Source organism: Shewanella marisflavi (assembly GCF_023283925.1).
GTDB classification, from domain to species: Bacteria; Pseudomonadota; Gammaproteobacteria; order Enterobacterales; family Shewanellaceae; genus Shewanella; species Shewanella marisflavi.
In genome coordinates this window covers 288,358-403,700 of sequence record NZ_JAKIKX010000002.1, presented here as the reverse complement: position 1 = coordinate 403,700, position 115,343 = coordinate 288,358, and the positions used below count along the sequence as shown (strand labels likewise).

Genomic DNA, 115,343 nt, shown 5'->3' with positions numbered 1-115,343 from the left:
TGTCTTCGGTTACCTGTGGCAACTTGTCGAAGATGGTGTCGTAATATTCAGGGATGATATCCAGGGTCTGAATCGAGCTGCCTTCCATTGCATCCAGTGAAGCAACGATGTCGCGGCTGCGGAACGCCAGATGCTGCACGCCTGGGCCGTCGTATTCTCTCAAATACTCATCGATCTGGTTTCTGTCGTCGCCTTTACCTTCGTTAATTGGGATACAGAAACTGCCATCGGGTGAGCGTAGGGCATAAGAGATCAATGCCGTCTGTGAGCCCTTAATGTCGAAGTAACGTACCTCGGTAAAGCCGAAGATATCTTTATAGAAGTTTGACCAATGCTCCATGGTGCCCTTGTAGACGTTGTTGGTCAGGTGGTCGACTTCGATAAAGCCTTTTTCCTGTACGATCTCAGGGTTCTCCAGATCGACAAAATCTGTGTTGTAGATGTTGTTGTCGGCGCCGAAGGTATCGATAAAGTAGATCAGGCTGTCACCAATACCGTAGATGGCTGGATAGGGCAGATCTTTCACTTCGTCAGCAGCAGGCTTGGCGCCACGTGCAACGGCACCTTCGAAGGCGAAGTTAGCGTCTTCTACGCGCCAGCCCATAGAGCTGATGGCTGCGCCATGCTTCTTGGCAAATTCGGCCGAAAATCCGCTTTTCTCATTATTCAACAGGAAGTTGATGTCGTTTTGCTTGTAGTAAACGATATCTTTTTGCTTATGCTTTTTCAGCTTAGAGAAACCAAAGTCGATAAAGACCTTGTGCATAAAGTCGAGATCTGGGGTGCAAAACTCGGTAAATTCGATGCCCAGTAATCCCAGTGGATTTTGTTCGCTTGCCATGTGAGTATCCTCGTTCAATTTGTTACAACCACAGTCACTCTGTGATGACTTGTCTGGTTATTATTTGGAGTTCGGGTGACCGTACGGTTCTAGTCTTCTAACCAAGAGCGGTTGTAGTCCTTACTCATGCAACCTTGTACATGTTGGGTTAGCTGCAGTGGGGCGAAGGTATCGACCATCACTGCGTATTCATAGGTTTCTTTCTTGCCCACAGAGGCTTCTGTGCGACCGGGTTGTGGTCCGTGTGGCACGCCTTTTTGATGCAAAGTCATGTAACCCGCTTCGATGCCGGTACGACTCATGAAGTCACCATCGACGTAATAAAGCACTTCATCGCTGTCGATATTGTTGTGGTAATAGGGCGCCGGGATCGACTGTGGATGGAAGTCGTAGGGACGCGGCACAAAGTTACAGATAACAAAGTTGTGGGCGGTAAAGACTAAGTGATCCGATGGTGGCAGATGGATCTGACCTACCTTAGGGGCATAGTCTTGAATATTGAATGCCCAGGGGTAGACACAGCCGTCCCAGCCCACGAGGTCGAAGGGATGCCACTCGAGCTGGGTCAGCTGATACTTGTCGCCAAACTTACAGACTAAGGGGAAGGCGCCTTTCTCTACCACTGCTTCTTGCAGGCTAGGCACTCGGATATCGCGCTCACAATAGGGGGCGGATTCTAAGAGCTGGCCATATTCGTTTCTAAAATGCTTGGGCACTTCCACCATAGAGAATGATTCGATCACAAACAGGCGAACCAGATTGTAATCATCAAATTTAAGCTGATAGGTGGTGCCGCGGGGGATCACAAGATAGTCCCACTTCTTCACTTCCAGCACGCCATATTCGCTATAGAGTTTGCCTTGCCCCTCATGGACGAAGATCACCTCGTCGGCATAGGCGTTACGGTAAAACTCTTCGGTGGCTTCAGTTACCTTGGCGCTGTACATGGCGACATCATTATTAAAGAAGATCTTATTACGCGCCGAGTAGAAGTTACCCTCACGATCAGCCTGCTTGGCGTCCAATTTATAGTTTTGGATCAAGGTATCCTGCCAGGCTTGGCCATGATCAACCTCATAGGGCGTAACCTCTAAGGCCTTGGTCGGCATGTTGTGGTGATACTTGTTGGAATAGATATTAGAAAAGCCATGGGTGGAAAACAGTTCTTCCCGATAGAGTTCACCATTCTCTTTCTTGAAGGTGATATGACGTTTATGAGGGATTTCACCCTGTTTTACATAAAATGGCATGACATCTTTCCTTGGGTGCTTTTGCGGGCACACTTATGTTTATGTGATCTAAGTAACAATTTAGTTGCTGGCATGAACAAAAAAAAGAATAATAAATAGCTTAACACTATCTAATTTTTAGATTGTTGTCTTTTGTTTACGCCGGGGTAGTGAGATGAAAATTGATGTGGAAGCCTTTAGGGTGTTGTCGATTCTGGTGGAGGAGGGCAGCTTTTCCAAGGCTGCCGAGCGATTGCATAAGGCGCAATCGGCCGTGAGTTACCAGGTGAAGAAGCTTGAGCAACACTTGGGTGTAAAGCTTTTTTGTCGGGATCAGTACCGCGCCGAATTGACGCCCGAGGGTAAGGTGATTCTTGCCGAAGGCAAACGATTACTGCAATACCTTGGCAATATTGAACATTTAGCCAGCCGTTTCAGTGAGGGGTGGGAGCCTAAGCTGGAGTTAGTGGTTGATGGTTCGTTGCCCATGGAGCCCATTATGCGGGCGTTAAAACGCGTCTCAGAGTATAAGATCCCCACTAAGATCCAGCTCAATATGGAGTTTCTCGGCGGGGTGCAACATAGATTTGAGCGTGATAATGCCGATCTCATGTTGGTGAAAGACTATCGCACCGGGCCTAATTACCGTCCACAACCCTTACCCGACATCAATAGCATCTTAGTGGTGAGTCGCACTCATCCACTGGCAACCGCCAAAGAGCTGAGCCTATTTGAACTGCTCCAGCATGTGGAGTTGACGATAGAAGATTCATCGCCGGGTAAGATCCACAGCGATGAGCTGCAATTTGGCGGCGACAAGGTGTTTTACCTATCGGGCTTTATCATGAAAAAGAATGCGTTGCTAATGGGGCTGGGTTTTGGCTGGATGCCTGATTTTCTGATTAAAGAGGAGCTGGCCAGTGGTGAACTGCGGGAGCTGGATTTTCTAGGGGGCAGTCGTTACAGCTTTACACCTCAGTTAGTGTCGACCATGGAGCGCCCCTTGGGACGCGCCGGTCGTCTATTTACCAGCCTGATTTTGGAGGAGTTTAATCTTTACCAAGAGCAGGCCAGTCTTTAATGTTTGCTGTTAAAGCTCAGCGAAACCGGTATTAGTCCTTGCAGATAACTAGTCGTTAATAATATCTAGGATACGACGTGTCTTGTCGTGCAATTTAATAAAGGTGCCGTCGACATCTAGGGTGATGTTGCCATCGCGATCGATAGGAACACGAACCTTACCGCGATCATAGTAATCATCGGCGAGGTAATCCCCCCTATGGAGCTTCTTCTGCCAGCCCGGAGGCAGTGGCTCGCCGCGGGCGGCTTTCTTTTGTAAACCGGGTGGCAGACTCTTTTCGCTCTTGTTCTTGGCGCCATGCTCATGTTTATCATTCTTGGCCAGACTTTGCGGTGCAAAGCCGATAGACAGTCCAATAAGGATAAGGCCAAGACTTGTAGTGTATTTTCTCATCTGTGCTCTCCAGCGCCCTGATTACGTTTTTTTGTAGCATATGGTCTCCAGACGTCTATGTCTAGCTAGCCTGAGGTTCACTCAATGTTCAGCTTCTATTCAGCCCCCAGTGGTTAGGGTGTTAAAAAGTCACTAGTTATCTCTGTGGTATGGATTTAGCGAAGCTTCAATGGAAAGGCAGAGGAATGGGTCCAGAGGGGGCGATTTGACCTGAGGACTAAGGAGTGAGACATGAAACATGTAATATCTTTGCAGATAGCCAATCTCTATTCTCAATATGCTACGCAGTTTGCCCGTGGTGAACAGACCAATAACCATATCAGCATGAAGGCTTTCGTTGAGCAGTTGGCCAATCAGGGCTTGTTACTCGAACGTCTAAATTGGCATGAGTGGTATCAAAATGCCCACCTAGTTGATAAACCCGATTACATTAAAGAGGCCAGTTTCTATCAGTGTCGCTTGCTCTTAACCGCCATGAGTCGCCTTGAAGGCTTTAGTCGTGGCGTGCTGGAAAACATGCGCCGTCAAGGTGTGTTGTTAGCCATCTTAGAAAGGTTAAATGTATTGACTCAAAGAGGCCATAACAGCGACCACTTTGCTCAGGCTTAGCTTTGTCTAAGCTTAGTTTTTCATGGCTTAGTGTTTCCATGGCTTAGTTTTGCCCTGGCTTAGGGGCAGGCTAAGTCAATAGTGAAAAGCCGATAGCGGCCAACTACCGGCTATAGCGCCAATCGCGAATCTTGTCATCGAGCCAGTTTGCACTTCGCGTCATCTGTTGTTGACTCTTCTTTAGCCAGACCTTGGCCCAGGGGTATTCCAGACTCAAGATGGCCAGACCGATAGGCAGGAGTAACCAGGCAGGACCAGGCAGTATCACCAAGGCGAGTCCGAATAGGCATAACCCTCCGCCAAAAACAGTAATTAAGGTTTTTCTTAGCATAAGCACCTCATGAGTGTGGCCTCTCTTCTATACTTGTTTTGCATGATGTTGCGCATCTATGCCAGTGAAAATATGTAACAAAAGGATTTTAAACGGTTAAGGAAAGTTATCAGGCGGGCAATCGGGGAAACGCGTAGTGATAGGGAGTGATAAGAAAATTCTGCTTTCACATGAGATCCTAAGACACAAGGCCTGCTTACTTTTGGGTGGGCTGCTGGTTTGCTTAATGCTAAGTATTAGCAGCGTGCGAGCCGATACTCTAAAACTGTCATCTCTGAACTGGCCACCTTATTCTGGTCCCACATTGCCAGAGGGAGGGGCATGTGTGGTCATTGCCCGCGCGGCACTGGCAGCCATGGGCCACGATCTGGTTGTGGATTATTTTCCCTGGAGCCGCACAGTGAGGGTGGTTTCCCGCGATGACTCAGGCTATCAGGGGTATTTCCCCGAATATTATCATCCTACCGATAAGTTTATTTTTTCAGAAGCCATGGGGGAGAGCCCGCTTGGGATCTTAGAGCAGAGCCATCATCCCATTACCTGGTCACGTCTGCAGGATTTAAATGCTTACACTTTAGGTGTGGTGAGAGACTATGTGAATACTCAAGCCTTAGATGAGATGATAGCCATTGGACTCCAACCCGTGGAGCTAGTGAGCTCTGATGAGCACAATATCCGCAAGGTTGCCACCGGGCGGGTGCAAGGCGCGGTAATGGATCGTTATGTCTATCAGTATCTTATCCAGCAACCTCATCTCTCTGAGCTCAAAACCAGATTACAATTTAATAAGCAACTGCTGGAGTCAAAGGCGCTCTATATTGCTTTTCGTAATACACCTGAAGGGCGTCGTTGGCGGGCGCTTTATAATGAGGGACTGGCGCGTATCGAAGTGGAGCAGTTATTGGCGGCCTACCTAGAGAACACAGTTAAGAGTGACTAGGTAGGCCTAAGCGCTTAGGCCTTGGCCGTGATGATTTGGCCTATGGGGGTCAGGCTTAGCAAGGCCAATTTCAGGTGTTGAATACCGAATGGGATCCCTATGATGGTGATAAAACAAGCCAGTGCATGGGCGATATGTCCGATGGCCAACCAGATCCCAAACAGTAGGAACCAGACGATATTACCTATCATGCCTAGCGGGCCTGTACCTAAGTCGTCAACGCCTTGCAGTGCACGACGGTTGACATTTTGTTGTCCAAAAGGCCAGAAGGCCATCTCACCAATCACAAAGCAGGCACGGCCAAAGGGGATACCTATGATGCTGATAAAGCAAAGTAATCCCGCTAACCACCAGGCTAGCCCCATCACGAAGCCTCCTAAAATAAACCATGCAATATTAAAGATTAAGCGCAGTAGTGCCATTGAGTACTCCTTATCTCTGTCGCTAATTATATTTCTCGGGCAAACAAGCCCTTATAGATGAGCTGAACAATACAAAGCGAAATTCATGCCATTTTTTAAAATGTTGTTTTTATTAGCTATTAGGTGTGTTTGTTCTTGGCTGGTTGACATATTATGCCAATAAACGGTCAAATTACGCATTCACGGTTAATGGGTGTACACTCAGCGCCAGGTTTACCAGAAATGCTTAACGTAATGAAATTAACCCAGACCCCGGTAGAGGCTATCAACATCTGGCAGCATAAGGTGTATGTCAAGCGTGACGACTTGCTGCATCCCGAGTTTTCCGGCAATAAGGCCCGTAAGTTTGCCTATTTTCTTAACCATGATTTCCCAGACGTAAAGCGTCTCATTGGTTATGGGTCACCCCAGGCGAACTCTCTCTATTCCTTATCGGCGCTCGCCAAAATAAAGGGCTGGCAATTAGATTTTTATGTCGATCATCTGCCCACTTATCTGTCTCAGCATCCGAGTGGTAACTACCAAGCGGCGCTCAACAATGGCGCGCAGATCATCGACCTTAGCCAGGCTGAAGACAGGCAAGGGCGAGATACCGACACTTACATTCGTGAGCAGATATTGACCGGCAGTGAGGAGCTGTTGTTTGTGCCTGAAGGGGGACGTTGTAGCTTTGCCGAACCGGGTGTTGCCCAGCTTGGCCAAGAGATCCTGGCGTGGAAGTGCGAACAGGACTTAAGTGGTCTCTTGGTATTTCTTCCCTCTGGTACAGGCACCACGGCGCTCTATTTACAGAAATACTTTCTTGCCCATGATTCTAGCGTTCGGGTGAAAACCTGTGCCGTAGTGGGGGGCGATGCCTATCTTCGTCAGCAATTTACCCAGTTAGCACCAGATGAATCGCAGCATCCTCAAATTATTGCCATGGATAAGCGTTATCATTTTGGCAAACTCTACTTGGCCTTTTATCAGATGTGGCATGAGGTGAGTGCTACAGGTATCGAATTTGAGCTCTTGTATGATCCCCTTGGTTGGATCTGCCTTAAGCAGCAGTTGCAGCAGGGGTTAGATGAGCCTGTGCTTTATCTGCATCAAGGTGGGCTTTTGGGGAATCAATCTATGTTGCCGCGATACAAGCGCAAGTATGGTGAGTTGTAGCTGGGGTGATTAAAAACCATTTGGCCAGGTCAGTACCTGTGAAAGGGGTACAACCTGAGCCAAATGTTATCTGCTGAGTCGTTGACGAATGAAGTCAATCCTACTTGTTGCCTGGGCAACCTTCGATACGGGTGAGAGGAGGTGTATCGAATAGCGGTGAGGTTATTTGTTGCTTGAGAGCAACCATTTCATAAATTGCAGTGCGTCGGTGCGCTTTGCAAAAGTTTGTCTGTTTTTTCCTACGCTATCGGTGAAAGCAATAGAAGATTTATTGACTGAGATTGAGTCCACTGGAAAGTTTACTGTGATCTCATGACCGTTAACTTTGTACGACATAGGCCATACTCCTTTTATCTAAGACTGCGTGTTTGCAGTTGAAATTTAACAAATAATATATCCTTAGCTGTTGCGAAAGATGAATGTGATCCTTTCTGAGACTACCCAGCTTAATTCAAATAATCAAGTGATTGACTTCAACTACGCCGAGATTAAATCGGCGGGATCAATGAGTTACCACTAGACTAGCCACAGTAAATCATCAATAAATGACAATAGTGTGACGAGATGACTGCAATTTGTTGGATGCGATGACTTGAGGTCTAACGATGCAATAAGGCAGAGCTGGAAGCTACAGAACGAGCCATTATAGAGTAGCTGGCTCACTTGTCAATCTTTAATCAGTTAGGGGCTGTTTTCTGCAGATATCGTTGGCATTTTGCTGAAACAAGGCGTAGGTTTCTGCTGTTGAGATAAAGTATAAATGCTAGTATTTATAAGCGCTTGTTGACAATTTAGGGGGCTAGGATGCGCTTGGTTGTTTGGCTGTTAATTTCTGTTTTGAGCTTCACCGTCGGCTCCGCATGGTGCGCGGCGCCTGATAGTCTGATTGGAGCATTAAATGAGGTGGCTGTGGCCGATAGTCGCCAGAGCAATGATGTCGCTACGATAGACCATTATGCCTATAAAGATAGTTTGCAACGGGACACTCCCAGGGGCACGCTCGAAGGTTTTATGGAGGCGGCGTATGAGCAAGATTATGAAAAGGCTGCTGAGTATTTAGATCTACGCTATCTACCAGAAGGCATGTCGGCAAAGAAAGGCCCCGATTATGCTAAGCAGTTACAGGTGATCATTGAGCGAAATATTTGGTTGGATCTTAGCCAGATAAGTGACGCGCCCCAAGGACAGGATAATGATCAACTGCCTTCCTATCGTGATCTCTTTGGCCGGGTAGAACTACAAAGCGACAAGGTCTCACTCTACCTGCAGCGGGTACCAGGCGATGACGGTTCTATCTGGAAAGTCTCCAACGCGACCGTGGCAAAGGTACCTGAACTCTACCAAAACCTGGGTTATGGTCCTGTGGCTGAATGGTTCGTGAATCATATTCCTGAAGGGCGATGGTTTAACGTGCATCTATGGGAGTGGTGCCTGTTAACAAGCTATCTTATCGCTGCATTTATGGTCACCATTCCAGTGACTTGGTTGGTGAAAAAGGTCATTTTGATGACCAAATATGAGCTTAAAGAGGAGTTTGCCTACATTGTTGCCGGCCCATTACGCTTGTTGCTGGCGGTGATACTGGTGAGAATTTGGGGCGCCCACAGTAGTATTTCCCCTGCAGCGGTGGAGTTGTTAGATACTGGGTTTTTGTTGGTGTCATCTATCATCTGGCTTGGATGGAGTGGTATGGGGATTTTGCACCAGGGCTTAAAGAAGCGCTGGAAAGCCCAAGGCAAAGATCAGGCGGCGTCACTCCTACGTCCGCTAACTAATTTTATCAGAGTGATCTTTTCCGTGATGGCGGTGCTCTTATGGTTAGAGCATTTAGGTTTTAATGCCAGTGCCATCATAGCGGGCATGGGAATAGGCGGTATTGCTATCGCGCTGGCCTCTAAGCAGTCGATTGAGAACTTTATCGGTACTATAACCCTCTATTCGGCGGCGCCCATTAAGGTGGGTAACCTGTGTAAGTTCGGTAAGATAAGTGGCACAGTCGAAGAGATTGGTCTGCGTTGCACTCAGATAAGAACCTTAGACAGAACCTTGATCCATGTGCCCAATGCCAAACTGGTGGAAATGGAGATTGAAAACATCTCTCAGCGCGAGAAGATACGCTTCAAGGCAGATGTGCGCCTGGATTATGCCATGACCACATCGGCGCAGCTAAAGGCGATTGTTGCTGAGATCAAAGAGATGCTCGAAGCCCATGAGCTGGTGATGAAAGAGCCCCTTAGGGTGACTTTTAAGGGCTTTGGATTGCACGGTTTGCAGGTGAATGTACTGGCTTATATCGGCACTAAGAGCTTTCCCACCTTTCAGTTGGCATCAGAAGAGTTACATTTAAAAATCATGGATATAGTCGTGAAAAATGGCTCTCGTATTGTTCCGGTTGCCCCGGTTGCCTTGAATAATCAATAAACTTGTTAAAGCTGTGATCTGGCGGCTTGATGTCGCCACTAAATATGGTGATTATGGCTATAATTATGTGGCGTTTCACGTCATTTGGATTAAAGGTGTAGTGAGAGTGTTATGGCTAAAGTGCTAGAGAGTGTCGACCAGCGGACCCAATTAGTTGGCGAGAATCGTCTCGAGCTGCTTCTGTTTCGGATCAATGCGACCCAGTTGTTTGCAATTAACGTGTTTAAGGTCAAAGAAGTGGTCAAGCTGCCTAAGCTAAGCGCTCTGCCGGGCAGTCATCCTAGCATTAAAGGGGTGGCCAATATTCGCGGTACCTCCATTCCCGTTATCGATCTTCGCAGTGCCATCGGCTTTCAACCCATGGGTGATGATCAGGAAGCCAATCTTATTATTACCGAATACAACCGAAGCGTGCAGGGCTTTATGGTGGGTAAGGTGGATCATATTATCAATATGACCTGGAGCGACATCATGCCGCCGCCAAGAAGCACAGGCAGTCACAATTATCTCACTGCAATCACTAAGGTAGAGCAGGATGGTATGACACGCTTGGTCTCTATCATAGATGTGGAAAAGGTACTGGCGGAGATAGTGCATTACGATATCGCCATCTCAGAAGGTGTGCTAGATGAATCCCTTGTCGATAAGATGATGGGCCGCAAGATACTGATCGCCGATGATTCGTCCACGGCGCGTCGCCAGGTCAAGGATACACTGGCGCCGCTCGGCATCGAAGTGATCGAAACGTCAGACGGTTTGCAGGCTCTTAACCTACTTAAACGTTGGTGTGATGAGGGCCGTGATATCAATCAAGAGATCTTAATGTTGATCACCGACGCCGAAATGCCAGAGATGGACGGTTACCGCCTTACCTATGAGGTGCGCAGCGATAAGCGTATGGCGAACCTTTTTATTACCCTCAACACATCTCTTAGTGGCAGTTTTAACAATGCCATGGTGGAAAAAGTGGGTTGCGATCGCTTTATCTCTAAGTTCCAGCCAGATCTCTTAGTCGGCGTAGTGCAAGAGCGACTTAGGAGTCAGTTGCCTTAATCGGCGGCTTGTTCGGCCAGGATATCGTTAATCACCTGACGTTTTACAGCCTGTGTGGCGACGATATTGATTCTGGCGACGCGCACTGCATAGCCAAATCGCTGCCGACCAACGGCAGCTACCAACTCGGTCAGAAAAGCCTTATCTAAGCCTAACATCTTGGCGTAGTGGGCTATTGCCTTGGAGAGCGAGCTATAGTGCATACCATCGAATTCGAAGTCAGCGCTATACTTGCTATCTGCTAGCAAAACTCCGTTTAGGCTAATGGGCCAGGGCACATAACTCACCCGCGTTTTGGCGACCTCATACATAAACCAAGCACTTTTCTTAAAGCCTTCAAATACCTTGCAGGTAAAGTCAGCCTCCTCTAGCTCCTCTTTGGTCCAGTTTTCGCCTATGGCCAGATGTTTGGCGTAGCGTTGCATCAACTCATCTTTGACGGCGCTATGGCAATCCCAGATAGAGGTCAGCGGATTCTTGTTGGCGATCAGTTGGCATTCTTTACAGGCGGGTACAGCCAGCGAAGGGTGAGGGCAGTGTGCCAGGGCTTGATAATGAAACTGACGATCGCAGGGCTCGGCGCAAAACCAGCAGGTATGGCGCTTGTCAAACGGGATGTCGATCAGGGGATAGCCGGCAGACAAGGGTTATGCCTTATCTGCCGCTGGGATAACCAGAGACGTCAAGATTTACTCTTGCTCTATGTCTACCAGGCATTTAGCCAGGGTAATTGGGTCCAGTTCCAGACACTCTTGTTCGGCTACCCAGTCTACGCCCACTAAAACGCCATCGTCGTGAAGATCTTGGATCCAGTATTCTAGCAACTCTTCCAGTACGATAGGAGCAGGCTGATAATCTTGCCATTCTTCGGTGCAGTGCACTTTGGCTTGTGCTTCGCTTGACCACAGCGGCATCACATCAGTTTCTTCATACTCTGATGAGTCACACACGACCCAACCTTCGCCAGTCTCATCCTGAAGGCCCCAAACGGCTTGCTGCTCTTTTACGTTTTCAATAAAGCTTGCTAAAACGGGATTGTTGTCAGTCATGCTAGATCTCTTAGAAAGGATAAAAAACGAGCCCATTATACGCGATGTGCATCTTGAGCCAAGCGATACCTGAGCCGGGCTGGCCACTATTTGCCCGCTTACTCGTTGAACTGGTCTAAGTTCGAATAATTAATCATAAATCATTTAGCATAAGTGACTCGAGTCGTTATTATGTCTGGCAATGGTTCTGATTTTTTGCTGGCTGCAGATCATTAAGTTTCTTATTCTTTTAGCCGTTTTTCGTGGAGTCTCTATTTTGAAAAAATTACTCACCTATGCCTCTCTCCTATTCGCGACCGGCTTACACAGTGCTACTGCGCTTGCCCAAGATTTTGATACCTGTGTGGTGGCGCTTAAAGAGAAAGCCTTGGCCGCAGGTGTGTCTCAGGCAACGGTGGAGAGTTCGCTGGGCAAGGTGAAGTATGTTGCCCGGGTGATTGAACTGGATAAGAAGCAGCCTGAGTTTAGCCAGACTTTTGATAACTACTTTTCAAAACGGGTCACGGATTGGCGAGTGAAAGAGGGGCGACGTCTGCTTAAGGAGCACGGAACCCTGCTCAATAAACTCAAGCAGGAATATGGCATTCCTCCACAGTATCTGGTGGCCTTCTGGGGCCTGGAAACCAACTTTGGTTCATACAAGGGTAAGATGCCGGTGATCGATTCTCTCACCACCTTAGCCTGCGATCCAAGACGGAGTGATTATTTTACTGGTGAGTTGATTCAGGCGTTAAAGCTTAAAGAAGCTTATCAGTTTGATAATGAGCAGATGCAAGGCTCATGGGCGGGCGCCATGGGTCACACCCAGTTTATGCCCTCGGCTTATGCCAAATATGCAGTCGATGCCGATGGCGACGGCAAGGCGGATCTGTTTAACAGCACTCAAGATGCATTATCCTCGGCGGCGAACTTCTTAAATCAGCTGGGCTGGGCTCGCAACGAGCGCTGGGGCCGGGAGGTGTTGCTGCCTAAAGGGTATGATTTTCGCCACCTTGGACGAAACGATAAACAGAGTCTAACCACCTGGGCCGAGTTAGGCCTGACTCAGGTGAGCGGTAAGGCATTGTCGACGCCCGATATGCAGGCGGCGCTCTACTTGCCCGCAGGTCATAGCGGACCGGCATTCTTAGGTTATGATAACTTCGATGTGATCATGCGCTGGAACCGCTCTGAGTTTTACGCCATCGCCGTAGGTCATCTCGCCGATCGCATCAATGGGGCCGCGCCTTTGCATATCACGCCGCCAAAACATGACAATATCAGCCGCGCTAAGCTTAAGCTATTACAGGAAAAGCTGAACGAGAAGGGCTTCGATGTCGGTAAGCCTGATGGAGTGCTCGGCGTTAACTCGCGCGCTGGTTTGCAGGCTTTTCAGCGAAGTGTCGGTCTGGTAGCCGATGGTTTTCCGAGCGACGATACCTTCAGCGCCTTGGGGATAAAGTAGGACTAACCATAATGATTGCATCTGTTTGGCTTTTGCACTAGCTTAAGTGCTTTTGAGGGGCGCTATCGATTAAATACTTAGGCGCTCAGATTAAGCATTAAAGGTAGTGACATGGATGCAATGGAGAGTTTGTCGTTTGCCCAAAGGCAACGGTTGGCGTTTATCGATTTTAGTTTGCAATATTTCGGTCAGGTCTCGCGCCAGGATCTGATCGCCAAATTTGCGACCGGCCTCGCAGCGGCTACGCGTGATTTTGCTAGCTACCGTGAGCTGGCGCCAAACAACATGGAGCTGGTCCATCAGACTAAGCGCTATCATAGACGCAACGAGTTTACGCCGCTGTTCGACCATGATCCTGAGGCCATTCTTCATGGCCTGGCTAATGGCTTTGGTGACGGTCTGTCCCATCCGGTGACGCCCAGCAGCGTTTGTTTAGATGCGGTGCAGTTGATTCACCCCGATACCAATATCATTGCTGCCGTGATGCGGGCGATTGCCCATAAGCAGGCGGTTGCCGTGACTTATGTGTCAGTTTCGTCAGGTGAAACCCAGCGCGAGTTAGTCCCCCATACCTTAGTCAACAATGGCCAGCGCTGGCATGTGCGCTGTTTTGACCGCACCCACCAAGTGTTTACTGATTTTGTCGTTACCCGCTTCAAGGCGGTGAGTGAAAGCCAGACAGAACCTTTCGATCATGAGCTGCAAGACAAGGATGCCTATTGGCAGAAGCTGGTGAGTTTGGTGTTGATCCCCCATCCTAGCCTGAGCCACCCTGAGGCGATAGCGCTCGATTATCAGATGAGTGACGGCGAACTTGTGCTTAGCTGCCGCGCGGCGCTTGCCGGTTATTTGCTGCGTCAATGGAGCGTAGATTGCTCTGTCCAGCATCAAATCCGCGGCGGTGTGTGTCAACTGGCGCTGAAAAATCACCAGATATTGAGGGAAATTGAACATCTGGCCATAGTGCCGGGTGGTAAAAGCTAACAGGCATAGCGCCTGAGAGTAAGTTTTGCTAAGCTCTCGCCCACATCAGAAAAGAGACTAACTAAGGACGCTTGATGAGCATTAAAGACGATATGGTTGTGCAGTTTAACTACACCTTACGCGATGAAGCAGGTGAAGTACTGGAAACCAATGAAGGACTGGATCCCATTGCCTACCTGCATGGACATGACAACATGATGCCTGGCGTCGAGAAGGCGATCGAAGGCAAAGCCATCGGTGAGAAGTTTTCTGTTACCCTGCCGCCGGAAGAGACCTATGGCGTTCGTAATGAAGACGGCGAGCAACGTGTATCGATTAAGCATCTGCAAGGGGCGAAAACCTGGAAGCCGGGTATGCGCGCCATTATCAGCACAGATCAGGGTCAGCGTCAGGTAACTGTACTTAAGGTGGGTAAGTTTATGGCGACAGTGGATATCAATCATCCACTGGCGGGCCGCGAGTTGACTTTTGATCTTGAGATCCTTGATGCGCGTGAAGCAACAGCGGAAGAGATCGCCCATGGCCACGCTCACGGCGTCGGCGGCCATCACCACTAAGGTGATCCCAAGATAGTCAGTATAAGGCCCGGGTTACCCTGGGTCTTTTTGTATCTCAAAGGAGGCCTAAGTGGTCATCGAATTTTCCGGCGGCCGACTTATTGTGTCGCCCCAAGAGGTGTTGGTTAAGTTGAGTGCATCAGGCGCCAGCCTCTATGCCATGGCCGACGATGTACGCTTACTGAGTGCGGGTCATATAATGGTTGCCGATGCGGGTGCAGTGCGATGGCACCTCACTCTGGATGGGCCAGAGCAGCTGGCCGAGGTGGCCGATTGCCTCGGTGTGGCGATAAGCTGAGCACCGAGACAAAGATTGGCACAGCGCAGGTTTAGCTCGCGCTATCATCTCTGCTATGGGGCGTGTCCAGAGCGAGCTCTGGGCCAACAGGGACGATACGGGTTGGATTTATCTGCCCATGGCTGTAGTAGTAATGCTGCTTGATATGTTCGAAATTAACCGTTTTGGTGACCCCTTCATGCTGGTATAAGGCCTTGAGATAATCCTGCAGCGCGGGCATATCGCTGATACGGTTGCGATTGGTCTTAAAGTGCCCAACATAGACGGCGTCGAATCGCACCAAGGTGGTAAACAGGCGCCAGTCGGCTTCGGTCAGTCTGTCGCCCGTGAGATAGCGCTGCGTACTCAGGCGAGTTTCTAGTTTATCTAATGCTTTAAAGAGTTCATCAAACGCCTGCTGGTAAGCCGCTTGAGTCGTAGCGAAGCCGGCACGGTATACACCATTGTTGATTTTGTCGTAGATCCAGTCATTTAACTCATCAATTTCCTGCCTGAGCGGCTCTGGATAGAAATCCAAGTGATTGTCTGTGATCTCGTTAAAGGCGCTGTTAAACATGCGGATGATCTCCGCCGATTCGTTACTGACGATGGTTTGACGCTGCTTATCCCACAATACGGGCACAGTGACTCGGCCGCTATAGTCTGGCTTTGCCAGCTGGTAGATCTGGTATAGATAGTCTTTGCCATTGAGTCTGTCGATCTCACTACCTTCTATATGATTGGCTTGCTCGCTTTGGTTAGGGCCACTAAATTCCCAGCCATTTTGTAACATATGGGGCTCGACAACCGTGACGCCGATATGGGCTTGCAAGGATTTGAGCTCGCGAAAGATAAGGGTTCTGTGGGCCCAAGGGCAGGCGAGCGACACATAGAGATGATAGCGTCCAGACTCGGCTTTAAATTCTGGCTCAGGATCTTGTGGCGTTGGCGCCTTTACCCAGCGGCGAAAGGCGGAATCCTCTCTGACAAACTCGCCCTTTGTTTTGTCTGTGTCATACCATTTGTCGACCCATTGGCCTTCTTGTAGTAAACCCATCTCCTAATGCCTCTTCTCTTGTTAGCTTAACCATCAGTCTAGCAGTCAATATATGAGATAAAAAACACAGAAATCTCAGGTTTATCTTCGACTTTATCGAATAGTTGGGTGGTCAGAGGCTTCCTGTTATGATCGGCGACAATTTTGAGTGACCAATAAAGGAAACCCTATGTCTCAACAGCCGTTAGAGCGGATCACTATCGAACCTCAAGAGCAATGCCGTGCTTGCGTTATCTGGTTACATGGCCTCGGCGATTCTGGCGCGGGCTTTGCGCCGGTTGTGCCTTTGCTCGGCCTGCCTGATGAACTCGGTGTGCGCTTTATCTTTCCCCATGCCCCCAGCATGCCTGTCACGATCAATCAAGGCTATGTAATGCCTGCCTGGTATGACATCAAGGGGATGGATATGGACAACCGCGCCGATATGCCCGGTGTACTAACCTCTGAAGCCTCGATTGCCGCCTTGATTGATGAGCAGATTGCAACCGGCATTCCTGCCGATAAGATTGTGCTTGCTGGTTTTAGCCAGGGTGGGGTGATGAGCCTGTTTACCGGCCTGAGGTATCCGCAGCGCCTGGCCGGGATCATGGCGCTTTCCTGCTATCTGCCCACAGGTAATGCCATGCCGGACAACTTAAGTGAAGCTAATCGCCAGACACCGCTGTTACAACAACATGGCGAGCAAGATGAGGTGGTGCCTGTGGCTGCCGGGCGTGCGGCTTTTGAGTTGATTTCAAAGGCGGGTTATCATAGTCAGTGGCAGACCTACGCTATGGGTCATAGTGTACTGCCGAATCAATTACAGGATATTGGTCAGTGGCTTACGGCGCGTTTGGCTGAATAGTCTCAGTGGTTCCAACCTAGTAGGCGCCTATGACGCCTTTTTAATGTGAGCTATATCACGTCAGAGTTGAGGCTGACTTTTTAACTCATTCCTGTGTAACACTGGATTAACATTTGGGCGTCATTTAGCGATTTTTGGTCGCAAAAGTGACCAAAACTGTCTGTATTATCTTTATCTGCTTTAGGTAACGTTGATCTAGTGTGAAGTTTTTAGTGGTTTTGTGATCTAGATTCGGTCTGGCTTGTTCTTATTGCGGGAGTATGGCGACTTTTTGTAATTTAATGGCAAGTTAATAAAATAGATAATAAATACTTTATTGTGTGCGTTTTAATGAGTGACAGAAGTCTGTAGTTAATATCTATGCTGTTCTAAATGCGAAACAATAAGTGGTGTAAAATGCTTTTAAAATAAACATATACCCTATGTTTGTTCATAAAAATGCCACAATCCCTAGATATTGTTTGATATTATATTTCGCGGCGAGATTATGACGTTCGCTATCAAAAAATATGATGGTTAATAAAAAAGATAATCTAGGGGTTGATGTAATGACAAATAAGCTTTTAAAAGGATTAGTCGCGACGGCTGTATTAGCAGCACTTGCTGGTTGTAATAGCAGCGATGATGACAAGGCGCCAACAACATGTGCTGAAGCCGGTAGTGCCTGCACTAAATTTACCGTACTGCATACCAATGATAACCACGGTCGTTTCTGGGAAAACAGAGACGGTGAATATGGTATGGCAGCACGTAAGACGTTGATCGATCAGATCCGCGCCGAAGTAGAAGCCAACGGCGGCGAAACACTGCTACTTTCTGGTGGTGATATTAACACTGGTGTGCCTGAGTCAGATCTGCAAGACGCATTGCCAGATTTCCTCGGCATGAACGACATCGGTTATGATGCCATGGCAGTTGGTAACCACGAATTCGATAACCCACTGGCGGTACTGGATTCACAGCGTTCTATCGCTAACTTCCCAATGCTCGCGGCTAACATCTACAAAGAAGATGGCACTCGCTATTTTGAGCCTTATAAAGTATTCGACGTTAATGGCGTTAAGATTGCCGTTATCGGTTTAACCACAGAAGACACGGCTAAGCTGGGTAACCCAGAATTTATCTCAGGTCTTACATTCACGGATCCAAAAGAAGAGATTGCGAAAGTGATCAAAGAGATTAAAGACGCTAAGGCTGCTGATCTAATCTTCGCAACCACTCATATGGGTCACTATGCCAACGGCGAACACGGCAGCAACGCCCCTGGCGATGTGGCTCTGGCTAAGGCGCTTGAGCAAGGCCAGCTTCAGGCGGTGATCGGTGGTCACTCTCAAAACCCAGTTTGTATGGAAGGCAGCGAATATGCTGACTTTACACCAGGTGATGAGTGTGCTCCTGATCAGCAAAACGGTACCTACATCATGCAGGCTCACGAGTGGGGTAAGTATGTTGGCCGTGCCGATTTTGAGTACTTCAACGGTGAACTGCACCTGGCTAACTACAAACTGGTACCTGTTAACCTAGTGAAGAAAGTAAAAGATGAGCAAGGTAACGAGACTAAAGTACTGGTAGGTGAAGCCATTGAGCCAGATGCGGCACTGAAAGAGATGCTTTCTTACTATCAAGAGCGTGGTCAAGGCCAACTGGATGAAGTGATTGCTTCGACCGATGGTTTGCTCGATGGTGAGCGTGCAAACGTTCGTTTCATGCAGACTAACCTGGGCCGTCTAATCGCCGATGCACAGCGTACTAAGGTTGCCGCCGATGTGGGCGTGATGAACTCAGGTGGTGTACGTGCATCAATTGAAGCGGGTGATATCTCTTACCGTGACGTACTGACGGTACAGCCTTTCGGTAACATGGTGACCCTAAGCACTATGACAGGTGAAGAGCTCAGCGCTTACCTAGGTGAAGTGGCTAGCTTACAGATTGGCGCGGGTGCTTACGCTCAGATCACAGGCGTTAAGATGACAGTTGACTGTGCGGCTAAGACAGTGGCTATCAGCGAAGTTAACGGTAAAGAGTACAGCGCAACGGGCTCATACACTATGACAGTGCCTAGCTATAACGCAGCAGGCGGTGATGGCTATCCTAAGCTAAACCCAGTTCAAACCGGTTATGTTGATGCCGAAGTACTGTATACCTTCTTTAAGGATGCAGGCACTATCGTCGCAGCCGACTTCAACCCAGTAGGCGATATCGTTTACGAAAACTCTGAAAGTGTTGAAGGTTGTCAGATCACTGCGCAATAAGCAGGGTTAAGACACATAAAGGGCAGCCTCAGGGCTGCCTTTTTTTATGCCTATGATTTGTTTGGCTAGGAGTTATTTATTGTGCTTTGTCTCCCATCTGATTTATTCATCTTGCCTGCTTTACAAGGCTATTTATTTAATCCATTAGCCTAGTTCAACTCGTCATGTTATTTCGCGCGACAAACTTTTTTAAATTTCTTACTTGAAAACAAAATCACCTGTCCACATATAGTGAGTATGGGACGCTCGATGAGGTTCCTGACTGACCCCAGGATGTGAGTTTCATCCGTTAATGGCAGTGCCTTAGGGCTGCCGGGGGAGGTTACTTACGGCGCGACAGAATCAAGAGATTCATGGTTGGCCACAAACCACTATATTGCTTAATACAAGGATATACTTATGCGTAATTATGATTTAACCCCTTTATACCGTAGTGCCATTGGATTCGATCGTTTAGCCCAGCTTGCAGAGCATGCTGCATCGAACAAGGGTAATTCCGGTTATCCCCCATACAACATCGAGTTGCTGAGCGAGAATCGCTATCGTATTACCATGGCGGTAGCCGGCTTTGCGATGGAAGAATTAGACATTACCAGCGAAGGCGACAAGCTGGTGGTCAAAGGCACCAAGGCCGAGCAGGAGGGCGAGCGCAAATACCTGTACCAGGGCATTGCCGAGCGCGGTTTCGAGCGCACCTTCCAGTTGGCCGACTATGTGACCGTGATTGGCGCGGATCTCGAAAATGGTTTGCTCAATATCGACCTGCAGCGCGAGATCCCAGAGGCGCTTAAGCCGCGTAAGATTGAGATCTCAAGTTCGAGACTATTAGACGCCTAATAAGCCTGGTCATCATTGCACATAAAAAAGGGAGCTAAGGCTCCCTTTTTTGATGACTAACTCTTTTTTTTCAGGAGTTATCGACCGAGTCCGGTCGAAATCGCCTCGTTTAAGTATTCGCTAAAATCATCACCGTGATTGGCTAACATCTTGGGGAACATGGAGATGGGAGTTAGGCCTGGGAAGGTGTTGATCTCATTGAGTAATATCTCGCCTTCTGGGGTGAGGAAGAAGTCGATACGTGATAGGTGTCTGAGCTTCATACCATCGAATACCTTCACCGCGTAGGCGCGGATCTGCTGGGCTATCTCATCACTTACCTCGGCAACTACCCGAGTGGTGGCTTTGCTGTCGGTGGCGTACTTCTCTTCATAGGTATAGAAGGTGCCGCCGGCGCAGATCACCTCGCCGGGCAGTGTGGCAAGGGTCTCGCCGCGATATTGATAGACGGCCACTTCCAGCTCACGGGCCTGAATGGTTTTTTCGACCACGACATAGGGCGAGTAACGAAAGGCATCGGCCAGGGTGCTGGCAATTTGCTCTGCATCATCGACCCGATAACAGCCCACAGAGGAACCTTGGGAGGCCGCCTTAATAAAGACAGAGCCCCACTTAGTCAGGGCATCAGTGGTTTGGGCAATTGCTTGCTCATCCAGTTGATGCAGGAAAAGGTAAGGGGTGTTAGGGATCCCCAGCGCGCTAAACCACATCTTGGCGGTGATCTTGTTGAAGCAGTTGCGTGATCCTTCGGCGTCACAGCCGAAATAGGGCAGATTGATCAGCTCGAAGTATGACTGAATATCGCCCGTCTCACCGGGATAACCATGAATGCAGGGGATCACATAGTCGACGGGCCAGGGGGCTTGGCTCTCATCTTCAAAGCGGATCTCACGGCGGTTAGTGAGTTCACAGCGCTGGCCGGACTTGGTCTGGTATTGTCCCTTGTCATCGAGTTCGACGCGCAGCACATTAAGATGAGACAGTTTTGCCAGAGAGGTCTCGAAGTAGTCTGCCGATAGCAGTGAGATCGCGTGTTCGTCGCCGCCACCGCCACATAAAAGCAAAAGATTAATCGGATTCATCGGGTCTCCGTATTCGACTCAGTATCGTTTTCCATGCTCACTATGACGCGCTGATTTTTTTATGCAAGCCTTGGATGCTCCTTAAAGAAAGCTTAATGTCTGACCGGGCATTTTATGGCCGAAATCAGGGCTTTCGCCACCTTAAAGAATGTGCCATGGCGCCTCGTAGAGGGCGTCATAATCCGCCTGCTGCAGCACAGTCACACCGACAGCCTCAAGAAACAACTGCTGACCTTGAGAGATAGGCTCACCAGCATAGACAAAATAGGCGTTACACCGCCGCTCGGGATAGGCTTTATACAGCTTGGCGCGCTCAATCAGTAGCCAACGCAGAAAGATCTCATCGCTCTCCAGTCCCAAACCGATAAAGATTAACTCATTATGCAGCAGTATGTTGAGCCAGGTGGTATTGCCGCGCCAGTTATCCTGCAGCGTCTTTTTAAAGCCGCCGCCGAGATGCCCTTGGTGCAAAATATCCCGGGCCCGGTCGACCGACCCCATGTAATGGCTTAGCCCCAGGCGGACACTACGGGCATACCTTTGCATGCCGTTGATATGCCAAATGGCAAATTGCTTTGTGGGTGAGTCTATTGGCTCATGGGCAAAATAGCTGCTCCAGGGGTAGAAATCGGTAAAGCCTTTAGCGCTCAGATGATGCAGCTTAAGGTGGTGGGAGCGGGCAAGGGTGTCTTCAAAGTTGGTGGTCAACAGCGGCGTCTCCTTGGCTTTTGCCCACGCGACTATCTGCTGGTGTTGGCGCTGAGGTTGCCAGCTTGCCATCAGATCGCAGAACTCCTTTTGCAGATGTTTGCTTGTACGTTTGCTGATGAGATCTAGCGCATCATAAAACTCGGTTAGCGCGATCCCTTTGGGGACACGCGCCACCTCATCGCCTTGGTGGGCACGCCACAGGCTTACTAGCATCTCGTCCCAAGCGTTGCTCTTAGGTTGATTTGAGGTATCGGCGTCTTGGTGTTTGGCGCGATAACGGTTGATGCCGTTTCCCAGGACTAACGCCCTGGGCTGTGAACTTGTTTGTTGATTGAGCAGGTTAGACAGGGTTTGGCTCATGCCTGCCATAACCTCTTCGCTAACCCTGATGCCCTCAAGGTTGCCTGGCGGCACGCTTGCTCAAACACCACTTGAGTGCCAAGACAGGTGAAATGGCCTTTAGCGCGGGTGATGGCGGTATAGACCAACTCCTTGGTGAGTAGCTGACGCTGAGCAACACTGGGTTTGGGCGGCAGCACAAAGGCTACCTGCTGAAACTCACTACCCTGACTCTTATGCACCGTCATGGCGTAGCAGGTTTCATGGCTTGGGAGCCGGGCGGGCAACACCTTCAGCAGACTGCCGTCGGCCTGAACAAAGTGGGCCATGAGCCGCCCTGGTTGTCTGGCATCGGGCAAGATCACCCCAATGTCACCATTAAATAATCCCAGGTTATAGTCGTTGCTCTGAATGATAACGGGCCGGCCAGTATAAAATTCGCTTTGGGGATGAATAAGGCCTGCATCGGCAAGCGCCTGGGTGACAGCGCCATTGATGCCGTCGACACCATACTCGCCAGCGCGCATGGCGCACAGGATACGGTAATCGTTAAAGCGGGTGATGATCTCAACGGCCTGATAGTCATCTTCTGTTGTCTCAGCACTTAGTCGATTGAGCAGAGTGAGATACTGACCGTACTGCGCAACACTTTGCTGCATTAGCGCCTTGAGACCGGCATTACCCTGTGGTGATACCTGATGCTCCAGCCAGCTTAACTCCTGATAGCCCGCCTGCCACACCTTGAGTACGCCGTGAAGATCCTGGCGATTGACGGCGCCTGCAAGCTGGCCTATGCCTGCATCACCTTTGAATCTGTGGCTGTGCTGCAGCATGGCCAGGCTGTCGCCAAGGGCGGGCTCTTCATCGATATAATCGCTGAGATCCTCGCCGCTGAGTTGGCTGAGTAACTGGGCCTTAGTGCGCGAGTATCGCATGTGCCAGGCGCTGGTTTGGCCATCGCTCTGTTTGAGTCCGGCGCAGATATCGGCCAGCACTGCGCCCGCTTCGACCGAGGCTAACTGGTCTTGATCGCCCAGCAGGATCAATCTGGCATGAGGAGGCAGGGCATCGAGCAGTTTGTGCATCATAGGCAGATCCACCATGGAGGCTTCATCGAGGATCAAGAGATCCAGCCGCAGCAGGTTTTCCTTATGATGTCTAAACTGGTGCGAGCCTGGGATCACCCCCAGCAATCTGTGTAGTGTCGAGGCTTCTTCCGGCACCTGAGTGAGCTGAGCCAGATCCAGTTGCTCACCATAGGGGGCTAACTCCTGGGCCAACCTTGCTTTAGAGGCCTTTATCGATTCACTTAAGCGCGCGGCAGCTTTACCCGTTGGTGCCACCAGTTTGATGGTGAGGCGCTGACTCAGGCAGAGCAGCAACAGGAGTTTGGTGACTGTGGTGGTTTTGCCGGTACCCGGACCGCCGGTGATCACCGCAAGTTTCTGGCTAAAGGCAGTGGCGGTGGTGATCTTCTGCCAATCGGGCTGTTGAGCCTGCCCCTGAAATAAGATGTTGAGAATCTCGGTAACCTGCTCCGGATTATCCACCTCAATGGCCTGACTTAGCGCCTTTAGCCGCTCGGCGACCTGGATCTCAAAGGTAAAGTAGCGCTGCAGATAGAGGCGATCGCCATCTAAGATCAAAGGCTTATCCTGCTCATCACTGGCAAGACCTATAGCTTGATACCGCGCAAGAGCCTCAGCCAACTCTTTCGAAGACAAGGGCAGGCGGCATTGCGCTGTCTGTTCATGCAACGGATTGTCTCTGTCTATCTGCGACAGAGGCAGACAGGTGTGCTGCTGGGACAATTGGCGACTCAGCAGGGCGCAGATCAGGGTAAAGAGATCGTCACTGTCTTGATGCAGGGCCCGCATCTCAAGAGCAAAATGGCGGTCGAGCGGTGTGAGCAATCCCTGTTGTTGCCAGGCTTTAAGCAGCTGCTCAAGGGGTTGAGATAGCTGGATCATAGATCTAACTCCGTTTGCATGGGCGCTGTGGCTGTGTCGGCAAGCGTCGTGTGGGCCGCACCGCTGAGCAGGGTGTCAAGCGCCTGGATAAGCGCTAGCGGTGGCTTATCGTAAAACACGCCACTGCCCGGCGATTGGGTCGACATCCCCCGCAGGAAGAGATAGTAACAGCCGCCAACATCGCGATCGTATTGATAATCTGGCAAACGCAGCTTCAGGTAGCGGTGCAGCGCCAGGCTATAGATGATGTACTGCAGATCATAGTGATGCGCGGCGATAGCCCTTTGCATGGCGACTTGCTCATAGGCAAGCAAGTGATCCCCTAAGTGGTTAGACTTGTAGTCGGCGATAAAGAAGCGGCCTTGATATTCAAAGGTCAAGTCGATAAATCCCTTAAGCATGCCTTGTAGTGTGTCAAAATTGAGCGCAGCACTATAACCATATTGCTTGAGCAATGAGTTTAAGGCCTGGGCCTGTAACTCACCTATGGGCATGTAAAATTCCATCTCGACCAGTTTTTGCTGTGGAGCAAGCTTGGCAAGGCAGAGCCCCTCATTATCCAGCGGCGCGCCGAGCAGATCGAGATACCAGTGCTCGAGCACCGGCAGATACTGCTCATCGATGCCATAGCGCTCTATCGCCTTAGGCAGCTCTGTGCCAAGGTCGGCTTCGGCCTGGGTGAAATCTATCTGCTCCAATACCCAGTGCAGAAAACTACCGGCATTGGCGCCGCGCTCGAAGTTGAAGCGCGTTAACTCACCTGGGTCATCGGTGCTGATCTGCTCAAGCTCGGGAAAGGCTTCATCCCCCATGCCGGGATGCACTTGCTCATGAGCGGCGTGTTTTACCAGGCCTGAGTAGCTGCCGACTCGCCAGGGGATCTCGCTGGGTCGAGTCACGGTTCTCGCCATCAACGGGCCGGCCTGGGTCTTCTGGCTGGGGATAAAACTTAGCAAGGCTTGCTCTGTGTCCACCGAACACACGGATATCGCGTCACTTGCCAAATTGGTAGCCGCCGCTTGAATATCGGCAAACTCACAGGCTTTGTTTTCTATGCCGAGCAGGTAACCTACGGCAGTTTCACACAGCTGGCTGGTGATCCCGTCGCGCTTAGTGAAACGCGAATGGTTAGCGATGTAGAGGTAACAGGCCAGCACTGGGCGCGTGAGCGCCACATAGAGAAGGCGTAGATCTTCGGCGAGATTTTCCGCCTTATACTTTTCCCAGCCCTCATCGCTCTGGGTGATATCCCAGATAAGCTCCTCCTGCTCATGGTAGAGCATAGGCGCTGGCCGGCGGCGGTTGTCGTGCGCCAGGCTGATGAAAGGCAGAAAACATACCGGATATTCGAGCCCCTTGCTCTTATGGATAGTGACTATCTGAACCAGATTCTGTTCGCTCTCCAGTCTCAACTGCGCCTCTTCGGTGCTGTTGATCTCAATAAGTGTCTGCTGATACCAGTTGAGCAGGGCGCTGATGCCATCGAGCTCGCTGGCTTTCTGCTGTAGCAGTTCACCAAGGTGCCTGAAGTCAGTTAGGCGGCGCTGACCATCTTGGTCCGCCAGTAGGCGCTCTATTAGGCGGGTATCGGCGGCGAGCGCCATCAAGCAGGGCATGACGCCGCGCTTAAGCCAGGTGTGATGCAGGTTGTCAAAGGCTTCCAGCAGTTGCTGGCGCGTATCCTCATCTTGGTTAAAGGCATGGATCGCCTGGGCATCATAGCCCAGCAGACGAGTCGCCATGGCGCTGCGCAGCGCTCGCTCGTCTTTGGGATTCGCCACGGCCAAGAGCACCAAAGCAAGCTCTTTGGCCTCAAGGGTATCAAATACGCTATCACGGCTGAGGAACACTGCGCCTATGCCACGCTCACTCAAGGCCGATTTGATATAGGCCGCTTCGTTGCGATCGCGCACCAGAACAGCAATATCTTTTGCCTTAAGGGGCTTATCTTGCTTGAGACACTCACCGCGCTGGGCCTCATTTAACAGCCTGGCGATCTCATTGGCCGCATCTGCGGCAAGTTGACTGCGAGCCGTGGCCTTATTGAGTCCGCTCTCTGGATTTTCGCTCAACAGCTTCAGCCGCAAGGCCGCACTTTGAGGGGCGGCCTCAATCAGGCGTTTGCCTGCGGCCATGGGAGAGGGCTTGATGATCTCAAAGGGGATCGCCTGGCTGATAAAGGGATCTTGATGCCGGGAAAACAGCTGATTGACCGCCGCTATCATATTGCTGCTTGAGCGGTAGTTAGTGTCTAAGCTGTAGTGGTGAGGCGTCTGCCCCCGGGCATGAATATAGGTGTGAATATCGGCGCCGCGAAAGGCGTAGATCGCCTGCTTGGGATCGCCAATCATTAACAGGCCTAGCTCGCTATTGTCTGGCTGCTTACCCTGATAGATGCGACTAAAAATCTGATATTGGAGAGGGTCGGTATCTTGAAACTCGTCTATTAGCGCAATCGGGAAACGCTTGGCAATCGCCTGTGCTAGCAGCTGCTCCGGATCCCGCGTCTCACTTAAGGCATCGGCCAAGGCAATCAGCAGATCGTCTGGGGTGCGCAGATTTTTACGCTGTTTCTGGGCGGCAAACCTTGCCTGAATACCGTCTCTGGCGCCATAGAGAAAACTGGGCACCAGATCCTCGACCCGTTCACTGAGCCTTGCGATGTGGTCAAGTAGTGGCGCTTCCTGAGCCGATGGGATCTCGCCGCCCTTATTCAGTTTTAATCCGTCTAGCGCCAGGTTGCCGAGTAACTTAGGGTCTGGCAGGCTCAGGGGCTGAGCCGCCCAGTTATCCATTTGGGTAAACATCGCCTCGAGCTTAGGGTAACCCTGGTCTTTTTTACCAAAGCGGGTGCCATTGAGCGGCAAGGCCTTAAGTAACGCCAATGTGGCGTCACGCTCTCTTGGCCAAATAAGGCGCAGCCGAGCAAGACTTTGACTCAAGCTCTCGGCCACCTGACCGAAGGCACTTGGCGGCGCTTTAACGCTGGCCTGGTTGGCACCCAGCAATGGCCTGAGCTGTTTGGTCAGTCCGTCGGGATCGCCAAACTTGTTGGCGATGATCTGCGCCAGATAGCTTGGCAGCGGATAGCAGGCTTCACGCCAGAAATCACGCACCGCATGGTGCAGGTACTCGCTGTCATCTAAGGTAAATTCAGATTCAAACAACAATGACGATTCAAAGGCCATATCGGCCAAGATCCGCTGACAGAAACCATGGATAGTAAAGATGGCGGCTTCATCCAGGGATTTTAGCGCCAGATCCAGTCGTTTGAGCGCCTGACTGCGCGCCTCGGGCTCGGCGTCTCGATAGAGTGTGTTGATCAGTGGATCATCCACCTCCATGCCCAGAAAGGCGCGGTAGGCCAGTTGGATCTTCTTGCGTATGCGATCCCTGAGTTCCTGGGTGGCGGCGTTGGTAAAGGTCACCACCAAGATCTGCTCGCAGCTCAGGGGGGCTCGTTGGCTATCGCCCAATAATAAACGCACATAAAGCCCGGCGATGGTATAGGTCTTCCCCGTACCGGCGCTGGCCTCAATCAGGCGGACCTGCTTCAGAGGCAGTGTCAGGGTATCGAGTGTCTGGGTCGCCATCTTATTGGCCCTCCACAAAATCGGCCAGTTCGCTCAGCGGCGCCTTGTGATAAAGACTCTGCAAGGGGGAGAGCAAACCATGGGCTAAGGCGCCGAACTCGGCTTCGCTAAAGTCATCGGGAAAGCTAAACAGGCGCTGATAATGGGGCTCAAGCCCTTCTCCCAAGCTTGCCTGTTCATCAAGCCATTGGGACTGGGCGGCGCTAAGCTTATCGCGGTGCTCGCCCTCGGCTTCCACATAGGCAAAAGCGGTTCGTGGCAGAAAACACAAGGGGTTATTCAGGCCCTGGTGATAGTAGTCAACCCAGAGGGAAAGTTGGTTTAACGCCTGCTCTGGGGTGATTGGTGCAAAGGCATGGAAGTGACCTATGTCTAACAGATAGCTGTGACGCTGCCACGGCGTGGTGTACGCGCCAGGTTCATTGGCGTTAAGGCACAGATGACGCAGATAGACGCGGATAAGATCCCGCGCGTTGGCCGTACCTGGGCGGTAGTTCACCAGCCCCTTGGCCGACAGACCATCGATTCGACCAACCAGTTGCGTGCTCGCCTTATCCCTTAGGTTGAGGTCGATGTCTTGAGTATGGGTCTGCTCACCTTGTAGGTAGAGGGTGCGACCGACCACGGCGCGAATATCGTGCTGATACTGGGCCAGCAGGAGATCGTCAAAAGGTGCCAGGGGCAGCTGTCCCGATAGTCTGAGGCGGCTGAGCAATTCAGGCGATGGTCTTTCTTGTCCCGTCTTGATGGCATCGTCGATTAAATGAGACTGCAACTGATAGCGTGACAGGGCGTTGAGGGAAAAGGGCTCATCGTTCTCATCGGCTTGTATGTTGAGGTTGAGATCGAGCTTAAGGGTGCGATTGAAAAAATATTGCGCCGGATTGCGATAAAAGCGAATAAGGGCCGACAGCTCCAGCGCCTCATTTTTGTCCTCAGTCAGCGCTAGTGGCTGGCTAATGAACTTGGCAGGTGCCGTTGCCTTGGCGTCATCCTCTTTGGGCTGCGTGCTTTGTGGGCACCACTGCTGGCTATAGCTCTGGCTGAGCCTGCTGGCGTCACCCTGTGGCTCGCTGCTATAGAGGCGCTCATCGAAGGGCTGCAGGGGTTGCTGTATGATGAGCTGCTCTGCAATTGCCTTCTCTATGCGGTCGATATCGGGGCTCGGCTCATCTTGCATGGATGCCATGGCGCTCGGCAGATAACAAAGCTGGCAATATTCGACCAACTCGGAGACCAACATAGAGGGGATGCGCTCGCTATTGTCGCGCTCGCTATGGCCGATATAGCTGATGTAGAGTTGCTGTCTTGCCGATAGCAGCGCCTCCAGGAAGAGGTATCTGTCATCGAGGCGGCGGGATCTGTCCCCCTTGCGCTGCCCTTGTTGCGCCACTAAGTCGAAGCCGACCGGATGCTGCACCCTGGGATAGACGCCATCATTCATTCCGAGGAGACACACCACCTTGAAGGGGATTGATCGCATTGGCATCAGGGTGCAGAAATTGACGCTACCGGCCAGGTAGCGCTGGCCCACGCGCGACTCGGTCAGCTGGCGAGTAAACCAGTTTTGCATCACCTCCAGTGCCAGCTCGCTCTGGTAATGGGTCGATTGCAACTCCTCTTTTAGACGGCTTATCGCCTGTAACAGCTCCTGCTGTTGATTGAGCTCATCATCGACGCACTCATAGAAGGTTTCCACCAGCTGCTGTAGCTGACTAATCCGCTGCTCGAGCGGGCAGTGTGCTGACAACGCCTGGTTAAATTCGTCGATCGCTTCGATAAAGTTAAGCAGCTTGCCCAAGGCCTGGGCCGCTTGTCCTTCTACGCCTGGCAAGGCCAGGCTGCCGTGATAGATTGGCGCATCATCGCTAAAGCTATAGCCTAAGATCAGGCGTTTAATGCCAAATGCCCAGGAGTTTTGCTCAAAGGGCGGCAGTTGCTGGGCGGTTCGCGATTGCTTATCTCGGCCCCAGCGTACGCCCGCTTGCTCTAGCCAGCGGCGAATAAGCAGCAACTCATCGTCATCCAGCTGGAAGCGACGCATTACCGCCGGCACTTCGAGAACTCCTAAGATATCGGTGAGGGCGAAGCGACTCTGATTGAGCCCCAGCAGGTGCAAGAAGCTATTTATCAGTGGTGATTCTTGCGCTGCGCCGCGATCGGCAATGGCGTAGGGGATATAGTGATCACCCCGTTTCGAGGCAAATACTGCGTCGATATAGGGGGCGTAGGCCGCAACGTCAGGCATCATGATCACGATATCTTTGGGCGAGAGGCCTTCCGATTGAGACAGGAGGTTCAGCAGATGATCGTGTAAGGTCTCAAGCTCTCGTAGCGGACTGTGACAGCTTCGCAGTGTCAGCGACCTGTCTGCCGGGCTCAGCAGGCGTCTGCCGCTGGTGGTCAGATACAAGTCGGCATCTGGCCCCATCACTTCACCGCGGGTGGTTAATTCGAGGATATCGCGTTGAATGCCGTGCAGCAGGGTATCGCTGCCGGGATCTTGATAGCAGTCGAAGTTAAAGTTGGTGTCGTTTTCCGGTAACTCTAAAATGAGGTCCAGCAGTTCACGGCCCATCTTACCGTTGTTGGCCAGCAGTGGGTTACCTACCTCTAGCTTGCTTTCCCAGTCAATGGCGAGTTGTTGTTTATCACCATATTGCAGCGCCATACGTGCGCGCAATTTAGGATCGACGATATCACCCCAATAGTGTTGGCAGGGGCTGAGACTTAGCATGATCACATCGATACGTTTTGCCAGAAAATAGAGAACTTCCAGCGTCTGTGGCGCCATCGAGGAGATCCCAAAGACAAACAGACGCCTTGGCAGCTTACTGAGGTCGCACAGGGGATCGTCAAGAGCGTCGAACAGCGCCTGATGCAGGTTAGCCCTGTGGTAGCGACTCAATCCCAGGCTGTGGTGGTTATGTTCGATTAAGGCCCGCCACAACACACTTTGCCAGCGCTGAGCGGGATCAAGCGCTCGCTCCGACGGTGGCAGTGTGTCTAGCCCCTGTTCCCAGGCCAAGATCCAGTCTGGTCGGTAGACCAGATATTGGTCAAAGATATCGGCTATCTGGCCGCAGAGCTGATATAACTTAAGCGAATGGGGCGCTTGTTTGTCCTGCAAAATGGCATCATCTTGTAGGTAATGGGCTAAGGGGGCAAACACCTCCTGATGTAACAGTCCTGGCAGTAGCTCCATTAATTTCCAGGTCATGGCAGGCTTGGTAAAGGCGTTTTCTTTGGGCACATCGTCCAGCAGTTGATGACACAGTTGCCAGATAAAGCTCGAAGGCAGCGGAAACTCCAGCGCCGCGGCAATCTGATTGTGTTCGGCGACCGCTAATCTAAGCCAGGTGGACATGCCGGGACTCTGGACTAAGATCTGCTCATTGCTCAGCGGCGACTGGCCTGCGGGGGGAGTTTGCAGCTCAGATGCCAGCAGTTTGGCCAAAGACTCCATTCGATTTGATTGAACCAAATACAGCATGAGGTAACTTATCCATTTCGTTGCGATGCCGCCATTCTAGGGCATCTGTTGATGAACGCCAATCCTGATGACCCTCTAGGGGATTAAATTTGAACAAGTGCCCATTCTACGTTTGTTTTTTACACTGATTCAATGACTTTGGCTTAGTTTGTCAGCATCTGTAGTAGGGGCGATATCGTCTGTATTTGCCTTCAGCCTGACGATGGCAAGCTTTAGCTTGCGCAGATCTTTTTTCAATTGACGTTTTAGCTGCTTGCTTGCCTTAGGGGAAGGGGCACGGTACTTGAGGGTCATATAGCCTTGGGTATAGCGTGCCATCGGCTCTGTGAGTTGCGGCAGGGTTTCAAGCACCCGGGCCTGGTAGGCATCGACCGACTCGCCTGTCTGTTTGGCTAATCCGCGCTTGGCCAGCATACGACTTATCTGTTCAAAACCGGCCACCAGAGGATCGCGGTGGCGGCTAAAATCCAGTAATCCAACGCTATAGGCGATAAACAGGGCGATCACCCCAAAGGCGGCAATAACAAATATTGCCAGCTTAGTCGCGCTGATCTCGCCCAACAGATCCTTGAGCAGCTGGTTTTGTCGCTCTTCATCGAAGCCCAATACCCATTTGCTCCAGTAATAATCTATGCTGGCGAGCGACATTCTGAGATTGTTGAGCAGCGGGTATTGGCGCAGTCGCAAACTACTAAATGGATTATTGATAAGATAGCTTTGTTCGCCATTAAAGAAGGCGTCAAACCCGTCATCTACACGTTCTGGGGCGATCATGCCCGTGGGATCGTATCGCTGCCAGCCTTTGCCATCAAGCCATATTTCAACCCAGGCATGGGCCATATATTGATAGACGCTGAGGTAGCCTGCTGCCTGATTCCATTCGCCGCCTTGATAGCCTGTGACCATGCGGGCGGGCAGACCGGATTGGCGCGCCAGGAACACCATTGCGCTGGCGTAATGGACGCAGAAGCCGGCGCGATTCTCAAACAGAAAATCATCTATCTGCTGGGGGCCGACTTGTGGCGGCTCTAAGGTGTAGAAAAATGGTGACCGATTAAATAGGGTCATGATGGCGTTGAGTCGCTGCTCAGGATTCGGGTAATCCTTTGCAAGCTGACGACCCAGTTCTGAGGCTCTTGGGTTGCTGTCAGGCGGTAACTCAAGGTTTCGCGCTCTAAGCCTTGGTGTAAGCTCATTATCGAGCGTGGCTTCAGGATAGGAGGCGACCCGGTATTGATACTTCTGGCTTAGGGGCGATTTGGCGTAGAGTCGTCCATCGGGCAGCTCGAGAATATCATTGTCCTTGCTGTAGGCCAGATCCAAGCCAAAGAGCCAGTTTTGATAGCTAGGCTCGGCAATCACCTCATAGCGGATCGGCTCGCCAGCGGGTTGAGGGCGAAAACTGGATACTCTGCGTAAGCGTTGCAGGGCTTTGATCTCGGGATCCTGGGTCCAGGTTTTACCGTCGTATTGATCCAGCACCAAGGCGCGCCAATAGAGCTGATTGTTTGCCGGGCGGCTGCCATCGAAACTGACACGATAGGCCAGGGCGCTCGAGCGTGTCAGCTTGCTTATATCGCCAAAGGAGAGCTCGTCAGACAGGCCGGTCGTCGCGTTTTTGGGATTGGGCACTAACCAGAGTGGTGGCAATCTTGGCAGCACCATAAACAAGATGATCGCCAGCGGTAGGCTTTGTAGCATTATCTTAGCGCCTAAGCTTGCTGTGCGTTTGATCGAGGTGCTGTCCAGATAGAGGCTCACCAAGACACAGATATTGATGGTAGCGACTAAGGTCAGTTGTAGGGTGAACCAGAGGCTTTGTTTTTCGATCAAGGTCACGGCAATCAGGAAGAAGCCGACCAGCACTACGGCGCGCACGTCACGTCGATCGCGCATCTCAATATATTTAAGGGCATAGCCTAAGATAAGCAGATTGATCAAACCGTTTAATATGCCTATCTGAGCAGTGACCAAGGCCAAGGTGACTGCGGAGGCAATCGCCAGTCCGGTCACCAGATAGCGGGGCGGTTTTGCCACCTTGCCGGTAAAGATCCCCACTCTCCAGACGAGGCAGATAGCGCAGATCGCCATGCTCCAAGGGGTCATCTTGTCATAGAGGGGCGCCAATACACTGAGATTGACGAGTAGCAGCCAGAGCAGGCTTTGACGACCTATGATCTCTCCCTGTTTATCTGTCATGGGAGTGCTCCAACACCTGTGGGTAGACCGCCAAAGTACTGAGTACCAAGCGTCTGTGCTGCTCACCACCTGCCGGCGCTATGGTTTTACCGGGCAATTTGAGACCGTATATTTGCCCTTTTGCAAATAAACGGTCCACCGTCCAGGTTAGTTGGCTAAGTTGTTCCTCCAGTGGCGCCGTGTCATCCAGTACCAGCCATTGCGGCGCGCTTTGGGGCTGTTCAAACTCCTTGGTCAGCATGCCGCGCCCCTGAGCCAGCTGTTTCCAGGCGATTTGATTAAGCGACTCGCCGGTGACGAAGGGTTTCAGGCCGCGAAACTCATCGACTCCCACCACGTATTTGCCCTGATCCTTGTGCTCGTCATTGTCTCCGGCTTGCTCGGCGCTGAGTGCAATCTTGCCCGGCTTTGGATGGGCAAAGGCGATCTGGGCATTGGCAAGATCCACATAGGACCAGGCGCGGCATAACCCCAAGGGATAACGACTCTCGACTTTAAGCCTGCCTGGGTCGACCCAACCTCTGCGATCATTGGCTAAGGGGATTAGGGCTTCTTGGGTTTTGCCGTTGACGCGCGTGATGATTTGCGGCGATTGCTCCTCATAACTGAGAATCACCTGATGTTGCACCTGTTTGGCACTGAGTAATACAGGGTAGAGTAACCTCTCACCTGCGTAGGCTTCCGGTCCCACTTTGGCTTCCAGTGTCATGCCGGCAAGGTTGCGATAGCTGTAGATGATGCAGGTATTGAATAGGCTGAGCAGCAAGATAGAGAGGCCGATCACCAAGTTATTTTGATAGTTGGTGCCAAACAGAAACAGCAATATCACAAACAGTAGCCAGAAGAGGCCGAAGCCCGTCGGCAGGATAAAGATACTTCTATGGGCCAAGGTGACGCGCCGACTGGCTGGTAAGCGCCTGTCTATCCAGGCTTGCCACCATTGTCTCCATCGTCCGTGACCTGTCGCTAAGCTTGTCATGGGATCACAAGATAGGGTTGGTGCTGGCCAGCAGACGCTGGGAGAGCGCCTCACCCTGTTGTTGACTGGTGTGCCTGAGTCTGTGCTCGGCAACGGCGGCAAACACCGCCTGAACATCGTCAGGCACCAGATAATTCCGTCCATGGATAAAGGCCCAGGCCTTAGCGGCACTCAGCAGTGCTTTGCTGGCCCTTGGCGAAAGTCCACAGCCTTCGTTTAGCTGGCGAGAGCCTTTTACCAGCGCCAGAATGTAATTGAGCAGGGCGTCAGATGCCTTGACCTCAGCCACTTGTGCCTGGAGATCCATCAAGATCAGTGGGTCGATGCAGGCGGGAAGCTTGTGGTACTGGGGAGAGATATCCTCGCCCTTCAACATCGCCTTTTCGGCTGTCTCATCAGGGTAACCGATGGAGATCCGCATCATAAAGCGATCCAGTTGCGACTCAGGCAGGGGAAAGGTACCTGATTGCTCGCTGGGGTTCTGCGTGGCGATAACGAAAAAGGGGCTGGGTAGCGGATGGGTGACACCATCTACCGAGATCTGATGCTCTGCCATCGCCTCTAGTAAGGCACTCTGAGTCTTTGGACTGGCGCGGTTGATCTCATCGGCCAGGATCATCTGTTTAAAGATAGGACCGGGGTGAAATACAAACTGAGATTGCTCTTTGTCGAAGATAGAGACCCCAAGAATATCGGCAGGCAACATATCGCTGGTGAACTGGATACGCTGATGGCTCAGTCCCAAACTTTGCGCCATGCCTTGGGATAGACTGGTCTTACCCATGCCGGGAAGATCTTCGATAAGCAGGTGCCCTTTGGCCAAAATGCAGGTGAGGGCAAGTTTAAGCTGATGGGGCTTACCCAGCAGCACTCGCTGCAGTTGGGCCAAGATTGAGTTGATGCTTGAATGGGACATGAAACTCCTTAAGGTGATCACTCAATGGTCAGAAACAATCGTCAAGTCGGCCTTTAACTATGAGGCAGAAGTCTATGATTGGCTAGCTTTTTTGGTCAGAGCACTGTGAATGAACAAGTCACTGATTTCTATCACTAGCCTATAGGGGGCGGGTGTCAATATTTAAAGGCCAACTCCTGCGGCGAAAAAAGTGCGACCGGCTTTTGCTGCTTAGCTTGATAAATAGCGCGGTAGCTAAGCACCGCCTGGACATATTCTCTTGTCTCGGTAAAGGGGATTGACTCGATAAAGGCGATGGCATCCAGCTTGCCTTGGCTTTTTTCCAGCCAGCGTTTGACTCTGTGGGGCCCTGCGTTATAGGCGGCCGTAGCCAGAATGCGATTACCGTCGAATCGTTCGAGCAGTGACTTATAGTAGCGACTGCCGAGCGTCGTGTTGAGCGACACATCGTAAAGACTCTTACTGCCGCGATAGCTGAGGCCATGTTTGCGAGCGGTTTCTTTGGCTGTACCGGGCATGAGCTGCATCAGGCCCCGTGCGCCAACGCCTGAGGTGGCAAAGGGGTAAAAGGCGGACTCGCGGCGGGCAATGGCGCGGATCTCGTCAATATCGACTTTGGCCTCTTTGCTGGCGCGCTTAAAGGCTTCATCGGCGGCAAAGGGAAAGCGCAGCTGCATATCATTCCACAGCTGTCCCTGTATGCTGGCCTGAACGCCTAGGTCGTGCCACTGATTGCGTTTTGCCAGCAAGGCGTACTGGGCCTGCAGAGATTTGCCGTGCCGCCCCAAAAGTAGTACCCATTCGGCGCGGGCATCTATGGTCTTATCTAAGGCCAAAAGCTCTTGCACCCGGGCAAGGCCGGGATCGATTGACAGCTGAGATGTCAGGCTCTCATCCACTAGGGTGTCAATCTGGGCGAGATTGATCGGCTTATCGATCAGATGCGCGGCCGTAAAACCGTAAAAGTTGCGTTCTTGACTGAGGGACTGCAGCGTTGAGTTGGCTCTATCTGCCTGGGTGTCCATGAGACGTCTGGCTAACCAATATTGCCAGCGAGCCTTATTGCGAGTGCCTTCGCTCAGCAGTGGCAGGTACTTGTCTATATTGGTTTCATCGGCTTCTCTGATGGCCCAGCGAAGGCGCAGGGTTTTAAGATCGTCGCTGTCTATCTTGGGCAGGCGGCTATCGACAAAGTCCTTGAGCTCAGGCTCCTGGGAAATCAAGGCGCGTCTGATCAGGTAGCGCCCGAGTTTGCTGTCTTGATAGTCGCTAAAACGTTTTGATTTTTCGTAGCTTAAGTAGAGCTTGACCGCCTTGATGAGATCCTTTCGGGCCAGGCGCCTAAGGCCTGCATCGACGATGTCGCCATAGATGACCGACTTAGTGCGAAAACGTTTACTGTGTCTTAGGCTGCGGGGATCTTGGTAGACGGCCAGCAACAGCTTGGCCTCTTTTTGGTGGGTGGTGACCTTAGAGGCCAGGTATTTTAACAGGCTATACTCGCCACTATTAAAGGCCAGAAACATGCGTGACCAGAGCAAGGTTTGGCTGCGATGGCCCGCCTTTTCCCAGGCATTGAACAGGGGATCGCACTCTTTTGGGCGTGATTGGCCATGGAGCCAGAGCTTTTTGGCGCCTTGATAGGCGCTGTCTGTTTCACCTTGATTGAGCATGGCACGGTAGTAATAACATTGCAGCGAGATGTTACGCGGCGCCTCTGGGCTGAGGGCGAGAAAATGACGCCACTGCTTTCGTTGGCCGGCATTTTCCAGATAGCGATGGCGGGCACTGTTATAGAGCGGAGTCCCTTCGAATGCTTTGATAGCCTGTAGAGCCTGGTTGCCGGGTAAATCGACTATCTTGTCCATGTTGGCGTGATAGTCGAGATAAGGGGTGAGGGGATAACCTTCGAGCTGCTGCCTGAGTTGCTGATAGCTTGCTTGATTATTTTGGCTCAGCGCCTCTCTGGCATCGAGATATTGCTGCTGCGCCTTGGTCAGGGGGGCGGCTGACAGTGTTAATGGCAGTAAGCTGCCCAGCCACAGGAGGATATAGATATTGGCATAGTAAAATTTGCCTAACCGCTTTGGCATTGTCGTCCAGTCCTTTTCCCTGTTTACCTAAGACTCTATAGTATCGCGTCGCTTTAATTCAGTTTTATGTCATTGTCCAGGTGTTCACTCAGCGCCTTATCTAACAGCTGAGCATCTAACTGTTTGTTAGTTGATACCCCCAGTTGCTGCATCTGATGAGCCTGCCGGATAAGGTTACCCTTACCTGAGGTCAACTTACCCATGGCGGCCTGGTAATGCTTGTCCAGGGACTCCACGGCACGGCCAACTTTTTCCATGTCTTCAAGGTAGCCGCATAACTTGTCGTAAATTTTACCCGCTTGCTTGGCAATGCGTTGGGCATTTTGGTTCTGATATTCATAGCGCCAAATATTGTTGATCGTGCGTAGTGCCACCAGCAAGTTGGTGGGGCTGACCAGCATGATATTGTTTTCTAGTGCATAGTTTATCAGCCCTGGCTCATGCTCTAATGCCAGCAAGAAGGCAGGCTCCAATGGAATAAACATTAGCACATAATCCAGGCTTGTTAAGCCGTGCAGTGCTTGATAATCCTTTTGACTGAGTCCTTTGATGTGGTTGCGAATAGACAGGCAGTGTTCCTTGATGGCTGCAGTCTTGGTTGCCTCATCTTCGCTGTTGAAATAGCGCTCGTAGGCGAGTAAGGACATCTTGGCGTCGATCACCACATCTTTGTTTTCGGGCAGATGGACGATGACATCAGGCTTAAAGCGTTTGCCATTGTCGTGTTTTAAATCTTGTTGGGTCTCATATTCGTGCCCTTCGCGCAGGCCGCTCTCTTGCAGCACGCGCTCTAAAATCACTTCGCCCCAGTTGCCTTGCTGCTTGTTGTCACCTTTAAGCGCCTTGGTAAGGTTGATAGCATCCTGACTCATCTGCAGGTTGAGTGCCTTGAGGGATTCCAGCTGGTGCTTCAGTGCACTGCGTTCACTCTGCTCAACTGTGTAGGATTCTTGAACCTGCTTTCTAAATCCTTCAAGCTGCTGTTTAAAGGGAGAAAGCACGTTTGATAGCTGCTGTTCATTCTCATGCTGTAATCGCTGGGTCTTTGCATCAAAAATTTTGTTGGCTAAGTTTTCAAATTGTTGGGTTAGACGGGTCTCAGACTCATGCAGGTGCTGAATTTTATCTTCCAGCGCCCGTTGCTCGGTTTCAAATTTCACCGTCAGGGTCTGTTGCAGAGCATTGGATTTTGACAGTGCCAGTTGAGTCTCCATCTGTTTACGCTGGCTTTGCTGTAGTTGTTGTTCTAACTCCTCGGCGCGTTTAGCCTGGGCCTGGCTCATACCGAGTAGATTGATCTGCTGCTCGAGTTTCTGCGTAAGAACTCCTACTTCGCTGCGTTTTTCTTCCAGTGTCGCCTCGAGTAGCAGCATGGCGTTGGTGTGCTGCTGGATAAGCTCTTCTCTGACCGTTTGCCATTTAGCCCTGGTTAGACGCTGGTTGAGCAGGGCGCCAATAAGCAGTGCGAGCAAGGAGACGGCTCCTAAGACAATGATTTGTGGTGGAGATAAAGGAAGTTCGGTCAGCATAGTCAATATCCGTTTTAGGCTAGGCGGTTAGCGTCTCATGTGGCACAAATGGGTTCAAGTAGCGATCGAGTAAATGACGAACACTTGTTCGTTAAATATTATTTAGGTGAAATTTTTTAAGGCATTAGACTATCTAATTCAGCATAGGTTGAAACGATTAATGACAATGAAGTGGTGAAGCATATGGCAAAAGGTTCCCAAGGCAGAGCAAGCTGGAATGAGAAAGCATCGCAGGTAACGCCTGAAGCTGTGTTCAATGATAGGCGCACTATTGTTAAGGCGTTAGGTCTAGGCGCGCTGGGGGCCAGTATTCCCGGTCAGGTGCAGGCGGGCTTGTTTGATCTGTTTGGCAAGTCTGAGCCTCAATCGCCCTTTGTGACCCACCCCTTAGCCTTTTCGCACAACAATGGGTTTGGTCAGCAGGAGATATTGACGCCCGAACAGAAGGTCACCACCCACAATAACTTTTATGAATTTGGCACCAGTAAGACGGATCCTTATGAAAATGCTCGGGGGTTTAAGGTCGATCCCTGGACGTTGCGTATTGATGGCATGGTGGATAAGCCGCTGACATTAGATCTTGATGATTTGCACAAGTTGTTTCCCCTAGAAGAGCGCATCTATCGTTTGCGTTGCGTCGAGGCCTGGTCAATGGTGATCCCTTGGGTGGGGTTTTCTCTGAAACAGTTACTCGATAAGGCAGGGGTAAAATCAGGTGCGACCCATGTGGCGTTTGAAACCCTGTTCGATCCCGATCAGATGCCAGGGCAGAAAAGCCGTTTAATGGGAGGGGGTATTCATTACCCCTACGTGGAAGGCCTACGCCTTGATGAGGCCACCAATGAATTGGCCTTTATGGCCGTAGGTCTCTATGGCAAGACATTACCCCCGCAAAATGGCGCGCCGGTACGTTTGGTGGTGCCTTGGAAATATGGCTTTAAGAGCATTAAGTCTGTGGTGCGGATCCATGTCATGGATAAACAGCCGCCCACCAGCTGGAATCAGCTGGCGCCACATGAGTATGGTTTCTACGCCAATGTGAACCCTAAAGTGGATCACCCTAGGTGGTCACAGGCAACCGAGCGACGTATCGGTGAAGGGGGGATCTTCTCCGCCCAGCGGATCCCCACCTTGCCCTTTAATGGTTATGGCGAGCAGGTAGCCCATCTCTACAAGGGGATGGATTTGAGTCAGTACTACTAAAACGTTTGGGGAGTCACTTTGTTTAGATTACAGGCTCGGCATCTGCTGCCTTTGAAAATCCTGTTTCACCTGATAGGCCTTGTGCCTATTGCGCTGTTGCTGTGGCAGGTACTCACGGATCGCGCTGGCGGCGATCCGGTTCAGTATATTATTCACTATACGGGAATGGGCACCATCAACGCCCTGGTCGCCGTGTTACTCATCTCGCCCTTGGCCAAGCGGTTTAAGTTGGGAATCTTGATGCAGACACGTCGTCTTGTGGGCCTCTATGTCTTTGCCTATGCATCGCTACATATTTTTGCCTTTTTGAGTCTGGATCTACTGTTTGCCTGGCAACTGCTGTTCAGTGAGGTCGTCAAGCGTCCTTACATATTGGTGGGGGCATGCGGCTACATCATCTTGTTATTGCTGGCGCTGACGTCTTTTAACAGGGTGAGGCGAGCCATGGGCAGGCGCTGGCAGCAGCTTCACAATGGTATCTATCTGCTGGCCTTGCTGGCGCCGATTCACTTCTATTGGTCGGTTAAATCTGAGGTCATAGAACCGAGTTTCTATCTGGCTGGTTTGATAGCGCTGCTATTAGTGAGAGTAGATATAAAACAGCTGAGAAACCGCCTGTCTGTACTCACAGGCTAGGTTTACTGACTAGGCGAGCTGGCTACCGATTTTTTCTGCCATCTGCGGCGAAAAATGGTGGCTATTACCACTGATTTTTTTCGCCTGATACATGTTGTCATCGGCGATTTTAATGAGGGCTAGTCGGGTGAGGTCATCTTCGGGGTACATGGCAACACCAATACTGACGTTTAATGAGACGCTGGTGCGGCCACAAACGATAGGTGGGGATAGTTGTTGAATGATCTTATCGATCACCAGAGAGACCTCTGTAATGTCGTTGATGGGCTCCAGCCAGACGACAAATTCATCGCCTCCTAGTCGACCACAGATATCAGAGCTACGCACGGCGTTTTGGACCCGTCTGGCGGCGGTCAATAACACCTTATCGCCATTGTCATGTCCCAGGCTATCATTGACCTGCTTAAACTTATCTAGATCGATAAATAACATGGCGGCGTGCATCTTGGTGCGTTGACAGCGGGCGATGGCGGTATCGATCTGGCGCTCAAAGGCGCTGCGAGAATAGAGCCCAGTAAGATCGTCGTGCTCTGCTACATACTTAAGCTTTTGTGTTTGGCGTTTAAGTTGTTTGGTTTGCGCCGCGACTTCGCCCTGTAATGCCTCTTTCTTAATGGTGGTTTCTTTGAGTTTCTGGGTCATAGCGTTGAATTTCTGCGCCAATATTGCTAGTTCGTTTTTATGAACAATTTCGATATGGTTATCGAGATCACCTTGGCTTAACTTGCTGATCCCTTGGGTTATCCTATGAAGGCTCTCCCTGAACACCTTGAGGGTTGAGGTGGTTACCAGTAGCAAAATTACTGAGCCAGCCAGTAGAAAGAAGATGGTAGTAGTGAGAATTTTTGATTGCTGCTCTGCAAGACTGTCAATGACGAGTCGTTGCAGGCTGGTCAGATCTTCGCTCATGGACTGAATGGTGATATTAAACCTGGTGGTTAACATGCCGCGGACCGAGATGATCCCCCGCTGCGGTTGAGAACTCATTTGTTGGCCAGTTAAGATGAGCAGGGCGGATAGACTGTCGGTCATACGGTTGAGGTTTGAGGTTAAAACCTTAGCCTCGGGCACCAAAAAGTGGGCGTTAGCCAGTTTAATCTTAAGCTGCTCGTGAGCGTCCAGGGTTTGATTCAATACCTCTTCATCTTGGAACTCTTGTAGCGCCCAGAGTCGACTTCTCAGCACATCTATGGACGTTTCCAGCTCCATGATGTGAGACATCTGCTGTAGGTTTTCTTGTTGAATATTTTTGAGGCCAGCGAAAGTCAGCAAGATGGTTGTTGTCAGAAACAGGCTGACAAATAGCAGCAATTTCAACCTGGTATTGATCATCATAGGTCTAATAACGTCCTAGTTGTCGAGCGCCTGCATAAGGGCTGAGTCGTCCAGAAGCAGCCTGTAATCTGGTGTGTTCTCTGCCTCTACTGCACCACTGGCAATTGCCCAACGTGCTTGCGCATGTAAGTTAGAAAGCAGCGAGTTATTTAAAGATAGCCGAAAAATATAATCGTTCCATGCCCACTCCAACTCTGGCAGGGGCATATCCAGATAGTCACTGATAATTTGTTTTGCGCGTTGAGGATGCTGATTAATGAAGTGCTGTGCGCTTTTTAACGCCTTTAAGATATTGGCGTGGTGATTTTGATTTAACTTGGCATTGTTCTCTGTTGCGACCAAATTAAAGGAGAGGTTATAGATCCCTTTGCCAGGATATTGATATATCTTCTCATCGTGTTCTTTTATCAGTTGATAGCCAAAGGGCTCCCACACCGAAATGGCATCAACCTCTCCCGACAGCAGGGCGGGCCCAAGTGCTTGGGGTGACATAAATACCTTCTCAAACTCCTGCTGTTGATGACCACTAATGATAAGAAATGCATCGGCAAAGAACTCACTGGCGCTGGCTTTAACCATACCTATTTTTTTATGTTGAAATTGAGTCATGCTCATTGGATGACCATCATTAAGCGTCAGCAATTTGAGATCGTTATCTGATTCGACAAAACTCGCCAGGAGGCGAAAATCATTGCGCTCAAAGCCATTAAACATGATGACGGTTTCTGAACTGGTGGCCAGATCGGCAACCCCTTGTATCATGGCTTGAAAACAGAGGTGGCCACCGCGCAGCGGGATCAATTCGATGTCGAGATTGTAGGGCCTAAAAAGTTCCAGTTCTCTGGCAATAATAAGTGGTGCGCTGAGGGGAGTCGTTGAGGTGGCTATTTTAAATTTGGTGGGCGGTTCTGTGGCGGGGGCTTTTGCGCCCCACCAGTTAATCGATAACAGTCCCATGGTGATAATCACCAAGAATACTATTCCCTTAGTCTTCATTGCTTAAGATTACCCTTATAAAAAGTGTTGACACTTTAGTGTAGTTGTAAATAGCCAAATCAGACGGATTATTCCTTCATCTGCATTATATCTTCTCTAAGCCGTTATTTTATTCTACAAAAGTATACATTTATAGGTATTTCCAATTTTGACAAACCTCTGATGATAGACGAAATTTAAAGGGTCCGTGGACTAATCCGGTTACTTTTCGAGGTGTCGCCTATGAACGCCATCTATACGCTATTTCGTAAATTTAAAATTGCCCATCGATTGCTGTTAATGTTGCTGCTCGCCATAGTGGCGACCGGCATCATGTTTATTTTTGCCTTGATGAATATCGAAGAGGTGTTGATCAAGGAGAAAGAGGCAAAATTATCGGCGCTCTCCGATGTGGGTGAGAAGGTGATTAGTCAGTTCTATGAGGCGTCTCAATCGGGCGATATGTCGACCGAGGAGGCAAAGCGTGCTGCCATTGAGGCGTTAGATGCGTTGCGGTATGAGGGCAACGAATATTTTTGGACCATAGACCGCCAGGGAATAATGGTACAACACGCATTTGCTAAGAAATTGGTGGGCACCAATGTGCTGGGAATGAAAGATCCTAATGGTGTACAGCTATTTGAGAAGATGGTAACAGGCACGGCGAATAACGAGTACGCTTTGGTTGAGTATATGTGGAACCGTCCAAATGCTACGGAACCCAGTCCTAAGATGAGTGTGGTTAAGCGGTTTCAGCCCTGGGGCTGGATTGTGGGCACCGGAATCTACGTCGATGATATTCAAGATGAAATGCAAGCTTTTAGCGGTAAATACCTGCTGATCTGTATTGCGGTGTGGTTACCTGTGATCTTAATTCTTGGTGCCATATCCCGCAGTATTTCTGCGCCTATGGCCGATACCATAGCCGCCTTTGAAAACATTGCCAGAGGCGAAGGGGATCTCACCTTAAGATTAGAGGAATCGGGTCGGGATGAACTGAAGCAGGTTGCCGCTAGCTTTAATGTTTTTGTGGCGAAGATCCAAGCCTTGGTTAATTCGGTTGCGGCTTCCGTTTCCCATAGTCGTGAGCTGGCCGAAGGGCTGGCCGATATCTCGTCCCAGGCCAGTGCAGTAACGGCTAACATGCAGGCAGAAACCCAGAGTGTGGCGACGGCGATTAATGAGATGTCGATGGCCTCATCTGAGGTCGCATCTAATGCACAGTTGGCTGCCGATAGTGCGGGTAGCGCCGATGTTGAAGCCGATAATACCGTCATAGTGGTCGATGGTGCCGTGGCTAAGATTCAGAGCCTGTCAAACGAGTTGGAAGTGACCGCTAGTGAGGCGCAGGCATTGCAGGTTAGCTCGGGGCAGATAGGGCAGATCCTCGATGTGATTGTGGGAATAGCCGAGCAGACCAACCTGCTTGCGCTGAATGCGGCAATTGAGGCAGCACGGGCTGGCGAAGCGGGCCGCGGCTTTGCCGTGGTGGCCGATGAGGTTCGAACCCTGGCCAGTCGCACGCAAGAGTCGACCCAAGAGATCAATGGGATCATAGAGGCGATTCGCGCGTCCGTTGAAAGTGTTAATGCCTCGGTGGCTCGTGCCAAGGCACAATCTGAGCAAACTGTGGGGGAGACCACTCAAGTTGTCGATGCCTTGCAGATGATTAAGTCTTCAATAAAACAGATCTCTGACATGAATATTCAAATTGCCACCGCAACAGAAGAGCAAAGCGCAGTGATCGCCGAGTTGAACATGAATGTCACCCGCATTAACGATATCTCGCTGGAGAATCAACAAAAGAGTGAAGAGATAGGCAGTACCAGTGAACAAGTTAAAGTGGGTTCTGCCGAGCTTGAATCGCTTATTTCAACGTTTAAACTGTAAGTAAAATAAGTGGCCTGCCAAGAGCAGGCCTTTATTTTTCCTGCTGGCTCATAATATTCAACACTTGATCGTAAGGCAGGCCATATTCTCGTGACAGGTTAATGACCTTAGTTTTAAACGTTTGAATATTTTCCTGACGAGCCTGGTTGGCTTTCTCTTCTTCGACTAATCTATTGACGACCTCTTGTAAAATAAGCAGCCTGCGTAGATTAAAGTCTAATGATTTTAGATACTTCTCCATTTGTGCTTGAGTGCGTGCCTGACCCAGTTCAATGCTGTGTTTCTGGTCATAACCAAATTTATCGAGGGCCGCCATTGCATCTTGTAAATCGAGTTTATCTGTCATTTTATTCCAATGTGTCTTTGCCGATCACACACAATTATGTATCGGTTCATTGAGGAGCATAGTGACAAAATGTCACCTGGGTAAATTAGGGAAAGCACATTTTAAAACCGATCGAATTTAAATTCATCTAATTTTCATTTTATTCCTGCCTTGTTATAGTAACTTCATCATTGGTTTAGTTGCAGGGAGGCTGCAATGCTGGATCTTTTGCCCGATCTTTTCGATCGTTATGATGCTCAATTATCGCTGTTAGCGCCCCATTACCGTCAGTTTGGCCAGAAACACATTTTCTGGGGGGAGGTGGTGACGGTGAAATGTCATGAAGACAACTCCAAAGTCAAACAGCTGTTGTCACAACCCGGACAAGGTAAGGTATTGGTCGTCGATGGTGGCGGCTCAAACCGACGGGCCTTGCTTGGCGATATGATCGCCCAGAGCGCGGTGGACAATGGCTGGAGTGGCATAGTGATCAATGGTTATGTACGAGATGTGGCAGCATTGAAGCAGATGCCTATTGGGATTCAAGCACTTGGAGCCAATCCGATTAAGACGGATAAGCGTGACTTGGGTGATGTTAATATTACGCTGGAGATAGATCGCGTTATAATTAAACCAGGTATGATGCTTTATGCAGATGATAATGGCATTGCCGTGTCATCGATGCCGTTGGATCTCTCGTAATTGGTCGAAAGCCAGTTGAACACTCCTACCAGATGGAACCTGTTATGAAATTTTTAAAATGGCTACTTATCGTATTCGTCTCTCTTTTCCTGTTGTTGGCCGCCTACCTGACGCTTATTTTTGACCCTAACGATTTTAAACCGCAAATTGTCGAGGCGGTGAAAAAACAAACGGGCAGAACACTCACTATTAACCAAGATCTGAGTTGGACCTTCTTTCCAAGTATCGGTATTGCGCTGGGTGACATTAGTCTCTCTAATCCTAAGGGCTTTAAAAACGACACCATGCTCAAGGTTGATGGTATAGTCGCCGAAGTTGCTTTGTTGCCTTTATTAAGCAAAGAAGTTGAAATTGCACAGCTCAACCTAGACGGCCTAACGCTTAACTATGATAGTTACAAGAATGGCCGTACTAGCCTAGATGGATTAACGTCCGGCGGTGAGAAAGCTGGCGCTGAACAAGCTGCAAGTGACAGCAAGCCTGCAGAAGGTAGTGTGCAGCTCAGTAGCCTCAATATCGGCGGAATTGCCATTACCAATACTCAGGTAAATCTTTTCGATGAGGCGACGGGTAAGGTACAAGCGCTGAAGTTAGAGGCACTGACCTTAGGGGCATTTAGCCTAGATAAGTTCGCCGATATTAGCTTTAAATTTTCTATGGTCCAGCCCGAGATGACGCTAACCAGCGAAGGTAATGGCGAGATTAAGGTCGACGGCAGCCTGGCCAAGATCACCATTAAGGATTTTGTGGTTGAAAACATCGTTGAGGGCGACGCAATTCCTAACAAGCGGATGCAGATGGATCTGACCAGTCAAATTGAACTAGACAATCAGGCGAAGACGCTGGCAGTAGTACTCTCTAGTCTGAGTCTTGAGCAAATTAAGGCCCAGGGTAAGTTGGCCGTTAATTACGGTGCTAAAGTGCCGGATGTGGTGGCCTCTATGAGTTTTGGCGACATAGATCTGACTCCCTATATGGCGAAAGGAGAGGCAGCTAAAGCCGATGAGAAAGGCGGCGCAGCCAGTGCGAGTGCCCAAGAGCCCGATTTGACCGGTATGAAGGCAGTCAACCTAAAGCTGGATCTTGATATTAAATCTGTGGTTGCCGATAAGATCAAGACAGAGAATTGGTTGATGAAATTGATGCTTAAAAACGGCGTGTTAGATGTCAATCAACTTAGCGCCGACCTTTATCAAGGCAAACTGCTTGCTAGTGCCCAGCTTGATGGACGTAAAAAGGTGGCCAGCTATCGCTTTGATAAGAAGATCTCGGGGATTCAGGTGCGCCCACTGCTCACCGATGCTGCCGAGGTCGATATGCTTGCCGGTACCACAAATTTTGAGGTGGCAGGCAGTGGCTTTAGTCTTATCCCTGATAACATTAAGCGTAACCTCAATGCTAAGGGACAGTTTGAAATTGCCGATGGTTCACTCTATGGCGTGAATATCCCGCAGATGCTGCGTGATGCTAAGGCTAAGTTGGCGGGGGATTTAAATGCCACCTCAGCTGGTGAAAAGAAAACAGACTTTACCAGCCTCACGGGCAGTTTCACTATGGCTAAGGGTCAGGTTACCAATCCCGATCTGAATATGGCATCGCCTCTGATCCGCCTGCAGGGTAAGGGCAATGTAAACCTCTTGTCTGAGGCGATCGATTATGCACTTAAGACCTCTGTTGTGGGCTCATTAGAGGGCCAGGGGAGTGCCGAGAAGGATGAGCTTTATGGTTTGGAGATCCCCTTCGCTATCAGCGGCACCATCAGTGAGCCTAAGTTCGCTTTAGATACGGCGGCATTGTTTGATGCAAAACTGAAGAAAGAAGCCGAAAAAGCCACTGATGATCTTAAAGATAAGCTGTTTAAGAAGTTAGGTGGGTTTTAGTGGCAACTCATTTAATGGCGTAAAACGCGATAAATAGCAGTCACAAAAAAAGCGATGCCTTGGCATCGCTTTTTTATCTTTATTAACCCGGTGATTTATCGTTAACAGTCGAGGTGATTAAACTCGTGATTTAGTCACATCAACATACAGGGTCAGCTTCTGTCCTGGTTGCAGATATTTTTTGGTAGATAGGCTGTTCCATTTAACCAGTTGGTTTACGCTGACATTGAATTTACTGGCTATTTTAGCCAGTGAATCGCCAGAGCGTACTGTGTAATTGACTGTGCGGGTGACCGCCTTATCCTTGCCTTGTTGCCAGATGACCAACTTTTGCCCCACAGAGAGAGTATCTTTCGGGGCCATACCATTCCATTTAGCCAGCTTAGACACACTCACCTTGTGCTGTTTGGCGATAAGCCAGAGTGAGTCCCCTGATTTAACCTGGTAGCTGAGTTTATAGCCGTTACCACCAGATTGACGTTTTTGTAATCTTTGGTCCGCAGACAAGAGATACTTGGCGGGATCTTTGGCAGAGATAGGGATCAGTAGATGCTTGCCGGCAATAATACGGTTGTTTTTAATATCGTTAACCGCACGGAGCGCCGATGGTGTGGTGTTAAATCGCTTGGCGATTAGCCCTAGGCTATCACCCGACTTTATCTTATAACGCTGCCATTTTAGGCGCTGATCTTGGCTGCTGGCCGCTAAATTGGTTTCAAACACGTCAGCGCGATCAAGCGGCACCACTATTTGGTGAGGGCCTTCAGGCGCAGTCGCCCACTGGTTAAAGCCAGGATTTAAGGCGTGCAGTTCGTTAAGCTTCATACCTGCCATCTCGGCGGCGAGTGCCAGATCGATTTGGCTGCCCACATCCACAACTTTCAGTTGCGGCTGGTTAGGAATGGGGTGGAGTGAGATCCCATATTTTTCGGCATTGGCCACGACATCGGCGAGTGCTAATAGTTGTGGGACATAGCGCTCAGTTTCCCTTGGTAGGCTCAGTGCCCAGAAATCGGTCGCTAGCCCTTTAGACTGGTTGCGTTTCACCGCATTGAGTACACGCCCTTCGCCCGTGTTATAGGCGGCAATAGCATAGAGCCAATTGTTGTGGGTTTTTTGATAGAGGTATTCCATCATATCCAGTGCTGCCGTGGTTGCAGCAGGCACATCGCGGCGACCGTCATACCACCAGTTCATCTCAAGGCCAAAGTGTTTAGCCATAGGGGCAGTAAATTGCCATAAGCCTGATGCAGCGCCATGGGAATAAGCGAAGGGATCGAATGCGCTCTCGACGATAGGCAGTAGTGCCAACTCGATAGGTAAGTTGCGCAGCTCTATCTCTTCGACGATGAGATACATAAAGGGTTCAGCACGCTCAGAGACGCGGGCCAGGTGCTGGGGGTGTTTCAGGTACCAGTCGCGATATTGATTTACCAGTTTCTGATCGGGTACAGGCATAGAAAGCCCCAGACGAATACGCTGCCACACATCGGTGATCTGAATGGGCTCAGGTTCGATAGGAGCTGTCACTTGTGGTTCAACCACTATGGGTGTTGTGGTGGCTATGGCCGGTTCAGGTTCCGGCTGAGTAAAGGTTTGGCAACCTGCGAGCAGGGAGAGTCCCCCTGCGATCAGGAAAATGGGTAAGCGCATCGACAATAATTCCTTACTTTGGGTCCCTCTAACAAAGCATCTGCCAAGGCGTTCTCCGTGGCGTAGCTGGGCGGGGACTTAATTAGCGCGACATTGTATAGGAATTATTAGAAATTGTCCTTCCATTGACGTAGAAGCGTGAAACTGGTGTCAATATCCGTCACATCCTGGCTGAAATGTTGACCTAATGCCGCTTTAATTGTGGCTTGATCGGCGCGCAGGAAAGGGTTGATCTGCTTCTCTAGCCCAATGCTAGAGGGCAGGCTGGGCTGTTGCTGTTCTCGGCGTTGCTTAACGTGAGCGGCGTAGTCAGCCAGCGTCTGGTTGCCATGCTCGACAGTTTGGGCAAAGGCCAAATTAGCTTGTGTGTATTCGTGGGCCGGATAGACCTTGACCTTGTCATCGAGTGCGGCCAAAGCGTCGAGGGAGTGTCTCATCTGCGTTGGCGTGCCCTCAAACAGGCGTCCACAGCCGCCACTAAATAGGGTATCGCCGCAGAAAAGGTGATCGTCAATCAGATAGGCAATATGACCTAAGGTGTGGCCGGGGAGGTGAAATATCTGGGCATCGCTGTCCAGTCTATCGGGGCTGATACTTTCTGTTTTCCCCGAGATGGGATGATTGATCCCCTTAATATTTTCACTATCTGGACCATACACAGTGAGGTTATGGTCGTGATAGGTTTGCAGGGCTGCTATGCCGCCGGTGTGATCGCTATGGTGATGAGTAATTAAGATCCCATCGAGTTTGATCTCATGTTGCTTTAAATAGTCGATAACCACATTGGCATCACCTGGGTCGACCACATAATAACCCTTGGTGTCATGGGCATGGATCAGCCAGATATAGTTGTCATTAAAGGCGGGAATTGGGGTAACACTGTGCATAGCGATTCTCACTGGGATTGGGTGACACGCATTTAGTTTACTGAGCAAAGCTATTGCGTGTATAGCGCTTTAGGGATTTAATACTAAAATAGTCACATCATTAGGGACTGTTTGCTTTTGTTGTTTGTTTCTGAAGCAGTTTTTAGGCGATTTATAGGATGAAAAAGCTATGTCTCGCCTTGGTTGCTCACATGGCGAGTAAAACACGTTATGATGGCAACAGAAGATCAACTTGAAAAGGCAAACCGCCCCTTGGGAAACCAGAATAATGAGTCTTGGAGTGACCTGTGTCCTTTGATCTGATCAAACCCCAGACTTGGCAGGACTTGCCCAACGGGCTTTGGCTGCAAGAGGCTATCGAAGATAAGTTGATGCCTTGGTGGCCAAAGGTGTTTGGCTATCACATGCTTAACATAGGCCCGCTAAGTTATGCGTTGGAAAAACCCTGTCTACCGATAGGGCGAGAGTTCTCTCTTTGCGAATCGGCGCTTTGCTCCTTGCAAGGCGAGCACGCACAGCTGCCCATTCAAAATGGGGTGATAGATGCTGTGGTCTGTTCCATGGTGCTCGATTTTGAAGCCAACCCTTATAGCGTATTACGAGAGACCGACAGGGTGCTTATCTCTGGCGGATATCTGTTTATCATAGGTTTTAACCCCTTAAGTCCGGCCTTTTTGGGTAAGATGTTGCCCAGTCGTCAGGAGCAGTTGCCTTGGTGCGGGCGTTTCTTTACCCCCTCTAGGGTAAAAGATTGGCTTGGGTTACTCGGCTATCAAGTGGTGGGCGATGAGCGTCTTGTTTATCATCATCTGCTGAGTGAGATCCATGGCGATTCCATCTGGCAACATGCATTGCAGGCCTGGTTGCCGGGCAGTGGCAGCGTCTATATATTGGTTGCCCGCAAGTTAGACTCTCCCATGACGCCGATAATGGACAAGCAAAAGGTTCGTCAGCCCAAATGGTCGACCGCGCCAACCGCAGGCAGGGTAAAGCAGCTGCGCCTAAAATGATCTTTTCGTTAAGCAGGTAAAATGAGAATTACCTTAAAGCAATTAGCTATTTTTGAAGCTGTCGCTCGCAGCGGTCAGGTGGCGAAGGCGGCTCAGCGTCTGAACCTCTCGGCGCCAGCGACCTCTATGGCCCTTGGTGAGTTAGAGAAGCAACTCGATACCCGTTTATTTGAACGGGTGGGGAATCGGCTGAGACTCAATGCCCAAGGAAGTCTGCTATTACCGCTGGCCACTCAGACCCTGCAGCAAGTGGAGCAGATAGAACATCTGTTTTCCTCCCCAGAGGCGCAAATGAGCGGCACCTTGAGTGTGGCGGCCAGCTCAACCATAGGCAACTACCTGCTTGCCAAGAGCGCGGTGGCTTTTAGTCAACAATTTACCAACGCTATGGTGGATTTGAACATCGCTAATACTCAGGCGGTGATCGATGCCGTGGTAGAGTTTCGCGCCGAGGTAGGTTTTATCGAGGGCCAATGTCTCGATAGCCGGGTAAGTGTCGAGCCTTGGCATAAAGATAGGCTGCTTATCTTCTGTCATCCGGGACACCCATTGGCGGGAAAAGTGGTGACACCTGATATGTTGGCCGGACATGCTTGGGTAATGCGGGAGCCGGGATCGGGCACTCGAGATTATTTTATCAATGCTGCCAATGCGCTGGCGATGCGGCCAGTGGAGAAATTTAATTTTTCTACGCCAGATGCCATAAAACAAGCGGTCAGACAAGGTGCCGGACTGGCTGTCTTGTCTGAACTTACCCTTGAAAAGGAGCTTCAGCGAAGGGAACTGGCGTTGATCTCAGTGCCAGAGCTCACCCTGGCGCGCCAGTTTTATAAAATTCGTCATAAGAGCCGTAAGCCGACGGCACTGTGCAGCGCCTTTGAACTTTTTTGTCAGCGTTTTTTGGCACTGTCGCCGACAAGTTAGGCCAGGTTAACTGGTTTAACCTTATGAGGGATAGCCGGTATCTATTGCGCTGGGTTTTGCCTCAGCGGCCTCTCGCGCCAGGGTATCACAGCGCTCGTTTTCGATATGACCGGCATGGCCTTTTACCCAGCGCCAATCGATCTGATGTGGCGTGGTTGCCGCATCCAGGCGTTGCCAAAGGTCGACATTTTTAACAGGCTCTTTAGCCGCCGTTAGCCAGCCTCGTTTCTTCCAGCCATGGATCCACTGAGTGATCCCTTGGCGCAAATACTGGCTGTCGCTGGTGAGGATGATCTGGCAGGGCTCTTTAAGCGCCTCTAGGGCAACAATAGGGGCTAGTAGCTCCATACGATTGTTGGTGGTTAAGGCAAAACCGCCGCTGAGTTCTTTTACGTGGGCCTTATATTTCATTACCACCCCGTAGCCGCCGGGACCGGGATTGCCCAGGCAAGAACCGTCGGTATAGATTAAGAGTTGTTTCAGTCCGTGCATCAAGTTGCTACCATAGCCAAATATGGACAGCAGTATACCCAAATTTTTTTTATAAAAGCGTGTAATTATATGAATATCATCTCCAATGCTAAGCGCCAAGTGATCCTCGATACCGAAACTACTGGTATGAACCAAGGGGCAGGTGCCGTTTATTTTGGTCATCGTATTATCGAAATAGGCTGTGTCGAGGTGGTGAATCGTAAGTTGACCGGCCGCCATTTTCACGAATACATCAATCCTATGCAGCAGATTGATGAAGAGGCGATCACGGTTCACGGTATAACCAACGAGTTTGTCGCCGATAAGCCAGTGTTTGCGCAGATAGCTCCCGCCTTTATCGAATTTATCGACGGCGCCGAGATTGTGGCACATAACGCGAACTTCGACGTGAGCTTCATGGATCATGAATTCTCGCTGCTGACGCCGAGAGGGCCAAAGACTTCAGATATCTGTCAGGTACTCGATTCGCTGGAGATCGCCAAATACCTTCATCCAGGGCAAAAGAATAACCTGGATGCTTTGTGTAAGCGTTATGGCATAGATAACTCACGCCGTGAACTCCACGGCGCACTATTGGATGCCGAGATCCTCGCCGATGTTTACCTGATCATGACCGGTGGCCAGACCAAGTTTGAGCTATCTAATGAAAAGCCGGGTCAAGAGAGCGGTGGGATCATGCGTCTGGATGCCAATCGCGCAAATCTTAAAGTGATCGGCGCAACGGCCGATGAACTGAGTATGCATGAACAAAGATTAGATTTAGTTGCGAAATCAGGACAATGTATCTGGCGAGGATAAACGTCATCCTATGAAAAATTGGCTAGTGTGCGCGATTTTGGCCTCTGGGCTACTGCTGCTTTCCGTCGGCGCTGCCGCCCAGGTAGTTCCTTCGTCTGAGGCCAGTGAGCTAAAAAACCGCTTTCGCATCGATCATATGGTCGATGAATTGACCCTATTCGTGCAACGCGAGTATGGCAGTGCCCCAGTGATAATCGTGCTACCCGATGGTAGTAAGTGGTATGCAACGCGCCATCCAGAATCTGTGCAGTGGGTCGATGGCCTAAGTGGCGATATTATTACCATCAAATCTCCCATGCCGGGTCCTTGGCAACTTTTAGGTAAGGTGGTTAAAGGGTCTAAGATAGACAAGATCTCTAAGTTAGCGATAGAGGTCGAACCCTTACCTCGGCCGCTCTATCAAGGTGAACGGCTTAAAATTACCGCAAAGCTATTGGGTGATGCGCAGCGTATACGTATGCCTGGGCTCGACTACTTAGTGGATTGGACCGCGAAATTTATCAGCGAGCATAGACCCGGGGATGAGAACTTTGCTGCCGGCACTCTGATCGTCGGTAGCTATAAGGATAACGGCGAAGGGCTGGATGGTACGCCCGATGACGGCATTTTCACTGCCAATATCAACCTCAATCAGCCCTGGGGACATTACCGTTATCAGGTGAGTGCCAAGAACAATATTTTCAGTCGAGAGGTTGGCGGGGATATTGAGCTGCTGCCTATGCCTGTGTCTCTCTCTGTGATTACGCCCGACGATCCGCTCACAGGGCGTTGGCAGGTCGAGGTGGCTGTCGATGATGAGCAGTTGGTTTTGGCTAATACCCATTTCGAGTTTGAGTTGGTGGGGCCTGCAGGGCTGCAAATGACGCTGCCAGTGCAGACCATTAACAAGAAACGTATGCAGCTGACATTGCCTCAGGTGTCAGAATTTGGCAGCTATCGCATCAAGGGCGTGGTCGCGGCAACATCCGTCTCGGGACGGGAAGTGTTGATCACCTTGCCCGAGCAGTTCTTTAATCTGGTGCCGCCGCCAGAGCCGCCACCGACGGCGGAGGAGTTGGCTGCATTGGCCGCTAAGAAGGCGGCGATCGCCGAAGCCAAGGCGAAAGAGGATGCCATGTTCTGGATCATTACCATCAATATCAGTTTGTTGATCTTAGGTACCATGGCCTTACTGGTATGGCGTAAACGGCAAAATCTAAAACAAGCATTGGCGGTAACAGCGGCAAGGCTTGAGCAGGAGCGGGCTAAGGAAATTGGGCCAACTCTTGATGAGATTGATTTGACTATGCCGGATGAGACAGATCGCAAAGGCGCAGAGCCGGACAAAAGCTAGTCAAGTTTGCTGATGAAACACTCTGGTTTGGCGAAATTTTAACTGATTAGTTTGTTTCAGAAAAAAAGTTATTGACGGGACTAGGTGGCCTAAGTATTATCCTTCGCAACTTGATGTGGAGCGGTAGTTCAGTTGGTTAGAATACCGGCCTGTCACGCCGGGGGTCGCGGGTTCGAGTCCCGTCCGCTCCGCCAATCAAGTACCTAATTTTGATGAAATGCCAAGGCGTTTTATCCCAGTTTAGGAGCGGTAGTTCAGTTGGTTAGAATACCGGCCTGTCACGCCGGGGGTCGCGGGTTCGAGTCCCGTCCGCTCCGCCAACTACAGCTAAGCCTTGTCAGTAATGACGGGGCTTTTTTGTGTCTGATGTTTTTAGCATTAATGGTTCGCGTTCTCGGATGACGGTAGGGCAGTTCAGTTGGTTAAACTCTTGTTGAAAGCATGGCGGCCTGTCACGCTGGGGGGCGCGGGTTCGAGTCCCGTCCGCTGTGCCAACGACAGCTAAGCCTCGTCAGTAATGACGGGGCTTTTTTGTGTCTGATGGCTTTAGCATTGAATGGATTATTTTCCGGGGTGACAGTAGGGGCGTTCAGTTGGTTAGACTCTTTTTGAAAGCATGGCGGCCTGTCACGCCGGGGGTCGCGGGTTCGAGTCCCGTCCGCTCCGCCAACTACAGCTAAGCCTCGTCAGTAATGACGGGGCTTTTTTGTGTCTGATGTTTTTAGCATTAATGGTTCGCGTTCTCGGATGACGGTAGGGCAGTTCAGTTGGTTAGACTCTTGTTGAAAGCATGGCGGCCTGTCACGCCGGGGGCACGGGTTCGAGTCCCGTCCGCTGAGCCAACGACAACTAAGCCTCGTCAGCAATGACGGGGCTTTTTGTATCTCAATATCTCTTCATTTGAATTTGCACAGACTGATAGGTGCTTAGGTTTAGCCTTTTAAGTTGCACTATACATTTGAGCTAACAGTGTTATCTTGCAGACAATGGAATGAGCATAGTCTATCTAATTGCGTGTCTTGACTATACTCATGCTAATTACTGGGCTAGCTTGCCTTGGGCTGTTTAAGGATGAAGATGATGGTAGAGCAGATCACAGGCATGTTGGGCCTAGTGGGGATCTTGTCGATTGTGTGTCAATGGCTTGGCTGGCGCCTGCGTTTACCGGCGATATTGCCCTTGCTGCTTTGTGGCCTCTTGGTTGGGCCTGTTTTTAATCTGTTGGATCCTGACGCCATATTTGGCGATCTGTTATTTCCTATCATCTCTTTAGGGGTGGCGGTTATCTTGTTTGAAGGGGCCTTAACGCTCAATTTTTCCGAGATCCGCGATCACGGCCGCATGGTCACCCACTTAGTTTCTATTGGCACCTTGGTGACTTGGGTGTGTATCGGTGTGGCGACCCATTTTATTATGGATTTCTCCTGGCAGATGGCCATGCTCTTTGGCGCCTTAGTGGTGGTGACAGGCCCGACCGTGATAGTGCCTATGCTGCGCAGTATCAAGCCCAAATCGCAACTGGCGAGTATTTTACGTTGGGAAGGGATAGTTATCGATCCTATAGGCGCTTTGCTTGCGGTGTTGGTGTTTGAATACCTGGCGGTTGCCGCCGAGCCAGCTAGTCATGTCCTGTTATCTTTAATGTCTATGCTTGCGGTCGGGCTGGGGTTAGGGGCGCTGTTTGGTTACGGTATAGGGGTGATGCTGCGCCGCGCCTGGGTACCCCATTACCTTAAAAATACCGCTGTACTCACTATCATGTTAGGGGCCTTTGTTGGGTCCAATTTGTTGCAGGAAGAATCAGGCTTGCTGACGGTTACAGTCATGGGAATTTGGTTAGCCAATATGCGCGGGGTCGACATCGCAGAGATCATCGAGTTTAAAGAAACTCTGACCGTGCTGTTTATTTCGGGCCTGTTTATTTTGCTAGCGGCCAGGCTAGATTCTAACGCCTTGATGCAGTTGGGGTGGCAAGGGCTGGCACTATTGCTAGTGGTGATGTTTATCGCGCGGCCGCTAAGCGTTTGGTGCTGCGCTATTGGCACTTCACTGCCTAGGGCCGATAAGTGGTTTTTAAGTTGGGTGGCACCTAGGGGGATAGTCGCCGCGGCGGTATCGTCACTGTTTGCCATAAAACTTGAGCGCCTTGGCGTGGCGGGCGCCGATAAGATAGTGCCGCTGGTATTTTTGATCATCATAGGCACTGTGGTGGCTCAAAGCCTGACGGCCGGAGCCTGGGCGCGGTTTTTAGGGGTACAGGCGGGCTCGGCTCAGGGGCTGCTGATTTTTGGTGCGTCCAAGTTTGCCCGGGACCTGGCCAAAGTCTTGATCCAAAAGAATGTGCAGGTGGTACTCGCCGACAATAACTGGGACAACATACGTCTGTCACGCATGGACAATATTCCTGTCTATTTTGGGAATCCGACTTCTGAGCATGCCGACAACGCGTTAGATCTGGGCGGCGTTGGGCGCCTTTTGGTTTTGTCTCCCTATCGTCAGCTCAATCCCTTAGTGACTTTTCATTTTCAGGATATTCTTGGGAAGAATAAAGTATTTGGCTTAAGCAGTGGTGAAGGCAACAGCGCTCGTCATCAGCTTTCTGAGGCTTATCTTAAACGCTTGTGTCTGTTTGGTGATAACGTGACCTATGCAAGGCTCGCCAGCATCATGGCCAAGGGGGGCAAGATAAAGAGTACCAGCTTAACCGAGAACTTTACCTTCGCCGACTTTAAGCAGCGTTACGGTGAAGGTGCCTTACCTTTAATTTATTTGCAGGAGGGCAAGGTTAAGCTGATCACCGAGGCGGTTGATACCTTGCCTGTGGGCATAGAGTTGATCAGTCTATTGCCTGAAGAGGCTCTGATGGAGGCTCAGTTAGCCGATGAGAAGAAAGAGCAAGAACAGAGCGCAAACCTTGAAGAGCCACAGCCGTTAGTGACCAAAGAGGAAGCGGCCGGTTAAGTGGTGAGATAGGGCCGCAACGAGTCGCCCTTAGGTTCTCATTGATATTGCGGGCAACAAAAAAGGAGGCAAAAGCCTCCTTTTTTCATCTTAAGCCATCTGGTTTTCAGGCGGCTTGGTGCTGGGTCTCATCACTTAAGGTTTGTGCCCTAAGCTCAGCAGGATCGAAGTCGTCGACATTGATTGACTTCATGCGGCCTATCTCGGCTCGCTCAAGCAGAGCCACTTCCTCATCACTCAAAATCCCCAGCGCTTTGCCTTCGGCGGCTAACTTATCCAGCCACATGAAGGGGTGACGCTTGCCCGTTGCCTTGCAGATCTTATCGTGTAGCGGCTCACAAGCGAGGATATCTTTAAAGGTTTGTTCTTGGATACCCACTGCGTTGAACTGCGATGGGGTCCAGAACTGGCCCTTGCCCAAGCGCTCACGGCTAGCACATGGGGTTTGCATGATCTTAGCCACTTTATGATCCAGAACATCGCTTGGGCGCTTCAGCGGACGACCAAATGGGAATAGGATAACCCTTAACACGCGGCCCAGGCCCATAGGGAAGTTGTTAAGCAGATCGTCCAGCGAGTCTTGCAGCTTGTACAAGGCATCTTCCACGGCCCACTGCACTAAAGGTAGATCTTCAGTTTGGCGTCCTTCATCTTGATAGCGTTTCAAGGTGGCTGAGGCTAAGTAGAGCTGACTTAAGAGATCGCCCAGACGGGCAGAGACACGCTCTTTACGCTTGAGTCCGCCGCCAAGAGTTGCCATGGCGAGATCCGATAGCAATGCCAGGTTAGCGCTGAAACGGTTCATGTGCTGGTAGTAACGCTTGGTTTTATCCCCGTATGGGCTGCTTGAGAAGTAGCTCGAGGTCAGACCCAACCAGAAACTGCGTACCAGGTTGCTGGTAGTAAAGCCGATGTGGCCAAATAGCGCCGAGTCAAAATCGTTCAATGCTTTGTTTGGATCTGGATCGAAGGCCGACTCCATCTCTGCCAGTACGTAAGGATGGCAACGAATTGCTCCTTGACCATAGATAATCATAGAGCGGGTTAAAATGTTGGCCCCTTCTACGGTAATGGCGATAGGTGCCGCCTGGTAGCCACGGCCCAGGTAGTTGTTTTCACCCAGACAGACCCCTTTACCGCCGTGAATGTCCATGGCGTCGATGACGCACTTTTGCATTCTGTCGGTCAGGTGATACTTAACGATGGCAGAGATAACCGAAGGTTTCTCGCCAAGATCGATCCCCGTGGTGGTGAGCGTGGTGACGGCATCCATCAGGTAGGCATTACCGCCGATGCGCGCCATAGGCTCTTCGATCCCCTCAAGCTTACCGATAGGCAGCTTGAACTGGCGACGAATTCGGGCATAAGCACCGGTTGCAACGGCAGCTGTCTTTACACCACCTGCTGAGTTAGAGGGTAGGGTGATACCACGACCCACTGACAGACACTCAACCAGCATGCGCCAGCCCTGACCCGCCATCTCTGGGCCGCCTATGATGAAGTCGAGCGGTACAAATACCTCTTTGCCTCGTGTCGGTCCGTTTTGGAACATACAGTTAAGCGGGAAGTGACGACGACCGGTTTCAACGCCGGGGATATCTGTTGGGATCAAGGCGCAGGTGATACCCAGCTCTTCCTTGTCGCCAAGCAACTTGTCGGGATCTTGCAGCTTAAAGGCCAGTCCCAGTACGGTCGCGATCGGAGCCAGGGTGATGTAACGCTTGTTCCAGGTCAGCTTCATCCCCAGGACTTCTTCACCTTGCCACTGGCCCTTACAGACGATCCCAAAATCTGGGATCGCGCCGGCATCTGAGCCTGCTTCTGGGCTGGTAAGGGCAAAACAAGGTACTTCCAATCCTTTGGCCAGACGTGGCAAGTAGTGGTCTTGCTGCGCGGGTGTGCCGTAGTGTTGTAGGAGTTCACCAGGGCCTAATGAGTTAGGTACACCAACGGTGGAAGCCAGTTCGCTGCTAACGCCGGCTAATTTTTGCAGTACGCGGGATTGAGCATAGGCAGAGAATTCCAGACCACCATATTTTTTCTTGATGATCATGGCGAAGAAGCCGTTGTCCTTCAGGTATTGCCAGATAGATTCAGGCAGATCGCCCAATTGATGTGACACTTGATGCTGGTTCAGCATCTTACAGACTTCTTCAACAGGGCCGTCAATAAAGGCTTGCTCTGCCGCGGTAAGGCGCGCCATGGGATAGTTGTGTAGCTTTTTCCAGTTAGGTTTACCGGCGAAAAGATCGGCTTCCCACCAAGTGGTGCCCGCCTCAATGGCTTCTTTTTCGGTCGATGACATCTCTGGCATGATCCCCTTATAAAGCTTTAGTAGCGGGCGAGTGATCACGCTTTTTCTGAAGGCGCCAATGTTAAGGGGCAGGGCGATGGCGAGAAACACCAGCCAAGCTAAGGGGGAAATGCTCGCTGTTGCTGTCCCCACCACCATCACAATAGCTGCAATGATAGTCGAGGTAAGCAGGGACACTCTTAGATAGGCTAAAGCGCCTAATGCAAAGAGCATCACAAAAATCCAAAGTAAGCTAGTCACGGTTAATCTCCTTCAATAGCGACCGAAAGCTGCTCTATGTCAGCATTTTTTATATGACCGTCATCACAATTATAGATGGTGGTCAGACCTGTGTCGCATAAAATCTAACCCCTTGGCGGGTTTTATACAAGCATTTTTCAAACAATCGTTTAACTTTTTTTGTTTTAGCGAGCATTCCACAATGGGGGCCAACTAGTTAGAATAAATTGAGATACGTAATAGTGACCTAAGGTGTGTTTTTTTATGTGTGAGTTGCTGGCCATGAGTGCCAATGTGCCAACCGATATAGTGTTCAGTTTTACTGGATTGGCCGAGCGTGGTGGTGTCACAGGCCCTCATGTTGATGGTTGGGGGATCACCTTCTACGAGGGTAAGGGAAGCCGCACCTTTAAAGATGCATCACCAAGCAGTCAGTCCCATGTGGCGCAGTTGATCAAATCTTACCCGATAAAGAGTGAGGTCGTGGTGAGCCATATCCGTCAGGCTAATCGTGGCTGTGTATCGCTGGAAAACACTCATCCTTTTACCCGTGAGCTGTGGGGACGTTACTGGACCTATGCCCACAATGGTCAGCTGAGTGATTATCTTGAAAAGTTTGTGGTTAGTCGTTATCAGCCGGTCGGCGACACCGACAGTGAGTTGGCATTTTGCTGGATCTTAGAAAAGGTGGTTGAACGTTTTGGCGAGCAGGCCCCCGAAGATCTCTTGCCCGTCTATCAGTTTATTGCCGAACTTGCCGATGAGATCCGCGCCTTAGGGGTGTTTAACATGATCTTAAGTGACGGCGAGCATTTGATGAGCTATTGCAGCAATAATCTTTGCCATATTACCCGGCGTGCGCCCTTTGGTAAGGCGAAGCTTATCGATACCGATGTGGTGATCGATTTCGATAAAGAAACGACTCCCAATGATATCGTGACCGTTATTGCGACGCGACCACTAACCGACAATGAAAACTGGCAGATATTACAACCGGGTGAGTGGAAGCTCTTTTCTCGGGGGGAGCTCCTATTGAGTCAAGCGGTAAACGACTAGTCGTTATAGAGAAAGGGGCCGTTGGCCCCTTTTTGATAAGGTTATGGCTGGGCCTGTTTGTCACTTTGCACCTTGGCCTGTTCCTTGGTTTGTTCATCAGTCTGCACCATGGTGGGCGCACTGTATTGATAATTGAGAAGCGTGATATCCAGCTGCTTGTCTCCCTTTTCAAAATGGGTGAGCCTGATTGGCAGGTAGCCTAGCTTGGGTGACATCCAGAAAAAGGTCTGGCGTTTGTCGTTGTCGCGCACGACTTCTATTTTGACTGTCTCATAGGTACCGCTAGGGAGCACCATACGCTCTTTACCGATCACCTTAAAATCATATTCGTCAATTTCACCGCTCTTGAGCATCTTATAATGCAATTTGTCGGTGCCCTGCATGATGTCGAGCCTAAATTGTAGTTGTGCCATGAGGGGATCGTAGAGATCTGGCGTGTAGGGGAATTTGGCCCGCTCATCCTTGTAGTGACTGTGTACCAACTGCTGATCCAGTACATAGGCTGCTTGCTCCTGATAGTCAGAGCCTGTGCCACTGCGACTGTGGGTGTAGCGCATTGGCATCAGTTGCTCACCCTGCTTTTTGAAGGTGCTGATCACTGTGCGCTTATCCCATAACACCAAGAGGCTGATATCGCTGTCGAAGCGGTACTGATACAGGTTATCCTCAGGAGCGGGTAATTGATAGCGCGCCTTACCCAGCTCTATGCTGCCATAGTTTACCTGGTATTCAGCCGTGTGTGGTGTCAACGGGTGCTCGTTGGCATTGGCATTGGCGTGGGCGTTGAGCGCGACGCTGAAGAAACCTGAAATGATCAATGCAGACTTAAATATCGACAAGGCTTTCTCCCGCTTTAGGTAAGTTAAAAGGGTAATGCAAACATTAAGGTAGCAAGATCTGGCTGCCACTCATATTTTGACAGTTTAACCTTACCACGGTTCACTTCTATCGCTTCACTTCTTAATTTTTGCAGCTGCTCGATAAAATGGGGACTGGTTTCGGGAAAGGCGATCTTGCCTTGGCTATTGATCACCCTGTGCCAAGGTAGTTGCAGGGTCTCGGGCGCCATCTTAAGGGCGCGGGACACATAACGGGCTCGCCCTGGCAGGCCCGCCAGATCGGCGATTTTGCCATAGGAGCTGACGTGACCTTCGGGGATCAGGGCAACTACGTGCCATATTTTCGCCATCGGCGATAGTGCGCTCTGGTTCAATCTTACTCCGTCAAGCCATGAAGCTGGCAAATTCAGTAGTTATCTACTGAGAGTAAACCAGTTTTTTAAGAATTTCTAAGATAAAAGCATGGATATCGTCTGGCGCTGCACCTGATAAGCCAGATGCAGCGCCATTTACGAAGGGGTTAGCTTACTTCTACGGCAGATTCTGTTGGAAGGCTGTTTGAGAGCGTTTGCTGTTTGGCACCAAAGCGGTGGAACATGACTAGGCCGATGGCGGCAAGTAGGCCGAATCCTCCTATGATGTACCACATCAGCGCCGGTTGTTCCGCGCCTTTAGCGACCTCGGCATAGAGGTAACCAGACAGCGGGCCTGCCAGCAAAAAGCCAATGGCTGAGGAGACAAAATAGTAGCCCATAAACATGGCTTTTTTATCTTCAGGGGCAAAGCTGGCGACATACTCTTGACTCTTGGGAGAGGCGACCATCTCACCGACAGAGAAGACTAAGATAGAGGTCAGTACCATAGCGCCGCCCATAAGCAGGCCGTGGGCTAGGCCCCCAAGGGCGGTCCCCAGTGCCAGGATCAGCGTGCCGGCAACCAATACCGGCAGTGGACTGAACTTCTCGGCGATACGGCTGACCATTACCTGCATCAGCACGATGGAGAGAAAGTTGAGCCCGATAAGGTATTCTGGATTCACCTGACGATATTGCTGGGCAAACTGTTGGCTATATTGGCTCGCGAGCTCAGGGTGCTCGGCGATGGCGCGCAGGGCGTCACCCAATGCCTCCCTTGGGATCATCACCTTGGCATGCACCAGGTCAAAATAGGCCTGTGACAGGCTCAGGCTACCCAAAGCGTAGCCCTTGGCGGCGCCTTGAAGCTCGTCGCTCAGTAGGCTGAGATCTACCGGGGCGAAGAAGTCGAGCAGAGACGGCCAAGCGGCGAGCATTGAGACCAGATCTGAGGTATCAACAAAGTCACGAATATAGATAGGCAGAGTGATAAAGATCTGCTGATAGACCATCCAGAAACCTGACAGAATAAGCAGATAGATCACAAAGGGTTTATTCCCCAAGGCAATTTTTTGTTTATACCAGGGAGCCTCACTGTCGGCCTTGGCCAGTGTATTCCAAATAAAGTGCAGGCTAAACCAGACTATGTAGATAAACAGGCATTGCTCACCGTCGATCCATTTGGCGCCGTAGGACATCAAGATCACTAAGGTGCCGAAAAACAGCAGGGCGAAACGGGCATTGCCCAGTACCTGTTGAATGTCCATTAGTACCTGAGAAAGTGACTTACCGCGTTGCTGGTGGGGATTGGTCGGCTCCTTGTAGAAAAATAGCGCCGGAATAAAGTTAATACCAATCCATATGGCTGACATGATGAAGACCCAGTCCCAGCTAATTGCGCGCACATAGCCGGCAATAAAGGGGCCGAGGAAACCTCCGACATTGACCATCATATAAAAGATGCCAAAACCCAAGCCTCGATTGGTGTGGTCTGTGGTGCGTGCCACTGTGCCTGTCACCACGGGCTTAAAGCAGGCGGCGCCGATGGCTACGCCCATGAAGGCGATAAAGAAGCCGCTGAAACTGCTCACCTGACCTAGTAAGAAGTAGCTGGGACACATGATGGCATAGGCCAGTAGAAACATCTTGCGGTAGCCATAGCGATCGGCCAGGGCACCAGTAAGTACAGGAAAGAGGTAGAGAAAGAAGGGGATCATCCCCTGCAGCAGGCCGCGCTCTTGCTCACTAAAGCCTAAGCCTCCCTGGTGAGCAGGAGAGGTCATATAGAGAGAGGAGAGCGTAAAGAAGCCATACCAGGCGAGTCGCTCGAAGATCTCCATGGTGTTGGCCACATAAAAGGTACTTGGCAAAGGGGTACGTTTCAGGTTTGACATTCTTATTCTCGTATATTGTATACAGTTTGTGGTTTCATGCTATCGGCTACGCTGATGAATTACAAGTCAATTGGGGCCACGGTTTGGCTTTGCAGGGATGAAAACCATGGGTTTGCAGTTGCCTTTAATGTGATTTAGGTCATAATGGCGCCACTTTTTAGCCATTTTTAAGAGCCAGAACCGCACACTATGCCTGTACTCGATATATTGACCATTCCCGATGAGCGCCTGAAACGTAAGGCAAAGCCTGTAGAAGATGTCACCGCCGTGCAAGGTTTTATCGATGATCTTATCGAAACCATGTATCACACGGATGACGGCATTGGGCTGGCAGCTACCCAGGTGGGCAGTGAGCATGCCATCTTGGTTATTGACCTCTCTGAAGATCGCGATCAACCCCTAGTGCTGATCAACCCAGAGTTTGTTGAGCGCTCAGGCGAGATAGTGGGTGAGGAAGCTTGCCTGTCAATTCCGGGCTATCGCGCCAAGGTGAGCCGTTTCGAGCAGGTTAAGGTTAAGGCGCTTGATCGTCAGGGAGAGGCCTTTGAGATAGAGAGCGATGACTTCCTGGCTATCGTATTGCAACATGAGATGGATCATCTCGACGGTAAAGTCTTCATCGAACATCTGTCGCCGCTCAAGCAGCAGATCGCGTTGAAGAAGGTTAAGAAGTACCGTTAACCCAAGGCTCAGCCGATAAAACCACCTTAGGGTGGTTTTTTTGTGCCTGTCTGCCGCTGGCGCCTAAAAAATGAGCCGTCAGTGTGACTGATCTTAGTGTTTCTCCCTTGCGATCTGGCCAATTATAAATATACTGTGTTTATATACAGCATTGTTGTTTTTGGCTTAGCTGAACCTGTAGGTAAGCCGACTAAGAGTGGGTGTATTATGGCCTTGGCAGATCCTCAACTTGAACGTTTGCTCGAACGTGCCGATCTCTGGCGCGGTGATGCCTATTATCCCGGACCGTTGGGTCAAGATAGCGGTTATCCCGAGCTTAATCGCTATCTGGGGCATGGGGGCTGGCCGGCCCATGGACTGTGCGAGATCTTCTATAGCTGTGAGGGCATAGGCGAGCTAAGCCTTGTGCTCCCCCTTATGCGCCGATTAATCCCCAGCCGTTCGCCACAAGGCGGTGCTGTGAGTCTGGTGGCGCCGCCACATGTGCCTTACCCTCAGCAGCTGCTTATGCAGGGTATAGATGTCAGCCGTCTGTTGTGGGTGGATACCCAGGTGCCTAAAGAGCAGCTGTGGGCGCTCGAACAGATATTAACCAGTGGCGTATCTCCCTTGGTGTTATGTTGGCTCGATCAGCTCAGTACGAGTCAGGCCAGACGTTTGCAACTTGCCTGTGAGAAGGGAGAGAGCCTGTGTGTCTGTTATCTACCGAGTAAGCTCAAGGTGCAGCCACATCCTGTGCCGCTACGGCTAGCCCTGCAGCCAGAGCTGGCGGGGAAGTCCTCTGCTTTTGCCACTCAGGTGGATATTCTTAAGCGCCGTGGTGGCTGGCCTGCGCCTAAGTTTAGCTTGTCTTTGCTACCTGAACTGCTGGCGCAGAGTCTGAAGGGTGATACGCCTTCGTCTCTGGCGGGAGGACAGGTTGTGCAAGGGCCCTGGAGCACTTAGATGTTGTGGCTGGCGGTATATTTTCCCCATTGGCTACTTCAATATCAAAGCTACCATCAGGGGATAGAGCCTGGCGCGGCATTGGCTCTCTATGAGCGTCAATCGAGCCAAATATTGCTCAGTTCTCAGGCCGCAGCCAATCAAGGGGTAGAGGTGGGCCAGAGCATCGCCACGGCGCAGACCCTCTGCCCATCACTGCAGCTATTGACCTATGATAATAGCCTCAGTCAGAGCGCCAGCGATTGGCTGTGTCAATGGAGTTATGCTTATAGCGCCAGAGTGGTGCCCATGGTGTGTCCCTTCGATGGGAGCAAGCGAGATGAGCAGCCACAGGTGACAGATACTTTGCTGCTTGAGGTGGGCTCCATGGTGAAAGTCTTTGGCAGCTTAAAGCAGCTGTTAAGGCAATACCATAGCGCCGCAGTCGCTTATGGTCTCAAATGTCAGTTTGCCTTAGCTCAGAATCCCTTGCTGGCACAGCTGGGGGCCAGATATCAGCCCATGTCGTGGCCGGAGCGGCTCATATTCACCCAAAAAGATGTGACCCCTGAGGTTAAAGCGGGGGAGGAAGTCGCCCAAGCAGCTGACGCACAGGCCCGTGTTGGCGAGGAGGAAAACACACAGCAGGTCTTGCCTCAAGTGACTCTAATGCAGCTGGCGCCTCTGGCTATCTCAGCCTTACCCTTACCGCTCTCGGTGCAGCGCGCCTGTGAAAACATGGGGCTAACACAGACGCAGGAGTTACTCGCCTTGCCCCTGAGTGAGTTGGGTGAACGCTTTGGAGAGGCGATGCTGACCCTGCTTGCCCAGCTTAAAGGCCAGTTACCTCAGGTGCACAGATTTTATCAACCGCCCGAGAGCTATCAGCATAAGCTTGCCTTGCTCTATGAGGTGAGTCATCTCGAAGGACTGGCGTTTCCACTGAGTCGCATGCTCGCAACCTTATCGAGCTATCTTATGCAGCGTCAGCAGGCAGTATTGGCTTTACGTTTGACCTTAGTGTTTCGCGACCTGACGATGACGCCGCTGCGCTGCGATATCCGCTATCCTTTTGCCGAGCACAGGGCCGATGCCTTGCTCAAGCTGTGCCGCGTGCAGCTCGACAGTTTGTCCTTAGCGGCGCCCGTGATCAGCCTGGAGGTTGAAGCCGATACCTTAGTCGCGCTGGCGGTACAAACCCCTAACTGGTACCAGAGTCAGGGCAAGTCAGATGCGAGTATGCGGCTGTTATCTCTGCTTGAGGCTCGCTTGGGCGCCGAGAAGGTGAAGGGCGTTAGCAATTGCAGCCATCATCTTCCTGAACACAGTTGGCAGAGCCGCTCCTTTTCACAATGGCGCCAGACGCCCCAAGGTGCAGCTTGGCAAAGCAGTCATGAGTGCGCCGAGCCCAAGGCCAGTTATCAGGGAAAGACACGTGCTCTGAGTGAGAGTGCGGAGTTGCAAGTTGATCTGGCGCAGGGGAGCTGTGATGGGCGAATCCGCCCCAGCTGGTTGCTGCGTCAGCCAGAACCTATCTTGCCAGAACAAGTGACTCTGCTAAAGGGACCCGAGCGCCTGCTCTCTCCCTGGGGGAATGAGGCGCCGCGAGATTATTACCTGGCTCAAATGGAGCAAGGTGGACTGTGCTGGGTGTTTCGCACGCCTCAGGGGTTATTTTTACAGGGATGGTTTGCTTAATGTACGCCGAGCTGCATGCACTCTCTAATTACAGCTTCCTGCGCGGCGCCTCCCATCCCCATGAGCTGGTGGAGCAGGCCAGCCTGCTGGGCTATCAGGCGCTGGCATTGACCGATGAATGTTCCTTTGCCGGGGTGGTGAAGGCTCACGAAGCGGCCAAGCGCTGCGATCTTAAATTGATCTTAGGTGCCGAGTTTCATCTCGATGAGGGCCTGTTCGTCCTGCTGGCACCCAGCCGCGTAGCCTATGGGGAGATCAGCGCACTGATCACCCAGGCAAGACGCAGTCAGGGAAAGGGGGAGTACAAGGTGAGTCTCAATAGCCTCTTGAAACAGCAAGAGAGCCTAGTGTTATGGCGGCCTCCTTCCTTGGCCCAATTTCAGCTAACGCTTAGCACTGCGTTGGATGAGGGAGAACTGCTGGTGGTATATCAGGAGCATCTGCGACAGATTGGCGCAGAGCTAAAGCGGGCGTTTTCAACCCGGTTGCACCTCTTGATGGAGCGGCTCTTGTTGCCGGGCGAAGCGCTTCACTTGCAATTGTGGCAAAGACTGGGCGAGGTGCTGACCATTCCCTGTGTTGCCGCAGGTGGCGTACGGATGCATGACGCTTCTCGTCAGCCACTGCTTGATGTGCTCACCTGCATTGCTCATGGGCGGGATCTCGACAGTGGGGCGGCCCTATGTTCTATCAATGCCGAGGCGAGCCTTAAACCCATTGCGGCGCAATATAAGCGTTATCCTCAGGCCTGGATAGACAAGGGGCTTGCACTGGCGCGCCAGTGTCACTTCTCTTTAGATGAGCTTAAGTATGAATACCCCGCGGAGGTGGTACCGACTGGCATGCAGGCCAGTGAGTACCTGGCCCAAGCCGTGAGAGAGGGGGCCAAGCGGCGCTTTCCCGAGGGGGTGCCTGACAAGGTCAGGTTGCAGTATGAAAAGGAGTTAACGCTTATCAAGGCGATGGGTTATGAATATTTCTTCTTGACCATCTATGACATCGTTTGCTTTGCCAAGTCACAGCTGATTCTGCATCAGGGGCGGGGCTCGGCAGCCAACTCTGTGGTGTGCTACTGCCTGGGGATCACCGAGGTTGACCCCACCAAGATTAACATGTTGTTCGAGCGTTTCATCTCTAAAGAGCGTAATGAGCCGCCGGATATCGATGTGGATTTTGAGCATGAACGGCGCGAGGAGGTGATTCAATATATCTATCGCAAGTATGGCCGGGAGCGGACTGCCCTCGCAGCGGCGGTGATCTGCTATCGCTTTAAGAGTGCCATGGGTGATGTGGGCAAGGTGCTGGGGATAGATGCCGAGCAGATCGCCATGATGATCAAAAAAATCGATCGCCGCGATCCCAAGCAGCATTGGACTGCTCAACTCGCCGCCATGCTACCAGAGTCGGGGCGAGGGCGTATGCTGCTGCCGCTGGTGCAGAGCCTTATCGGATTTCCTCGTCATCTGTCGCAGCATGTGGGTGGCTTTATTATCTCAGCCGGCCCCTTGTCTGAGTTGGTGCCGATTGAGAATGCGGCCATGGTCGATCGCACTGTGATCCAGTGGGATAAGGATGATCTTGAGAGCCTTGGCTTGCTAAAGGTGGATATTCTGGCGCTGGGCATGTTGACGGCGATCCGTAAAACCTTCGCCCTGTTAAGTACACCTGAGCGTCCCTTTACCATGGCCGATCTGGTGTGGGAACAAGCCGAGGTTTATGCCATGTTGCAGGCTGGCGATAGCATAGGGGTGTTTCAGATCGAATCTCGGGCACAGAGTGCCATGTTGCCCAGATTAAAACCCGCTTGTTATTACGATCTTGTGGTGCAGATTGCCATCGTCAGGCCTGGTCCTATTCAAGGTGATATGGTGCATCCCTATCTGCGTCGCCGCGATGGACTGGAGACTGTGGAATATCCCAGCCCTGAGGTGCAGTCAGTGCTGTCTCGCACCATGGGGGTGCCTATCTTTCAGGAGCAGGTGATCCAACTGGCCATGGTGGCGGCCGGATTTAGCGGTGGTGAGGCCGATCAGCTGCGCCGGGCGATGGCGAGCTGGAAGCGGACTGGTGAGCTGGCACAGTTTGAAACCAAGCTCCTTAGCGGCATGGCGAAACGGGGTTATAGCAAGAGCTTTGCCGAGCAGATTTATCGGCAGATTAAAGGGTTTGGCGAGTATGGTTTTCCCGAGTCTCATTCTGCCAGTTTTGCCTTGCTGGCCTATGCGTCGGCCTACCTTAAGTATCATTACCCGGCGGCGTTTTGCTGCGCCTTACTCAACAGTCAGCCAATGGGTTTTTATAGCCCGTCGCAGTTAATTCAGGATGTACAGCGCCATGGGGTGATGGTGTTGCCTGTGTGTGTGAATCACAGTGATTGGGACAATCGTTTGGTGGAGATTGAAGCGGAGCAGGGGCCGTCGATTCGTCTAGGGTTTCGCCAGGTGAAGGGGCTGCAACAGGCCGATATTGACCGATTGCGTAAGGCGCGTCCCGAGACAGGTTTTACCCGGGTCGAGCAGTTGTATGAGATCGGACTCTCTTCTGCCTGCCTGACGCTGCTTGCCAGTGCCGATGCTCTGCTTACTGTGGCTGGGCACAGGTATCAGGCGCGTTGGCAGTTGAGTGCGTACCAGCCGAGTCTGCCGCTGTTTGATGATTTACCCCCTGTGAGCAGTCAGGTGGTGTTGGCTGCGCCGAGTGAGATGGCCGCCATGCAGAGCGATTATCGCCACCTTGGTTTGAGTCTGGGCCGTCATGTGATAGCGCAGCTCAGAGAGCGGGGAGAGCTAAAGGAGTGTTTAAGCGCGGCCCAATTGGCGGGTTGCCGTCATGGTCAGTTGGTACATGTCGCCGGCGTGGTAGTGGGGCGTCAGCGTCCAGGTACCGCCTCTGGGGTGACCTTTGTGACCCTAGAGGATGAGACGGGTAACATCAATGTGATCGTATGGAGTGCAACGGCCAGGGCGCAGCGTCAGCCTTTTTTGACATCAAAAATATTAAAGGTAGCGGGCATACTTGAGACCCAATCTGGGGTGAGTCATATCATTGCGGGTAGATTAATAGATGTTTCTACTATGGTGAATAATTTTGAGTCAAAAGCGAGAGACTTTCGCTAGCTTGCTTAACATGTCGTAAATACTCGTTAATTTATGTCGACGCCTGGCTAACCTCACTCGCTTGGCTAGGGTATACTGGCGCCTTTATCGAGCCTGCAAACCGCAAAGAAAGTTAGTTAAATGAAAATTATACTGCTCACACATGCGCGGGAATATGAGCGTCCCTCTAATACGGGCACGCTGGCGTTGCAGCACTTTCCTGAGTTATGCCGCCGTGTGCCTTGGTCACGGGTTGAGCCCGATGCTTGGCTTAGGCAGGCCTGCGAGTCTGGAGAGGCGCTGTTACTCTTTCCGCCAAGTGATAAAAGCCCACCAGCGTTTACCCTTGAAGCCTTAGTAGAGGAGGCTCAGACGCCTTTACCACAGCAGATCATTATTTTGGATGCCACCTGGCAGGAAGCCAGAAAGATGGTCCGCCAGAGCCCCTATCTGCAACAGGCACGGCGCTTAAGCCTGTCAGAGGCATCCACTTCTCGTTATCGTTTAAGGCGCAATCAGGTGGATCAGGGCTTGTGCACCATAGAGTGCATTATCAGCCTGCTAAGAGGTATGGAGATGTCAGATGAAGCGCAAGTTCTGGATGCGGCGTTTGACGTCTTTATGTCAGAGCACAGTCAAGTCAAAGCACCGTCAGATAGACACATAGAAAATGACTGAGCGCTCCTGCCAGCACAAACAGATGCCAGATGGCATGATTATAGGGGATGCGTTTACCCACATAGAAGATCACCCCAACACTATAAAAAATCCCGCCGGCCATTAATAGCTGAAAACCTAAGGTGCTCATGGCCTCAAGCAGTTGTTTCATGACGATAACGCACAACCAACCCATTACCAGATAGAGCACCAGACTAAAGATCTTAAATCTGTGGATAAAGAGAGTCTTAAACAAGATCCCGCCGAGTGCCAGACACCAGATGGCGAGCAATATTCCATCGGCTTCGGCGCTGCCTAATTGGATCAGCATGAGTGGGGTATAGGTGCCGGCGATGAGCAGATAGATGGCGCAGTGATCGGCAATCTTCAGCTTATGTTTTAGCTTGGGATCAGACACGCTGTGGTACAAGGTTGAACAGAGAAACAGGAGTATGATACTCAGGCAGTAGATCAACATACCACCCAGTTGCAGATCGCTGAGACTATCCCAACCTTTCATCATTGAAAAAATCAATGCCAGAATACCAGCAAGCACCCCGAGTCCATGGCTCATCGCATTGGCCAGCTCTTCAGAGCGGCTATAGGGCGCGGCGATTGACACTAGGGGATCTGCTTGGTTTAAGGGGAGTTCTTGGGACGGCATCATGCTCTCTATTGACTGGTTAGACCTCAAACTGAGTCTAACAGTATGCTATCGCAAATGAAATACTTTAGCGTACATATGTAAGCTTAAAAGTTTGGGGTGGTTTTTAATGTTTGATTTTAAATAACTTTAATATAAATAGTGTCCACCTATAACAGGAGGTGGAACTTATGGGTCAAGCTTAGCCTCTAAAGCGCTAAGTTACCTAAGGAAAGGATCTGTCTCTCTTGCAAGTGACGCCACAGGAGCTGCATAAACCAAGGCAACCAGAACAAGAGTATCATTGGTCGGCGATTAAGCTTAACGCCGTATGTCCTGAGCCGCTTGCGTTAACCAGCCTCGATTTGCTTGAGGAGAGTGCCGAGCACCAGCGGCGCCAGCATAAGTTCCTAGGGATAAGCTTAACAGATCTTATGCTTGTGCTCGGTGTCTTGCTGCTACATCTGTTTCTACTGTCCATGCTTAGTTGGCGTTATCCGATATACCATGGCCGCGCCTTGCGCGCTGAGCCGTCTACCAAGGCGATAAGCGCCTATATGCTGAGCGCTGCCCAACTTGGGGCCATGACCAAGCGGGAATTGACTAAGCAAGCAGCGCCGCTAAAAAACTCATCTGATACACAGCTAGTTGCGCCTGTTACCGAGGAGCAGAGTTTCCCCTCGCTATCCCAACTGAAATCGCCTGGCGCCTCGCCCCCGCAGAAGCAACTGATCCAGAGCCAGAAGCACAGTCCTGACCGGGATAATCAGCAAACTCAGACGGTCGGCGCCGAGAAAAGTCAGGCAAAAAGTCATGATATCGAACCAGAGCTGCCAAGGAGAGTGGCAGAACAAGGGTTCACCTTTGAGGCGCCTGATCTAACAGGATATAGCGCGCCGCCTCAAGAGCGACCTTTTGCTGGGGAGCTCGGCGTCATCACCGGCGACTATCTGGCCAGGCATCGTCAAGCCTTGATCGATAAGCTGGTACAGCGCGCGGCCGATGCGGCGACAATGCCCAAATCGATAAGCGAGATGGATGGGCAGATGGCGCAGTTAGCCCTGCCAAAAATCGATGAATATAACACGGCAATTACCCTGGACAGTAAATTGGACCCGAATCGTATCGTTAAGCTTGGTGATACCTGTTACCGGGTGGTTAAAGTCGCGACTCCTATCAATCCTCACGCAGAGAACCTGGGGTTTCCTTTTAAGTGTGGTGAAGACAAGGTGAAGCAGGTGATTAAGGCCTCGTTAGACAGGCACCTTGAGCTGATGGGCGTTAGCCAGAAAAGCAATAACTAAGATGATTTATTTTCACTCTAAAATCAATTTTAGCGAGCGTTTATATTTTATATTGCTGTTTATATTGATTTATTTCGTTTGATTTATTTGCTTCCAACCTAATATGTTAAGGGCTTGTTTATCGCTAAGGCTTAGGTCTATACTGGGCACCTCTTGTCGGAGTGCCATTAGGCTGAGACCGTTAATTCGGGATCCGTTGAACCTGATCAGGTTAGTCCCTGCGAAGGAAACAAGCATAATATGACCTTGGTAAAGGCTATTTTGTAGGCGATAATTTGCCCTTAAACTTGCCTATCAAACCATATTTTTGACCTGGTGCGATCATCTTATGTCGCCCGAGGTTAATGCCCTCAACGCCAACTTCTCCAGACAAGCAACTTCATTTAACTCAATAGTGAGATTGCTTATGTCAACACGTCGTGAAACTCGAGCCCAGGCCCAGGCCTTTATCGATAATCTAAAACCGCTACAACATGCTAATTCAGAGAAGATCTACTTGCAGGGGAGTCGAGCCGACCTCAAGGTTGCCATGCGCCAGATCCATCAGTCCGATACGCTGATTGGTGGTACCCAATCGGCGCCCATTGTTGCAAAGAATCCGCCAATCAAGGTTTATGACTGTGCCGGTCCCTATTCAGACCCTAAGGCAGATATCAATGTGCGTCGCGGTCTGGATAAGCTGCGCAGTACTTGGATCGCAGAGCGGGACGATACCCAGACGCTAAGCCAGGCAAGCTCGGGTTTTACCCAGCAACGTTTGGCCGATGAGGGACTGGATCACTTAAGGTTTGAACATCTGCCAAGGCCGAGACGCGCTAAAGATGGCAAGGTGGTAACCCAGATGCACTACGCCAGACGCGGCATCATCACCCCTGAGATGGAATATGTGGCCCTGCGGGAAAATATGGCTCGCGATACTGTGACCGATGAGGTGTTGACCCAGCGCGCAGCAGGGGAAAGCTTTGGCGCCAAGGTGGGCCAGGCGATAACCCCAGAGTTTGTCCGTCAGGAACTGGCCGCTGGCCGGGCGATCATTCCTTTAAATATCAATCACCCAGAAGCCGAGCCTATGATCATTGGCCGTAATTTTCTGGTCAAGGTCAACGCCAATATAGGGAATTCCGCGGTGACTTCCTCTATCGAAGAGGAGGTGGAGAAGTTGGTGTGGGCGACGCGTTGGGGCGCCGATACTGTAATGGATCTTTCAACCGGCCGCTATATCCACGAGACTCGCGAGTGGATCATTCGTAACTCGCCTGTGCCCATAGGCACGGTTCCCATCTATCAGGCGCTGGAGAAGGTCAACGGCATTGCCGAAGATCTCACCTGGGAGATCTTCAGGGACACCCTGATTGAGCAGGCGGAGCAGGGGGTGGACTATTTTACTATTCACGCCGGTGTCTTACTGCGTTATGTGCCCATGACGGCGAAACGTTTGACCGGTATTGTATCCCGCGGCGGTTCTATCATGGCCAAGTGGTGTCTTTCTCATCATAAAGAGAACTTCCTCTATGAGCACTTTGATGAGATCTGTAAGTTGTGCGCGGCCTACGATGTCTCTTTGTCTCTTGGGGATGGTATGCGTCCAGGTTCCATTGCCGATGCGAACGATGAAGCGCAGTTTGCTGAGCTTGAAACCTTAGGGGAGCTGGTTAAGCGCGCCTGGCAACACGATGTGCAAACTATCATAGAAGGCCCGGGGCATATCCCGATGCAGCTGATCAAAGAGAATATGGATAAGCAGCTCGAGCTGTGTGATGAGGCACCTTTTTATACCTTAGGCCCGCAAACCACAGATATCGCGCCAGGTTATGATCATTTCACCTCGGGGATCGGCGCGGCAATGATTGCCTGGTATGGCTGTGCCATGCTCTGTTACGTCACCCCTAAGGAGCATCTGGGGCTGCCCAATAAGGAAGATGTGAAACAGGGACTGATCGCCTACAAGATAGCGGCCCACGCCGGGGATGTGGCCAAGGGGCATCCTGGCGCTCAGATCCGCGACAATGCCTTGTCGAAGGCAAGGTTCGAATTTCGCTGGGAGGATCAGTACAACCTGGGATTAGATCCCGATACCGCCAGAGCTTTCCACGATGAGTCCTTACCTCAAGAATCGGCCAAAGTTGCCCATTTCTGCTCCATGTGTGGCCCTAAGTTTTGTTCAATGAAAATCACTCAGGAAGTACGTGAGTACGCCGCGGCGCAAGAGAGTCAGGCGCAGGCGATTGAGGTACAGCACAGCCAGGCTTATGAGGCAGCGCCTCAGACACAGATCCAGCAAGGGATGGAGAAGATGTCGGCGCAGTTTAAGCAGACCGGTGGCGCCCTTTATCACAGTGCCACAATGGCCGACGTTGAAGAGGTATAGCCATGGGCAGTGTTAAACCTATCGTCTGGACCATAGCCGGTTCGGACAGCGGTGGCGGCGCCGGGATTCAAGCGGATCTGGCAACCATAGCGGATCTCGGCGGCCATGGCTGCAGCGTGATCACCTGTGTGACCGCGCAAAATTCGGTAGCGGTCAATGGTGTTGAGCAGGTCAACGATGCCTTGCTGCTCAATCAACTCAACACCTTGCTGGTTGACCTGCCGCCAAAGGCGATAAAAATTGGCTTGCTGGCGAATCAGCGTCAGATTGATCTGCTTGCTGATTGGCTGGCGACGCATTTTACATCACACGCCAAGGTCACTGGTTATCAGGTCCCTATCATACTAGATCCTGTGATGGTCGCTTCCTGTGGAGACACGCTAGTCAGTGCTGAGGCTGATAAGGGACTGGATTTTTCCCCGTTCAGGCAGCTACTTACCCTGATGACTCCCAATGGCCATGAGTTTGAGGCACTGTCGGCGTTAGTGGGTAATGATAGTGAAGGGATCTCTGCTAAGGCGCAGAATTTAGCCCGTTATCTGGGCTGTAACCTCTTGATAACCGGGGGCGATAAGGGGACCTTTTGGCAAGCGCAGTACGCCGAGGATCACTTTGTCTGCCATCGGGTACCTCATACCTCAGCTTTGCATCAGCATAGGGGATTTCGCCTTAGTAGCGAGCGAAGTGATAACCCAAACCACCACGGTAGCGGCTGCACGCTCTCATCGGCAATTGCGAGCTTACTCGCTCATGGCTTGGTGTTGCATGATGCGGTCTTACTGGCTAAAGCCTATGTTGGTCAAGGGATAGCGGCGGCTAGCCCGGTAGGCGCAGGCTCGGGGCCACTAGAGCGTTGTGGCTGGCCTAAGGGGTTGAAAAGCCTCGCTAAGATAAGCTTAATCGATGCAGAAAACTACAAGGGGCCTGATTTTCTAAGGCATATTTCACACCATTCTCCTCATGGCCTTGCGCTTAGCTTTCCTGCGTTAACCCAGCCGATAGGTATCTATCCCGTGGTAGGTGATGTTAAGACCCTATCACAGGTGCTGGCAGCAGGTGCCAGCACGGTGCAGCTTAGGATAAAACAGGTGAGCACCACAGATGAGTTAGAGCGTCAGATAGTTGATGCCATTGATCTTGGGAGAGAGTATGGCGCTCAGCTCTTTATCAATGACCATTGGCAATTGGCCGTAAAACACGGCGCATTTGGCGTCCATCTGGGTCAGGAAGATCTGTTTGATGCCGATCTTGAGGCAATTGCCAACGCGGGGATGGCGCTTGGGCTCTCGAGTCACGGGGTATTTGAGATGGCGCTGGCGTGCCAACTCAAGCCATCTTATATCGCTCTAGGGCATATCTTCCCAACTCCTACCAAGTCAATGCCGTCAAAGGCACAGGGGCTAGAGAACCTCAAGCATCTGGTGGCTCTTTTTGATCCTGGATGTCCGCGGGTGGCGATTGGCGGCATAGATAAATCGCGACTCGAAGCCGTTAAAGCGACAGGTGTCGACGCCGTGGCGCTTGTCAGGGCGGTAACCCAGGCTGCATCGCCAGGCGATGCCTATCTTGAGTTGCTCAGCCTTTGGGAGAATGGTGATGCCGCTAGCTGATCAACAATTTATCCAGTTTTCTCGGCAGATCTTATTGCCGGAAGTGGGCGAAGCCGGCCAGCAACGCCTGATGGCAGCTCGCGTAGCGATTGTCGGGGTAGGTGGTTTAGGTCAGCTTTGCGCCCAGTATCTGAGCGCGGCCGGCATTGGTGGGCTGACGCTCATCGATGACGACAAGGTTGAGCTGAGTAACTTGCCGCGGCAGTTACTGTTTTCCCTTGATGATTGCGGCAAGTACAAAGCCTTGGTGGCTCAGCAAAAACTGCGCTCAGGTCATTACAATGCTGATGTTTGCCAGATAACAGCCAAGACTGAGCGCCTTAATGGGCAAAACGCCAGGGCGCTTTTCGGTGATGTAGATCTGGTACTGGATTGCAGTGATAACTTTGCCACCCGCCACTGTGTAAACGCTGCGTGCGTAGCAGCCAATCTGCCCAATGTCGTGGGCTCTGCTGCGCATTTCAGTGGTCAGTTGATGGCCTTCGATTTATCAAGGGCGCCTGAGGCGGGCTGCTATCACTGTGTTTTTCCCGCCGAACTAAGAGTCAGTGAAAACTGCTCAACCCTTGGTGTGCTGGGGCCTATGGTCGGCACTATGGCATCGATGCAGGCGCTACTGGCCCTTAAGCTGATCATGGAACTGGGTGGGCTAGGGGAAATGCAGCGATATAACGGCCTAATGGCAGAGATGCACAAGGTGAGATTACGGCGCGATCCTCACTGCCCTGTGTGCGCCGACATGGCAAAGGAGAGATAGATGAGTGAGATCAGAATAAGTGTCAACGGCCTGCCGGTAACGCTGCCAACAGGGACCAGCTTGCAGGCAATGTTAATGGCGCAATCGATCAATTTGGACAGCGTGGCATTAGTGCGCGGCGGTGAGCTAGTACCTAAGTCACAGTGGGCTGTGACTGAGTGTGAAGCAGATGATGTGGTTGAAATTTTTGGTGTAGTGGCAGGAGGATAATATGTTAACCCTAGGCGATACTCAGTTCTCATCGCGTTTATTCACTGGCACGGGCAAGTTTTCCTCTGCTAATCAGATGCTCGCGGCCTTGGCTGCCAGTAGCTCGCAACTGGTGACCTTGGCAATGAAACGTGTCGATATTAAAGGTGGCTTTGACGATATTCTTGCTCCCCTGCGGCAAAGTGGTGTTAAGTTGCTACCCAATACTTCTGGTGCCCGCAATGCCAAGGAGGCAATTTTTGCCGCCGAGTTGGCGCGGGAAGTGCTGGGGACCTCTTGGGTGAAACTTGAGATCCATCCCGATCCCAAATACCTGATGCCCGATCCTATTGAAACCTTTAATGCCGCTAAGGTGTTGTGTGAACACGGTTTTACGGTTTTACCCTATGTGCATGCCGATCCCGTGTTGTGCCGAGCATTGGAAGAGGTGGGCTGCGCCGCTGTGATGCCTTTAGGCAGCCCCATTGGTTCTAATCAGGGACTCGCAACCGCTACTTTTTTGAAGATCATCATAGAGCAGGCCAATGTCCCCGTAGTGGTGGATGCGGGAATAGGAACCCCTTCACAGGCCATGGCAGCGATGGAGATGGGGGCAAGTGCCGTACTGGTCAATACGGCGATTGCTGCCAGTCGGGATCCTGTAAAAATGGCGCTTTGTTTTGCCGAGGCGGTTGCGACTGGGCGTAAGGCTTATGAAGCAGGACTGGCCGAGGTACACGCCAGGGCGATAGGCACCAGCCCACAGCAGTCGCTGACTGGATTTTTAGCGGAGTCTGATTGATGAGTTTTATTCAGCAGCTAGCTAAGCTTTCCAGAGAGACCTTGAAGTTAAGGCTGTATTCGACCACACCTGCCCAGGTTGAAGCGGCAATTGCGGGGGAGCAGGGCAATCTTGATCATCTGTTGGCGCTACTTTCTCCGGCTGCCGAAGCTTATATTGAGCCGATGGCTCAGCGAGCTGCGGCTTTGACCCGACGGCGTTTTGGTCACAACATAGGTCTCTATCTGCCCCTGTATCTGTCTAATCTCTGTGCCAATGAGTGCGATTATTGTGGTTTTACCATGAGTAACAAGCTTAAGCGCAAGGTATTGAGCGCGGAGGAGCTAGCCGCCGAAATGGCGGTGATCAAGCCTCAGGGATTCGACTCGATTCTCTTAGTCTCCGGCGAGCATGAGACTAAGGTGGGGCTGGACTATTTTTCGTCCGTGCTGCCACAGGTAAAGGCGCAGTTTAGTCATGTGGCCATGGAGGTGCAGCCCTTGAGCACAAAGGCTTACGACGCACTGGTGGCAAGAGGGTTGGATGCTGTTATGTTGTATCAGGAGACCTATGACCCCACCACCTACCAGAAACATCACCTGAGGGGCAATAAGCAAGACTATGGCTATCGTTTAGCATCACCTGAGCGTATCGCCCAAGCCGGCGTGGATAAGATAGGGCTTGGGGTCCTCTTAGGCTTGGATGATTGGCGTATGGACGCGCTGTTGATGGGGCACCATCTCGATTATCTCGAGCGGCGGTTCTGGCGCAGTCGCTACAGTATTTCACTGCCGAGGTTAAGGCCCTGTGTCGGGGGGATTACGCCTAAGGTGCAACTGTCTGATCGGGGATTAGTACAGCTAATTTGCGCCTTCAGACTGTTTAATGAGCAGTTGGAGATCAGCCTCTCCACCCGAGAGACACCTAAGTTACGCGATAATCTGCTTGGCCTTGGGATCACTCAGATGAGCGCCGGAAGCCGCACCGAGCCTGGCGGCTATGTAAATCCTGATGCTCAATTGGATCAGTTTGAGATCAGTGATGAGCGCAGTGCAGCCGAGGTGGTCAAGGTCCTTAGGCAGCGGGGCTTTACTCCGGTATGGAAAGATTGGGAAGCCAACTGGATAGGGGCAAGCTAATCAATTCAAACAGATAACTACCCGGGCGTGAAAGCCTGTACATTCACAGGCTTTTGGTTAATAATTAGCCATAACTGTGACTTGCCTAAAGAGGCGTTAGATTATGGAAATACCATCAAGTTTTTCATCCGGGTTAGCGGGCTTAAAAGGTGCGCAATCAGGCCTGACGCAGGCAACGGTTGATGTGGCAAAACCCAGTCAGCCTCAAACGAGTGAGGCGGGTTCGACAGAAACAACCAATCCCGTTAGTGCGACCGATAAAACCGGGGCTTTAGTGTCAGCCATCGAGTCGAAAAACCAAGGGGAAGCTGCGGTAGAAGTACTCGAAACAGCAAACGAAACCCTGGGTACAGTGATAGACATTAAGGTGTAACCCCATGACCGGCGTCATGACTGCGCCATCTCTAACGGCGATGCGATTAAATGCTTCGCCGTCTTCACTTGGACAGCGCTTCAGTTCAAATCCTTCAGTCAGTACTTCAGTAACGCCAGTTTCTTCGGCGCAAACACTGACTGCGCAACATTTAGCTCCACAAACGCTAGCCCCACAAACGCTAGCCCCACAAACACCAGCCCCGCAAACACAAGGCTCACAAACACATGGCTTACAAACATTAGCCACGCGATCTCCTGTGACGTCTGCATCTGGCTCAACCGCGCCGAGTATTGCCAGTGCGGGTTTATCAGGTCAAACCGCGACCCTTAAGACAGAACTATCGCCCACTAAAAACTTGGTTAATATCAGCGACAGCAATCGTCTTGTAAGCAAGCAAAGCCGCGGTGGCTATAGCCTGTCTCAAGGGGCGCTAGGGGTAAATGGACTGATTAATCGCGCGCCTGGCCAAGTCGCCGCTAATCCAGCTGCTAGCCAAGGGCGAATAAACACTGGCTCTGGTGCGAGTGAAACGAGCGCTGCAGACACAGGTGAAGCCAATGGGATTGGTAATATCTTTGCTAAAGATCAGGTGGAAACGATCTTTAATCCAGCACAAGAGGATGCGGGCGAATCCGCCGGAGATCCAGCCGCGCAACAAGGTTCAGGAGCTAATGTCTTTAGTCAGACAGATGCGCGCGAGCAGCAAGGCTATGATCCCTTTAAGGACAAAGAGGTTGATGCTGAGCAGTTAGATAGGGCACAGGAGGCCGAGTTGCAGGCGCTGGCAAAACGTGACGCTGAGGTGAGAGCCCATGAGCAGGCTCATGCCAGTGTTGGCGGTACTTTTGCACGCAGCCCGAGTTTCAAATATGAGCAGGGAAGCGATGGTCGTCGTTACGCCGTCGATGGTGAGGTGGCGATCGATATCTCCTCGGTACCAGGTGATCCGCTAGCGACCTTGAATAAGATGAAGCAGGTTTACGCCGCTGCTATGGCGCCTATGACGCCCTCTATGGCGGATATTCGTGTAGCCAGCGAGGCGCTGCGCAAGATGAATGCGGCAAAAGCTGAACTGGCTCAAGAGCGTCAGCAGAGCGTGATGACACCCAAAGAGATGCAGCCATTAATTGATGCGGGTAAGAGTGAGCAGCAGCGTCAGTTGCCTGACCCTGTAACGCCCAAGGTGGCAGGGCTGGTGAATGATAAAGGCCAAATATCAGCCAGCAGAGTCGATTCCCCCTCAGCATTGGATAATGATAGAGCGCCCTCACAAACTATTGAGCGTATCAGTCGTCAAATCTTAGAAAACAAGGCTGAAGTCTATAGCCAATCGGCCCTCAATGCCCGTTATCAGGGGGCTCAGCCTAGTCCATCTTCGTTTGCTTTCTCCCTTTAAATCGCGTGATTTTTCAAGATAAGCTGCTCAAGTAGTTGGGACGCTGGTCCCTGTTTATCGCGGTTGGGGATCACCAGACTTAAGGGGACTTGTCTGTGGGTCGAGCCTTTAAGTTCCAGCCGTGTCAGTTTACCTTGCTCGATGGCGCCACAGACCAGATGACTCGGGATCCAGCAGAATCCCAGGCCTTTTGCCAGTACCACCAAGGCTTCATGAAAGTTAGCAACCGTCCAGCGGCGCTCCGCTTTGAGCCACCCCATTTCGCCGCGGCTGATCTGACCGGTATCTTTAATCACTATCTGTAACTGTTCTGCCAGGGTCTGATCATCGAGGGGCATATCCATACTCGCCAACGGGTGAGAGGGATGGCAGACCAGAAAGAAGTCCACATGGCATAAAGGCTGTGCGAGGTACCCTTTAGGCGCTGCGCCGCCTATGATGGCAATGTCGACCTTTTCCGATTCCACTAACTCGGCGCTGCCACTGATCACTGAATCCAATATAGTGATCCTTGTGCCTCGGCCCTGGGGTTCAAATTCTGCCAGGGCATCGATAAGGTGCTCCATTGGGTAGATCAACTCTCTGGAGAGGAGCAGGCTGGGTTCCCAGCCTTTTTCCAGATTATTGGCTAGTTGCTCTAACTCAGTCACAGATCGGGTGATGTGCCGTGAGCGCCTAAGCAGAACCTCACCACTTTCGGTTAAATAAGCCTTGCGCCCTCTGACTTCCAATAGTGCAACACCCAGCTGTGCTTGCAATTTTGCCACGGCGTGGTTGAGCGACGACTGACTCTTGTTTAACTTTTCTGCCGCCTGGGCATAACCGCCGTAATCGACTACAGCCTGGAGAATGCGCCACTGTTCAAAGGTGGATTTGGCTTGACTCATGCTCGCTACCCTTTGCTATTTTTGCGGCTGTTTAGGTTTTATGGTTACTAACTTAGGCATATATTTCTTGGTCGCTTTAAGTTGGTGCAAATAGGGGCCTTGGTACAGGGTTTCAGGCCAGTCTAACAGCATCATAGCTAAGACATTACGATGCTCACCCAAGGCAAGATCGGGATTGCCGCGCGGCGAGGGGATGGTCTGCACCTTAGGATCGAAGGCCGATATGATGTGCGCCTGAGTCTTTTTCACAACAGGATTGTCGGACATGCCCGCCAGATGGAAGCTAATTCCCACTTCGGCGATGATATCGTCGGTGGCATCGGCGAGGATCCTGTCGATATTGGCCTCGAAGTAATCCAAGATCCAGGCAAAGGTCTTACTATCTACCGGCTGCTGGTAATATTCACTGGCGGCAAAGATAAAGTGGGTCATGCCGTAGATCTTGTTGCGGAACTGCTTCTTAGTGAGTTTGGCATCTCGACTTTGAGGGTAAACACGGTTAAAGGCAGCCTTGTAGTCTTGCACATAATCGCCCACGCCCAGCTGCTTGGCCCAGTAGACATAGTTGACTAATTGCGCTGCCCAAGCCTCAATCATGGCTTTATCGGTCAAACCGCGCTTCAGATCTGTTGACTTAAGGGCTTTGACTAGTTTGTCATGACAAGGACCCTGCAAGCCAAATTCATCGATACGACTCGAGAATCTCAGTAATACATCTGTATAGAATAGAAATTCGGGGAAGGGTTGTAACGCCTTCTTACGTGCTTTGGCTCTGGGGCCATTACCCAGCACATCAATCGCTGACAGCGCTTCATTCTCAATAAATCCAGGCTTATCCAGTTGGCAGGCGTAAAAGGCTTGTGATTCTGTCACTGCGTAAAGGTCCACCAAGGCGGCGTTGGCGTATTGTTCATCACCCGTCATGCGATAGAGCCTGATGCCATAATGGCCCTGTACTCTGGGGGGCAGTTGGTAAAGGTGATCTTCTAGGTTCGTCTGAATGGCTTGTTTTACGCCCATCGCATCTAATGCGGCGGTTGTTTTTGCAACGGCAGATTGAGTCGACAGCAAGAGGACTGAAGAGAGCGCGAATGTGCCTAAGAGTTTAGTGTATGGCGCTATGTTGAACATGTTGCCTCCTTTCAAGTAGGTTTACGACAGGTGTTGTGTCGCCAAATATAAGGGTGAGTTGATCATCAAGGCTGAGCTGTTGTTCGTTAACGAGTAAGAGATCAAATAAGGCTTGTGTATCGAGTCGCGACTGGGCTTGGATCTGCTTAGCGAGACTCTTTTTCCACAGTACCAGATAATAGAGCGGACCTTGGTTAACGGCGCCGGTGAAGCTGTACAGGGCATCATAGGCCTGTGGCCAAGGCTCGCCAAAACTCAAGGCAAATTCCTGGCTGAGATCCTGATAGCTGCGCTCGGCCTTTGTTTGATAGGCGATCAGTGCCAGTTTGCTTCGAAAGACCTTAAGCTGAGTCGAAAAGGCTTCGAGTTGAGCCTCGCGGCTATCTATGGGCAGGGTAGGTAGTAGTTGTCCTGTAAGGTAGAGTGTTAACCATTGGCTCGCTAATGCTTGGGTGTCTTGGGTGTCGCCCAGAGTGTTGTTCAAATAGTAATGCCCACCTGGCAGCATACGCGCCACGAGTTCGGCAATGCTAGTGATAAACTGCTCCTGGGCGCGATAGTCTTCCAGTTGTTCGGGAGATGAAAGCGTCAACTGACCAAATTGCTGGCCAATTACCGCTTGTCTTAGGGGACTGACCCTTATATCTGGCGTCGTCGCCAGAAAGATATCGCCTAACAGGCGTCCATGATGCCAAAGTCGGCTCATCTTGTGGTTGACGGGCTCAATGAGCAGACCGAAAGGACTGAGCTTTTCCTCTATCTGTTCTAACATGTTAGCCGCCGATACTGGGGCAATGTCGGCCTTGGGGAGGCTGGCTAACTGGGTACCGAGCATCCAGGGGGCAATCGTGGTTTGCGTCATAGTATCAAGATAGCGCTTAACCTGGGCTGGTGATTTAAGCAGCTGACTGCTCAGCACCCAATGTGCATAGTCGGGCGCTTGATGCTGCTGGGCTATCTCCTGTTTGGTGGACAATATTTGCGAAACGGCCGCTTGATTTCGCTCTTTTGCCCTTGTCTGATACGCCTGCCACACCTGGCGCTTACAACTGATATCTTGCTGGGCAATCAGGTAACTGGCGATTGAGCGATCAAAGGATTTAGTATCGTTCTCAAATGCGCTGTGATGTTCTGTTTGATGTTGAAGCTCACAGTGTGAGGCGCCAAGAGCCAGGGAAAGGTTCTTTTGCCTTAGGCCGTGGGCAACGCTTGCTTGTGCCGTGTGGATTCTGGATTTCTGCTCTGGGCTTATTTGCTCTTTGAGTTGCCTGATTAGGTGATGGCCGAAACGGCGCAGCCCGGATTGCTCATTTTGCGTCCAAAGCTGACTTTGCTCTATTATCCACGGAGATTGTGTTAAGCGGGCAAACTCATCTGCCAGATGCAACTGACATTGTAGCAGAGCCTCTTTGTCATCAGCGCTGAGAGGATATTGACGATAGAAGCGTACACTGTCTTTTAAGTTAAACAGGCCGATAAGCTGACGCTCCAGCTCGATACTGGCATGCATAGGTGTAATGCTGACCTGAGCTTGAGACAAAGAGACCTGATAGTCGATACATTGCTGACTCAGCAGGGTGATGGGAGAGGCGGCCTCAGCCGCCAAACTAAAGTTAAGCGCTAGTGAGACTGCTAAAATGCGTTTTAGCATAAGCGACGCGCTCTTCGACTGACATAGACTTGTTTTTCATCTGCTCGACGTGCTTTAGGCGCGGCAATATCCCTTGAGCATTGGCGATCTGAATTGCCAATCCCGGACGGGCGTTGAGCTCTAGGAGCAGTGGACCGAGTTTTTGATCCAGTACCATGTCAGTCCCCAAATACCCAAGCTCACTCATCTCATAGGCTTTTGATGCCGTATGGAGCAGAGTGTCCCAGTGGGGCACTTCAATATCGGTGAGTTTCTTGTCTGTGTCTGGGTGCAGCTCTATTGGACAGTCAAACTGCACTGCGTGTAGGCCGCGTCCAGTGGCGATATCAAGTCCAACGCCTACAGCTCCTTGGTGCAAGTTTGCCTTGCCATCAGATGCCGCTGTCGAGAGTCTGAGCATTCCCATCACAGGAAAGCCCTTAAAGACAATGAGTCGAATATCGGGCACCCCTTCGAAGGAGTAGCCGTCAAAGACAGGGTCGAATTCGATCAAGCCTTCAACGATCGCCACATCGGGTTTGCCCCCTAAGGAGAAAAGCCCACTAAGAATATTTGAGATATGGCGGTCGATCTCGCTAGGAGTCACCTCATGGCCGCTAGGCTTGAAATAATGACCATTCTCCACCTTAGTGATCACCAAAATCCCTTTACCACCGGACCCTTGGGAGGGTTTGATAACAAAACCATCGCGGTTATTGACCATCTCGGGAATATGTATGATCTCGTGTTGTTGGCATACGGTACCGATAAGCGCGGGCACGGCGATATCGTTGGCCAGCGCCAGCTGTTTTGTCGTGAGCTTGTCATCTACGCGTTTGTAGAACTTACGCGGGTTATAGCGACCTATATAGTCGATATTACGTTTGTTCATGCCAAGGACGCCATTTTCCTTAAGCTTGTGTGGTCGGGCAAATAGCATGTTTATTCTCCCGCCAGCGGCCTAAAGCGTCTAAGTTCTAATAACTTGTAGCCTGTGTACTGACCCATTAAGAGTACGGTCGCCAGGATAACCAAGTGAATACCCAGGAAGTTAAACACCCAGTGTTGAACCCAGCTAGCGCTCATGGCGAGATAGGCTAAAGTGGCCACAAACAAGCTGCCGCCGCCTTGTACCATGACCTCTTTTGCGCCTTCCTCTTCCCAGAGGATAGACATACGCTCGATGGTCCATGCCAGGATGATCATCGGGAAGAAGGTAATGGTTAAGCCTTCACTAAGGCCAAACTTGTAGGAGAGCAGGGTGAACAGGCCTATGATGCCGATCACTACTATGATGACCGCCGAGATCCGTGAGATCAGCAAGAGGTTGAGATCCGACAGGTAGGAGCGGATCATCAAGCCGAAGGCAACAATCAAGAGGAAGCCGATAAGTCCCGTCAGCAGCGTGGTTTGAATAAAGGCCAGGGCGATCAACACTGGCATAAAGGTACCAGATGTCTTGATACCTATGATCACGCGTAAAAAGACCACCATGAGCACACCGATAGGGATCAGCAAAATACCTTTAAACAGACTCTGCTCTTCAAGCGGCAGCTGATAGAGGGAGAAGTCGAGAGCATCTTTATTCTTCAGCATGTCGATAGAGGTCGCCAGTGCGGAACGTGTGTCCTGCAGCATGGAGAAGTTCACCTGAGAGTTAACACCACCAACCACATCTAAAGTGGATTTAGCGGTTCTGTCCCAGATAAGCAGATTGTCTGGACGTCCTTGGCTACCATCGGCTGGGTTAAAGATGATCCACTGGCCCTGATGGTACACTTCGACAAAAGTGGTCAGTTGCTGGCGACGGCGTTGATCTTCTAAAAACAGCCCGCTGACTTTCTTGGCTGGTATCCCCTTGCTGTTGAGCATTCTGATAAAGAGGTCGGCGCGGGAGTTGGTGGTTAGCAACAGCTCCAGGTTCTGGCTACGCTCGGTGGCATTAAAGCTTTTGTTGAGCTGCTGAGCGAACGAAAGGTTGGTGGCACTGCGTGACCAAATTTCATTCATTACCTGTTCCGCTGCCGCCTGTTCGGTAGCAGACCAGTTGTAGGCTTGCGGTGTAGCAGGTTCCTGTTCGGCCAGGACTTCATTCTTACCGGTTGGCACTAAGGTGACTTTATAGTAAAGATCTTGCTGACCGATTGCTTCACGGGTAGACCAAGTGACCTGGCGGCCATTGTTATCTTCGGTAGCCGAGAGGCCATAACCCGGTGAAGTAGCGTTTTCTGCCAAGATCTCAAACGCGGGATCCTTGGGGACTGAGAAGGTGACTTCAGCAGGCTGTCCTGTGCCCTGAAAACTGACCTTAGCGTCGACTGCCCAGCTCTGAACCTGCTCGCCCGGCAGGAAGGGTACATTATGCTCGATACCACGATAAACGCTTGCCGCAATACCAGCAATAAACAGTAGTGCGACTAAGATATAAAAAGGCTTTTTAGAGTGCATCAGGTTAATATCCTATTCTTATTTTACTGTATTTGATGGATTTTTCTTACCGTGCACAAAAGTCTGCCCCACATCTACCACGGCAATGTCTTGCATAAACTTACGACCCAGCAGGAGTTGGTAATCCAGGTGACTGCGATCGACTAAGTTGAGATCGGTTTCGGCCTTGTAGTTTCCAATCTGTAGATGAGCATGGATCACCGGACGTCTGTCATTCTCATCACCATCTTGCTTGATGCGTACAAAACGCTCGACTTTTGATTCGAAGGTTTCTGCTGGCTTGTCTGCGCCTTGGGTAAACACATCAAAACGTACCCACTGCTTGCCGTTACGTTCAAACAGTATGATGTTATGGGCATCAAGTGAGGAAGATTCGGCGCCAGTGTCAATACGGGTTTCAAATCCAGCTTTGATCTCATCAATATAGACGTGCTCTACCGCCCCTAAGATAAACTTATCCCCAATAGGCGACGGGTCACACTCAACTGGCACTTGAACCACTTGCTTTTCAGGTTGGTGCTTAACCTCCTCCAGCTGCTGGCTGAGGCCATCGAGTTGGGTTGAAAGTGAAGAGAGCACCACTTGTTGTTCGGTTTGATTAGCGTTGATTAAGGCCACTAGCTCGCTCTTTTGTTCGCTAAGGCTGGCATTGAAGGTGTCAATATCGACAGGCGCAGGTTGTTCTGGCGCTTGTGTTGCCGCGCATCCAACAAGACTTGTCACTAAAGCGAGGGTAGTTATCTGTTTTAACATAGTGTTTTCCATTTACTATTCTTTTAAATCAAATCTTTATTAGGCTGATTCTTGACGGCGATAAACGTAGCCCGCTTAGGCGCAGGATATCCCTCGACGGTCAGGCTGATGTCATTGGGGTCCAAATAATCGACTAATGATTCGTTTGGCATCCATTCTGTGGTTCGCTGCTCTGCTAATGAGGTTACATCAATATCGACACAACGAACATCGACAAAGTCGGCTTTTTTGAGCCAGGCTTCTAATGCTTTGGCCGAAGGCAGGAACCAGACATTATTCATCTTGCCATAGCGATCACCAGGCACAAGTACGGTGTTTTCATCGCCATCCACGACTAGCGTTTCCAGCACGAGCTCGCCGCCGGTTCTTAACTGATCCCTTAATTGAAACAGGTGATCTATAGGAGAGCGTCTATGATAAAGCACACCCATAGAAAACACGGTATCAAAGGCATCGAGCGGCGGTAACTGCTCAATGCCAAGGGGCAAGAGGTGCACGGGATGTTCAGTGCCGGCTAGGCGCTTTACTGCTTCAAATTGACACAAAAACAGCGGGGATGGGTCTATGCCGACCACACGCTTAGCGCCTTCTCCTAGCATGCGCCACATGTGGTAACCACTACCACAGCCGACATCGAGCACGGTTCTATTCTTTAAAGGTGAGATGTGAGGCTGTACGCGCTCCCATTTCCAATCTGAACGCCATTCGGTATCGATATGAATGCCGTGAAGATCGAACGGGCCTTTACGCCATGGTGAAAAGAGCTTCAGCAGGTTCTTCAGTTTTTCCTGTTGCCCCTGGCTGAGTTGTTCGCCGCTGCCAACAGCCACCTTGGTGCTGAAATCGAGTTGATCTGGCGCAGGGTAGTGCAATTTGTTGAGCACCTTTTCCCATTTTGGCAGGTTGCCATGTTTATGCTCTCGCTGCCATTGGCCTAGGATCGCCGGAAGTTCCTCTAGCCAATGCTGGAGGTTTGAATCGGCGATTTGTTGATAAAAAGAGCTGAAGCTGATCACTTGATGGCCACCATAGAAGCAAAGTTAAAACATTGAAACCAGACACTGAAATGACTAAAACCCTGATCTGTCAGGCGCTGTTGGTGCTGCTCCAGCGTATCAGGTTTCATGACATGCTCAAGCGAGCTGCGTTTTTGACTGATCTCTAATTCGCTGTAGCCATTAGCCCGTTTAAAGTCCAGATGCAATTCGTCCAACAGATGCTGCACGGGCGCATCGTCGAACACTAGCTTTTCCGACAATACTAATATGCCACCGGGTTTGAGGCCGCGATAGATGTTTGCAATTAACGTCTGTCTGTCTTCTGGGGCGAGAAACTGCATGGTGAAGTTCAAAATCACCATAGAAGCGTTCTGGATATCGATGTCGCGAATGTCGGCGCAGACAAGGTCTACCGGGGTTTCGCTAACATAGGCGTTAAGGTGCTGCCTGCAGCGCTCGACCATAGATTCACTATTGTCCACGGCAATGATATGGCATCCTCGTCCTTCAATACGGCGGCGTACGCTAAGGGTGGCGGCGCCTAATGAGCAGCCTAAATCATAGATATTTGAATCGGGAGAGACGCACTTATCGGCAAAATCACCTAGGGTATTTATGATCTGTCCATATCCGGGAACTGAGCGGCGGATCATGTCGCTAAAGACACCAGCAACTCGATCATCGAATTGAAAGTCACTGATATGTTCACAGGCTTGTGCGTAAATAGTATCTTGTGTTGAGTTCATCAGAGTTTTTTGAGTAAATTCAATATTTCATTCTAGCTAATGATAACAGTTCGCAGCAAGTCTAGTACTGGAAATTAGGAATAAAATTCTGTCTAATATCTTAATAACAACATATATTTTACAGCGCCGTGACTTTGTCTTTCGCAACCAAGGAAAGAGGCCATTTTTTTAAACCCGAGTTGAGCTCTTTGTACCGGGTTAACTTGATTTTGAGTCAGGCACTGCTTAGTCGGTTAAGGCTTAAGCGCTTTTTTAAACGATACTGGGAATATTCTTTGACACTACTAATTCGCTTGATGTTTGCCGTCTCCTTGCTCTTCGGGTTTCATGCCATGGCCGAAGAGCGCCAAAAACCGTTGATCTTGGTGTTTGGGGAGGACAGTTATCCCTATCAGTTTATCGATGAAAATGGTGATGCCAAAGGGGTCTTGGTGGATCTATGGCGGGAGTGGTCATCCCAGACTCAGGTGCCTGTTGTATTTGTCGCACGTCATTGGCAGGATTCGCTTACCCAGGTGGCCCAGGGCGATGCCGATATCCATATTGGCTTAGGGATCACTCAAGATCGTGAGCAGTATTTTGATTTCGCAGCGCCCATTGCTTATGTCAGCACCTATCTTTATGTGCGCAATAGTTTGAAAAACAAAAAGAGTTACGAAGACCTGTTACCTTACCGCATTGGTATCGTGAAGGGCTCTTCTCATGAGTCAATTTTGAGTCAACAGGTCAATGGGCTCAGTTATCGCTACTATAATAGCCGGGCCGATCTCATGCGCGGTGTAGTAGAGGGTGAGGTTGATGTGTTTGCGGGCATGGAAGGCTACCTTAAAGATAATGCGGTCAGCCGAGCAGTGCTCGAGGAGTTTCCCCTAGACAATCGCTTGTTAATAAAAAAAACCGCTTTGGTGCCTGCCGTAAGGAACGGGCGTACGGAGTTGATCAGTCAGATAAATCGCGGCTTTGAGCGCTTAAGTCAGGCCAGCCGCACAGAGATAGACAAACGTTGGTTAGGCTTTAGCCAAGATAGCAATACTTTAGTGATTGCCACCACAACAGGCATTCAACCTTTTGCCGATACAGGTGGGGATGGCGAGCCCCATGGACTCTATATCGACATCTGGAAACTCTGGTCGAAAAAAACAGGGATTACGGTAGAGTTTCGCCCGGCATCCATGGAGGACAGCCTGGATGAGCTCAAATATCTCAGGGCCGATATTCATGTGGGCTATCCTGAAAGCGATACTATGAAGACTAATCTTACCCGCGCCTGGAAAACCTATCAGGTCAAGAGTCGCATCTTTAGTCATGGGCGTCCGCTGACGAGTCTGGATGAGCTTAAGGGGAAACGGGTTGGCGCCGTGCCTACCGCTCCCTATCTGGATAAGCTCAAGCAGGCGTTACCAGAATCTGAACTAAAGCTTTATATGAATGTGACCCAGATGATTGAGGCGGCGCAGCAGGGACACATCGCGGCTTTCGTGGCGGCATCAGCCTGGACCCAGCACTACTTACTACGAACCGATTCCTGGCCTGACTTTCATCAGTATCGCCAGCTTGACTTTACCACAGACATTTATGCGTTAACGCGAAACGAAGATAAAGGCCTCGCCCAGCGCATCGCTGCTGGATTTAAGCTTATTAATCCAGCCGAATTGGCCGCGATTGAGAGTAAATGGATATTGGATAAAGAAGATCGCAGCTTTCACACTCTCCTCAGTTCAGTGACGATAACGCCGGCCCAGCGTCAATATTTGCAAGGCTTGGGCACGCTTAAAGTGGGTTACCTTAGTGCCTGGGCACCGATGGAATACGCTAACGGGCGTGGTGAGTTTATGGGCATCAACAGTGAGATCACGACCTGGATTGCCGAGCAGCTTGGCATTGAGGTGCAACCGGTTGCTTATGAACGCTGGAATAGTTTGGTCGATGCGTTAAAAAATGGCGAGGTAGATGTTGTTGGTAGCGTCGCCTACACGCCAGAGCGCGAGCGGGAATTGGCCTTTAGTAGTGCCTATTGGCCGTCACCATGGGGCTTGGTGACTCACTTAAATCAGGTGACGGTATTCAATCTCAGTCAGATGAGTGGCAAGCGCTTAGCGGTCGTCGAAGGCTATCAGCTTATCGCCAACCTGATGAATAAAGATCTCGGCATAGAGCTAGTGATCGTTCCCAATAGTCGCGCCGGGGTAGATGCGGTGGCACAAGGTAAGGCCGATGCCTTTATCGAGAAAGTGATCAACATGGCCATGGTGTTAAAGCAGGGCGACTACAAGGCATTAAAGATGTCCGTGTTGGCCGATTTTTCGCAGCAGCAGAGCCATTTTGCTTTTAATAAAAAATATAAAGAGCTGGTTCCTATGTGGGACCAGGCGATCGCCCAGTTAACCCCTGATCGACAACAGGCCATTTATCAGCATTGGGTAAAAGAGGATACAAGTCGCTGGCAGACGATGTTGAACTACCAAAATGGTTTCTATGCGTTGGCATTAGTGAGCTTTATTTTAATTGCTTATTTGCTATGGCGAGGACACTACAGCCGCCAGATTCTCGCAAGAGAGCTGGCCTTTGAGATCTCTCAGGCGGGTCAGTTTGACGCCTTAACCGGTCTACCAAACCGTAGCTTGCTTGATGACAGATTGCAGCAATCTGTGTTGATGCACAGACGTGATATGACGCCTTTTGCCGTGCTGTTTATCAGTTTTGACAATATGCCTGATATCAACCAGACCTACGGTCATAAGGTGGGTGATAGTGTTTTGGCGAAGGGTGCTCAGCAACTTAAAGTGGCGGTGCGTAAATCTGATACCTTGGCACGTTTTGGTGGCAATGAATTTGTGATGGTGTTAAATCGCAGCAAAGACCTCGATACCGTGTGTCAGGTGGCCGATGGCATTATCGGTAGTTTTAGCGCGCCCTTTGCGATCAATGGTGTGAATGTGGCACTATCGGTCAGCATAGGCGTTGCTATGTTTCCAAACGATGGCGATACAGTGGTTGAGCTGCTTAAGACAGCCGATAAACTCATGTCCCGGGCGATGAAACAGGGCGGTCGCTGCTACCATAGCGCGTGATTTTGTTAAGCGTGCTCTGGTATTGATGGATATTTATCCAACCCAAAGGTTTACTTCATTTTAAGAAGATGAAGTTGTTTTGAAATCGGCAATATTTCACTATAATGCCGCTTTTGTCATGTATTGAATATCCTCAAGCAAGGCCTTGTGGATGAAAGGAAAGGGTTAGATGCGCAGTCATTATTGTGGAGACGTTAATCGGTCTCATGTTGGGGAAGAAGTTACTCTCGTAGGTTGGGTCAATCGTAGTCGCGATCTTGGCGGCGTTGTGTTTCTTGATCTACGTGACCGAGAAGGCGTGATTCAGGTTGTTTATGACCCTGACTTGCCAGAGGTATTCGATGTCGCCAGCACACTACGCAGCGAGTTCTGTGTTCAGGTTAAGGGCCTGGTTCGTGCTCGCCCTGACAGCCAGATCAACGATCAGATGCGCACCGGTGAAATCGAGGTATTAGGTAAGGCGTTGACCATACTTAATAGCGCGCCGGCTTTGCCGATCAACATGGACAAAAATCAACACAATACAGAAGAGCAGCGCCTTAAATATCGCTATCTGGATCTGCGTCGCCCTGAGATGGCCGAGCGCATCATCTTCCGTTCTAAGGTCACCAGCGCCGTGCGTCGTTTCCTAGATGGCAATGGTTTCCTCGATATCGAAACGCCTATTTTGACCAAGGCGACGCCAGAAGGAGCAAGGGATTACCTGGTACCTAGCCGTACCTACAAGGGGCAGTTCTTCGCCTTACCACAATCGCCACAGTTGTTTAAGCAGCTGCTGATGATGTCAGGTTTTGATCGCTACTATCAGATCGTCAAATGTTTCCGTGACGAAGATTTGCGTGCCGACCGCCAGCCTGAATTTACTCAGATCGATATCGAAACCTCCTTTATGACCTCTGCTGAGGTGATGGATAAAACAGAAGAGATGGTTCGTGGTCTGTTTAAAGAGTTACTTAATGTCGAACTGGGTGAGTTTCCTAAGATGACCTTCGCCGAGGCGATGCGCCGTTACGGCTCTGACAAGCCTGATCTACGTAACCCGCTGGAACTTATCGATGTGGCTGACTTGGTCAAAGAGGTTGACTTTAAAGTGTTCCAAGAGCCTGCAAATGACAGTGAAGGCCGTGTGGCCGTCCTGTGTGTGCCAGGCGGAGCCAGCCTGTCTCGTAAGCAGCTCGACGAATATGGCAAGTATGTCAACATTTATGGCGCCAAAGGGCTGGCATGGATGAAGGTCAACGAGCTGGAGAAAGGCCTGGAAGGCATTCAGTCGCCAGTGCTTAAGTTCCTGAGTGAAGAGGTGGTTAATGGTATCCTAGCGCGCACAAGTGCGGCGAATGGTGACCTTATCCTCTTTGGTGCGGACAAGGCAAACATAGTAGCAGAAGCCATGGGCGCACTGCGTCTGAAAGTAGGTGAAGATTTCAACCTGCTGCAAGGTGACTGGAAACCACTATGGGTGGTTGACTTCCCAATGTTCGAGCGCACCTCTGACGGGGGTCTGCACGCCATGCACCATCCGTTCACCGCGCCAAGTGGTATCTCACCTGCTGAGCTGGAAGCCAACCCAACGGCAGCAATTTCGGATGCTTATGATATGGTGCTTAACGGTTGCGAGCTGGGTGGTGGTTCGGTGCGTATTCACAACAGTGAAATGCAATCTGCCGCGTTCAGAATTCTGGGGATCAACGACGAGGAAGCTCAAGAGAAGTTTGGCTTCCTACTTGAAGCGCTCAAGTATGGTACCCCGCCACATGCTGGTCTAGCCTTTGGTCTGGATCGCATTGTGATGCTGATGACGGGCGCAAGCTCTATTCGTGACGTGATGGCCTTCCCTAAGACAACCACCGCGGCATGTCCTCTGACCAACGCGCCTGGATTTGCTAACCCAGTCCAGCTCGAGGAACTCGGCGTTAGCGTAGTCGAAGCGAAAAAAGAACAGGAATAACGCAATATTGAATCATTAAGCCGAGCACCTAGCTCGGCTTTTTCGAGGCATACTCGAATAAGGAGTCTTATATGGCCGGTCACAGTAAATGGGCCAACATCAAACACCGCAAAGCAGCACAAGATGCCAAACGCGGTAAACTCTTCACCAAATTTATTCGCGAACTCACCGTCGCAGCGCGGGAAGGTGGTTCAGATCCCGATTCAAACCCTAGACTCAGAGCCGCTATCGATAAGGCGCTGTCAAACAATATGACCCGTGATACGGTCGAGCGCGCCATTAAGCGCGGCGCCGGTGAGTTAGACGGTCAGGTGCTGGAAACCATCATGTATGAAGGTTATGGTCCAGGTGGCACAGCGGTTATGGTGGAAACCATGACAGACAACCGTAACCGCACCGTATCTGGTGTGCGTAATGCTTTCAGCAAGTCCGGTGGTAACCTGGGCACCGACGGTTCGGTTGCCTATCTGTTCGAGAAGCGCGGTGTGATCTCTTATGCTGAAGGCAGCGATGAAGACACCATCATGGATGCGGCGCTCGATGCTGGCGCAGAAGATGTCGTAACCAATGATGATACCTCTATCGATGTCTACACAACACCAGACGCTTTCGGGGCGGTAAAAGATGCGCTGGATGCGACAGGCTTAGCATCGGTCAACGTTGAAGTGACCATGGTGCCTTCGACCAAGGCGGAACTCGACGCTGCGACGGCGCCAAAGTTCCTACGCCTTATCGATAACCTTGAAGATCATGATGATGTCCAAGAGGTCTATCATAATGCCGAGATCTCTGATGAGATCTTAGCCACCCTGGAATAGGCTATTTATGCCGATCATTTTGGGGGTAGATCCTGGTTCGCGGATCACGGGGTATGGGGTGATCCAGTGCCAGGGTAGGCAGCAAGTTTATCTTGGCAGTGGTTGTATTCGCACCCAATCGGATGATCTGCCATCGCGTCTTAAGATTATTTTTGATGGCATTAGCGAGATCATCCGCCAATACCAGCCCGATGAGTTTGCTATCGAGCGGGTATTTCTGGCCAAAAACGCCGATTCGGCGCTCAAGCTGGGTCAGGCCCGAGGTGCGGCTATCGTTGCCGCCACCAATGCAGACCTACCAGTTGCCGAATATTCGGCGACTCAGATTAAAAATGCCGTAGTCGGCACTGGCCGGGCGCAGAAGAGTCAGGTACAGCGCATGGTACAGCAGATCCTCAGGTTGCCCGCAGCGCCTCAGGCCGATGCGGCCGATGCCCTGGGCGTTGCTCTGTGCCATTTCCATACATATCAGAGTCTTATTGCCCTGGGCGGTAAGGCTAGCGCGAGAACATACGGAAGATATAGATGATAGGTCGTTTACGGGGATTATTAGTCGAAAAGCAGGCACCAGAAGTGCTTATCGAAGTATCTGGTGTGGGGTACGAGGTGCAGATGCCCTTAACTTGTTTCTACGAGCTGCCTGAGTTAAATCAGGAGGCGGTGATCTACACCCACTTTGTGGTGCGAGAAGACGCCCAGCTGCTTTACGGCTTCATGAGCAAGCAGGAAAGAGCCCTGTTTAGGTTATTGATCAAGACCAATGGCGTCGGCCCTAAACTGGCCCTGACGATTTTGTCTGGCATGAACGCCGCCGAGTTCGTTAAGTGTGTCGAGCACGATGATATCGCCACCTTGGTGAAATTACCTGGTGTGGGTAAGAAAACTGCTGAGCGCTTATTGGTAGAGATGCGCGATAAGTTAAAGAGTCTGATGGAAGCGTCCCACGGATCCGAGCGTGAGTTTGTGCTCCAATCCAATTACACGCCAGCGCCAGTCGTTAACAGTGCAGAAGAAGATGCCATCTCGGCGCTATTGGCGTTAGGATATAAGCCAGCACAAGCCAGTAAGGCGGTCTCCAGTGTCTTCAAGGAAGGCATGGACTCGGAAACACTGATCAAGGCGTCGCTCAAGTCGATGCTTTAGCGCCAAAGTGAGAATTAAATGATAGAAGCCGATAGGTTAGTTCATGCTCAGCCCCAGGGTATAGAGGAGCGTGATGAGCAGATAGACAGGGCGATGCGCCCTAAGTTGCTCGATGAATACACGGGACAAGACGATACCCGTGCTCAGCTCAAGGTATTTATTGAGGCGGCGCAGAAACGGGGTGAAGCCTTAGATCATATGTTGATCTATGGTCCACCAGGTTTAGGGAAGACCACGCTGGCGATGATTGTCGCTAACGAGATGGGGGTCAACATCAAGTCGACCTCTGGTCCTGTGCTTGAGAAAGCTGGAGATCTCGCGGCGCTGCTGACTAATCTTGAGGCGGGCGATGTACTCTTTATTGATGAGATCCACAGATTAAGCCCTGTAGTGGAAGAGATCCTCTATCCGGCGATGGAAGATTATCAGCTGGATATCATGATAGGTGAGGGACCGGCTGCCCGCTCTATCAAGCTCGAATTACCTCCCTTTACTCTTATCGGTGCCACCACCAGGGCCGGGGCCTTAACCTCGCCGCTTAGAGCCAGATTTGGCATACCGCTAAGACTCGAGTTTTATAACGTTAAAGATCTCAGCAGTATCGTGACGCGCTCAGCGAGGGTACTTGAACTGCCAATCGACCAAGAAGGCGCTGTGGAAGTGGCTCGCCGCTCGCGGGGAACTCCCCGTATTGCCAACCGTCTGCTTAGACGGGTGCGTGACTACGCCGAGGTGAAGCATGATGGTGAGGTTAATAAGGCGGTTGCCGAGAGTGCTTTGGACATGCTGGATGTGGATGTTGAGGGCTTTGACTATATGGACCGTAAATTACTGCTGGCCATTATCGATAAGTTTATGGGGGGCCCCGTCGGTTTAGATAACCTGGCGGCGGCGATTGGCGAGGAGCGTGAGACCATCGAAGACGTACTCGAACCCTTCCTGATCCAGCAGGGCTTCATTCAACGAACGCCAAGGGGACGAATCGCTACGGCTAGAGCCTATCAGCATTTTAATCTGATTAAGCCTGAATAAGCGTTCTTACCTTTAAGAGAAACGGCGCGGCATTTGTCCGCGCTTTTTTGTGGGAAAAAGGTAGACACACCTTATCTTTGGGTTCTTCACTATTTTCTTAGTTTGTACAGAACACTTGCTAGGCCATTTTGTATCACGCGTTAAGCATTCGTTTTCTTAAATTTCGTTTTTTCATTTGCATAAGGTTACTAGGGCGATAGCTTAGTAACTTATTGATACGTTATTTGTCTTAATTTAAATTTATTGTAAATGTAATATCTGGTGTTAATAGATTTAAACTTTACTTAAAGACTTAATCATAATGAAACGCGTTTTATCATTGTGAATTTTCTATATACCTAAGTCACTTTAAATGAATTTAACTCAGTGTTTTAGATTTACTTAAAATACACAGTTGAATCTACATCATCTGACATTTTTACCCTCAATGTAAAATATTGTTACTAAGCCTGGTTAGTGACCTTTTCAGCATGTTTATTCATCAGGCTGGCTTGTCGAATGAAATGTTAACAGCGGTGCTTTCATGTGCCAATAGCGTGATTTACCTAAATTTAAACAGGTGTTTAGATGCTGTTTTTGTGATGTGTGTCACACTTACGGTATTTGTGTGCGTTGTATTTGTGTTGCACCTGTCGCGGTTTAAATCACTGGCTAATGAGCTTAAATCTAGTTAATTGCGCTAGATGAATGCTTATTCACTTGGGTTGAGAAAAACTGGAATGTTCTTTGTTACTTAATAAGCACCATAAATTAACGTTTATTTTTCATTGGTTAAATATTTGGTGGATTGACGCTTTTATGGCGACAAGACAGTATCGAATCGAGCGTTGAATAAATAAAAGAACGGCGCCGAATAAAAATATTGAATCAGGGAGAATATTTACATGATAAAAACAAGCAGATTAGCTGCAGCAGTTAAATATAGTTTAATTGCTTCAGTATCAACCAGTGGATTTATTGTTAGCAATAATGTGGTTGCTGCCGAAGAAAGCGCCTCTTTCGAACGTATTGCCGTGACAGGTTCGCGCATTCAACGTCAGGATATGGAAACAGCCTCACCCGTTACCGTTATTGATGCCAGTGCGATCCGCGCCGAAGGCTACAACTCGGTAGACGAGATCCTGCAAGCTCAACCAGCCATGGCGGGTATGGCTGCAGGCTCTACGACCAACAATGGTGCCGATGGTGTTGCCCAGGTAGACCTGCGTGGCATGGGCGCTAGCCGTACCTTGGTACTGTTAAATGGTCGCCGTATGGTTAACTCTGGTTCGGGTGCTGATAGCGCCGTGGACTTAAACACCATTCCAGTAGCCATGATTGCTCGCGTTGAGATATTAAAAGATGGTGCCTCGGCGGTTTATGGTTCTGATGCCATTGCTGGTGTAGTGAACATCATCACCAAGAAAGACTTCGAAGGTTTCCAGCTCGATATTAACGGCGGCGCAACCGACAAGGGTGATGGTGAAAACGCCGAGATCAGTGCACTATACGGTTTTAATACCGATGGTGGTAACTATACCTTTGGTGTGGCTTACTCAGATCGTGGTGGCGTCATGCAAAGAGATCGCGATTGGGTAGAGAAGGGGTCTAGTAGCTATATTCCTACAGGTACTTTAGGCGGTAAGGTACAAGATGAAAACGGTAACTGGGTCGATCGCACCGAAGGTTACGACTATACCCAGGACAGCTGGCTACAGACACCCAACGAGCGTTACAGTTTCTTTGCTAATGCCACCCAAGAGTTTGCAAATGACATCGTCTTTACCGGTGACATTCTTTATACCAAGCGTAAATCTGAGCAGATGATGGCGGCCCAGCCAGCTTCTGTAATGTTAGATGTATGTACACCTAGCTCAACAGGTAACTGCATTACCTTAACTGATGCCATGCTTGCTGGCGGAATTACGCCAGACGATCAGGACCGCGTTGAGTACCGTAGAAGAACCAATGATGCGGGTAATCGTATCTATGAGCAAGACACTGATACCCTGCGTGTCTCAGCAGGCTTAGCCGGCGAGTTGGATGTTCACACAGGTATGCAGTGGGATGTGGCTTACACCTATGGTAAGAACAAGGCGAAAACTTGGGTACACAACTCAATCAACGCTAAAAACATGGCCCAGTCTGTTTATGATAACCAGGATGCTTGGTTTAACGGCGACCCACTGTCACAAGATATCATCAATGACATTAGCTACTTAGAAAATACAACAGGCGGTAACGAGCAGCATATCGTTTCAGGTGTGATCAGCGGTGAAGCGTTTGATTTAGATGCGGGCCCAGTGGCTTACGCGATCGGTGCAGAATATCGTCACGACAGCGGTTACTACAATCCAGATGCAGTGATTGTTGCTGGTGAAGGTACCGCTGCTCAGCAAGATCCAACCGACGGTAGCTACAGCGTCTTCTCTGTTTACCAAGAGGTAAGTGTACCTTTTACCGACAAGCTGACAGGTGAATTTGCTCTGCGTTTCGATGATTATTCAACCTTTGGTAATGCGTCGACCTGGAAGATAGGTTTAACCTATGAAGCCACAGATGATTTGATGCTAAGGGCTGTTGCTGCTACTGGCTTCCGTGCACCTAACGTCAGTGAATTGTTTGGCGGTAACGTAGGCTCTTTCGATTACCTGGATGATCCATGGGGTAACGAGCAAGATCCACAGATCCTAGTGAACTACACCTCAGATCCCGATCTGAAGGCAGAATCATCAGAGTCTTACACTGCGGGTCTGGTTTACTCTCCTAGCTATATCGATGGTATGTCACTGACGTTGGATTACTGGCGTTTCAAGATCACAGATGCTATCTCGCGTCTGGACGTTCAGGCGGGCCTTAACGCCTGTCATGGTGGCGATACCTCAGCTTGTGAGACCTTTGGCATCACGCCAGATGGAAATCTTGAGAACCTGACCAACCCGCTGACTAACGTGGGTTATCAAGACACCAGCGGCGTCGACTTTAACCTGGCTTATCGTTTCGAAGGCTTAGGTTTAGATTGGAGCATTAGCAACGACTTGACCTACCTGGTTAAATTTGAACAGGATGGTATCGATTACACAGGCACTATCGGCGGCATGTTTGGTGGTTACGCTAAGGTGAAGAATAACTTCAGCGTGAAAGCCGGACAGGGTGACTGGAGCCTAATGTACTCTAACCGTTATATCGGTGAGATGGATGATATCAACTATGGTGATACCATTGATTCAATCTTGTACCACAATATCTCGGGTATGTACCACATCAACGATAGCATTACGGCGAGCCTAGGTCTGAAGAACTTCACCGATGAGAAGCCTATGATGGTTGCAAGTGGTAACGAAGCAGGTACCGTACCAGAGGTTTACGACACAATCGGTCGTCAAATCTATGGTGGAATCACTGTTAAGTTCTAATCGATAGACTGAATGTAAAAGCGCCCTAGGGCGCTTTTTTTATGCTTAACTTATCGTGTTAGCCTAAGCCTTGCTGGGCTGATTTCATCTGAATGAATTCAATCTTATAACCGTCAGGATCTTCGACAAAGGCGATCTCTGTGGTACCACCGGCAACAGGTCCAGGTTGGCGTGTCACCTTGCCGCCAGCGGCTTCGATGGCGGCGCAGCGGCTATAGATATCGGCTTCGCCAATGGCCAGGTGGCCAAAGCCTGTACCGAGATCATACTTGTCTGTATCCCAGTTGTAGGTTAGCTCGACCACGGCTGCACCACTAGACTCTTCATCGAAACCAACAAAGGCCAAGGTGTAACGGTATTCAGGGTTTTCCGACTTGCGCAGCAGTTTCATGCCTAAAACTTCGGTGTAAAAATGTATGCTACGATCAAGATCACCGACTCTTAGCATAGTGTGTAAAAGTTGTGCCATAACGTCCTCGGTTTAGGATTAGTGTCGGTGACAAGTATACCTTTTTTACCTGTTATTGAAATGCAGTAACGGCAGAGAGTTGCCTTAGCTTAAACGGTTAAATTTACACTATTAGCTTGATGGGTTTGTACGGTTTTTAGGGTGATACATGGGTTGATCAGGGTCACATAATTCAGGGATATGGCTGGTGTTCACCCCTGTGCCTGAGATAATGCAGTCCCCGTCATTAAAGGAGTTGTCGATGCCAAGCGAATTGAAAATGGCCTTAGGTCTAACGGTTACCATAGCCATCTTTTTATCTATTTTCTTTGTTTGTATGTTTTAAGTGTAAAAAAGCCGCGAAAGCGGCTTTTTTGTGGCTTACTCGTTAGCATAGACTTTCTGTTTAAATTGCCATTATATTTACCAAAAACCATTGAACTTCATCGACTTTAAAATCTTTCTGGGCCATCTTTAAACATCTGCTGCTCTACCTGAACCCCATTTTTGCCCAGGGCAAACTTAGTGCGGTTGGTGATTATAGGAGTCGATTTTACCACGGGATTTTTTTAGGTCACTTTGCGTCATTAGGTAAGGTTGAAATGCGCAGTGAGAGGTGAGCTGAATGATCCATTTCGACGTTGAGTTGACCTCATATTTAATGTAACGATTACTTTTTAACTCATCGCCTTTCGTTACTGATTAAGGGAGTGAAAGATGGAACAGACTTTTTTGACAAAAACTCTAGGTTGCATCACGCCATTCATCGCGGCTTTGATGATGGTAAGTTGCACTCATTCCGTTTTAGACAATACCGATGAGTTACCCGTCGCTTACAATGGATACACAGGGCAGTATAAAGGCTTTTCACTTGTTTTAGATGAACGATTCGATAAATTTAACTCGGAGATATGGTCAAAGGGCGATGGCGCCGTCGGCAGTGAGTCTGTGTGTCGATTTCAGCCTCAAGGTGTGGACGTCTCTAATGGACAATTAAATCTGATTATTGAGAAAGAATATGTTGCCAGTAGTTGGTCTGAAGACCATCAGATGATGAAGCCTGCTTATGATTACAGTTGTGGTGAGCTAAGAACGCGTTCTAATAAACAGATCAAATATGGACGCTTCGAAACCAGAATGAAAGCACCTAATCGAGCATTGGCTTCGGGCTATATTTCTTCTTTTTTCACCTATACCCATGAGGGTGAGCCTAAAGAGTGGGAAGAAATAGATGTTGAGTTAGAAGGTGGGCGTCCTGATAAGTTTCAAGCTAATTTAATTTATGGCCTTGACGCCGCTAACTGGTTGGAAACCCGGCAGTGGGGCGCATGGGAAGATAAAATTAACATCGCCCCCGCAGATGAATGGCGAGTGTATGCTATCGAGTGGACGCCCTCAGCGATCAAATGGTTTGTAGACGGAAAAGTTTATAAGGTACTGTCTTTAAAGGATTTAGTGTGTAAGCCTGTATGCCAGAATGAACAAAAGTTTCCGACACCAATACCTGATAATCTAACACAATTGATGATGAATTTTTGGATCCCAAATGACGATATTCAAGCAGTGTTCGGTGGTAATAAAAAGCGCAATATTTACCCAATGAAAGCCAGTTATGACTGGGTGAGAATTTACCAGTTAGACGAGTATCCGCTAGCGCACTGGAAAATCTCCCCATCAAAATGACCCTAGTATAGGCGTTCACCAATTGACATAAGGTTCATTGATGATTTGTTTAAGCGTGGATAGAGCCTGTCTCACGCTAAAAAGTAATATATAAAATCAAGTTGTTAAAGCTGGCTAGTTAGTCAGCTTTATCTTTAAATTCGCATAAATCTTCAATAATACAGGCGCCGCACCTAGGTTTACGAGCGGTGCATATATAGCGGCCATGCAGGATAAACCAGTGGTGCACATCTACCTTAAATTCGGCTGGGACCACCTTTAACATCTTCTGCTCAACCTGATCCACATTTTTGCCCATGGCAAATTTGGTGCGGTTGGCGACACGAAAAATATGGGTGTCGACGGCGATAGTCGGCCAACCAAAAGCTGTGTTTAATACCACGTTGGCCGTTTTTCGGCCCACACCCGGTAATGCCTCGAGCGCCTCTCTGTTTTCAGGTACTTCACCGTTATACTTTTCAATCAAGATCTCGCACGCCTTGATGACGTTAATCGCCTTGTTGTTGTACAGGCCTATGGTCTTAATATATTGCTTTAGACCTTCGACACCGAGATCATAGATAGCCTGGGCCGTATTAGCCACAGGAAACAGTTTATCGGTAGCTTTGTTGACGCTAACATCCGTGGCCTGTGCCGACAGGGTGACGGCAACCAAGAGCTCAAAAGGGGATGAGAAGTTAAGTTCTGTTTCTGGTTTTGGATTATTGTCGCGAAGAATCTCCAGTATTTTTATTCGCTTCTCTTTATTCATGACTTAACTCACCTTAGTGATACGGGCACGGGTGACGGCAGGTGCGGCTTCGGCTGCGGGTTTGCGTGCCTCGAGCTGCTTGTCGATCAGGTTTTTAATGGCGATCAGAAACCCCATGGCGATGAAAGCGCCTGGCGGCAGCATGGCCAATAGGAAGTTGGTATCCACCTGCCAAAGATGTATTGTGAGCCCTTTTGCCCAATCGCCTAATAAGAGATCGGCACCGTCAAACAGAGTGCCTTGGCCCAAGATTTCACGACAAGCGCCAAGCGCCATTAACACTAAGGTAAAGCCGATCCCCATCATTAACCCGTCAAACGCAGCCTTAACAACGTTATTACGCGACGCAAAGGCCTCGGCGCGGCCGATAATCACGCAGTTGGTGACGATAAGTGGTAAGAAGATCCCTAGTGATAGGTAAAGGCCATAGGCATAGGCGTTGATCAACAACTGCACACAGGTCACCAGCGCGGCAATGATCATGACAAATACCGGGATACGGATCTCTTTCGGGACAAACTCTCTCACCAGAGAGACAAGCACGTTTGAGCCAACCAGCACCACTAAGGTTGCCAAACCAAGGCCAATGGCGTTAGTTAAGGTAGCGGTAACCGCCAGCAGAGGGCAAAGCCCCAAGAGTTGTACTAAGCCAGGATTGTTTTTCCACAGTCCTTGCCAAGCGATATCGCGATAGTTACTCATAGTTGACCTCACAATTGGCTGGACGACTCAACAGGGTCTGTTTATTAGTGTTGAAGTAGAGCAGGGTACGTCGCACTGCGCCAACATAGGCTCTGGGGGTAATGGTAGCACCGGTAAATTGATCAAACTGACCACCATCCTTTTTCACTGCCCAGCGTTTGTCCTGATCATCTTGAAGGCTTTGACCGTTAAAGCCAAATACCCAAGGGGACTTTCGCAGCTCGATCTTATCGCCAAGACCCGGCGTCTCGTTGTGATTAAGGGTACGCACCCCTAGCACTTCACCTTTTGCATCGATGGCGACGATCAGCTTGATCTGGCCATTATAGCCATCGGGCGCGACCGTTTCGATGGCGATGGCCACTGGCTCACCTTGGTTACTGGCGATGTAGGCTGGCAGTGGTTCCTCAACGCCTAAAGCCGCTGCGTCCTGTATAAGAATGCAGTGCTCGATCAACGCATTGTCATGCATATCATCTGGGATGATCTGATGCAGGGTACGCATCAACTCAAGATCTTCCTGCTGCTTGATACGCTCAAAGGTAAACTGGTTGACTAAGGCCACCAGTGCGGTGCACAGCAGGGCAAACAGACCGAGCAGAGTAGCATTTTTGACTATAGAACGTTTCACTTCATACTCCTGCCGTGGGCTTAGTGGCTAGCTCTGTGGCCATAGGCACGGGGTTTGACATAGTAATCGATAAAGGGCGCACACAGGTTTGCCAGCAGCACAGCAAAGGCAAAGGCATCCGGGTAACCGCCAAAGCTACGTATCACGTAGACCAAAAGACCGATGAGCGCGCCGAATATTAAGCGTCCACGGGTGCTGGTTGCGGCTGTAACGGGATCTGTGGCAATGAAGAAAGCCGCTAGCATAGTGGCGCCGGAGAACAAGTGTAATAAGGGGCCCATATGGGTATCAGGGCTTAACAGATAACCTATGCTTGCACAGATAAACAGGCTGGCAAGAATTGCCGTACTGATCTGCCAACGGATCAATTTGAGTTTCAGCATCACCAGGCCGCCAGCAAGGTAAGCCAGATTGATTATCGCCCAGCCGATGCCGAAGCCATCGCTAAAATTGGGTTTGAGCAGGATCTCGTTGATGGTTAAGCCAGTTGATAGACCCGTTTTCACAGCATCCAGTGGGGTCGCCATGGTCATGCCATCGAACCCCGCGCGATAGGCGAGGATCTGCTCGGCATCAGCGCCTTGGAAGATAATACTTAGGCTTAGTAATAGATCTGTGCCGTGCAATGCGGCGCCGCTAGGGGCCACCCAGGTAGTCATCTGTACCGGGAAGGAGATAAGCAGCATGACATAGGCTGCCATGGCTGGGTTAAAGATATTATTACCTAGGCCGCCATAAAGTTGCTTTACCACTAAGATGGCAAAGATCACCCCAATGGCTGCAATCCACCATGGTGCAAGCGCAGGAATCGCAACACCGATCAGTAGGCCGGTTAGCGCGGCGCTATTATCGCTGAGGGTTTTTCCTACAGGGCGACCGCGTAGCTTTAACACCGCAGCCTCTGTGGCCAGCGCTACGGCGATGGCGAAGACGATTTGGATCAGGGTGCCCCAACCGAAAAAGTAGCACTGGGCCAGTACGCCCGGTAGGGCACACAGCATGACCTTAAACATTAACCCGCGGGTTTGTGCTTTGGTTGAAAGGTGTGGCGATGAGGCCAACTTAAATGCCATGGTTAATCCTTGTGCTCATTGGTTGAGTTATCAGCTTGGGTTTTTACCAGTTTCTTTGCTTTAGCTTTAGCGACCGCAGCGGCGATTTTGGCTTTCTTGAGCGCCTCGGCATCGTCAACAGGTGCTACAGAAGCAACTGGCTTATCAGCCATGACAGGCGCTTCGTCAGAGGCTTGTTCTGCGCTAGCGACTGTTTGCTCTTGGTTTAAACCCGCTTGTTGGGCTTTTTTCGCCTTGGCTTTAGCGACCGCTGCGGCGATTTTAGCCTTCTTAATCGCCTCGGCATCGTCAACGGGTGCTACAGAAGCAACTGGCTTTTGAGCCATGACAGGCGCTTCGTCAGAGGTTTGTTCTGCGCTAGCGACTGTTTGCTCTTGGTTTAAACCCGCCTGTTGGGCTTTTTTTGCCTTGGCCTTAGCGACCGCTGCGGCGATTTTAGCCTTCTTGATCGCCTCGGCATCGTCAACAGGTGCTACAGAATCGTCTTGCTTATCAGCAATGACAGGCGCTTCATGAGTGCCTTGTTCTGCGCTAGGACCTGCTTGCTGTTCGACTAAACCCGCCTGTTGGGCTTTCTTCGCCTTGGCTTTAGCGACCGCGGCGGCAATTTTAGCCTTCTTGATCGCCTCGGCATCATCGATAGGTGCAGCCGTATCAGTTGGCGCTTCCCTTAACTGCTCTGTTAAGCCTGTCTGTTGCGCCTTCTTGGCCTTGGCGCGGGCAATGGCAGCGGCGACTTTCTCCTGTTGGCTTAAAGGGGCTGTCTGCTTGTCTGTCTGAGCCGGCTCTTGGTCAATTTCAGCTGCTGGCGACTGTTGCTGCGCGGCCTTTTTCGCTTTGGCACGGGCGATGGCTGCGGCGACTTTCTCTTTCTGACTCGGAGTGGCCGTGCTGCTATCACCACTTGCTAGCGTTACGCTAGATTCCGTTGTTGCTGCAGGTTCAGCTTCTGCTTTTTGCGCGGCCTTTTTCGCCTTGGCTCTAGCGATGGCTGCGGCGACCTTATCTTGTGGTTTCACTTCTTGTGGATTCACTGGGCTATCAGCGGCTGTGGCCTCAGTTTGTGTTGGCTCAGGTGCCTGAGTTTGCTCTTGAGCGGCTTTTTTCGCCTTAATCCTTGCCATGGCAGCTGCGACGGCATCTTTATCTGAGCCTGTCATCTGGGTCTTGCGCCGCTCTGCCGCTTGTTTTGCTTTCTCTTCCCGCGCCTGCTTTTCCTGCTCGAGTCTTAGTGTGCGGGAATCGAAGCGCTGTTTGGCGAGTTCGGCCTGTTTCTTCTCTTCGGCTTCCTGTTTTAGCGCCGATTTTGCTACGCGGTAATATTCTACCAAGGGGATATCGCTTGGGCAGACATAACTGCAACAGCCACATTCGATACAGTCTCTTAGGTTGTAACTCGCTGCCTTGTCATATTCTTGCGCTTTAGCGTGCCAAAAGAGCTGCTGTGGTAGTAGTTGAGCAGGGCAGGCTACCGCACACTCACCGCAGCGGATACAAGGCTGCTCTGGGCTCTGTGGCGCTATTTCTTGCTCACTCGGCATCAAGAGGCAGTTAGTGCCTTTGGTGATAGGCGCATCCCAATTGGGTAGCATATAGCCCATCATGGGACCACCGACTATCACAGGTGCATCTAAATTGCCTTTAAATTGGCAGACCTTTAGCAAGTGTGCCACAGGCGTTCCTATGGGCACCCAATAGTTACCAGGCTTGCTGACATTTTGTCCTGTGAGGGTAACAACACGCTCTAGCAGTGGCATGTTACGATAAACCGCTTGAGCGATACTGTAGGCGGTGCCAACGTTTTGAACCAAGATCCCCAGATTAGCGGGTATAGCGCCTGATGGTACTTCCTGACCCGTAAGGATCTGGATCAGTTGTTTTTCTCCACCCGAAGGGTAGAGGGTCGGGATCTTTGCGACTCTGGCACAATTGCTTGGCAGTTGGCTGCGGTTGAGACTGTGTCCTATGTGTTCTATCGCTTCGGGCTTATTGTCCTCTATTGCGATAATAATGCGTTTTGGCCCAAGCAGCTGATGGATGATCTCGATGCCGCGAATGATTTCATCGCACTCTTCCTGCATCAGCTTGTCATCTGAGGTGATATAGGGTTCACATTCCACCCCATTGATGATCAGCAGTTCGATATCACTGACAGGAGTCAGTTTGATATGAGTAGGGAAGGCCGCGCCTCCCAGACCGGCAATACCCGCAGCCTGAATACGACTCAAGATAGCTTGATTGTCCATTTCGGCGACGTCATCGAGGCTCAAAGGGGCGTGAACCGAGTCTATCCAACGCTCTTGGTGGTCATTTTCAATCACACAGCTTAATACTGGCAGCGCAGAGGCGTGATTACTAGGGCGAGCCTCAATAGCGGTCACCTTGCCGGAGACTGGCGCATGTACTGGCAGATGACGGAAATCTTCACCTTGTGTCAGCACCTGGCCCTTGGCCACAGTATCATCCACTTTAACGGCTAAGGTGCAAGTTTCGCCAACGCCGGGTACAGGTACTACGTAGTGCGCTGCAAGGGGCAGTTTGGCTATCTTATTTTGATTCGATAGGGATTTATGCTCTGGAGGATGAATACCGCCGGGGATACGCCACAGTGTGCCTTTATCTATCTGTTCTAACAAGGTTAACACTTAGATTCCTCGCTAATATTGACCACAGGTATGGCATTGAGTTGCCAGCTCCAGTTTTGTAGGGTTTCGGCTACAGGGATCATATCGATGCAATCGACCGGGCAGGGCTCTACACAGAGATCACAGCCGGTACAGTAATCAGTAATGACAGTATGCATCTGTTTACCTGTGCCCAAAATCGCGTCCACAGGGCAAGCCTGAATGCACTTGGTGCAACCGATACACTCCTCTTCGCGAATGAAAGCGACCTTCTTTACTTGAGTTTCTGCCGAGGCGGTTAACGGCTCAGGGTCGACGCCCATAAGCTCGGCCAGTTTTTCCATTGTGGCTGTGCCGCCCGGAGGACACTTATTGATCTTTTCACCGTTTGCTATCGCTTCGGCATATGGGCGACAGCCTGGGTAACCGCATTGACCACATTGAGTCTGGGGCAACAAAGCCTCAGCCTGATCGATAATGGGATCGCCTTCGACCTTAAATTTTTCTGCGGCGTAACCTAGTAGCGCACCAAAGGCGAGAGCGAGTAATCCTAAAAGGATAATGGCAATAATAACTTGGCTCATGCTTAATTAACCAAACCTGTGAAGCCCATGAAGGCCAGTGACATGAGTCCCGCGGTGATCATAGCGATGGCACCGCCTTTAAAAGGCATAGGCACATCGGCGGCGGCAAGTCGCTCGCGCATGGCTGAGAAGAGGATCAATACAATCGAGAAACCTGCTGCGGCGCCAAAACCATAGATAGCCGACTCGATAAAATCGTGCTTCTCGTTGACGTTGAGCAGAGCTACGCCTAAAACGGCGCAGTTGGTGGTGATCAGGGGCAGATAGATACCGAGCGCTCTGTGGAGTGAGGCACTGGTTTTTTGTACCAGCATTTCGGTAAATTGCACTACAACAGCGATCACCAGAATAAAGGCCATGGTGCGCAGATAGTTTAAATCAAATGGTGTCAGCAGATAGTTATCGACTAGATAACTCAAAATGGAGGCAAGCGTCAACACAAAGGTTGTCGCCATCGACATCCCTATAGCTGATTCCAGCTTGCTCGAGACGCCCATAAATGGGCAGAGACCGAGAAATTTAACTAATACAAAATTATTGACCAGCACTGTGCCGACCAATAGGAGGAGATATTCGCTCATCTCAATGGGTTATCTATATCTAATTTATCGCTTATTATCAGCCTTTCGGCCGGGATAAACAACACAAAGAATGCAGGGATTAATTATCCCGCGGTCTGATTGCGCGCTGTTTGCTCATCCTTTGGTGATAAGGGCTTAGGCTTAGCGATGTAATAGCCTTGTAAGCCATCGACCAAAAGTTGTTCTAAGGCAAACTTTTCTTCCTGCTGTTCTATGCTGGACGCTATCACCTTGATTGACTGTTTTCGGGCAACATCGACAATCATCTTAACGAAGAAACGGTTGTTAGCGTCGCTGTCGATAGATTGGGAATAACTACCGTCGAGTTTGATAAAATCTGGCCGAACTTCTTTAAAGAATTTAAACGAGGTGAAGCCCATCCCAAAGTGCTCAACCGCGACCCGCGCACCAACACCATGCATGTCGCGAACGAATTTGTGCGCCTGACTGATATTCGCTTGCATGCCGGCCTCGTTGACCTCTAGCACTATGCGCGAGGCGATTTGACGCTGACGCACTAAGAGATCTCTGAGCCAAGCGGTAAAGTCTGGCTGATTCATCGAGGCGGTGCTGATATTGATCCCTAAGGCGCCGGTGAGCGTGGGGGTGTCAATCAGTAAACGTAATGTACTTAAGATAATGATCTTATCGAGTTCGACACTCAGGCCATGACGTTCTGCCATAGCAATCACTGTACCTGTGGGCAGGAATTTACCTTCGGCACTGTAAAAGCGTGACAGCAGTTCGCTATAGATATTGTCGGCGCCACGGCAGGGTTGAATGTCCTGTGCTTGAAACTTAATCGCTCGGCGTTTAATGATATCTTCGATTGCCAGTTTCCAATGAGAATCGCCAATCAGTTCCTCATCGGTCAGTTTCTCCTGAATATGATAGCTGTTGGGACCTAGGGTCTGGGCTATGCTGACGGCTGCATCGGCGATATAGACGAGCGATAGGGCATCCCCCCCTTGCTGGTAGGGAACCAAGCCGATATAGGCGGTGGCGTCGAGATCGCTAGTTTGCTGGAATTCATCAAATTCCGCCTTTAACTTTTCTAAAGGCCCATGGGCATCTTTAAGGACGAGGTCGGGTATAAACACTGCAAAGTCGGCGCTTGAGAGTCGAAATGCTTCAATATTGGGGATCCCTTGTAGCGCCTTACGAATACAGTTAGCGACACCCGAAAGGTAATCGTCACCGGCGGCGCGTCCCATACTCTGGTTGACATGTCCCAGTTCGGTTGCCTTGATCATCGCCATCAACCCAATTCTGTCTTTACCTGGTTTGGCGATTGCCTCAAGCTTTTCGGTAAATTTAGGGCGCGTGCCAAAAAGGGTTATGGGATCTTGGTAAGCTTCTCGATTGAGCTGCTCATTATCCTTTTTTATCTTATCGAATTTCTCATGTAATGCGCTGCGACAATGCTCTATGGCCTTGCCTAAGGGTTTCAGCTCTCCTTTAAAACGCGAGTGTGCTATGGCGTCAAACTTAAGTTCAGCTAAGGTATCGAGTGCTTCAACGGCGTAACGAACACTGCGCTTTTGGCGATGTATGATGAGTGAGACCAATAGGGCAAGAACCAAATAGGTACCACCAATCCAATATAGGCTTCGTATAAATTGATTGACGGCGTCATTTGCGATGCCGCGGCTAGCGAGTTTAACTTGCAATCTACCCTGGGCGAGGGCCCGTGTGTCATCTCTTAGTTGGCTAAACAGCAATGTGGCAAGATCATGACTGGTTGGAATGAGCTGGCCATGGGTGTAATTCAGATTGCCATCTAGCTGATGCACATATTGAAAAAACTGAAAGTCATACTCTTTACTTAACAGCGCAAAGAGGGCTTTGCCATCTTCAGGGAGGGCTTGCTGCCAAAGAGGATTGGCTTGATATTCTTTAAGCTGGGTGTCGGCGAGCCTAACTATCTGCTGTTTTTGGCCTTGATAACCTATTGCTATCAGGGTCAGGCAAACTGCAATAAGAAGTAGATGAATTGATTTTCCAACGCCCATAAATAGTAACCTAAGACAATCGATTACTCATTCTAGCTAAATTTGAAACGGATAGTCTAACGCTTTATGGCAGATGAGATTTTTTAGACGAAGCGTGAGCGGATAACAAAGAAGATGGCTCCCCAGACTGGACTTGAACCAGTGACATACGGATTAACAGTCCGCCGTTCTACCGACTGAACTACTGGGGAATCTTTAGTGGAATAGGATAGTGAAGTGGCTCCCCAGACTGGACTTGAACCAGTGACATACGGATTAACAGTCCGCCGTTCTACCGACTGAACTACAGGGGAGTAGAAACTTCGCTATCTATATAAGTATAAGTGGCTCCCCAGACTGGACTTGAACCAGTGACATACGGATTAACAGTCCGCCGTTCTACCGACTGAACTACTGGGGAACAGATACTTATATGGTTAAACATTTGGCTCCCCAGACTGGACTTGAACCAGTGACATACGGATTAACAGTCCGCCGTTCTACCGACTGAACTACTGGGGAACTACATAATGCTTAACTATCTTCTTCAATGACCGCTTTGGCTCCCCAGACTGGACTTGAACCAGTGACATACGGATTAACAGTCCGCCGTTCTACCGACTGAACTACTGGGGAATCGTATAAGCGACTCGTCGTTGAAGACGGAGCGCATATTAAATCGCTCTTACACACGAGTCAACTCGACTTGGCAAAAAAAGTGTAATTATGCTGTTAAGTGCTCATCTAATGCGCATAGTGATCGCTAAGTGGGCATTTTGGCTATTTCGCGGCCATATCTGGCTGAAAATTATCACCTATTAACGATTTTTCGACGGAGATTATGGCATGGCAAGCATTTTGTCGGACAGTCGTATTTTCAAATGTAGTAAAATTTCATCTCATCAATGAAATCTCACCATTCGCTTAAATAGCCCTAAAGCCGCGATTCTCCTGAGGTTGCGCGACTTATCCACTAAATCTGTGGATAAACCTGTGGGTTAGGACGAAAACCTACGGTCAAAGCCCGATGGATTGGGACTTGTACTTAAAATGACGAGATTTAGCTACTCTTAATATTGCCACTGTTTATCAATAACTTATAAAAATCAAGCCCCGTAGAGCAATAAAAGTGGCGGCGTTACAAATATGTAATCAGATTTAGGCGATAACTTGTGTATTAATCTGGCTCTAGCCTTAGGTTTTTGGCTGTTTTTTAATCTAAAGGGGGAGATTTCTACCTTGTACTAAAGTTACATGACAACTTGATGATGTTTAGGTGCTATTTTGGTTAAATCTGCTTGCGAATAAAAACAGGGTTCGCAATTGGCTAATGAGTTTGGGTCAATTAAGATAGGTGCACTGTTATAAAGGAGTGCACCATTGAGTGAATCAGCGTTCGACCTCGTATCTCAATATCAGCCGGCTGGCGATCAGCCTACAGCCATCAAGCAGCTCGTAGAGGGACTCGAATCCGGCCTGGCTAGTCAGACGCTGCTGGGGGTGACGGGCTCAGGCAAGACTTTTACCATTGCCAACGTCATTAAGCAGATGCAGCGCCCCACCATTATTATGGCGCCCAACAAGACCCTGGCGGCTCAGCTTTATGGCGAGATGAAGGAGTTCTTCCCTCATAATGCCGTTGAGTATTTTGTTTCCTATTACGACTATTATCAGCCCGAAGCCTATGTGCCTTCGACCAATACCTTCATTGAAAAGGACGCATCGGTTAACGCCCATATTGAGCAGATGCGCCTGTCGGCGACTAAGGCGTTGCTGGAACGCAAAGATGTGGTGCTGATCGCATCTGTCTCAGCCATCTATGGTTTGGGCGACCCTGAATCTTATATGAAGATGTTGCTTCATCTGCGCCAGGGCGATTTTATGGGCCAGCGCGAGATCCTTCAGCGCCTGAGTGAGTTGCAATATACCCGTAATGATATCGAGTTAGATCGCGGCACATTCAGGGTGCGTGGTGAGGTGATCGATATCTTCCCGGCGGAATCCGATAAACAGGCGATCCGTGTTGAGTTGTTTGACGATGAGATCGACCGCCTCAGTCTCTTTGACCCACTGACTGGTCATATTATACAGCGGATCGCACGTACCACGGTTTACCCCAAGACCCACTATGTGACACCGAGAGAGAAGATCCTCGCAGCCACCGAGGAGATAAAGCAGGAACTGAGAGAGCGTAAACAGTATCTACTAGACAATAATAAGTTGATCGAAGCTCAGCGTATCTCGGAGCGGGTGCAATATGATATCGAGATGATGACTGAGCTAGGCTACTGCTCCGG

At 50.4% G+C, this 115,343-nt stretch carries 93 protein-coding genes, 7 tRNA genes and 1 riboswitch (2 of these 101 only partly in view); of the genes, 49 read left to right on the top strand and 51 right to left on the bottom strand.

Annotated elements, in window-relative coordinates; translation table 11 throughout:
- Both hppD and L2712_RS06650 read right to left on the bottom strand, forming a co-directional pair.
- Positions 1–841: the 5' portion of a 4-hydroxyphenylpyruvate dioxygenase gene (hppD, locus tag L2712_RS06655; protein ID WP_033538039.1), read on the bottom strand. 200 nt of this gene lie to the left of the window's left edge; only the first 841 of its 1,041 coding nucleotides appear in the window; it begins with the start codon at positions 839–841; its stop codon lies beyond the left edge, outside the window.
- 89 nt (positions 842–930) lie between these two features.
- Complete coding sequence (locus L2712_RS06650) at positions 931–2,091, bottom strand: homogentisate 1,2-dioxygenase (RefSeq protein WP_088904512.1); 1,161 nt, start codon at positions 2,089–2,091, stop codon at positions 931–933.
- A gap of 154 nt (positions 2,092–2,245) precedes the next feature.
- Between L2712_RS06650 and L2712_RS06645 the strand changes: the two genes are divergently transcribed.
- Positions 2,246–3,151, top strand: a complete 906-nt coding sequence (locus L2712_RS06645) for a LysR family transcriptional regulator (RefSeq protein WP_033538041.1) — start codon at positions 2,246–2,248, stop codon at positions 3,149–3,151.
- A 48-nt stretch (positions 3,152–3,199) separates the two neighbouring features.
- Here L2712_RS06645 and L2712_RS06640 read toward each other — a convergent pair whose 3' ends face one another.
- Positions 3,200–3,544 (bottom strand): hypothetical protein, encoded by a 345-nt coding sequence (locus L2712_RS06640; protein ID WP_248977274.1) that lies wholly within the window; start codon positions 3,542–3,544, stop codon positions 3,200–3,202.
- Between the two features lie 231 nt (positions 3,545–3,775).
- Here L2712_RS06640 and L2712_RS06635 point away from each other — a divergent pair, with 231 nt between their 5' ends.
- Positions 3,776–4,153, top strand: a complete 378-nt coding sequence (locus L2712_RS06635; protein ID WP_248977273.1) for a DUF6508 domain-containing protein — start codon at positions 3,776–3,778, stop codon at positions 4,151–4,153.
- A gap of 103 nt (positions 4,154–4,256) precedes the next feature.
- On the opposite strand, the gene L2712_RS06630 is transcribed toward L2712_RS06635, so the two are convergent.
- Positions 4,257–4,484, bottom strand: a complete 228-nt coding sequence (locus L2712_RS06630; protein ID WP_248977272.1) for a PGPGW domain-containing protein — start codon at positions 4,482–4,484, stop codon at positions 4,257–4,259.
- A 226-nt stretch (positions 4,485–4,710) separates the two neighbouring features.
- Between L2712_RS06630 and L2712_RS06625 the strand changes: the two genes are divergently transcribed.
- Positions 4,711–5,424, top strand: coding sequence for a substrate-binding periplasmic protein (locus L2712_RS06625; protein ID WP_248977271.1), 714 nt, complete (start codon positions 4,711–4,713; stop codon positions 5,422–5,424).
- 14 nt (positions 5,425–5,438) lie between these two features.
- Here the strand turns inward: L2712_RS06625 and L2712_RS06620 are convergent, their stop codons facing one another.
- On the bottom strand, positions 5,439–5,846 hold the full coding sequence (locus L2712_RS06620; RefSeq protein WP_248977270.1) for a YccF domain-containing protein: 408 nt from the start codon (positions 5,844–5,846) through the stop codon (positions 5,439–5,441).
- Positions 5,847–6,080: 234 nt separating this feature from the next.
- Here L2712_RS06620 and L2712_RS06615 point away from each other — a divergent pair, with 234 nt between their 5' ends.
- From L2712_RS06615 to L2712_RS06605, 3 genes are all read left to right on the top strand, one after another.
- Positions 6,081–7,001 (top strand): 1-aminocyclopropane-1-carboxylate deaminase/D-cysteine desulfhydrase, encoded by a 921-nt coding sequence (locus L2712_RS06615; protein ID WP_248977269.1) that lies wholly within the window; start codon positions 6,081–6,083, stop codon positions 6,999–7,001.
- A gap of 909 nt (positions 7,002–7,910) precedes the next feature.
- Positions 7,911–9,422 (top strand): mechanosensitive ion channel family protein, encoded by a 1,512-nt coding sequence (locus L2712_RS06610; protein WP_232479530.1) that lies wholly within the window; start codon positions 7,911–7,913, stop codon positions 9,420–9,422.
- Positions 9,423–9,533: 111 nt separating this feature from the next.
- Complete coding sequence (locus L2712_RS06605; RefSeq protein ID WP_248977268.1) at positions 9,534–10,475, top strand: chemotaxis protein CheV; 942 nt, start codon at positions 9,534–9,536, stop codon at positions 10,473–10,475.
- Here L2712_RS06605 and L2712_RS06600 read toward each other — a convergent pair.
- Both L2712_RS06600 and L2712_RS06595 read right to left on the bottom strand, forming a co-directional pair.
- Positions 10,472–11,119, bottom strand: a complete 648-nt coding sequence (locus L2712_RS06600) for a hypothetical protein (protein ID WP_248977267.1) — start codon at positions 11,117–11,119, stop codon at positions 10,472–10,474. The genes L2712_RS06605 and L2712_RS06600 overlap by 4 nt on opposite strands.
- 45 nt (positions 11,120–11,164) lie before the next feature.
- Positions 11,165–11,524 (bottom strand): DUF2750 domain-containing protein, encoded by a 360-nt coding sequence (locus tag L2712_RS06595; RefSeq protein ID WP_033538049.1) that lies wholly within the window; start codon positions 11,522–11,524, stop codon positions 11,165–11,167.
- A 256-nt stretch (positions 11,525–11,780) separates the two neighbouring features.
- On the opposite strand from L2712_RS06595, the gene L2712_RS06590 reads away from it, so the two are divergent.
- The 4 genes from L2712_RS06590 to L2712_RS06575 all read left to right on the top strand — a co-directional run bounded on the left by L2712_RS06590 (position 11,781) and on the right by L2712_RS06575 (position 14,807).
- Positions 11,781–12,968 (top strand): lytic murein transglycosylase, encoded by a 1,188-nt coding sequence (locus L2712_RS06590; protein WP_232479531.1) that lies wholly within the window; start codon positions 11,781–11,783, stop codon positions 12,966–12,968.
- A gap of 111 nt (positions 12,969–13,079) precedes the next feature.
- On the top strand, positions 13,080–13,952 hold the full coding sequence (locus L2712_RS06585; protein ID WP_248977266.1) for a WYL domain-containing protein: 873 nt from the start codon (positions 13,080–13,082) through the stop codon (positions 13,950–13,952).
- 74 nt (positions 13,953–14,026) lie between these two features.
- The gene (locus L2712_RS06580; RefSeq protein WP_033538051.1) at positions 14,027–14,509 is read left to right on the top strand and encodes an FKBP-type peptidyl-prolyl cis-trans isomerase; all 483 of its coding nucleotides are present in this window, start codon (positions 14,027–14,029) and stop codon (positions 14,507–14,509) included.
- Positions 14,510–14,579: 70 nt separating this feature from the next.
- A complete protein-coding gene (locus L2712_RS06575) occupies positions 14,580–14,807 on the top strand; it encodes a DUF3389 family protein (protein ID WP_248977265.1) in 228 nt (75 codons plus the stop codon).
- 31 nt (positions 14,808–14,838) lie between these two features.
- Here L2712_RS06575 and L2712_RS06570 read toward each other — a convergent pair whose 3' ends face one another.
- Complete coding sequence (locus tag L2712_RS06570; RefSeq protein WP_248977264.1) at positions 14,839–15,843, bottom strand: glutathione S-transferase family protein; 1,005 nt, start codon at positions 15,841–15,843, stop codon at positions 14,839–14,841.
- Positions 15,844–16,012: 169 nt separating this feature from the next.
- On the opposite strand from L2712_RS06570, the gene L2712_RS06565 reads away from it, so the two are divergent.
- The 3 genes from L2712_RS06565 to L2712_RS06555 all read left to right on the top strand — a co-directional run bounded on the left by L2712_RS06565 (position 16,013) and on the right by L2712_RS06555 (position 19,776).
- On the top strand, positions 16,013–16,687 hold the full coding sequence (locus tag L2712_RS06565; protein WP_248977263.1) for an alpha/beta hydrolase: 675 nt from the start codon (positions 16,013–16,015) through the stop codon (positions 16,685–16,687).
- Between the two features lie 548 nt (positions 16,688–17,235).
- Positions 17,236–18,939 carry a bifunctional UDP-sugar hydrolase/5'-nucleotidase UshA gene (gene ushA, locus L2712_RS06560; protein WP_033538217.1) on the top strand — a complete coding sequence of 568 codons (1,704 nt, stop codon included), beginning with the start codon at positions 17,236–17,238 and terminating at the stop codon, positions 18,937–18,939.
- Between the two features lie 399 nt (positions 18,940–19,338).
- A complete protein-coding gene (locus L2712_RS06555; RefSeq protein ID WP_033538055.1) occupies positions 19,339–19,776 on the top strand; it encodes an Hsp20 family protein in 438 nt (145 codons plus the stop codon).
- Positions 19,777–19,853: 77 nt separating this feature from the next.
- Here the strand turns inward: L2712_RS06555 and L2712_RS06550 are convergent, their stop codons facing one another.
- From L2712_RS06550 to rmuC, 10 genes are all read right to left on the bottom strand, one after another.
- A complete protein-coding gene (locus L2712_RS06550; RefSeq protein WP_248977262.1) occupies positions 19,854–20,858 on the bottom strand; it encodes a D-alanine--D-alanine ligase in 1,005 nt (334 codons plus the stop codon).
- A gap of 141 nt (positions 20,859–20,999) precedes the next feature.
- Positions 21,000–21,938, bottom strand: a complete 939-nt coding sequence (locus L2712_RS06545) for an SIR2 family protein (protein WP_248977261.1) — start codon at positions 21,936–21,938, stop codon at positions 21,000–21,002.
- Complete coding sequence (gene recD / locus L2712_RS06540) at positions 21,926–23,878, bottom strand: exodeoxyribonuclease V subunit alpha (RefSeq protein ID WP_248977260.1); 1,953 nt, start codon at positions 23,876–23,878, stop codon at positions 21,926–21,928. The genes L2712_RS06545 and recD overlap by 13 nt, the downstream gene beginning before the upstream one ends.
- Complete coding sequence (recB, locus tag L2712_RS06535; RefSeq protein WP_248977259.1) at positions 23,875–27,471, bottom strand: exodeoxyribonuclease V subunit beta; 3,597 nt, start codon at positions 27,469–27,471, stop codon at positions 23,875–23,877. The genes recD and recB overlap by 4 nt, the downstream gene beginning before the upstream one ends.
- 1 nt (position 27,472) lies before the next feature.
- Positions 27,473–30,964 carry an exodeoxyribonuclease V subunit gamma gene (recC, locus tag L2712_RS06530; protein ID WP_248977258.1) on the bottom strand — a complete coding sequence of 1,164 codons (3,492 nt, stop codon included), beginning with the start codon at positions 30,962–30,964 and terminating at the stop codon, positions 27,473–27,475.
- Positions 30,965–31,093: 129 nt separating this feature from the next.
- A complete protein-coding gene (locus L2712_RS06525; protein WP_248977257.1) occupies positions 31,094–33,163 on the bottom strand; it encodes a transglutaminase TgpA family protein in 2,070 nt (689 codons plus the stop codon).
- Positions 33,153–34,142 (bottom strand): DUF58 domain-containing protein, encoded by a 990-nt coding sequence (locus L2712_RS06520; protein ID WP_248977256.1) that lies wholly within the window; start codon positions 34,140–34,142, stop codon positions 33,153–33,155. Before L2712_RS06520 ends, L2712_RS06525 begins: the two co-directional genes overlap by 11 nt.
- Positions 34,143–34,146: 4 nt before the next feature.
- Positions 34,147–35,058, bottom strand: a complete 912-nt coding sequence (locus tag L2712_RS06515; protein WP_248977255.1) for an AAA family ATPase — start codon at positions 35,056–35,058, stop codon at positions 34,147–34,149.
- A gap of 155 nt (positions 35,059–35,213) precedes the next feature.
- Positions 35,214–37,151 (bottom strand): transglycosylase SLT domain-containing protein, encoded by a 1,938-nt coding sequence (locus L2712_RS06510; protein ID WP_248977254.1) that lies wholly within the window; start codon positions 37,149–37,151, stop codon positions 35,214–35,216.
- A 53-nt stretch (positions 37,152–37,204) separates the two neighbouring features.
- Positions 37,205–38,680, bottom strand: coding sequence for a DNA recombination protein RmuC (gene rmuC, locus L2712_RS06505; RefSeq protein WP_248977253.1), 1,476 nt, complete (start codon positions 38,678–38,680; stop codon positions 37,205–37,207).
- A 183-nt stretch (positions 38,681–38,863) separates the two neighbouring features.
- On the opposite strand from rmuC, the gene msrP reads away from it, so the two are divergent.
- Positions 38,864–39,883, top strand: a complete 1,020-nt coding sequence (msrP, locus tag L2712_RS06500) for a protein-methionine-sulfoxide reductase catalytic subunit MsrP (RefSeq protein ID WP_248977252.1) — start codon at positions 38,864–38,866, stop codon at positions 39,881–39,883.
- 18 nt (positions 39,884–39,901) lie between these two features.
- A complete protein-coding gene (gene msrQ / locus L2712_RS06495; RefSeq protein WP_248977251.1) occupies positions 39,902–40,519 on the top strand; it encodes a protein-methionine-sulfoxide reductase heme-binding subunit MsrQ in 618 nt (205 codons plus the stop codon).
- A 9-nt stretch (positions 40,520–40,528) separates the two neighbouring features.
- Here msrQ and L2712_RS06490 read toward each other — a convergent pair whose 3' ends face one another.
- Both L2712_RS06490 and L2712_RS06485 read right to left on the bottom strand, forming a co-directional pair.
- Positions 40,529–41,854, bottom strand: a complete 1,326-nt coding sequence (locus L2712_RS06490) for a GGDEF domain-containing protein (RefSeq protein ID WP_248977250.1) — start codon at positions 41,852–41,854, stop codon at positions 40,529–40,531.
- Between the two features lie 15 nt (positions 41,855–41,869).
- Positions 41,870–42,850, bottom strand: a complete 981-nt coding sequence (locus L2712_RS06485) for an ABC transporter substrate-binding protein (RefSeq protein WP_248977249.1) — start codon at positions 42,848–42,850, stop codon at positions 41,870–41,872.
- Positions 42,851–43,072: 222 nt separating this feature from the next.
- On the opposite strand from L2712_RS06485, the gene L2712_RS06480 reads away from it, so the two are divergent.
- Complete coding sequence (locus tag L2712_RS06480) at positions 43,073–44,719, top strand: methyl-accepting chemotaxis protein (protein WP_248977248.1); 1,647 nt, start codon at positions 43,073–43,075, stop codon at positions 44,717–44,719.
- Between the two features lie 31 nt (positions 44,720–44,750).
- Here L2712_RS06480 and L2712_RS06475 read toward each other — a convergent pair whose 3' ends face one another.
- Positions 44,751–45,065, bottom strand: a complete 315-nt coding sequence (locus L2712_RS06475; RefSeq protein WP_248977247.1) for a hypothetical protein — start codon at positions 45,063–45,065, stop codon at positions 44,751–44,753.
- Positions 45,066–45,260: 195 nt separating this feature from the next.
- On the opposite strand from L2712_RS06475, the gene L2712_RS06470 reads away from it, so the two are divergent.
- Positions 45,261–45,746, top strand: a complete 486-nt coding sequence (locus L2712_RS06470; protein WP_033538071.1) for a putative 4-hydroxy-4-methyl-2-oxoglutarate aldolase — start codon at positions 45,261–45,263, stop codon at positions 45,744–45,746.
- Positions 45,747–45,790: 44 nt separating this feature from the next.
- Positions 45,791–47,626, top strand: coding sequence for an AsmA family protein (locus tag L2712_RS06465; RefSeq protein WP_248977246.1), 1,836 nt, complete (start codon positions 45,791–45,793; stop codon positions 47,624–47,626).
- A gap of 117 nt (positions 47,627–47,743) precedes the next feature.
- Here L2712_RS06465 and L2712_RS06460 read toward each other — a convergent pair whose 3' ends face one another.
- On the bottom strand, positions 47,744–49,279 hold the full coding sequence (locus tag L2712_RS06460) for a LysM peptidoglycan-binding domain-containing protein (protein ID WP_248977245.1): 1,536 nt from the start codon (positions 49,277–49,279) through the stop codon (positions 47,744–47,746).
- Between the two features lie 107 nt (positions 49,280–49,386).
- Complete coding sequence (gloB, locus tag L2712_RS06455) at positions 49,387–50,166, bottom strand: hydroxyacylglutathione hydrolase (protein WP_248977244.1); 780 nt, start codon at positions 50,164–50,166, stop codon at positions 49,387–49,389.
- Positions 50,167–50,453: 287 nt separating this feature from the next.
- Between gloB and L2712_RS06450 the strand changes: the two genes are divergently transcribed.
- Positions 50,454–51,176, top strand: a complete 723-nt coding sequence (locus L2712_RS06450) for a class I SAM-dependent methyltransferase (RefSeq protein ID WP_248977243.1) — start codon at positions 50,454–50,456, stop codon at positions 51,174–51,176.
- 21 nt (positions 51,177–51,197) lie between these two features.
- Positions 51,198–52,100, top strand: a complete 903-nt coding sequence (locus L2712_RS06445; RefSeq protein ID WP_033538076.1) for a LysR substrate-binding domain-containing protein — start codon at positions 51,198–51,200, stop codon at positions 52,098–52,100.
- Positions 52,101–52,121: 21 nt separating this feature from the next.
- Here L2712_RS06445 and rnhA read toward each other — a convergent pair whose 3' ends face one another.
- Positions 52,122–52,592 (bottom strand): ribonuclease HI, encoded by a 471-nt coding sequence (gene rnhA, locus L2712_RS06440; RefSeq protein WP_248977242.1) that lies wholly within the window; start codon positions 52,590–52,592, stop codon positions 52,122–52,124.
- A gap of 69 nt (positions 52,593–52,661) precedes the next feature.
- Here rnhA and dnaQ point away from each other — a divergent pair, with 69 nt between their 5' ends.
- The 5 genes from dnaQ (at position 52,662) to L2712_RS06415 (ending at position 57,684) form a co-directional block, all read left to right on the top strand.
- Positions 52,662–53,390, top strand: a complete 729-nt coding sequence (gene dnaQ, locus L2712_RS06435) for a DNA polymerase III subunit epsilon (RefSeq protein WP_033538077.1) — start codon at positions 52,662–52,664, stop codon at positions 53,388–53,390.
- Positions 53,391–53,400: 10 nt separating this feature from the next.
- The gene (locus L2712_RS06430) at positions 53,401–54,723 is read left to right on the top strand and encodes a TIGR03503 family protein (RefSeq protein ID WP_248977241.1); all 1,323 of its coding nucleotides are present in this window, start codon (positions 53,401–53,403) and stop codon (positions 54,721–54,723) included.
- Positions 54,724–54,840: 117 nt separating this feature from the next.
- Positions 54,841–54,917: transfer RNA gene (locus L2712_RS06425), tRNA-Asp, on the top strand.
- Positions 54,918–54,966: 49 nt separating this feature from the next.
- Positions 54,967–55,043 (top strand) — tRNA-Asp (locus tag L2712_RS06420).
- A gap of 760 nt (positions 55,044–55,803) precedes the next feature.
- A complete protein-coding gene (locus L2712_RS06415; protein ID WP_248977398.1) occupies positions 55,804–57,684 on the top strand; it encodes a cation:proton antiporter in 1,881 nt (626 codons plus the stop codon).
- 106 nt (positions 57,685–57,790) lie between these two features.
- Here L2712_RS06415 and fadE read toward each other — a convergent pair whose 3' ends face one another.
- Complete coding sequence (gene fadE, locus L2712_RS06410; RefSeq protein ID WP_033538079.1) at positions 57,791–60,238, bottom strand: acyl-CoA dehydrogenase FadE; 2,448 nt, start codon at positions 60,236–60,238, stop codon at positions 57,791–57,793.
- A gap of 243 nt (positions 60,239–60,481) precedes the next feature.
- Here fadE and L2712_RS06405 point away from each other — a divergent pair, with 243 nt between their 5' ends.
- Positions 60,482–61,273: a class II glutamine amidotransferase gene (locus tag L2712_RS06405; RefSeq protein ID WP_033538080.1), complete on the top strand. Its 792-nt coding sequence runs from the start codon at positions 60,482–60,484 to the stop codon at positions 61,271–61,273.
- A gap of 41 nt (positions 61,274–61,314) precedes the next feature.
- Here the strand turns inward: L2712_RS06405 and L2712_RS06400 are convergent, their stop codons facing one another.
- From L2712_RS06400 to L2712_RS06390, 3 genes are all read right to left on the bottom strand, one after another.
- Entirely contained in the window at positions 61,315–62,112 is a 798-nt protein-coding gene (locus L2712_RS06400; protein WP_283104766.1) for a DUF3108 domain-containing protein, read from the bottom strand.
- A gap of 23 nt (positions 62,113–62,135) precedes the next feature.
- Positions 62,136–62,462: an MGMT family protein gene (locus L2712_RS06395; RefSeq protein WP_033538222.1), complete on the bottom strand. Its 327-nt coding sequence runs from the start codon at positions 62,460–62,462 to the stop codon at positions 62,136–62,138.
- 170 nt (positions 62,463–62,632) lie between these two features.
- Complete coding sequence (locus tag L2712_RS06390) at positions 62,633–64,360, bottom strand: MFS transporter (protein WP_248977240.1); 1,728 nt, start codon at positions 64,358–64,360, stop codon at positions 62,633–62,635.
- 189 nt (positions 64,361–64,549) lie between these two features.
- Between L2712_RS06390 and def the strand changes: the two genes are divergently transcribed.
- From def to L2712_RS06365, 5 genes are all read left to right on the top strand, one after another.
- Positions 64,550–65,041 (top strand): peptide deformylase, encoded by a 492-nt coding sequence (gene def / locus L2712_RS06385; protein WP_033538082.1) that lies wholly within the window; start codon positions 64,550–64,552, stop codon positions 65,039–65,041.
- 207 nt (positions 65,042–65,248) lie between these two features.
- Positions 65,249–65,986, top strand: coding sequence for a translesion DNA synthesis-associated protein ImuA (imuA, locus tag L2712_RS06380; RefSeq protein WP_248977239.1), 738 nt, complete (start codon positions 65,249–65,251; stop codon positions 65,984–65,986).
- Entirely contained in the window at positions 65,987–67,663 is a 1,677-nt protein-coding gene (locus L2712_RS06375; RefSeq protein ID WP_248977238.1) for a Y-family DNA polymerase, read from the top strand.
- Positions 67,663–70,779 carry an error-prone DNA polymerase gene (locus L2712_RS06370; RefSeq protein ID WP_248977237.1) on the top strand — a complete coding sequence of 1,039 codons (3,117 nt, stop codon included), beginning with the start codon at positions 67,663–67,665 and terminating at the stop codon, positions 70,777–70,779. The genes L2712_RS06375 and L2712_RS06370 overlap by 1 nt, the downstream gene beginning before the upstream one ends.
- 120 nt (positions 70,780–70,899) lie before the next feature.
- Positions 70,900–71,436, top strand: a complete 537-nt coding sequence (locus L2712_RS06365; protein WP_248977236.1) for a tRNA-uridine aminocarboxypropyltransferase — start codon at positions 70,900–70,902, stop codon at positions 71,434–71,436.
- Here the strand turns inward: L2712_RS06365 and trhA are convergent.
- Positions 71,399–72,079, bottom strand: coding sequence for a PAQR family membrane homeostasis protein TrhA (gene trhA / locus L2712_RS06360; protein ID WP_088904552.1), 681 nt, complete (start codon positions 72,077–72,079; stop codon positions 71,399–71,401). The genes L2712_RS06365 and trhA overlap by 38 nt on opposite strands.
- A 233-nt stretch (positions 72,080–72,312) precedes the next feature.
- Here trhA and L2712_RS06355 point away from each other — a divergent pair, with 233 nt between their 5' ends.
- The 9 genes from L2712_RS06355 (at position 72,313) to L2712_RS06315 (ending at position 81,978) form a co-directional block, all read left to right on the top strand.
- A complete protein-coding gene (locus L2712_RS06355) occupies positions 72,313–73,362 on the top strand; it encodes a hypothetical protein (RefSeq protein WP_428848614.1) in 1,050 nt (349 codons plus the stop codon).
- 147 nt (positions 73,363–73,509) lie between these two features.
- Positions 73,510–73,608: riboswitch (TPP riboswitch) on the top strand.
- A gap of 160 nt (positions 73,609–73,768) precedes the next feature.
- Entirely contained in the window at positions 73,769–75,730 is a 1,962-nt protein-coding gene (thiC, locus tag L2712_RS06350; protein WP_248977234.1) for a phosphomethylpyrimidine synthase ThiC, read from the top strand.
- Between the two features lie 2 nt (positions 75,731–75,732).
- Positions 75,733–77,340 carry a thiamine phosphate synthase gene (thiE, locus tag L2712_RS06345; protein WP_248977233.1) on the top strand — a complete coding sequence of 536 codons (1,608 nt, stop codon included), beginning with the start codon at positions 75,733–75,735 and terminating at the stop codon, positions 77,338–77,340.
- Positions 77,327–78,097 (top strand): HesA/MoeB/ThiF family protein, encoded by a 771-nt coding sequence (locus L2712_RS06340; RefSeq protein WP_248977232.1) that lies wholly within the window; start codon positions 77,327–77,329, stop codon positions 78,095–78,097. The genes thiE and L2712_RS06340 overlap by 14 nt, the downstream gene beginning before the upstream one ends.
- Complete coding sequence (gene thiS, locus L2712_RS06335; protein WP_248977231.1) at positions 78,098–78,307, top strand: sulfur carrier protein ThiS; 210 nt, start codon at positions 78,098–78,100, stop codon at positions 78,305–78,307.
- 1 nt (position 78,308) lies between these two features.
- A complete protein-coding gene (locus L2712_RS06330; protein WP_248977230.1) occupies positions 78,309–79,088 on the top strand; it encodes a thiazole synthase in 780 nt (259 codons plus the stop codon).
- Positions 79,088–80,206: a 2-iminoacetate synthase ThiH gene (thiH, locus tag L2712_RS06325; RefSeq protein ID WP_248977229.1), complete on the top strand. Its 1,119-nt coding sequence runs from the start codon at positions 79,088–79,090 to the stop codon at positions 80,204–80,206. The genes L2712_RS06330 and thiH overlap by 1 nt, the downstream gene beginning before the upstream one ends.
- 103 nt (positions 80,207–80,309) lie before the next feature.
- Positions 80,310–80,579, top strand: coding sequence for a hypothetical protein (locus L2712_RS06320; RefSeq protein ID WP_033538093.1), 270 nt, complete (start codon positions 80,310–80,312; stop codon positions 80,577–80,579).
- A 259-nt stretch (positions 80,580–80,838) separates the two neighbouring features.
- Positions 80,839–81,978: a putative metalloprotease CJM1_0395 family protein gene (locus L2712_RS06315; protein WP_248977228.1), complete on the top strand. Its 1,140-nt coding sequence runs from the start codon at positions 80,839–80,841 to the stop codon at positions 81,976–81,978.
- On the opposite strand, the gene L2712_RS06310 is transcribed toward L2712_RS06315, so the two are convergent.
- The 8 genes from L2712_RS06310 to cmoA all read right to left on the bottom strand — a co-directional run bounded on the left by L2712_RS06310 (position 81,975) and on the right by cmoA (position 90,571).
- On the bottom strand, positions 81,975–82,865 hold the full coding sequence (locus L2712_RS06310) for a LysR family transcriptional regulator (protein ID WP_248977227.1): 891 nt from the start codon (positions 82,863–82,865) through the stop codon (positions 81,975–81,977). The two genes, L2712_RS06315 and L2712_RS06310, sit on opposite strands and share 4 nt — an antisense overlap.
- 15 nt (positions 82,866–82,880) lie before the next feature.
- A complete protein-coding gene (locus L2712_RS06305) occupies positions 82,881–83,885 on the bottom strand; it encodes a DUF3541 domain-containing protein (protein ID WP_248977396.1) in 1,005 nt (334 codons plus the stop codon).
- Between the two features lie 85 nt (positions 83,886–83,970).
- Positions 83,971–85,647: a hypothetical protein gene (locus L2712_RS06300; RefSeq protein WP_248977226.1), complete on the bottom strand. Its 1,677-nt coding sequence runs from the start codon at positions 85,645–85,647 to the stop codon at positions 83,971–83,973.
- On the bottom strand, positions 85,610–86,566 hold the full coding sequence (locus L2712_RS06295; protein ID WP_088904563.1) for an alpha-L-glutamate ligase-like protein: 957 nt from the start codon (positions 86,564–86,566) through the stop codon (positions 85,610–85,612). The genes L2712_RS06300 and L2712_RS06295 overlap by 38 nt, the downstream gene beginning before the upstream one ends.
- Before the next feature lie 2 nt (positions 86,567–86,568).
- Complete coding sequence (locus L2712_RS06290; protein ID WP_033538099.1) at positions 86,569–88,074, bottom strand: UUP1 family membrane protein; 1,506 nt, start codon at positions 88,072–88,074, stop codon at positions 86,569–86,571.
- An 18-nt stretch (positions 88,075–88,092) separates the two neighbouring features.
- Positions 88,093–88,827, bottom strand: a complete 735-nt coding sequence (locus tag L2712_RS06285) for an ATP-dependent zinc protease family protein (protein WP_248977225.1) — start codon at positions 88,825–88,827, stop codon at positions 88,093–88,095.
- A 23-nt stretch (positions 88,828–88,850) separates the two neighbouring features.
- On the bottom strand, positions 88,851–89,843 hold the full coding sequence (cmoB, locus tag L2712_RS06280) for a tRNA 5-methoxyuridine(34)/uridine 5-oxyacetic acid(34) synthase CmoB (RefSeq protein ID WP_248977224.1): 993 nt from the start codon (positions 89,841–89,843) through the stop codon (positions 88,851–88,853).
- Positions 89,840–90,571 (bottom strand): carboxy-S-adenosyl-L-methionine synthase CmoA, encoded by a 732-nt coding sequence (gene cmoA / locus L2712_RS06275; protein WP_033538101.1) that lies wholly within the window; start codon positions 90,569–90,571, stop codon positions 89,840–89,842. Before cmoA ends, cmoB begins: the two co-directional genes overlap by 4 nt.
- A 275-nt stretch (positions 90,572–90,846) precedes the next feature.
- Here cmoA and L2712_RS06270 point away from each other — a divergent pair, with 275 nt between their 5' ends.
- From L2712_RS06270 to L2712_RS06240, 7 genes are all read left to right on the top strand, one after another.
- Positions 90,847–93,642 carry a transporter substrate-binding domain-containing protein gene (locus L2712_RS06270; protein WP_248977223.1) on the top strand — a complete coding sequence of 932 codons (2,796 nt, stop codon included), beginning with the start codon at positions 90,847–90,849 and terminating at the stop codon, positions 93,640–93,642.
- A gap of 169 nt (positions 93,643–93,811) precedes the next feature.
- On the top strand, positions 93,812–95,590 hold the full coding sequence (gene aspS / locus L2712_RS06265; RefSeq protein ID WP_248977222.1) for an aspartate--tRNA ligase: 1,779 nt from the start codon (positions 93,812–93,814) through the stop codon (positions 95,588–95,590).
- A 71-nt stretch (positions 95,591–95,661) separates the two neighbouring features.
- On the top strand, positions 95,662–96,408 hold the full coding sequence (locus tag L2712_RS06260; RefSeq protein ID WP_248977221.1) for a YebC/PmpR family DNA-binding transcriptional regulator: 747 nt from the start codon (positions 95,662–95,664) through the stop codon (positions 96,406–96,408).
- 7 nt (positions 96,409–96,415) lie between these two features.
- The gene (gene ruvC / locus L2712_RS06255; protein ID WP_248977220.1) at positions 96,416–96,937 is read left to right on the top strand and encodes a crossover junction endodeoxyribonuclease RuvC; all 522 of its coding nucleotides are present in this window, start codon (positions 96,416–96,418) and stop codon (positions 96,935–96,937) included.
- Entirely contained in the window at positions 96,934–97,551 is a 618-nt protein-coding gene (gene ruvA, locus L2712_RS06250) for a Holliday junction branch migration protein RuvA (RefSeq protein WP_033538106.1), read from the top strand. Before ruvC ends, ruvA begins: the two co-directional genes overlap by 4 nt.
- Positions 97,552–97,569: 18 nt before the next feature.
- Positions 97,570–98,583 (top strand): Holliday junction branch migration DNA helicase RuvB, encoded by a 1,014-nt coding sequence (gene ruvB, locus L2712_RS06245; RefSeq protein ID WP_033538107.1) that lies wholly within the window; start codon positions 97,570–97,572, stop codon positions 98,581–98,583.
- Between the two features lie 884 nt (positions 98,584–99,467).
- Positions 99,468–101,978, top strand: a complete 2,511-nt coding sequence (locus tag L2712_RS06240; RefSeq protein WP_248977219.1) for a TonB-dependent receptor plug domain-containing protein — start codon at positions 99,468–99,470, stop codon at positions 101,976–101,978.
- 58 nt (positions 101,979–102,036) lie between these two features.
- Here L2712_RS06240 and gloA read toward each other — a convergent pair whose 3' ends face one another.
- Positions 102,037–102,447, bottom strand: coding sequence for a lactoylglutathione lyase (gloA, locus tag L2712_RS06235; RefSeq protein WP_088904567.1), 411 nt, complete (start codon positions 102,445–102,447; stop codon positions 102,037–102,039).
- 696 nt (positions 102,448–103,143) lie between these two features.
- On the opposite strand from gloA, the gene L2712_RS06230 reads away from it, so the two are divergent.
- Positions 103,144–104,109, top strand: a complete 966-nt coding sequence (locus L2712_RS06230; RefSeq protein WP_248977218.1) for a glycoside hydrolase family 16 protein — start codon at positions 103,144–103,146, stop codon at positions 104,107–104,109.
- A gap of 118 nt (positions 104,110–104,227) precedes the next feature.
- Here the strand turns inward: L2712_RS06230 and nth are convergent, their stop codons facing one another.
- From nth to L2712_RS06165, 13 genes are all read right to left on the bottom strand, one after another.
- Positions 104,228–104,860 carry an endonuclease III gene (nth, locus tag L2712_RS06225; protein ID WP_033538111.1) on the bottom strand — a complete coding sequence of 211 codons (633 nt, stop codon included), beginning with the start codon at positions 104,858–104,860 and terminating at the stop codon, positions 104,228–104,230.
- A gap of 3 nt (positions 104,861–104,863) precedes the next feature.
- The gene (locus L2712_RS06220) at positions 104,864–105,562 is read right to left on the bottom strand and encodes an electron transport complex subunit E (protein ID WP_033538112.1); all 699 of its coding nucleotides are present in this window, start codon (positions 105,560–105,562) and stop codon (positions 104,864–104,866) included.
- A complete protein-coding gene (gene rsxG / locus L2712_RS06215; RefSeq protein ID WP_088904570.1) occupies positions 105,555–106,193 on the bottom strand; it encodes an electron transport complex subunit RsxG in 639 nt (212 codons plus the stop codon). The genes L2712_RS06220 and rsxG overlap by 8 nt, the downstream gene beginning before the upstream one ends.
- A 20-nt stretch (positions 106,194–106,213) precedes the next feature.
- Complete coding sequence (gene rsxD, locus L2712_RS06210; protein ID WP_248977217.1) at positions 106,214–107,266, bottom strand: electron transport complex subunit RsxD; 1,053 nt, start codon at positions 107,264–107,266, stop codon at positions 106,214–106,216.
- A 2-nt stretch (positions 107,267–107,268) separates the two neighbouring features.
- Positions 107,269–109,911 (bottom strand): electron transport complex subunit RsxC, encoded by a 2,643-nt coding sequence (rsxC, locus tag L2712_RS06205; RefSeq protein WP_248977216.1) that lies wholly within the window; start codon positions 109,909–109,911, stop codon positions 107,269–107,271.
- Entirely contained in the window at positions 109,905–110,474 is a 570-nt protein-coding gene (rsxB, locus tag L2712_RS06200) for an electron transport complex subunit RsxB (RefSeq protein ID WP_033538115.1), read from the bottom strand. Before rsxB ends, rsxC begins: the two co-directional genes overlap by 7 nt.
- 2 nt (positions 110,475–110,476) lie before the next feature.
- A complete protein-coding gene (gene rsxA / locus L2712_RS06195) occupies positions 110,477–111,055 on the bottom strand; it encodes an electron transport complex subunit RsxA (RefSeq protein ID WP_033538116.1) in 579 nt (192 codons plus the stop codon).
- A gap of 83 nt (positions 111,056–111,138) precedes the next feature.
- Positions 111,139–113,067 (bottom strand): EAL domain-containing protein, encoded by a 1,929-nt coding sequence (locus L2712_RS06190; protein WP_248977215.1) that lies wholly within the window; start codon positions 113,065–113,067, stop codon positions 111,139–111,141.
- A gap of 115 nt (positions 113,068–113,182) precedes the next feature.
- A tRNA-Asn gene (locus L2712_RS06185) sits at positions 113,183–113,258 on the bottom strand.
- A gap of 26 nt (positions 113,259–113,284) precedes the next feature.
- Positions 113,285–113,360 (bottom strand) — tRNA-Asn (locus L2712_RS06180).
- Positions 113,361–113,391: 31 nt separating this feature from the next.
- Positions 113,392–113,467, bottom strand: a tRNA-Asn gene (locus L2712_RS06175).
- 25 nt (positions 113,468–113,492) lie between these two features.
- Positions 113,493–113,568: transfer RNA gene (locus L2712_RS06170), tRNA-Asn, on the bottom strand.
- A gap of 38 nt (positions 113,569–113,606) precedes the next feature.
- Positions 113,607–113,682: transfer RNA gene (locus L2712_RS06165), tRNA-Asn, on the bottom strand.
- A gap of 744 nt (positions 113,683–114,426) precedes the next feature.
- Between L2712_RS06165 and uvrB the strand changes: the two genes are divergently transcribed.
- Positions 114,427–115,343 carry the start of an excinuclease ABC subunit UvrB gene (uvrB, locus tag L2712_RS06160; RefSeq protein ID WP_248977214.1) on the top strand. Its footprint extends 1,102 nt past the window's final position, so the window shows 917 of its 2,019 coding nt (coding positions 1–917); it begins with the start codon at positions 114,427–114,429; the stop codon falls past the right edge of the window.

What these genes read in the sequence shown, in the direction of transcription:
- thiH (WP_248977229.1), top strand. Translation starts at nt 79,088, where the DNA reads ATGAGTTTTATTCAGCAGCTAGCTAAGCTTTCCAGAGAGACCTTGAAG.
- L2712_RS06190 (WP_248977215.1), bottom strand. Translation starts at nt 113,067, where the DNA reads ATGGGCGTTGGAAAATCAATTCATCTACTTCTTATTGCAGTTTGCCTG.
- msrP (WP_248977252.1), top strand. Translation starts at nt 38,864, where the DNA reads ATGGCAAAAGGTTCCCAAGGCAGAGCAAGCTGGAATGAGAAAGCATCG.
- L2712_RS06365 (WP_248977236.1), top strand. Translation starts at nt 70,900, where the DNA reads ATGAAAATTATACTGCTCACACATGCGCGGGAATATGAGCGTCCCTCT.
- L2712_RS06285 (WP_248977225.1), bottom strand. Translation starts at nt 88,827, where the DNA reads ATGTTAAAACAGATAACTACCCTCGCTTTAGTGACAAGTCTTGTTGGA.
- L2712_RS06445 (WP_033538076.1), top strand. Translation starts at nt 51,198, where the DNA reads ATGAGAATTACCTTAAAGCAATTAGCTATTTTTGAAGCTGTCGCTCGC.
- rsxA (WP_033538116.1), bottom strand. Translation starts at nt 111,055, where the DNA reads ATGAGCGAATATCTCCTCCTATTGGTCGGCACAGTGCTGGTCAATAAT.
- L2712_RS06220 (WP_033538112.1), bottom strand. Translation starts at nt 105,562, where the DNA reads ATGAGTAACTATCGCGATATCGCTTGGCAAGGACTGTGGAAAAACAAT.
- L2712_RS06465 (WP_248977246.1), top strand. Translation starts at nt 45,791, where the DNA reads ATGAAATTTTTAAAATGGCTACTTATCGTATTCGTCTCTCTTTTCCTG.
- L2712_RS06475 (WP_248977247.1), bottom strand. Translation starts at nt 45,065, where the DNA reads ATGACAGATAAACTCGATTTACAAGATGCAATGGCGGCCCTCGATAAA.
- L2712_RS06585 (WP_248977266.1), top strand. Translation starts at nt 13,080, where the DNA reads ATGGATGCAATGGAGAGTTTGTCGTTTGCCCAAAGGCAACGGTTGGCG.
- L2712_RS06555 (WP_033538055.1), top strand. Translation starts at nt 19,339, where the DNA reads ATGCGTAATTATGATTTAACCCCTTTATACCGTAGTGCCATTGGATTC.
- L2712_RS06550 (WP_248977262.1), bottom strand. Translation starts at nt 20,858, where the DNA reads ATGAATCCGATTAATCTTTTGCTTTTATGTGGCGGTGGCGGCGACGAA.
- L2712_RS06305 (WP_248977396.1), bottom strand. Translation starts at nt 83,885, where the DNA reads ATGGGCGTAAAACAAGCCATTCAGACGAACCTAGAAGATCACCTTTAC.
- L2712_RS06370 (WP_248977237.1), top strand. Translation starts at nt 67,663, where the DNA reads ATGTACGCCGAGCTGCATGCACTCTCTAATTACAGCTTCCTGCGCGGC.
- L2712_RS06525 (WP_248977257.1), bottom strand. Translation starts at nt 33,163, where the DNA reads ATGACAGATAAACAGGGAGAGATCATAGGTCGTCAAAGCCTGCTCTGG.
- L2712_RS06630 (WP_248977272.1), bottom strand. Translation starts at nt 4,484, where the DNA reads ATGCTAAGAAAAACCTTAATTACTGTTTTTGGCGGAGGGTTATGCCTA.
- L2712_RS06635 (WP_248977273.1), top strand. Translation starts at nt 3,776, where the DNA reads ATGAAACATGTAATATCTTTGCAGATAGCCAATCTCTATTCTCAATAT.
- trhA (WP_088904552.1), bottom strand. Translation starts at nt 72,079, where the DNA reads ATGCCGTCCCAAGAACTCCCCTTAAACCAAGCAGATCCCCTAGTGTCA.
- L2712_RS06405 (WP_033538080.1), top strand. Translation starts at nt 60,482, where the DNA reads ATGTGTGAGTTGCTGGCCATGAGTGCCAATGTGCCAACCGATATAGTG.
- L2712_RS06395 (WP_033538222.1), bottom strand. Translation starts at nt 62,462, where the DNA reads ATGGCGAAAATATGGCACGTAGTTGCCCTGATCCCCGAAGGTCACGTC.
- L2712_RS06485 (WP_248977249.1), bottom strand. Translation starts at nt 42,850, where the DNA reads ATGAAGACTAAGGGAATAGTATTCTTGGTGATTATCACCATGGGACTG.
- L2712_RS06605 (WP_248977268.1), top strand. Translation starts at nt 9,534, where the DNA reads ATGGCTAAAGTGCTAGAGAGTGTCGACCAGCGGACCCAATTAGTTGGC.
- L2712_RS06615 (WP_248977269.1), top strand. Translation starts at nt 6,081, where the DNA reads ATGAAATTAACCCAGACCCCGGTAGAGGCTATCAACATCTGGCAGCAT.
- L2712_RS06625 (WP_248977271.1), top strand. Translation starts at nt 4,711, where the DNA reads ATGCTAAGTATTAGCAGCGTGCGAGCCGATACTCTAAAACTGTCATCT.
- gloA (WP_088904567.1), bottom strand. Translation starts at nt 102,447, where the DNA reads ATGGCACAACTTTTACACACTATGCTAAGAGTCGGTGATCTTGATCGT.
- L2712_RS06460 (WP_248977245.1), bottom strand. Translation starts at nt 49,279, where the DNA reads ATGCGCTTACCCATTTTCCTGATCGCAGGGGGACTCTCCCTGCTCGCA.
- L2712_RS06230 (WP_248977218.1), top strand. Translation starts at nt 103,144, where the DNA reads ATGGAACAGACTTTTTTGACAAAAACTCTAGGTTGCATCACGCCATTC.
- ushA (WP_033538217.1), top strand. Translation starts at nt 17,236, where the DNA reads ATGACAAATAAGCTTTTAAAAGGATTAGTCGCGACGGCTGTATTAGCA.
- L2712_RS06340 (WP_248977232.1), top strand. Translation starts at nt 77,327, where the DNA reads ATGCCGCTAGCTGATCAACAATTTATCCAGTTTTCTCGGCAGATCTTA.
- L2712_RS06480 (WP_248977248.1), top strand. Translation starts at nt 43,073, where the DNA reads ATGAACGCCATCTATACGCTATTTCGTAAATTTAAAATTGCCCATCGA.
- L2712_RS06490 (WP_248977250.1), bottom strand. Translation starts at nt 41,854, where the DNA reads ATGATGATCAATACCAGGTTGAAATTGCTGCTATTTGTCAGCCTGTTT.
- ruvA (WP_033538106.1), top strand. Translation starts at nt 96,934, where the DNA reads ATGATAGGTCGTTTACGGGGATTATTAGTCGAAAAGCAGGCACCAGAA.
- L2712_RS06390 (WP_248977240.1), bottom strand. Translation starts at nt 64,360, where the DNA reads ATGTCAAACCTGAAACGTACCCCTTTGCCAAGTACCTTTTATGTGGCC.
- L2712_RS06580 (WP_033538051.1), top strand. Translation starts at nt 14,027, where the DNA reads ATGAGCATTAAAGACGATATGGTTGTGCAGTTTAACTACACCTTACGC.
- L2712_RS06415 (WP_248977398.1), top strand. Translation starts at nt 55,804, where the DNA reads ATGGTAGAGCAGATCACAGGCATGTTGGGCCTAGTGGGGATCTTGTCG.
- L2712_RS06240 (WP_248977219.1), top strand. Translation starts at nt 99,468, where the DNA reads ATGATAAAAACAAGCAGATTAGCTGCAGCAGTTAAATATAGTTTAATT.
- dnaQ (WP_033538077.1), top strand. Translation starts at nt 52,662, where the DNA reads ATGAATATCATCTCCAATGCTAAGCGCCAAGTGATCCTCGATACCGAA.
- ruvB (WP_033538107.1), top strand. Translation starts at nt 97,570, where the DNA reads ATGATAGAAGCCGATAGGTTAGTTCATGCTCAGCCCCAGGGTATAGAG.
- L2712_RS06640 (WP_248977274.1), bottom strand. Translation starts at nt 3,544, where the DNA reads ATGAGAAAATACACTACAAGTCTTGGCCTTATCCTTATTGGACTGTCT.
- L2712_RS06570 (WP_248977264.1), bottom strand. Translation starts at nt 15,843, where the DNA reads ATGGGTTTACTACAAGAAGGCCAATGGGTCGACAAATGGTATGACACA.
- imuA (WP_248977239.1), top strand. Translation starts at nt 65,249, where the DNA reads ATGGCCTTGGCAGATCCTCAACTTGAACGTTTGCTCGAACGTGCCGAT.
- L2712_RS06650 (WP_088904512.1), bottom strand. Translation starts at nt 2,091, where the DNA reads ATGCCATTTTATGTAAAACAGGGTGAAATCCCTCATAAACGTCATATC.
- L2712_RS06565 (WP_248977263.1), top strand. Translation starts at nt 16,013, where the DNA reads ATGTCTCAACAGCCGTTAGAGCGGATCACTATCGAACCTCAAGAGCAA.
- nth (WP_033538111.1), bottom strand. Translation starts at nt 104,860, where the DNA reads ATGAATAAAGAGAAGCGAATAAAAATACTGGAGATTCTTCGCGACAAT.
- thiC (WP_248977234.1), top strand. Translation starts at nt 73,769, where the DNA reads ATGTCAACACGTCGTGAAACTCGAGCCCAGGCCCAGGCCTTTATCGAT.
- L2712_RS06520 (WP_248977256.1), bottom strand. Translation starts at nt 34,142, where the DNA reads ATGACAAGCTTAGCGACAGGTCACGGACGATGGAGACAATGGTGGCAA.
- L2712_RS06300 (WP_248977226.1), bottom strand. Translation starts at nt 85,647, where the DNA reads ATGCTAAAACGCATTTTAGCAGTCTCACTAGCGCTTAACTTTAGTTTG.
- def (WP_033538082.1), top strand. Translation starts at nt 64,550, where the DNA reads ATGCCTGTACTCGATATATTGACCATTCCCGATGAGCGCCTGAAACGT.
- L2712_RS06645 (WP_033538041.1), top strand. Translation starts at nt 2,246, where the DNA reads ATGAAAATTGATGTGGAAGCCTTTAGGGTGTTGTCGATTCTGGTGGAG.
- rnhA (WP_248977242.1), bottom strand. Translation starts at nt 52,592, where the DNA reads ATGCACGGACTGAAACAACTCTTAATCTATACCGACGGTTCTTGCCTG.
- L2712_RS06260 (WP_248977221.1), top strand. Translation starts at nt 95,662, where the DNA reads ATGGCCGGTCACAGTAAATGGGCCAACATCAAACACCGCAAAGCAGCA.
- L2712_RS06595 (WP_033538049.1), bottom strand. Translation starts at nt 11,524, where the DNA reads ATGACTGACAACAATCCCGTTTTAGCAAGCTTTATTGAAAACGTAAAA.
- L2712_RS06510 (WP_248977254.1), bottom strand. Translation starts at nt 37,151, where the DNA reads ATGCCAAAGCGGTTAGGCAAATTTTACTATGCCAATATCTATATCCTC.
- ruvC (WP_248977220.1), top strand. Translation starts at nt 96,416, where the DNA reads ATGCCGATCATTTTGGGGGTAGATCCTGGTTCGCGGATCACGGGGTAT.
- L2712_RS06430 (WP_248977241.1), top strand. Translation starts at nt 53,401, where the DNA reads ATGAAAAATTGGCTAGTGTGCGCGATTTTGGCCTCTGGGCTACTGCTG.
- rsxD (WP_248977217.1), bottom strand. Translation starts at nt 107,266, where the DNA reads ATGGCATTTAAGTTGGCCTCATCGCCACACCTTTCAACCAAAGCACAA.
- L2712_RS06310 (WP_248977227.1), bottom strand. Translation starts at nt 82,865, where the DNA reads ATGAGTCAAGCCAAATCCACCTTTGAACAGTGGCGCATTCTCCAGGCT.
- recB (WP_248977259.1), bottom strand. Translation starts at nt 27,471, where the DNA reads ATGGCGACCCAGACACTCGATACCCTGACACTGCCTCTGAAGCAGGTC.
- L2712_RS06295 (WP_088904563.1), bottom strand. Translation starts at nt 86,566, where the DNA reads ATGCTATTTGCCCGACCACACAAGCTTAAGGAAAATGGCGTCCTTGGC.
- rmuC (WP_248977253.1), bottom strand. Translation starts at nt 38,680, where the DNA reads ATGCTGACCGAACTTCCTTTATCTCCACCACAAATCATTGTCTTAGGA.
- recD (WP_248977260.1), bottom strand. Translation starts at nt 23,878, where the DNA reads ATGATCCAGCTATCTCAACCCCTTGAGCAGCTGCTTAAAGCCTGGCAA.
- gloB (WP_248977244.1), bottom strand. Translation starts at nt 50,166, where the DNA reads ATGCACAGTGTTACCCCAATTCCCGCCTTTAATGACAACTATATCTGG.
- L2712_RS06470 (WP_033538071.1), top strand. Translation starts at nt 45,261, where the DNA reads ATGCTGGATCTTTTGCCCGATCTTTTCGATCGTTATGATGCTCAATTA.
- L2712_RS06290 (WP_033538099.1), bottom strand. Translation starts at nt 88,074, where the DNA reads ATGCACTCTAAAAAGCCTTTTTATATCTTAGTCGCACTACTGTTTATT.
- recC (WP_248977258.1), bottom strand. Translation starts at nt 30,964, where the DNA reads ATGCTGTATTTGGTTCAATCAAATCGAATGGAGTCTTTGGCCAAACTG.
- L2712_RS06375 (WP_248977238.1), top strand. Translation starts at nt 65,987, where the DNA reads ATGTTGTGGCTGGCGGTATATTTTCCCCATTGGCTACTTCAATATCAA.
- thiS (WP_248977231.1), top strand. Translation starts at nt 78,098, where the DNA reads ATGAGTGAGATCAGAATAAGTGTCAACGGCCTGCCGGTAACGCTGCCA.
- L2712_RS06545 (WP_248977261.1), bottom strand. Translation starts at nt 21,938, where the DNA reads ATGGCAGGCATGAGCCAAACCCTGTCTAACCTGCTCAATCAACAAACA.
- aspS (WP_248977222.1), top strand. Translation starts at nt 93,812, where the DNA reads ATGCGCAGTCATTATTGTGGAGACGTTAATCGGTCTCATGTTGGGGAA.
- thiE (WP_248977233.1), top strand. Translation starts at nt 75,733, where the DNA reads ATGGGCAGTGTTAAACCTATCGTCTGGACCATAGCCGGTTCGGACAGC.
- rsxB (WP_033538115.1), bottom strand. Translation starts at nt 110,474, where the DNA reads ATGAGCCAAGTTATTATTGCCATTATCCTTTTAGGATTACTCGCTCTC.
- L2712_RS06515 (WP_248977255.1), bottom strand. Translation starts at nt 35,058, where the DNA reads ATGTCCCATTCAAGCATCAACTCAATCTTGGCCCAACTGCAGCGAGTG.
- L2712_RS06620 (WP_248977270.1), bottom strand. Translation starts at nt 5,846, where the DNA reads ATGGCACTACTGCGCTTAATCTTTAATATTGCATGGTTTATTTTAGGA.
- L2712_RS06330 (WP_248977230.1), top strand. Translation starts at nt 78,309, where the DNA reads ATGTTAACCCTAGGCGATACTCAGTTCTCATCGCGTTTATTCACTGGC.
- L2712_RS06320 (WP_033538093.1), top strand. Translation starts at nt 80,310, where the DNA reads ATGGAAATACCATCAAGTTTTTCATCCGGGTTAGCGGGCTTAAAAGGT.
- cmoA (WP_033538101.1), bottom strand. Translation starts at nt 90,571, where the DNA reads ATGAACTCAACACAAGATACTATTTACGCACAAGCCTGTGAACATATC.